The organism is Microlunatus kandeliicorticis (genome assembly GCF_014137855.1).
Taxonomy (GTDB): Bacteria; Actinomycetota; Actinomycetes; order Propionibacteriales; family Propionibacteriaceae; genus Microlunatus; species Microlunatus kandeliicorticis.
The window spans coordinates 460,686-544,895 of sequence record NZ_JACGWT010000004.1 but is presented as its reverse complement, the minus strand read 5'-3'; the positions used below and the strand labels follow the sequence as shown (position 1 = coordinate 544,895).

At 72.8% G+C, this 84,210-nt stretch carries 69 protein-coding genes, 3 rRNA genes and 1 riboswitch (1 of these 73 cut by a window edge); of the genes, 61 read left to right on the top strand and 11 right to left on the bottom strand.

Annotated elements, in window-relative coordinates; all coding sequences use genetic code 11:
- From FHX74_RS14710 to secA, 6 genes are all read left to right on the top strand, one after another.
- Positions 1–247 (top strand): hypothetical protein (locus FHX74_RS14710; RefSeq protein ID WP_182560895.1); only part of this gene is annotated, 247 nt, incomplete at its 5' end.
- On the top strand, positions 244–2,022 hold the full coding sequence (locus FHX74_RS14705; protein ID WP_182560894.1) for an LpqB family beta-propeller domain-containing protein: 1,779 nt from the start codon (positions 244–246) through the stop codon (positions 2,020–2,022). The genes FHX74_RS14710 and FHX74_RS14705, both read left to right, overlap by 4 nt.
- A gap of 182 nt (positions 2,023–2,204) precedes the next feature.
- Entirely contained in the window at positions 2,205–3,074 is an 870-nt protein-coding gene (locus tag FHX74_RS14700; protein WP_328823837.1) for a ComF family protein, read from the top strand.
- A gap of 266 nt (positions 3,075–3,340) precedes the next feature.
- Positions 3,341–3,985 carry a ribosome hibernation-promoting factor, HPF/YfiA family gene (hpf, locus tag FHX74_RS14695; protein ID WP_182560893.1) on the top strand — a complete coding sequence of 215 codons (645 nt, stop codon included), beginning with the start codon at positions 3,341–3,343 and terminating at the stop codon, positions 3,983–3,985.
- 51 nt (positions 3,986–4,036) lie between these two features.
- Positions 4,037–5,368 (top strand): winged helix-turn-helix domain-containing protein, encoded by a 1,332-nt coding sequence (locus tag FHX74_RS14690; protein ID WP_182560892.1) that lies wholly within the window; start codon positions 4,037–4,039, stop codon positions 5,366–5,368.
- A 148-nt stretch (positions 5,369–5,516) separates the two neighbouring features.
- Positions 5,517–8,432, top strand: coding sequence for a preprotein translocase subunit SecA (secA, locus tag FHX74_RS14685; RefSeq protein ID WP_456238308.1), 2,916 nt, complete (start codon positions 5,517–5,519; stop codon positions 8,430–8,432).
- Positions 8,433–8,490: 58 nt separating this feature from the next.
- Here secA and FHX74_RS14680 read toward each other — a convergent pair whose 3' ends face one another.
- The 3 genes from FHX74_RS14680 to FHX74_RS14670 all read right to left on the bottom strand — a co-directional run bounded on the left by FHX74_RS14680 (position 8,491) and on the right by FHX74_RS14670 (position 11,261).
- On the bottom strand, positions 8,491–9,243 hold the full coding sequence (locus FHX74_RS14680; protein ID WP_182560890.1) for an Rv3235 family protein: 753 nt from the start codon (positions 9,241–9,243) through the stop codon (positions 8,491–8,493).
- Positions 9,244–9,325: 82 nt separating this feature from the next.
- On the bottom strand, positions 9,326–10,747 hold the full coding sequence (locus tag FHX74_RS14675) for a hypothetical protein (RefSeq protein ID WP_328823836.1): 1,422 nt from the start codon (positions 10,745–10,747) through the stop codon (positions 9,326–9,328).
- 43 nt (positions 10,748–10,790) lie between these two features.
- Positions 10,791–11,261, bottom strand: a complete 471-nt coding sequence (locus tag FHX74_RS14670) for a cupredoxin domain-containing protein (protein ID WP_182560889.1) — start codon at positions 11,259–11,261, stop codon at positions 10,791–10,793.
- 201 nt (positions 11,262–11,462) lie between these two features.
- On the opposite strand from FHX74_RS14670, the gene FHX74_RS14665 reads away from it, so the two are divergent.
- The 4 genes from FHX74_RS14665 to pruA all read left to right on the top strand — a co-directional run bounded on the left by FHX74_RS14665 (position 11,463) and on the right by pruA (position 16,410).
- Positions 11,463–13,349 carry a WS/DGAT/MGAT family O-acyltransferase gene (locus FHX74_RS14665; protein WP_182560888.1) on the top strand — a complete coding sequence of 629 codons (1,887 nt, stop codon included), beginning with the start codon at positions 11,463–11,465 and terminating at the stop codon, positions 13,347–13,349.
- Positions 13,349–13,834 carry a DUF6912 family protein gene (locus tag FHX74_RS14660; protein ID WP_407941486.1) on the top strand — a complete coding sequence of 162 codons (486 nt, stop codon included), beginning with the start codon at positions 13,349–13,351 and terminating at the stop codon, positions 13,832–13,834. The genes FHX74_RS14665 and FHX74_RS14660 overlap by 1 nt, the downstream gene beginning before the upstream one ends.
- Before the next feature lie 90 nt (positions 13,835–13,924).
- Positions 13,925–14,728, top strand: a complete 804-nt coding sequence (gene ku, locus FHX74_RS14655; protein ID WP_182560886.1) for a non-homologous end joining protein Ku — start codon at positions 13,925–13,927, stop codon at positions 14,726–14,728.
- A gap of 53 nt (positions 14,729–14,781) precedes the next feature.
- Entirely contained in the window at positions 14,782–16,410 is a 1,629-nt protein-coding gene (gene pruA / locus FHX74_RS14650) for an L-glutamate gamma-semialdehyde dehydrogenase (protein ID WP_182560885.1), read from the top strand.
- Between the two features lie 70 nt (positions 16,411–16,480).
- Here pruA and FHX74_RS14645 read toward each other — a convergent pair whose 3' ends face one another.
- Positions 16,481–16,954, bottom strand: coding sequence for a DUF2505 domain-containing protein (locus FHX74_RS14645; protein ID WP_182560884.1), 474 nt, complete (start codon positions 16,952–16,954; stop codon positions 16,481–16,483).
- Between the two features lie 186 nt (positions 16,955–17,140).
- On the opposite strand from FHX74_RS14645, the gene FHX74_RS14640 reads away from it, so the two are divergent.
- From FHX74_RS14640 to FHX74_RS14625, 4 genes are read left to right on the top strand one after another with little or no spacing between them, the layout of a single operon-like run.
- Positions 17,141–22,075, top strand: a complete 4,935-nt coding sequence (locus tag FHX74_RS14640; protein ID WP_182560883.1) for an NAD-glutamate dehydrogenase — start codon at positions 17,141–17,143, stop codon at positions 22,073–22,075.
- A 29-nt stretch (positions 22,076–22,104) separates the two neighbouring features.
- The gene (locus tag FHX74_RS14635) at positions 22,105–22,971 is read left to right on the top strand and encodes a PHP domain-containing protein (protein WP_182560968.1); all 867 of its coding nucleotides are present in this window, start codon (positions 22,105–22,107) and stop codon (positions 22,969–22,971) included.
- Entirely contained in the window at positions 22,968–23,729 is a 762-nt protein-coding gene (locus tag FHX74_RS14630) for a ParA family protein (RefSeq protein WP_182560882.1), read from the top strand. Before FHX74_RS14635 ends, FHX74_RS14630 begins: the two co-directional genes overlap by 4 nt.
- A gap of 28 nt (positions 23,730–23,757) precedes the next feature.
- Positions 23,758–23,958, top strand: coding sequence for a DUF5703 family protein (locus FHX74_RS14625; protein WP_182560881.1), 201 nt, complete (start codon positions 23,758–23,760; stop codon positions 23,956–23,958).
- A gap of 39 nt (positions 23,959–23,997) precedes the next feature.
- On the opposite strand, the gene FHX74_RS14620 is transcribed toward FHX74_RS14625, so the two are convergent.
- Positions 23,998–24,972: an aldo/keto reductase gene (locus FHX74_RS14620; RefSeq protein WP_182560880.1), complete on the bottom strand. Its 975-nt coding sequence runs from the start codon at positions 24,970–24,972 to the stop codon at positions 23,998–24,000.
- A gap of 246 nt (positions 24,973–25,218) precedes the next feature.
- Between FHX74_RS14620 and FHX74_RS14615 the strand changes: the two genes are divergently transcribed.
- The 6 genes from FHX74_RS14615 (at position 25,219) to mshC (ending at position 30,619) form a co-directional block, all read left to right on the top strand.
- On the top strand, positions 25,219–26,268 hold the full coding sequence (locus tag FHX74_RS14615; RefSeq protein ID WP_182560967.1) for an LLM class F420-dependent oxidoreductase: 1,050 nt from the start codon (positions 25,219–25,221) through the stop codon (positions 26,266–26,268).
- 7 nt (positions 26,269–26,275) lie between these two features.
- Positions 26,276–26,797, top strand: a complete 522-nt coding sequence (locus tag FHX74_RS14610) for a flavin reductase family protein (RefSeq protein WP_182560879.1) — start codon at positions 26,276–26,278, stop codon at positions 26,795–26,797.
- Positions 26,798–26,925: 128 nt separating this feature from the next.
- Positions 26,926–27,654 (top strand): histidine phosphatase family protein, encoded by a 729-nt coding sequence (locus FHX74_RS14605; RefSeq protein WP_182560878.1) that lies wholly within the window; start codon positions 26,926–26,928, stop codon positions 27,652–27,654.
- 29 nt (positions 27,655–27,683) lie between these two features.
- Positions 27,684–28,280: a DUF3090 domain-containing protein gene (locus tag FHX74_RS14600; RefSeq protein WP_182560877.1), complete on the top strand. Its 597-nt coding sequence runs from the start codon at positions 27,684–27,686 to the stop codon at positions 28,278–28,280.
- A gap of 33 nt (positions 28,281–28,313) precedes the next feature.
- Complete coding sequence (locus tag FHX74_RS14595; protein WP_182560876.1) at positions 28,314–29,138, top strand: SCO1664 family protein; 825 nt, start codon at positions 28,314–28,316, stop codon at positions 29,136–29,138.
- Positions 29,139–29,353: 215 nt separating this feature from the next.
- A complete protein-coding gene (mshC, locus tag FHX74_RS14590) occupies positions 29,354–30,619 on the top strand; it encodes a cysteine--1-D-myo-inosityl 2-amino-2-deoxy-alpha-D-glucopyranoside ligase (protein WP_182560875.1) in 1,266 nt (421 codons plus the stop codon).
- Positions 30,620–31,639: 1,020 nt separating this feature from the next.
- Here mshC and FHX74_RS14585 read toward each other — a convergent pair.
- Complete coding sequence (locus tag FHX74_RS14585; RefSeq protein ID WP_182560874.1) at positions 31,640–32,965, bottom strand: hypothetical protein; 1,326 nt, start codon at positions 32,963–32,965, stop codon at positions 31,640–31,642.
- A gap of 76 nt (positions 32,966–33,041) precedes the next feature.
- On the opposite strand from FHX74_RS14585, the gene FHX74_RS14580 reads away from it, so the two are divergent.
- The 5 genes from FHX74_RS14580 to FHX74_RS14560 all read left to right on the top strand — a co-directional run bounded on the left by FHX74_RS14580 (position 33,042) and on the right by FHX74_RS14560 (position 36,733).
- Positions 33,042–33,482, top strand: a complete 441-nt coding sequence (locus tag FHX74_RS14580; protein WP_182560873.1) for a hypothetical protein — start codon at positions 33,042–33,044, stop codon at positions 33,480–33,482.
- Positions 33,483–33,992: 510 nt separating this feature from the next.
- Positions 33,993–34,144: riboswitch (FMN riboswitch) on the top strand.
- 107 nt (positions 34,145–34,251) lie between these two features.
- On the top strand, positions 34,252–34,962 hold the full coding sequence (pnuC, locus tag FHX74_RS14575) for a nicotinamide riboside transporter PnuC (protein WP_182560966.1): 711 nt from the start codon (positions 34,252–34,254) through the stop codon (positions 34,960–34,962).
- A gap of 42 nt (positions 34,963–35,004) precedes the next feature.
- Positions 35,005–35,274, top strand: a complete 270-nt coding sequence (locus tag FHX74_RS14570) for a phosphoribosyl-ATP diphosphatase (protein WP_182560872.1) — start codon at positions 35,005–35,007, stop codon at positions 35,272–35,274.
- 89 nt (positions 35,275–35,363) lie between these two features.
- The gene (gene hisG, locus FHX74_RS14565; RefSeq protein ID WP_182560965.1) at positions 35,364–36,209 is read left to right on the top strand and encodes an ATP phosphoribosyltransferase; all 846 of its coding nucleotides are present in this window, start codon (positions 35,364–35,366) and stop codon (positions 36,207–36,209) included.
- 8 nt (positions 36,210–36,217) lie between these two features.
- Positions 36,218–36,733: a PH domain-containing protein gene (locus tag FHX74_RS14560; protein ID WP_182560871.1), complete on the top strand. Its 516-nt coding sequence runs from the start codon at positions 36,218–36,220 to the stop codon at positions 36,731–36,733.
- 45 nt (positions 36,734–36,778) lie between these two features.
- Here FHX74_RS14560 and FHX74_RS14555 read toward each other — a convergent pair whose 3' ends face one another.
- On the bottom strand, positions 36,779–37,303 hold the full coding sequence (locus FHX74_RS14555; protein ID WP_182560870.1) for a hypothetical protein: 525 nt from the start codon (positions 37,301–37,303) through the stop codon (positions 36,779–36,781).
- A gap of 104 nt (positions 37,304–37,407) precedes the next feature.
- Between FHX74_RS14555 and FHX74_RS14550 the strand changes: the two genes are divergently transcribed.
- From FHX74_RS14550 to pheT, 7 genes are all read left to right on the top strand, one after another.
- On the top strand, positions 37,408–38,001 hold the full coding sequence (locus tag FHX74_RS14550) for an SseB family protein (RefSeq protein WP_182560869.1): 594 nt from the start codon (positions 37,408–37,410) through the stop codon (positions 37,999–38,001).
- A gap of 308 nt (positions 38,002–38,309) precedes the next feature.
- On the top strand, positions 38,310–38,981 hold the full coding sequence (gene infC, locus FHX74_RS14545; RefSeq protein ID WP_328823841.1) for a translation initiation factor IF-3: 672 nt from the start codon (positions 38,310–38,312) through the stop codon (positions 38,979–38,981).
- An 84-nt stretch (positions 38,982–39,065) separates the two neighbouring features.
- Positions 39,066–39,260 (top strand): 50S ribosomal protein L35, encoded by a 195-nt coding sequence (gene rpmI / locus FHX74_RS14540; protein WP_182560868.1) that lies wholly within the window; start codon positions 39,066–39,068, stop codon positions 39,258–39,260.
- A 143-nt stretch (positions 39,261–39,403) separates the two neighbouring features.
- Positions 39,404–39,781: a 50S ribosomal protein L20 gene (gene rplT / locus FHX74_RS14535; RefSeq protein ID WP_182560867.1), complete on the top strand. Its 378-nt coding sequence runs from the start codon at positions 39,404–39,406 to the stop codon at positions 39,779–39,781.
- A gap of 88 nt (positions 39,782–39,869) precedes the next feature.
- Positions 39,870–40,676: a TrmH family RNA methyltransferase gene (locus FHX74_RS14530; RefSeq protein ID WP_182560866.1), complete on the top strand. Its 807-nt coding sequence runs from the start codon at positions 39,870–39,872 to the stop codon at positions 40,674–40,676.
- 128 nt (positions 40,677–40,804) lie between these two features.
- Positions 40,805–41,917, top strand: coding sequence for a phenylalanine--tRNA ligase subunit alpha (gene pheS, locus FHX74_RS14525; protein ID WP_182560865.1), 1,113 nt, complete (start codon positions 40,805–40,807; stop codon positions 41,915–41,917).
- The gene (gene pheT / locus FHX74_RS14520; protein WP_182560864.1) at positions 41,914–44,448 is read left to right on the top strand and encodes a phenylalanine--tRNA ligase subunit beta; all 2,535 of its coding nucleotides are present in this window, start codon (positions 41,914–41,916) and stop codon (positions 44,446–44,448) included. Before pheS ends, pheT begins: the two co-directional genes overlap by 4 nt.
- A gap of 23 nt (positions 44,449–44,471) precedes the next feature.
- On the opposite strand, the gene FHX74_RS14515 is transcribed toward pheT, so the two are convergent.
- Positions 44,472–45,446: an NAD-dependent epimerase/dehydratase family protein gene (locus FHX74_RS14515; RefSeq protein WP_182560863.1), complete on the bottom strand. Its 975-nt coding sequence runs from the start codon at positions 45,444–45,446 to the stop codon at positions 44,472–44,474.
- An 82-nt stretch (positions 45,447–45,528) separates the two neighbouring features.
- Here FHX74_RS14515 and argC point away from each other — a divergent pair, with 82 nt between their 5' ends.
- The 13 genes from argC (at position 45,529) to FHX74_RS14450 (ending at position 61,998) form a co-directional block, all read left to right on the top strand.
- A complete protein-coding gene (gene argC, locus FHX74_RS14510; protein ID WP_182560862.1) occupies positions 45,529–46,578 on the top strand; it encodes an N-acetyl-gamma-glutamyl-phosphate reductase in 1,050 nt (349 codons plus the stop codon).
- Complete coding sequence (locus FHX74_RS14505) at positions 46,575–46,991, top strand: ACT domain-containing protein (RefSeq protein WP_182560861.1); 417 nt, start codon at positions 46,575–46,577, stop codon at positions 46,989–46,991. The genes argC and FHX74_RS14505 overlap by 4 nt, the downstream gene beginning before the upstream one ends.
- Positions 46,988–48,139 carry a bifunctional glutamate N-acetyltransferase/amino-acid acetyltransferase ArgJ gene (gene argJ / locus FHX74_RS14500; RefSeq protein WP_182560860.1) on the top strand — a complete coding sequence of 384 codons (1,152 nt, stop codon included), beginning with the start codon at positions 46,988–46,990 and terminating at the stop codon, positions 48,137–48,139. Before FHX74_RS14505 ends, argJ begins: the two co-directional genes overlap by 4 nt.
- Positions 48,136–49,146, top strand: coding sequence for an acetylglutamate kinase (gene argB / locus FHX74_RS14495; RefSeq protein WP_182560859.1), 1,011 nt, complete (start codon positions 48,136–48,138; stop codon positions 49,144–49,146). Before argJ ends, argB begins: the two co-directional genes overlap by 4 nt.
- Positions 49,143–50,402: an acetylornithine transaminase gene (locus tag FHX74_RS14490; RefSeq protein ID WP_182560858.1), complete on the top strand. Its 1,260-nt coding sequence runs from the start codon at positions 49,143–49,145 to the stop codon at positions 50,400–50,402. The genes argB and FHX74_RS14490 overlap by 4 nt, the downstream gene beginning before the upstream one ends.
- Positions 50,399–51,334, top strand: coding sequence for an ornithine carbamoyltransferase (argF, locus tag FHX74_RS14485; RefSeq protein ID WP_182560857.1), 936 nt, complete (start codon positions 50,399–50,401; stop codon positions 51,332–51,334). Before FHX74_RS14490 ends, argF begins: the two co-directional genes overlap by 4 nt.
- Positions 51,331–51,885, top strand: coding sequence for an arginine repressor (locus FHX74_RS14480; RefSeq protein WP_182560856.1), 555 nt, complete (start codon positions 51,331–51,333; stop codon positions 51,883–51,885). Before argF ends, FHX74_RS14480 begins: the two co-directional genes overlap by 4 nt.
- A complete protein-coding gene (argH, locus tag FHX74_RS14475; protein WP_182560855.1) occupies positions 51,882–53,327 on the top strand; it encodes an argininosuccinate lyase in 1,446 nt (481 codons plus the stop codon). Before FHX74_RS14480 ends, argH begins: the two co-directional genes overlap by 4 nt.
- A gap of 9 nt (positions 53,328–53,336) precedes the next feature.
- A complete protein-coding gene (gene tyrS, locus FHX74_RS14470) occupies positions 53,337–54,608 on the top strand; it encodes a tyrosine--tRNA ligase (RefSeq protein ID WP_182560854.1) in 1,272 nt (423 codons plus the stop codon).
- A 593-nt stretch (positions 54,609–55,201) separates the two neighbouring features.
- Positions 55,202–56,719, top strand: a 16S ribosomal RNA gene (locus FHX74_RS14465).
- Positions 56,720–57,061: 342 nt separating this feature from the next.
- A 23S ribosomal RNA gene (locus FHX74_RS14460) occupies positions 57,062–60,173 on the top strand.
- A 108-nt stretch (positions 60,174–60,281) separates the two neighbouring features.
- Positions 60,282–60,398, top strand: a 5S ribosomal RNA gene (gene rrf / locus FHX74_RS14455).
- Together the 16S, 23S and 5S rRNA genes form the textbook arrangement of a ribosomal RNA operon.
- 205 nt (positions 60,399–60,603) lie before the next feature.
- Positions 60,604–61,998 (top strand): nucleobase:cation symporter-2 family protein, encoded by a 1,395-nt coding sequence (locus tag FHX74_RS14450; RefSeq protein ID WP_220483941.1) that lies wholly within the window; start codon positions 60,604–60,606, stop codon positions 61,996–61,998.
- A 20-nt stretch (positions 61,999–62,018) separates the two neighbouring features.
- Here FHX74_RS14450 and FHX74_RS14445 read toward each other — a convergent pair whose 3' ends face one another.
- Positions 62,019–62,555, bottom strand: a complete 537-nt coding sequence (locus tag FHX74_RS14445) for a beta-class carbonic anhydrase (protein WP_220483940.1) — start codon at positions 62,553–62,555, stop codon at positions 62,019–62,021.
- 2 nt (positions 62,556–62,557) lie between these two features.
- Positions 62,558–64,006 (bottom strand): FGGY family carbohydrate kinase, encoded by a 1,449-nt coding sequence (locus tag FHX74_RS14440; RefSeq protein ID WP_328823835.1) that lies wholly within the window; start codon positions 64,004–64,006, stop codon positions 62,558–62,560.
- Between the two features lie 846 nt (positions 64,007–64,852).
- Between FHX74_RS14440 and FHX74_RS14435 the strand changes: the two genes are divergently transcribed.
- The 16 genes from FHX74_RS14435 (at position 64,853) to FHX74_RS14360 (ending at position 83,727) form a co-directional block, all read left to right on the top strand.
- Positions 64,853–66,286 carry a hypothetical protein gene (locus FHX74_RS14435; protein WP_182560852.1) on the top strand — a complete coding sequence of 478 codons (1,434 nt, stop codon included), beginning with the start codon at positions 64,853–64,855 and terminating at the stop codon, positions 66,284–66,286.
- Complete coding sequence (locus FHX74_RS14430; protein ID WP_182560851.1) at positions 66,283–67,305, top strand: HAD-IIA family hydrolase; 1,023 nt, start codon at positions 66,283–66,285, stop codon at positions 67,303–67,305. The genes FHX74_RS14435 and FHX74_RS14430 overlap by 4 nt, the downstream gene beginning before the upstream one ends.
- 96 nt (positions 67,306–67,401) lie before the next feature.
- On the top strand, positions 67,402–69,303 hold the full coding sequence (locus tag FHX74_RS14425; protein ID WP_182560850.1) for an amylosucrase: 1,902 nt from the start codon (positions 67,402–67,404) through the stop codon (positions 69,301–69,303).
- A gap of 58 nt (positions 69,304–69,361) precedes the next feature.
- Entirely contained in the window at positions 69,362–70,150 is a 789-nt protein-coding gene (locus FHX74_RS14420) for a hypothetical protein (protein WP_182560849.1), read from the top strand.
- On the top strand, positions 70,147–70,356 hold the full coding sequence (locus FHX74_RS14415; RefSeq protein ID WP_182560848.1) for a hypothetical protein: 210 nt from the start codon (positions 70,147–70,149) through the stop codon (positions 70,354–70,356). The genes FHX74_RS14420 and FHX74_RS14415 overlap by 4 nt, the downstream gene beginning before the upstream one ends.
- Entirely contained in the window at positions 70,353–71,120 is a 768-nt protein-coding gene (locus FHX74_RS14410; RefSeq protein ID WP_182560847.1) for a TlyA family RNA methyltransferase, read from the top strand. The genes FHX74_RS14415 and FHX74_RS14410 overlap by 4 nt, the downstream gene beginning before the upstream one ends.
- A gap of 61 nt (positions 71,121–71,181) precedes the next feature.
- Positions 71,182–72,201: an NAD kinase gene (locus FHX74_RS14405; protein ID WP_328823834.1), complete on the top strand. Its 1,020-nt coding sequence runs from the start codon at positions 71,182–71,184 to the stop codon at positions 72,199–72,201.
- 7 nt (positions 72,202–72,208) lie between these two features.
- Positions 72,209–73,915 (top strand): DNA repair protein RecN, encoded by a 1,707-nt coding sequence (gene recN, locus FHX74_RS14400; RefSeq protein WP_182560845.1) that lies wholly within the window; start codon positions 72,209–72,211, stop codon positions 73,913–73,915.
- A 118-nt stretch (positions 73,916–74,033) separates the two neighbouring features.
- The gene (gene steA / locus FHX74_RS14395; protein WP_328823833.1) at positions 74,034–75,182 is read left to right on the top strand and encodes a putative cytokinetic ring protein SteA; all 1,149 of its coding nucleotides are present in this window, start codon (positions 74,034–74,036) and stop codon (positions 75,180–75,182) included.
- A complete protein-coding gene (locus tag FHX74_RS14390) occupies positions 75,179–76,105 on the top strand; it encodes a copper transporter (RefSeq protein ID WP_182560843.1) in 927 nt (308 codons plus the stop codon). Before steA ends, FHX74_RS14390 begins: the two co-directional genes overlap by 4 nt.
- Positions 76,106–76,121: 16 nt before the next feature.
- Positions 76,122–76,970: a hypothetical protein gene (locus FHX74_RS14385; protein ID WP_182560842.1), complete on the top strand. Its 849-nt coding sequence runs from the start codon at positions 76,122–76,124 to the stop codon at positions 76,968–76,970.
- Positions 76,971–76,983: 13 nt separating this feature from the next.
- Complete coding sequence (murJ, locus tag FHX74_RS14380) at positions 76,984–78,663, top strand: murein biosynthesis integral membrane protein MurJ (protein ID WP_182560841.1); 1,680 nt, start codon at positions 76,984–76,986, stop codon at positions 78,661–78,663.
- Positions 78,663–79,718, top strand: a complete 1,056-nt coding sequence (locus FHX74_RS14375; protein WP_182560840.1) for a glycosyltransferase family 4 protein — start codon at positions 78,663–78,665, stop codon at positions 79,716–79,718. Before murJ ends, FHX74_RS14375 begins: the two co-directional genes overlap by 1 nt.
- A gap of 98 nt (positions 79,719–79,816) precedes the next feature.
- The gene (locus tag FHX74_RS14370; protein ID WP_182560839.1) at positions 79,817–81,478 is read left to right on the top strand and encodes a CTP synthase; all 1,662 of its coding nucleotides are present in this window, start codon (positions 79,817–79,819) and stop codon (positions 81,476–81,478) included.
- Positions 81,475–82,161 carry an NUDIX hydrolase gene (locus FHX74_RS14365; protein ID WP_328823832.1) on the top strand — a complete coding sequence of 229 codons (687 nt, stop codon included), beginning with the start codon at positions 81,475–81,477 and terminating at the stop codon, positions 82,159–82,161. The genes FHX74_RS14370 and FHX74_RS14365 overlap by 4 nt, the downstream gene beginning before the upstream one ends.
- A 189-nt stretch (positions 82,162–82,350) precedes the next feature.
- Positions 82,351–83,727 carry a PHB depolymerase family esterase gene (locus tag FHX74_RS14360; protein ID WP_220483939.1) on the top strand — a complete coding sequence of 459 codons (1,377 nt, stop codon included), beginning with the start codon at positions 82,351–82,353 and terminating at the stop codon, positions 83,725–83,727.
- Positions 83,728–83,784: 57 nt separating this feature from the next.
- On the opposite strand, the gene FHX74_RS14355 is transcribed toward FHX74_RS14360, so the two are convergent.
- Positions 83,785–84,210: the 3' portion of an alpha/beta hydrolase gene (locus FHX74_RS14355; protein ID WP_220483938.1), read on the bottom strand. The gene runs 324 nt beyond the window's last position; 426 of the gene's 750 nt are visible here — the last part of the coding sequence; its start codon lies off the right edge, out of view; the stop codon is at positions 83,785–83,787.

The following is an 84,210-nucleotide window of genomic DNA, read 5'->3' as shown; positions in this document are numbered from 1 at the left end:
CCCGCTGGTCCCGCGCGACCTGTTCGGACTGCCCGAGCCGACCGAGCCGCTCGGGGAGGCGGCGGCCGAGGCCACCCCCATACCGCTGGGAGCCGGTCCCGCCGGTGACCGGGCCGCCGACGACCACCACGAGCAGGACCGACCGGACGGTGACCGGCCGGAGCAGGAGCAGACCGGTGGTGCTCGCGAGGTCACCGGCCCGGTGCTGGTCACCGACGACGAGCCGGCTCGGGGGCGGGTCCGGTGATCCGGCGTCGGAAGCTGATCCGCGCGGTCGTCGCGGTGCTGGCCGTGCTGGCCGTGCTGGTCACTGCCGGCTGCGTGTCGATCCCCACCAGCGGCAAGGTCGAGCAGGTCGAGCAGGTCCGCGGGCTGCCCGACAACCGCAGCGAGATCGTCCCGAAGCCACCGGTGCAGGACGCGCCGCCGCGGCTGATCGTCGAGGGCTTCCTGTTGGCCATGACCCGCTACGAGCCCAACTACGACGTGGCCCGCCAGTTCCTCACCAGCGCCAGCCGGCAGTCCTGGCGACCCGGTGACAAGGTGACGATCTTCGACGACCGGCAGCTGGCCACCACCGACGACTCGGCGGTGCTGTCGGCCACCCGGACCGGCGTGCTCGGAGCCGACGGGGCGTACCAGCCGAGCAGCGGCGAGCTGGTGCAGAACTTCGGCATGGTCAAGGAGAACGGCCAGTGGCGGATCGGCAACCCGCCGGACGGGCTGCTGATCTCGCAGACCAGCTTCGCCAGCGCGTTCACCCCGTTCGACCTGTACTTCTACGACCCGAGCTTCACCGCGCTCGTCCCCGACCCCATCTACCTGCCCAGCGAGGGCCGGATCGAGGCCTCGCTGATCCAGGCGCTGCTCAACGGGCCGTCGGCCTGGCTGAGCCCGGCGGTGACCACCGCCTTCCCGGCCAAGACCACGCTCAACACCAACTCGGTGCCGGTGGTCGACGGGCTGGCCCAGGTGTCGCTGAGCGGCCAGGTGGCCGGGCTGACCGACGACCAGCGGAGCAACCTGGTCGCGCAGATCACCTGGACGCTGCGGCAGCAGACCGGCATCCGCGGTGTCCAGCTCACCGTCAACAACGAGCCGCTCACCGTCCGCGACCAGGTGACCCAGGGCAACGAGACCTTCATCCCGATCGACGCCGGCGCGCAGAAGGGGCCGATCTCGCCGCAGGCCAGCACCACCCTGGTCGGCGCCTCCGGCTCGAACGGCAACACGGTGGTCACCGTCGACGAGACTGGCGAGAGCCCGGTCCTCCGGCCGGTGCCGGGTCCCTTCGGCAAGGCCGCCTACGCGATCGACAGCCTCGCCGCCTCGACCTCGGGCTCCACCCTGGCCGCGGTCACCGACGGCCGCACCACGCTGCGCCGGGGTGCGGTCGCGGCCGTCGACCCGGTGGTGGTGCTCGACAAGGCCCGGGCGCTGCTACGGCCGCAGTTCACCCGCTACGACGAGCTCTGGACGATCGGCCAGGACGCCACCGGGACCCCGACGATCTGGGTGGCGCGCGGGTCGTCCACGGTCGAGGTCCGGCCCGACTGGCTCGGTGACCTGGACGTCACCGCGTTCCGGATCTCGCCCGACGGGTCGCGGCTGGCGGTGGTGGGGGAGCAGAACGGCAGCGACGTGCTGGCCCTGGCCACCATCGTCCGCGGGGACCACCTGACCATCGGCCCGCTCCGTGAGATCCAGGTCGCGCCGTCGGGCTCGGCGCTGCGACGGCTCGACGACGTCGGCTGGATCACCCCGACCGAGCTGATCGTGCTGGGCTCGCCCGGGCCGAGCGCCTCGGTCGAGCCGTACGGGGTCGAGCAGGACGGCTCGAAGACCGAGCGGCTCGGCAGCAGCGACGACTGGCGGGCCACCAGCATCGCCACCGCGATCGACCCGAGCTCGCTGTTCCGTGCGGTGATCGCCGGCCAGGGCGACGAGACCTGGGTCTACCGGAGCAGCGACTACTGGCCGCCGTTCTCGTCCAAGCTGCGGGTGCCGGCCTACCCGGGCTGAGCCGGCCGCGGGCTCGTCCACAGCGGGGAGCGACCCCGGAGCGCCGTCCACAGACCGGCCGGGCCGACCACCTCCCCAACGGGCCACCGTCCCAGGGTGGGGGCGTGGAACCCGCACGCTGGCCCGCACGCCGCCGCGCTCACGAAGTCTCAGGCTCGGTCTCGGGCACAGGGTCGGGCGGGGTGTCGGGGCGCGCTGCCGGACGGCTCGCGCTGGAGAGCGCGGCCGACCTGCTGCTCGGCGCCCGCTGTCACGGCTGCGGCGCTCCGGGGCTGACGGTGTGCGGACGGTGCCGGGACGCGGTGCTGGCCCGGCGCCCCCGGCCGGTGCTCCCTGAGCCGTGTCCCGACGACTTCCCGCTCACCGTCGCGGCCGGGCCGTCCGACCCGGTGCTCCGCGAGCTGATCAGCGCCCACAAGGACCGGCAGGCCTGGACGCTCACCGGCTTCCTCGGGGACCGGCTGGGCGACGCGGTGGTGCGGCTGCTCGTGCTGACCGGGCGGCTCGAGCGGGCGGGGACACCCACGGAGACGCCCGTGGTGCTGGTGCCGGTGCCGTCGTCGGCTGCGGCGGTCCGTCGTCGCGGCCGGGACGCCACGCTGGCGCTGGCCCGGCGGGCGGCCCGCCGGGCGAGCGTGGCCACCGGTGGTCCGGTGGGCGCCCGCGTGCTGCTGCGGCCGGCCCGCCGGTTGGCCGACCAGAGCGGTCTCGACCGGGTGGCGCGGGCGGCGAACGTCCGGGGCGCCTTCCGGACCGCCGGACGGTGGCGGCTCGGCCCGCTCGACCTGTCCGCCCTCACCGGTCGGGGGCTCGATGCCGGGCGGTACGCCGGGACGCCGGTGGTGGTGGTGGACGACCTGGTCACCACCGGCGCGAGCCTGCTCGAGGCGGCCCGGACGCTGGAGCGCGCCGGGCTGCCCGTGCTCGGTGCGGCGACGGTCGCCGCGACCCGGCGGCGGAGCCCGTCGCGACCGGCGGCCGCGTCTGTGAATCTGCTGTCGGTTCGCCGGCCGGGCACCCCGCGCCTGGCTTTCCCCGGGGGCGGCGGCTAACGTCACTCCATGGAGCGCTCGTCCTGCGATCCGCTTCCCGACGACCCGGTCCGTGGGACCGCCCGTCGGGGGATCTGCGGGGCCGGTCGCCGGCCCGCTGACGGTCCCGTCCGCGGGGCCGCCCGGCCGGAGTCCCGGCCGCTCCCCGTCCTCGCATCCACGCCGAGCCCGGCTCGGAGACCTGCTGACGCGGGCGCTCCGGACCGGGCTCGCGCGTTTCCGGATGCCGTGATCACCGATGGCGCAGCGCGCCCGAGGAGGCAGAGATGGATGTTGTCGTGAAGAGCCGGCACTGCACGGTGCAGGAGGGGTTCCGCTCCTTCGTGGAGGAGAAGATCACCCGGCTCGAGAAGCTCAACGACCGGGTCATCCGGGTCGAGGTCGAGGTCTCGGCCGAGCGGAACAAGCGACAACACGACCAGGCCAGCCGCGTCGAGATCACGCTCAAGGGCAAGGGTCCGGTGGTCCGGGCCGAGGCCGCCTCCGAGGACAAGGTGGCCGCCTTCGACATGGCGTTGGACAAGCTGATGGCCCAGCTCCGCCGCTCGGCCGACCGACGGCGGGTGCACCGCGGCAGCCGGCGACCGCGCTCGCTGCAGGAGGCCGCCGCCGACCAGCCGCTGGAGACGCCCGAGGGCATGGACGGCACGGACGGCGACCAGGACCCGGGCACCCGGACCGTGGCCGGGATGGAGGTCCAGGGCGACGGACCGCTGGTGGTCCGGGAGAAGACGCACCAGGCCGCGCCGATGAACCTGGAACAGGCCCTGCACGAGATGGAGCTGGTCGGTCACGACTTCTTCCTGTTCGTCGACGCGGATACCCACCGGCCGGCGGTGGTGTACCGCCGTCACGGCTACGACTACGGCGTCATCCACCTCGAGACCGTCGAGGAGCTGGTCGACGCCTGAGACCCGCGGAGGCCGGGCCGGACTGTCGGTGCCGCTCCCTAGGGTGAGCGCATGGCGACGTCCAGCCCGGCCCCCAGCCCGGCCCCGCGGCGCCCGCGCGAGAGCCTGAGCCGGGCCGAGGCGCGGCGGGTGGTGCTGGCTGCCCAGGGCCTCGGTCGGCGCCCGGACCGGGTCCCGGGGATGCGGGACCTGCAGGGCCACGTCGACCGGCTGGCCCAGTTCCAGATCGACTCGATCAACGTCGTCGCCCGCGCCCACTACCTGCCGCTGTTCTCCCGGCTCGGCCACTACGACCCGGCCCTGCTCGACCGGGCCGCCGGACGTGCGCCACGGCGGCTGTTCGAGTACTGGGGGCACGCGGCGAGCCTGATCGACGTCACCCTCCAGCCCGCACTGCGCAGCCGGATGCAGGGCTGGGCCGAGACCGACATGTGGGGTTCGGTCAAGCGGATCCGGGACGAGAAGCCCGAGCTGCTCGACTGGGTGCTGGCCGAGCTCGACCGCCGGGGCCCCACCAGCGCCCGCGACCTCGACCCGGACCCGGAGCGGCGGCGCGACCACTGGGGCTGGAACTGGTCGGACGTCAAGACCGCCTGCGAGTGGCTGTTCTTCACCGGCGCGATCACCGCGGCCCGGCGGAACAGCTCGTTCGAACGGCTCTACGACCTGCCCGAACGGGTGCTGCCGCCGTCGGTGGTCGCCACCCCGACCCCCGACGAGCCAGAGGCGATGCGGACCCTGGTCCGCCGGGCCGCGCAGGCGCTCGGGCTGGCCAGCGAGCCCGACCTGCGCGACTACTTCCGCACCCGCCCGGAGCGGACCAAGCAGGCGGTGGCCGAGCTCGTCGAGGCCGGTGAGCTGCTCCCGGTCCGGGTGCACGGCTGGGACGACGTCGGCACCCGCGGACGGCAGCTCTACCTGTGGCACCGCACCGTCGTCCCGCGTCGGGTCGAGGTCTCCGCCCTGGTCAGCCCGTTCGACTCGGTGATGTTCGAGCGGGACCGGCTGGCCGCACTGTTCGACTTCGACTACCGGATCGAGATCTACGTCCCCGAGGCCAAGCGGCGCTACGGCTACTACGTCTACCCGTTCCTGTTCGGCGAGCGGTTCGCCGCCCGGGTCGACCTCAAGGCGGACCGCGCCTCCGGGGTGCTCCGGGTCAACGGTGCCTGGGCCGAGGCCGGGATCGACCGGCCGACTGGGGAGGTGGCCGCCGCGTTGGCCGCCGAGCTCCGGCTCGCCGCCGGCTGGCTGGGTCTCGGCGACGTCGTGGTGCAGCCGCGCGGCGACCTGGCCGCTGCGCTCTCCGGCGCGGTCTCCGGCGGGCTCGGTTCCGGCCAGGGCGCGCCGCGGGACGGGACGGCCGACCGGCCGCCACCCTGAGCGGACCGACCGCTCAGGCCCGGCGCATTACGATGGACGAGCGGTCGCCCCGCGCCGGGCACCGTGGCCACCCCCCGCGGCCACCCCGAGCCACCGGTGCGGCCCCGCGCCGATCCACCCGCTGTCTACTCCCAGGAGCGTTCGACCCGTGGCAATCATGGACAGGCTGCTGCGTGTCGGCGAGGGCAAGATCCTCCGCCGGCTCAAGAGCATCGCCGATCAGGTCAACTCCATCGAGGAGGACTTCGAGGCGATGAGCGACGACGAGCTCCGCGGTCAGACCGACGAGTTCAAGAAGCGCCTCGCCGACGGCGAGTCCCTCGAGCAGCTGCTGCCGGAGGCGTTCGCCACCGTCCGCGAGGCCACCAAGCGGGTGCTCGGCAAGCGTCACTACGACGTCCAGATCATGGGTGGGGCCGCGCTCCACCTCGGCAACATCGCCGAGATGAAGACCGGTGAGGGCAAGACCCAGGTCGCGCTGCTGCCGTCCTACCTCAACGCGCTGACCGGCCGCGGCGTCCACGTGGTCACGGTCAACGACTACCTGGCCAAGTTCCAGTCGGAGCAGATGGGCCGGGTGCACCACTTCCTCGGGCTGGAGGTGGGCGCGATCCTCTCCCAGATGACCCCGGAGGAGCGCCGCCGGGCCTACGCCTGCGACATCACCTACGGCACCAACAACGAGTTCGGCTTCGACTACCTGCGCGACAACATGGCGCTCAGCCTCGACGAGTGCGTCCAGCGCGAGCACCACTTCGCCATCGTCGACGAGGTCGACTCGATCCTGATCGACGAGGCCCGGACGCCGTTGATCATCTCCGGCCCGGCCGAGGACACCCAGCAGTGGTACCCGACGTTCTCCAAGATCGTCGAGCGGCTCCGGCGCGACGCCGACTACGAGGTCGACGAGAAGAAGCGCACGGTGGCGATCCTCGAGCCCGGCATCGACAAGGTCGAGGACCGGCTCGGGATGGACAACCTCTACGAGTCGGCCAACACCCCGCTGATCAGCTATCTCAACAACGCGCTCAAGGCCAAGGAGCTGTTCAAGCGCGACAAGGACTACGTGGTCATCGACGGCGAGGTGCTGATCGTCGACGAGCACACCGGCCGGGTGCTCCAGGGCCGTCGGTACAACGAGGGTCTGCACCAGGCGATCGAGGCCAAGGAGCGGGTCGAGATCAAGGACGAGTACCAGACGCTCGCCACGATCACCCTGCAGAACTTCTTCCGGATGTACGAGAAGCTCGCCGGCATGACCGGTACGGCGATGACCGAGGCCGCCGAGTTCCAGAAGATCTACGGCCTCGGGGTGATCCCGATCCCGACCCACAAGCCGATGATCAGGACCGACCAGCGCGACCTGATCTACCGCACCGAGGAAGCCAAGTTCGCCGCCATCGTCGAGGACGTGGCCGAGCGGCACGAGAAGGGCCAGCCGGTCCTGATCGGCACCGCCAGCGTGGCCAAGAGCGAGATCCTCTCGACCATGCTGACCCAGGCCGGTGTCGCGCACGAGGTGCTGAACGCCAAGCAGCACGAGCGCGAGGCCGCGATCGTCGCGCTGGCCGGCAAGAAGGGCGCGGTCACCGTGGCCACCAACATGGCCGGCCGCGGCACCGACATCATCCTCGGCGGCAACCCCGAGTTCCTCGCCGACGCCCGGCTGCGGGCGCGCGGGCTCGACCCGGTCGAGCATGCAGAGGAGTACGAGGCCGCCTACCCCGAGGTGCTCGAGGAGATCGAGTCCGAGAGCCAGGGCGAGCACGACGAGGTGGTCGAGTTCGGCGGGCTCTACGTGGTCGGCTCGGAGCGGCACGAGTCCCGCCGGATCGACAACCAGCTCCGCGGCCGGTCCGGTCGTCAGGGCGACCCCGGCGAGTCCCGCTTCTACCTCAGCCTCGGCGACGACCTGATGCGGCTGTTCAAGTCCGACATCGTCGAGTGGGTGCTGCAGGCGTTGCGGGTGCCCGACGACCAGCCGATCGAGAACAAGAGGGTGAGCAGCTCGATCGCCAGCGCCCAGAGCCAGGTCGAGGCGCAGAACTTCGAGGTCCGCAAGAACATCCTCAAGTACGACGACGTGATGAACCGCCAGCGTCACGCGGTCTACGGCGACCGGCGCAAGGTGCTCGAGGGCGCCGACGTCGAGGCCCAGCTGCGCAACGCGGTCGACACGGTCATCGAGCAGGGCGTGGTCGCGGCGACCGAGGGCTTCAGCGAGGACTGGGACCTCGAGCAGCTGTGGACGCAGATGCGCACCCTCTACCCGGTCTCGCTCGACCTCGACGAGTACGAGGGTCGCGACGACCTCGAGCGCGACGAGCTGGTCGCCGCGTTCAAGGAGGACGCCTCCCGGGCCTACGACGCCCGCGAGGAGGCCGTCGGGGCCGAGACCATGCGCGAGCTCGAGCGCCAGGTGATGCTCACCGTGCTCGACCGCAAGTGGCGCGAGCACCTCTACGAGATGGACTACCTGCGCGAGGGCATCGGGTTGCGCGCCATGGCCCAGAAGGACCCGCTGGTCGAGTACCAGCGCGAGGGCGGCGAGATGTTCAACCAGATGATGGACGCCTTCATGGAGGAGGTCGTCGGGTTCGTCTTCAACCTGCAGGTCGAGCCGACCGCCGCGCAGAAGGTCGGCGTGGTGGCCGGGAGCGACGGCCAGGCCCTCCAGGTCGGCCGGACGTCACGGAACGACCAGGGCTCGGTGCTGATCGAGTCGGGCCCGGACCCGGACGAGCCCGGGGTGGAGATCCGCCGGGTCGACGACCACGGTGACCACGACCATGATCACGACCACAATCATGATCACGACGGGCACGCCCACGGGAACGGCAACGGCAGCAACGGCTCAGGGGCCGCTGTCAGGGCCAAGGGCCTGGGCGGTTCGCGTCCGCGCGAGCTCAGCTACAGCGCCCCCGGCGAGGACGGCAGCGCGCAGCAGACCCGCGGCACCACCGCCACCGAGGTCGACGAGTACGCCAACGTCGGCCGCAACGCTCCGTGCCCGTGCGGCTCGGGCAAGAAGTTCAAGATGTGCCACGGCCGCTCCGGCGCCTGAGCGTCCTCACCGCAGCGCACGCCTACGCAGCGCACGCCGCAGCCCGGCTGACCGACGGTCAGCCGGGCTGCGGCGTCTGCGGACCGAAGTCGAGCGCCGTGCACAGCCAGCGCTCGCCGCGACCCTCGAGCCGGAGGGCCATCGCCGTCGGCGCGGGACCACCGACCACCACGGCGACCTCGACGGCGCCGGCCGAGGGCCGCTGGACCCGCACACCGATCCGGGTGGCCGGTCCGCCCGCCACTCGCCCCGCCGGGAGCGAGCCCGCCAGGAGCGTGGCCCGTGCGCGGTCGCGGCGCAGCTGGCGGCTCCGCAGCACCACCGTGGCCAGCGCCCGTTCGTCGGTCCAGCGAGCCAGCTGAACGGCCGGACGGCGTCCGTGGACCACCTCGACCACCAGCCCGGCCAGCCATCGGCTCCATCGCTCGGGATCCGGGAGCCCGGGAACGGACGACGTGCTGACGAGGTCGGAGCCGGACCGCCGACGCTCTGGACCCGGCGGGTCGACGAGCGGAACCGGTCCGTCCCAGCGGTCGTGGACGTACGCCGGCCGGACGCCCGCGGTCGTCGGTGCGGGCGTCGGTGTGGTCGAGCGCTCGGGCGACGCCTCGGCGTCCGGAAACGGCTCCGGACCGGCGGGGCCGCCGAGGTCGGGGAGCGCCGGCTGGTCGTCGCCGTCCCCGTCCGGGGACCGGGCCCAGTCGAGCACCGGCGGGCCCAGCGGCGGCAGCGGCCGCCCGGTGACCGTGGCCGCCGGGGCGGGATCCTGTCCGGTGCGCTGAGCGGGGCCGGCTGCGCTGATCACGTCCACGACAGCACTCTGGCGACGGTCGCCGCGGCGGGCCAGAGCCCGCCGCCGATCTGTGGACAGGGGCTGCCTGCGGTCCACGGCCTCAGGGCGAGAACAGCAGCAGCAGCCCGGCGCAGGTGTAGAACACCATCACCACCAGCAACGGCAGCTGCCCCAGCACGACGGTCCGCAGCCCCGGCTCGGCGCCCGGCGCGGTCCGACCGTCCGCTCCGGCCGGGGCGAACAGCTGCAGCGACTTCTCGTGGGCGGCCACGATGCCGAGCACGTGGCCGCCGACGATGGCCACCACCTGCACCACGGCGACCGCGGTCGGGTGGTCGTAGATCGAGGCGTTGACGCCCATCCGGGCGCTGCCGAAGACGTTCCAGCCGAGCCCGAGCGGGTCGGACCAGTGGATCGCGGTCCGCTGCCCCTCGACCACCAGCAGCGTCGCGTAGTGCGCGATCGCGTACCCGACCACGATCGGCACCACCGTGGGGGCCATCAGCCGGGGCAGCTCGACGGCGCGACGCCGCGGCGCCGTGAACGGCGCCATCAGCACGGTGCCGAGCCCGAAGCTCAGCCCGACCGCGAGCATCATGACCAGCAGCCCGCCGGTCTGCCAGAGCTCTGGCGGGAGTGTGGAGTCCTGGACGGTGGAGATCCAGAAGGTGGTGTTGGAGAAGCTGTCGTAGGCGGTGCTGCCGAGCAACGCGGCGACCACCGCGGCCGAGCCGGGCGGCGGCGTGGACGCGGTCAGTCCGGCCAGCGGGTTGACCAGGGTGACCCGGCCGTCGACCCGGCGCCACGGCGACAGCCGGGCGACCGCGGACGCGTACACCTCGAACGGGTCGGCCGCGGCGATCCAGCGCCGGCCGAACACCACCGCGCCGAGCACCAGCAGCACCAGCCAGGCGAGCGCCCAGACCCGCAGCACCGGCAGCGTGGTCCGGTCGGGCTGGATCAGCTCGAGCCAGGCGAACCCGAAAATCCCCACCGCGGCCGGCCAGCACCCCAGCCGGGCGGGCAGGGTGGCCAGCCCCTCGTCAGGGTCGGTCCGGGCCAGCGCGCAGAGACCGCGGTGCAGGGTGCGCAGCGGGTTCGTGACCCGCAACCAGGGTCCCAGCAGCAGCGACAGCGGGACCAGCCCGACCCACATCCAGACGAAGACGAAGCCGAACACCGGGTTGGTCAGCAGGTCCTGGCCGGCGAACAGGGCCAGGCCGGCCCACAGGTAGACGAGCAGGACCACCACGCGGACGGCGATCCGGAAGCCACGGGCGTCGACCACCGCGGTCAGGACGTCCGAGACCTGCCGGGCCAGCGGGTCGAGCAGCGGCCGGTAGCGCGGGCTCCGCCAGGCGAAGAAGAGCACGACGAACGAGACGACCAGCGCAGCCGCGGCACCGCCGACCACGAAACCGAAGGGCAGCGGCAGGTCGCGGCGGTTGCCGATCCCGTGCATCGGCACCAGCACGAAGCCGCCCGTCCGGACCGCGAGCGCGGTCAGCGAGGCGGTGATCACGAGGAGCTCACGACAGGTTCCACGACGGGCGGGAGCGCAGGGTTCAGCGCACGTTCATGATCGCGATGATCTTCTCCGGCTCGTGCGACTCGATCTCCACGCTGCCGGGCTGGTCGGCGACGAACTCCTTGGTCACCGGGGTGTTCGCGGTCACCGGGATCTCGATGTCGAAGCCGTGCACGTGCACCTCGTCGTCGTGGTCGCTGGTGATGTCCAGCCGCACGGTCTGACCGCGCCGGACGTCGATCTTGGACCCGTTCGGGCTGACCGTGCCGTCGACGAGCTTGATGGTGATCACCACCGGGGCGCTCGCCGAGCTGCTCGCCGACGGGGTGCTGCCGCTCGACGCGCTCGGGGAGCCGGCCGGCGCCGCGCTGCCGGACGCGCTGCCGGAGCCGTCGTCCGACGTCGGCGCCGGGGTGCAGCCGGTGATCACGGCGCACACGGCGAGTCCGGCCACCAGCAGTCCGGCGAGCCCGGTGGCCCTGGTGCTGCGGCGGGTGGTCGTCGGCATGGAGGTCCTCTCGTCGGTGGTCCGGTCGGAGCGTTCGTCAGGGCCCGCGGCTGCCCGGCGGACGGGGGCGTGCGCCGGGAGCAGGCCGGGGGAGCCGGTGGTCGCGCCGCGTCGCGCGGGGTCCAGCATGTCACTCGGGGCCGGCCCCTCCCTCGAGCCACGATCGGCCGACGGCCCGGGTTCCCGAGTAGCCTGACTGCCGTGCCCACCCGTCTGACCCCCCTCGAGGTGTCGACGCTGGCCCGGGACACCGCGCACACCCCGGCGCAGATCGGCACCGTCGACATCTTCGACGCCGGCCCCGCGGGCTTCGACTACGAGCGGTTGATCTCGCTGATCCGCGACCGGGTCCGCTACGTCCCGCGCTACCGGCAGCGGATCCGTTCGGTGCCCGCGCGGCTGGCCGGCCCGGTGTGGGCCGACGACGAGGACTTCGACCTCACCTTCCACGTCCGCCGTTCGGCGCTGCCGCGCCCGGGGACCCGCGAGCAGCTGCTCCAGTTCGTCGGCCGGGTGATGGCCCGGCGGCTCGACCGGTCGCGTCCGCTGTGGGAGATGTACCTGGTCGAGGGGCTCGCCGACAACCGGTTCGCGCTGCTGACCAAGACCCACCAGTGCCTGGTCGACGGGATCGAGACCGTCGACATCGGCCAGGTGCTGCTCGACGCCGAACCCGAGCCCGACGACGCCGCCGACTGGACGCCGGGCTGGCACCCGGCGCCCGCGCCGACCGCGGTCGAGCTGGTGGCCGGGGCGGTCCGGGAGGCGATCGCCGACCCGGAGCAGGCGCTCGCGCACGCCCAGCAGACGGTGTCCACCGCTCTCGGGGTGGCCGGGGCCGTCGGTGGGGCGGTCGGCGAGGTGGTCGGTGGGCTGGCCACCGCGTTCGCCCCGGTGACGCCGGGGTCGCTGCTCCGCAGCCGGCGCCCGACGGAGGGACCGCTGACCGGGCCGGTCTCCGAGCAGCGCCGGTTCGCCACCGTGTCGGCCGACCTGGCCGACTTCCGCGCCGTCCGGGCCGAGCACCAGCACACGATCAACGACGTGGTGCTCGCGGTGATCGCCGGCGGGTTGCGGGCCTGGCTGCTGACCCGCGGTGAGGCCGTGCCGTCGACCAAGCGGCTGACCGCGCTGGTGCCGATGTCGGTGACCGACGACGACGGCGAGCCGAGTCCGCTGGGCAGCCGGGTGGCCCCGACGCTGATGAGCCTGCCGATCGGCGAGCCGAACCCGCTGATGCGGCTGCACCAGGTGGGCTACGGCACCCAGGCGCACAAGGACACCGGTCGCGCGGTCGGGGCACGGAGCATCTCCGACCTGGCCGGCTTCGCGCCCACCACCCTGCACGCTCTCGGGGTCCGGGCCGCGGGCGGACTGGCCCGCCGCCAGCACGACCTGCTTATCACCAACGCCCCGGGCCCGCAGCTGCCGTTGTTCGCCGCCGGGTCGCGGATGGTGGCCAGCTACCCGGTGGTGCCGCTCGAGCCGAACCACCTGCTGGCCGTCGGCGTCACCTCCTACGACGGTCGCGTGTTCCTCGGCCTCAACGCCGACCGGGACGCGATCCGCGACCTCGACGTGCTGGCCCAGTGCCTCGGCGACGCGCTCGAGGAGCTGGTCGACACCACGGCCCGGGCCTCGGCGACCCGGCAGCCGACCCGCAAGGCGTCGCCGGAGGCGCGTCGGGCGGCCGCCCGCAAGGCTGCCGCCCGACGGGCCGCCGCCGAGCGGGCGGCGGTGAAGCGGGCCGCGGTCAAGCGGGCACTGGCACCACGACCTCCGTCCGGCCGACGCGACGCGCCGACCCCGACCGCGGGCGGGGAATTACCGACCCCGCGCCGCGCCGCGGCGAGGCAGGCCACGGCCCGGAAGGCGGCGGCGACGAAGAAGGCGACCGCCTCGGGCGCCACCAAGGCGGGCACGGCGAAGACGGGCACGGCGAAGACGGGCACGGCGAAGAAGACGGCGAAGAGGACGACGACGTCGACCGAGAGCAGGACGACCGCGAAGAAGACGACGACCGCGAGAGCCGCGAAGAAGGCGGGCGCGGCGACGAGGACGACGAGACCCGAGGAGGACGGCCGGTGATGATCTTCGTCCCGCTCGCGCGCGCCGACGCCGAACGGCTCCGGGACGCCGGACCGGCCGGCGCCCGCGACGGGGTCCGTGGGTTCGCCGCGACCGCGTCGCTGGTCCGGGCGCACGGGCTCGGCCCGAAGGACGAGGACGAGGCCGCCTACACCGCGCAGGCCTACGCGATGACCGCCGGGCTGCTCGCCGGCGTCTGGCCGGACGGCGACCGGGTGGTGCTCGCCGCCGAGGTGGCCGACGGTTCGGTCACCGACGAGCACAGCGACCTCGGTGAGGTGCGGGCGGACGGCCTCGGGTGGAGCGTCGTCGCCGCGGTCTTCTCCGACGGACCCGAGCCCGACCCGACGGCCCGCCCGGCGGTCATCGCGGCGGCCGCCGCGCTGGCGGGAACCGCGCTCGAGGACGCGGTCGACCGCCCGGAGGTCGAGCAGCTGCTCGAGCAGCACGACCTGCTCTGGCACGTCCCCGACGAACGCTGGTGACCCGCACCGGCCGGGCCGCGTCGGTCCGGCGGGCCTGATCTCCGCCCGCGAACCGCCCCGGCTGTCGGGGCCGGGTGACAGGATGGACGCATGCCACGCTCCATCTGGAAGGGTGCGATCTCCTTCGGCCTGGTCACGATCCCGGTCAAGCTCTACTCGGCGACCGAGGAGAAGGACGTCAGCTTCCGTCAGGTCCACCCCAAGGACGGGGGACGGATCAAGTACAAGCGGGTCTGTGAGAAGTGCGGTGAGGAAGTGCCCTACGGCGAGATCGCCAAGGGCTACGAGCTTCCCGACGGCCGGATGGTCATCCTCGAGAAGGAGGACTTCGACCAGCTCCCGCTGACCACCACCAAGTCGGTCGAGGTGGTGCAGTTCGTCGGCGAGGACGAGGTCGACCCGACCTACTTCGCCAAGACCTACTTCATGGAGGCCGAGGGGCCGGGCACCAAGCCGTACGTGCTGCTCCGGGACGCGCTGATCAAGACCGGGCGCTGCGCCGTGGTCAAGGTCGCGCTCCGCTCGCGGGAGGCACTGGCGCTGATCCGCCCGGTCGACGGGGTGCTGCGGATGCACACCATGCTCTGGCCCGACGAGCTCCGCGACGGCGCGTTCGCCGCGCCCCCGGCCGACGTCACCGTCTCCGACGCCGAGGTCACCATGGCCCAGTCGTTCATCGAGGCGCTGGCCGGTGACTTCGACCCGAGCCAGTTCCACGACGCCTACCGCGAGGCGGTCGAGGAGGTCGTCCAGTCCAAGCTCACCGGTGTCGAGGTCGCCGCCCCCGAGGAGGAGGCCGAGGAGGCCGAGGTCGTCGACCTGGTCGCGGCGCTCCGGGCCTCGGTCGAGGCGGCCAAGAAGCGGCGTGAGGAAGGCGCCAAGCAGGCGGTCTGAGCGCCGGGTCCGCCCGGCCGGCACGCGCCGGGCGGGGGACTAACCTCGTCGCCGTGGATGCCGTCACCAACGTTCCCCTGCCGCACAACGAGCCCGTCCGCGGCTACGCCCCGGGCACCCCCGAGCGGGCCGCGCTCGAGGCCAGACTGGCCGAGCTGGCGGGCGCGGACCCGGTCGAGCTGACCGCGACCATCGGCGGTATGCAGCGTCGTCCCGGCGGTGCGGCCTTCGAGGTGACGATGCCCTCGGACCACCACCACGTGCTCGGCACCTCCGCGCACGCCGCGGCCACCGACGCCGAGGACGCCATCGAGGCGGCCGCCGAGGCCGCGCACGACTGGGCCGCGATGAGCTTCGACGACCGGGCGGCGATCTTCCTGCGCGCCGCCGACCTGCTGGCCGGACCGTGGCGCGACACCCTCAACGCCGCGACCATGCTCGGGCAGGGCAAGACCGTCCAGCAGGCCGAGATCGACTCCGCCTGCGAGCTGATCGACTTCCTGCGCTTCAACGTCGCCTTCGCGCGCGAGCTGCAGACCCACCAGCCGATCAGCTCACCCGGGGTGTGGAACCGGACCGACTACCGCCCGCTCGAGGGTTTCGTCTACGCGATCACCCCGTTCAACTTCACCGCGATCGCCGGCAACCTGCCGAGCGCGCCGGCGCTGATGGGGAACACGGTGCTGTGGAAGCCGAGCCCCACCCAGCAGTTCGCCGCGCACTTCACCCTGCGGTTGTTCGAGGCGGCCGGGCTGCCGGCCGGGGTGATCAACCTGCTGCCGGGCGACGGTCTCGAGGTCTCCTCGGTCGCGCTGACCCATCCGCAGCTGGCCGGGATCCACTTCACCGGCTCGACCGCCACCTTCAAGCACCTCTGGCGCGAGGTCGGCGAGCACCTCGACGTCTACCGCGGCTACCCGCGGATCGTGGGGGAGACCGGCGGCAAGGACTTCGTCGTCGCCCATCCCTCGGCCGACCCCGACACCCTGCGCACCGCGCTGATCCGCGGCGCGTTCGAGTACTCCGGGCAGAAGTGCTCGGCCGCCTCCCGGGCCTACGTCGCCCGGAGCGTCTGGGACCGGGTCCGCGACGACCTCGTCGCCGAGACCGAGGCGCTCAGCGTCGGCGACGTCCGCGACCTGTCGCACTTCACCTCGGCGGTGATCGACCAGCGCGCGTTCGGCAAGCACCGCGACCTGTTCGACCGGGTGGCCACGGGCTCGGCGGCCACCGTGCTGGCCGGCGGCACCACCGACGACCGCGAGGGCTGGTACGTCCGGCCCGCCCTGATCACCAGCGACGACCTGCACCACGAGATCTTCACCACCGAGTTCTTCGGCCCGATCCTCGGCATCGCGGTCTACGAGGACGCCGACTTCGCCGCGGTGCTCGACACCGTCGACACCACGGCGCCGTACGGGCTGACCGGCGCGGTGATCGCGGAGGACCGCACCGCGCTGGCCCAGGCCACCGAGAGGCTGCGGTTCACCGCCGGGAACTTCTACCTCAACGACAAGCCCACCGGGGCGGTGGTCGGGCAGCAGCCGTTCGGCGGGGCCCGGGCCTCGGGCACCAACGACAAGGCCGGGTCGATGTGGAACCTGATCCGCTGGGCCAGCCCGCGGGCGATCAAGGAGACCTTCGTGCCGGCCACCGACCATCGCTACCCGCACATGGGCTGAGCGCCTCGACGGGCGTCCCCGACCCGGGGCCCTGAGCCCGTCGAAGGGCTCAGGGCACCGCGGCCCGTGGTCAGTGCGCGGCGAGCCAGTCGTCGCCGACGGCCTGCTGGGTCTTGAAGCCGGCCAGCACGGCCGGCGCGGCCGACTCCTCGAGCTTCTTGCCGAGCAGCGGCACGTTGACCTTGAGGTCGCCGGTCAGGGTGAGCACCGAGCCGCGACCGCCGGCGTAGAGCTGGTAGAAGCCCTTGAGGGTGACCGGCTGGCCCGGCACCGTCATGTCGACGTCCCCGCGCCGCGAGCCGTCGTCGCTCGGCTGCTCCCAGTGCACCTTCTCGACCACGGTGAGCGTCGAGCCGACGAACTTGCGGGCCGAGTCCGGTGCCGGCAGCTTGCGGCTGGCGGTGGTGTCGTTCCCGGTGCTGCTGGCCTCGAACTCGAGCGCGTGGCTGGCCCGGCAGACCTCCTCGAGGTAGCCCTGGTCGGTGAGCATGGTGAAGACCTGGTCAGGTTCGGCGGCGAATTCGACGCGGGACTCGATGTTCATGACCCCATCATGGCCGGGCCCGGCCGTCGCGGCTCGGTACGGGTCCGCGCGCCGGGGTGAGCCCCGGGTCGGCTCAGGGTGCCGGCCCGACGGCTCGGCCGGCGTTAACCTCGCCCTGGAACGCTGGAGGCAGGGACGGCGACGGGGCCGTCCCCGAGGCGTGGAACGGACGGGACGACGGTGGGCGTGATCGAGGCGGAGGCCGAGGCGGAGCGGGACAAGGCGGCCAAGCTGGCCACCATCGCCGACCGGGGTGCGGCGATCGCCCGGGAGGTCGGACAGGACCCGGCGGTCGTGCAGCGGTTCCTCCGGCACTACTTCCGCCACGTCGACGCCGAGGACATCGACGAGCGTGGCGTCGAGGACCTGCTCGGGCTCGTCGAGAGCCACTACCGGATGGCCATGCACCGCCGGCCCGGCGAGCCCGCGGTGGCCGTCTTCGACCCGGCGGCCGAGGGACGCGGCTGGGACGCGGACGGGGCGACGGTGGCCCAGGTCGTGACCGACGACCACCCGTTCCTGGTCGACTCGATCACCATGGAGGTGATCCGGCAGGGCTGGAGCCTGCACGAGGTCTACCACCCGCAGTTCCCGGTCCGTCGTGAGCCGGACGGCACGCTGATCGAGATCCTGCCCAGCGACCGGGCGGGGGCGGTCGCCGACGCGGTCCCCGAGTCGTGGATGCACCTCGAGCTGACCCCGCCGGCCGGCGGGGCCTCGAGCCCCGAGGAGGAACGTCGGGCCGAGGACGCGCTGGCCGAGGGCTTCCGGGAGGTGCTGCGCACCGTCGGGGTGGCGGTCGACGACTGGGACGCGATGCGCCGGGTCGCGCTCGAGGTCGTCGACGGGCTCGGCCGGGTGCCGGCCTCGGTGCCGGCCGAGCAGGTGCGGACCGCGGTGGACCTGCTGGCCTGGCTGGCCGCGGACCACTTCACCTTCCTGGGCTACCGGCGTTACCGGGTCGACCTTGCGCACCCCGACACTATGGCCCCGGTCCCCGGCACCGGGCTCGGCACGCTCCGGGACGACGCGGTGGCGGCCACCACCTTCGTCGCGCTGCCGCACGAGGTCGACGAGTCCGCCCGCGGCGACGGCGTCACCGCGCCGCCGCTGCTGGAGATCACCAAGACCGACGAGCGCTCGCGGGTGCACCGTCCGGCCTACCTCGACTACATCGGCGTCGGCTGCTACGACGAGACCGGCGCCCTGGTCGGCCAGCACCGCTTCCTCGGGCTGTTCTCCTCGGCCGCCTACCACGAGCCGGTGAGCCGGGTTCCGGTGATCGCCGCCAAGGCCGACGCGGTGCTGCGCCGCTCCGGGTACGACCCGGAGAGCCACGGCGGCAAGGCGATCATGGACGTGCTCAACACCTATCCGCGCGACGAGCTGTTCCAGGCCTCGGTGGCCGAGCTGTCCTACACGGTGGAGCGGATCGCCCACCTCAAGGAACGCCGCCAGGTCCGGCTGTTCTGCCGTCGTGAGCCGCACGGGCGCTACGTGTCCTGCCTGGTGTTCCTGCCCCGCGACCGCTACACCACCGACACCCGGACGGCGATGGAGCGGGTGCTGCTCGACGAGCTGGGCGGCAGCTCGATCGACTACACCGCCCGGTCCGGCGACTCGGTGCTGGCCCGGCTGCACTTCGTCGTCCGGCGGCCGGTCGGCGAGCCGATCGGCGAGCTCGACGTGCCGGCCCTGGAGCAGCGGCTGGCGGCGGTCTGCCGCACCTGGGACGACGCGTTCACCGACCAGGTCGCCGAAGCCACCGAGCGGCTCACCGGCACCGGCGGCAGCCGGCGCGCGGCCAGCCGTCCGCTGCTCGAGCTGATGGACGCGCTGCCCGAGGGCTATAAGGAGGACTACACCCCACGGCAGGCGCTCAAGGACCTCGAGGCGCTCAACTCGCTGCGGGCCGGCAGCATCATGGAGCTCGCGCTCTTCCGCCCCGAGCACCCCGACGACGAGGCCGACCTGCGGCTCAAGATCTTCCGCCGGGAGGCGTCGCTGTCGCTGTCGCGGGTGCTGCCGCACCTGTCGCTGCTCGGCGTCGACGTGATCGACGAGCGGCCCTACGAGCTGCGGTTCACCGACGGGCGGCGAGCCTTCGTCTACGACTTCGGTCTCCGCGTCCCGGGTGGGCCGGAGGCGGTGGGCTCCCGGTGGACGCCGGAGGCCCGGCAGCGGTTCATGGACGCGTTCCGCTCCTCCTACGAGGGCAGCAGCGAGCCGGACGCCTACAACCGGCTGGTGATGGCCGCCGGGCTCGACTGGCGCCAGGTCAGCCTGCTCCGCGCCATCGGGCGCTACCTGCGCCAGGGCGGGATCAGCTACAGCCAGAGCTACCTGGCCACCGCGCTGAGCAGCAACGTCGACCTGGCCCGGCTGCTGACCACCATGTTCGCGGTCCGCTTCGAACCCGACCTCGAGGACGACCAGCAGGCCCGGACCAGCCGCAGCCGCGAGCTGGCCCGGCAGATCCAGGCCGCCCTCGACGACGTGGCCAGCCTCGACCACGACCGGATCATCCGGTCCTTCCTCGCGGTGATCAACGCCACCGTGCGGACCAACGTCTACGTCCCGGGCACCGCGGTGACCACGCTCAAGCTGCTGCCGCGCAAGATCCCGGGGCTGCCCGAGCCGCGCCCGGCGTTCGAGATCTTCGTCTATGCGCCGCGGGTCGAGGGCGTCCACCTCCGGTTCGGCGCCGTCGCCCGCGGCGGTCTGCGCTGGTCGGACCGGGCCGAGGACTTCCGCACCGAGATCCTCGGGCTGGTCAAGGCGCAGATGGTCAAGAACACCGTGATCGTCCCCGTCGGCGCCAAGGGCGGCTTCTACGCCAAGCAGCTGCCGGACCCGAGCGTCGACCGCGACGCCTGGATGGCCGAGGGCATCGCCGCCTACCGGCTGTTCGTCTCCGGGCTGCTCGACGTCACCGACAACATCGTCGACGGCGCGGTGGTGCCGCCCGAGCGGGTGCTCCGCTACGACGACGACGACCCCTACCTGGTGGTGGCGGCCGACAAGGGCACCGCGACGTTCTCCGACCTCGCCAACGGGTTGGCGCTGGAGAAGGGCTTCTGGCTGGGCGACGCGTTCGCCTCCGGCGGTTCGGTCGGCTACGACCACAAGGCGATGGGCATCACCGCCAAGGGTGCCTGGGAGTCGGTGTTGCGGCACCTGCGCGAGCTCGGGATCGACGGCCAGCACGAGGACTTCCGCTGCGTCGGCATCGGGGACATGAGCGGCGACGTGTTCGGCAACGGCATGCTGCTCAGCCGGCACATCCGGCTGGTCGCCGCCTTCGACCACCGGCACGTCTTCGTCGACCCCGACCCGGACCCCGAGCGCAGCTGGGCCGAGCGCCGTCGGATGTTCGACCTGCCCCGGTCGAGCTGGGCCGACTACGACACCGCGCTGATCTCGGCCGGCGGCGGGGTGTTCCCGCGGACGGTGAAGTCGATCACGATCACCGAGCCGATGCGGACCGCGCTGGGGATCGAGCCCGGGGTGCAGGCGCTGTCGCCGACGGAGCTGATCACCGCGATCCTCAAGGCGCCGGTGGACCTGTTGTGGAACGGCGGGATCGGCACCTACGTCAAGTCCACCGCCGAGTCGCACGCCGACGTCGGCGACAAGGCGAACGACGCCGTCCGGGTCAACGGCGCCGACCTGCGCGCCCGCTCCGTCGGCGAGGGCGGCAACCTCGGGCTCACCCAGCTCGGCCGGATCGAGTACGCCGCGGCCGGGGGCTTGATCAACACCGACTTCATCGACAACTCGGCCGGCGTCGACACCTCCGACCACGAGGTCAACATCAAGATCCTGCTGGCGGCCGAGGTCGCCGCCGGCCGGTTGAGCGAGGAGGACCGCGACACGCTGCTGGCCTCGATGACCGACGAGGTCGCCGCGCTGGTGCTGGCCAACAACCGGGCGCAGAACACCGCGCTGGCCAACGCGGTGCACCAGGCGCCGTCGATGGCCGGGGTGCACGAGGACTGGATGCACCGGCTCGAGGAGCAGAGCCTGCTCGACCGGCGGATCGAGTCGATGCCGTCGACCGAGGAGATGACGGCCCGGCGCGAACGCGGCGAGGGCCTGCGCTCGCCCGAGCTGTGCACGCTGCTCGCCTACACCAAGATCGTTCTCGAGCGCGAGGTGCTCGGCTCGGACCTGCCCGACGACCCGGCCCTGCACCACTTCCTGGTCGACTACTTCCCGTCGGCGCTCCGCGAGCGGTACGCCGACCGGATGGACGCCCACCGGCTGCACCGCGAGATCATCACCACGCTGGTGGTCAACGAGTTCGTCAACACCTCCGGGATCAGCTGCTACCACCGGCTGTCGGGCGAGACCGGCGGCACCGTGCCCGACGTGATCCGCGCGCACCTGGCCGCCCGCGCGATCTTCGACGCGGACGCGCTCGAGGCCCGGATCCGCGAGCTCGACCACCAGGTCGCCGCCGGGACCCAGACCCGGCTGCGGCTCGAGGTCCGGACGCTGGTCGAGCGGGCCACCCGGTGGCTGGTCAACAACCGGCGCAGCCCGATCGACATCGGTGCCGCCGTCGAGCAGTTCCGGGCCGGTGTGCAGGCGGTCACCAGGGCACTGCCCGACGTCCTCCAGGGCCGTGAGCAGGAGGCCCGGCGGGCCAGGGCTGCGCGTTCGGTCGAGGAGGGGGTGCCGGAGGCGCTGGCCGGCACGCTCGCCGGGCTCCCGGCCGCGTACGGGGCGCTGACCATCGTCCAGACCGCCGGTCGCACCGGCCACGACCCGGTCGAGGTGGCCCGGGTGCACTTCGCGCTCGGCGAGCGGCTCGGGATCGACGTGCTGCTCACCCGGATCATCGAGCTGCCCCGCGACGACCGCTGGCAGACGATGGCCCGGGCGGCGCTCCGCGACGACCTGCACAGCGTCCACGCGGCGCTGACCGCCGAGGTGCTGGCCGTCCCGGTCGACGGAACCACCGGAGCGGACGCGCGGGTCGAGGCCTGGGAGCAGCAGGCGGCCCCGATCGGCCGGGCGGTGCAGACCCTCGGATCGATCTGCGCCGGCGAGCCCGACCTGGCCCGGATGTCGGTGGGTCTGCAGGTGGTCCGCGGGTTGCTGCCGGCCGAGGGGTGAGCCGGTCCGGGAGAATGGGCGCCATGGCCATGCGGATCGACCTGCACACCCACTCGAACGTCTCCGACGGCACCGACGAGCCGGCCGCGCTGGTCGAGGCCGCCGCCCGGTCCGGGCTCGCCGTGGTCGCGCTGACCGACCACGACACCTTCGACGGGCTCGACGAGGCCCAGGCCGCCGGCGAGCGGCTCGGCGTCGAGGTGGTCCGCGGGGTCGAGCTGTCCACCCGCTACGGCGACGACAGCGTCCACCTGCTCGGCTACGGCGTCGACGAGACCGACCCGGCGCTGTCCGCCGAGATGGCGGCGATCCGCGACGGCCGCGAGCGCCGGCTGCAGATCATGGTGCAGCGGCTCAACGACCTCGGGATCATGATCACCGAGGAGATGGTGCTGGCCCAGGCCGGCGACAGCCCGTCGCTCGGTCGTCCGCACTTCGCCGACGCGATGGTCGCGCACGGCGACGTCGCCGACCGCACCGAGGCCTTCGACCGGTGGCTGGCCGAGGGGCGTCCCGGCTACGTCGGCCGGCACGCCGTCGACCTGGAACGGGCGATCGGGCTGGTCCGCGGGGCCGGCGGCGTCGCGGTGGTCGCGCACCCGTGGGGGCGGGGTCGCGCCGAGACCCTGCCCACCGACGTGCTGCAGACCATGATCACCGAGCACGGCCTGGACGGGATCGAGGTCGACCACCAGGACCATGATCAGCAGACCCGGGCGGCGCTGCGGGCCTTCGCCACCGAGGCCGGCGTGCTGATCACCGGCTCGAGCGACTACCACGGCACCGGCAAGGTCGACCACGACCTCGGCTGCAACACCACCGATCCCGAGATGTTCGACCGGCTGCAGCGGCTGGTGGGGGAGCGGCGCGGGCAGCCGAGCGGGCCGGCCGCGTGACCGCCCGCGTCATCGCGGTCGCCAACCAGAAGGGCGGGGTGGCCAAGACCACCACCGTCGCCTCGCTCGGCGCGGCGCTGGCCGAGCGCGGCCGCCGGGTACTGCTCGTCGACCTCGACCCGCAGGCCTGCCTGACCTTCGCGCTCGGCGTCGACCCCGAGGACCTGGGCGCCTCGGTCCACCAGGTGCTGCTGGGCGAGCGCCCGGCCGCCGAGGTGATCATGCACACCGAGGACGGCACCGACCTGCTGCCGGCCACCATCGAGCTGGCCACCGCCGAGCAGGTGCTGATCACCCGGACCGGCCGCGAGCGGCTGCTCAAGCTGGCGCTGGCCCCGGTGCTGCGGCGCTACGACGACGTGCTGCTCGACTGCCCGCCCAGCTTGGGCGTGCTCACCACGGTGGCGCTGACCGCGGCGCACCAGGTGCTGATCCCCTTGCAATGCGAGACGCTCAGCCACCGCGGGGTCGGACAGCTGCTCGACACCGTCCACGACGTCCGGACGGTCACCAACCGCCGGCTCCGGGTGCTCGGGGTGCTGCCCACCCTGTTCGACTCCCGGACCACCCACTCCCGGCTGGTGCTCGAGCGGATCGGCGACGACTACGGCGTCCCGGTGCTCGAGCCGCCGATCCCCAAGACGGTGCGGTTCGCCGAGGCGCCGGCGACCGGGCGCAGCATCCTGGCCACCGCCGGCCGCAACCGCGGCGCGCAGGCCTACCGCGAGCTCGCCGGACGGCTCCTCGAACCCGCCTAGGCCGGAGCGCGGTCTAGGCTGGAGACCGATGAAGGCACCAGTCGAATACCAGGTCGAGCGGGTCAAGCTCGGCCGCCACCTGTCGCGTGGTGCGGTCCGCCGGCTGCTCACCGACCAGGCCGAGTACGGCGGCTGGGAGCTGACCCGGCTCCGCCGCTACTCCGACGGCACCCGCGAGGTGTGGATCCGTCGCAAGATCATCAAGGTGATGTCGACCCTCGACGCCTGAGCCGGACCCGCGCGTCGGACTCCGGCAGGGCCGCTGCCGTCAGCTCGACGGGCTGCGGCGGGCGGCCATCGCGCCGCCCGAGACGTCGTCGAGCGCGGTGGCGATCTCGGCGGGCAGCCGCTGCTCCTCCGCCTCCAGGGCCGGGGCCAGCTGGGCCGCCGTCCGGGCCCCGAGCAGCGGGGCGGTGACCCCGGGGGCGTCGCGCACCCAGAGCAGCGCGACCTGCAGCGGGGTCAGGTCGAGCCCGGCGGCGGCCTTGGCCACCGCCTCGACCACCGCCCGCGACCGGGTCTCGAGGTAGGGCTCGACGAACCAGCCGAAGTGCGCGCTGGCCCCGCGCGAGCCACGGGGGAGTGCCTGGCGGTACTTCCCGGTCAGCACCCCGCGGCCCAGCGGTGACCACGGGAAGAAGCCGAGCCCGAGCGCCCGGATCGCGGGCAGCACCTCGACCTCGGCGCGGCGGGCCAGCAGCGAGTACTCGGTCTGCGCGCTGGCGATCGCGGCCCGGCCGGGAACCGCCCGCTGCCAGGTGGCGGCCTGCGCGGTCTGCCAGCCGACGAAGTTGGACAGCCCGACGTACCGGGCCCGTCCGCTCTGCACGGCGTAGTCGAGCGCGGAGAGCGTCTCCTCCAGCGGCGCCGGACCCCAGGCGTGCACCTGCCAGAGGTCGACGTGGTCGGTGCCGAGCCGGCGCAGCGAGCCCTCGAGGTCGCGGAGCAGGGCCCGCCTCGAGGTGTCGACGATCCGGCTGCCGTCGCGGATGACGAACCCGGCCTTGGTGGCGATCACCAGGTCTTCGCGCCGGACCACGTCGCCGATCAGCCGACCGATCATCCGCTCGGCCTCGCCGGCGGCGTAGGCGGCCGCGGTGTCGACCAGCGTGCCGCCCGCGGTGCAGAAGGCGTCGAGCAGCCCGCGAGCGTCCTCGGCGCTGACGTCGCGCCCCCAGGTCATGGTGCCGAGCCCGAGCCGCGAGACCCGCAGCCCGCTGTCACCGACCCGCCGCTGCTCCATGCGCCGACCCTAACCGGACGCCTCCGCCCGCCCCCTGCACCGACCCGCCGCCCGCCCGGCCCGCCCGGCCCGCCCAGCGCCAGCCCTGCCGCGGGCCCCGCCGCCCCACGACCCGCCGCCTCACGACCGGACGCTCCACCCGACGTCGCACCGCCCCCGTCCACGTCGCACGCCGTCTACGCGGTGCGAGGTGGTCGCGGAGGGTGCGAGGTGGCATCACGCGCGGGCTACCCTCGGGCCGTGGCGATGCGGCTGGCGCTCAACCTCGGTTACCTGGTGGGACGCGACGACCCGGCCGGTCAGCTGGCCCTGGCCGAGCGGGCCGAGAGCCTGGGGTTCGCCTCGGTCTGGGTGGCGGAGGCGTACGGGTCGGACAGCCCGAGCGTGCTGGCCTGGCTGGCCGGGCAGACCAGCACCATCGGGCTCGGCTCGGGGGTGATGCAGATCCCGGCCCGCACCCCGGCGATGACTGCGATGACCGCGGCCAGCCTCGACCTGCTCACCGGTGGGCGGTTCTCGCTGGGGCTCGGGGTGTCCGGCCCGCAGGTCTCCGAGGGCTGGCACGGTGTCCGGTTCGACGCGCCGCTGGCCCGGACCCGCGAGTACGTCGACATCGTCCGCGCCGCGCTGGCCCGCGAGACTCTCAGCTACGCCGGGACGCACTACACGCTGCCGCTGCCCGACGGACCCGGAAGGCCGCTCAAGCTGACCATCGCCCCGGCCCGCGAGCGGATCCCCGTCTACCTGGCCGCGGTCGGTCCGCGGAACGTCGAGCTGGCCGGCGAGATCGCCGACGGCTGGCTGGCCGTCTTCTACGCCCCGGGCTACGCCGACGAGCAGCTGGCCCGGCTCCGCGCCGGGCAGCAGCGCGCCGGACGCGGCCCCGACAGCGTCGACGTGCTGGCCACCGTCCCGCTGGTCACCGGCCCCGACCCCGAGGCGTGCGCCGAGCCGGTCCGCTCCTACGCCGCCCTCTACGTCGGCGGGATGGGCAGCCGGAAGCAGAACTTCTACAACGACCTCGCCGTCCGGATGGGTTACGCGGCCGAGGCGGCCGAGATCCAGGACCTCTTCCTCGCCGGCCGGCACCGAGACGCGATGGCCGCGGTGCCCTACCGGTTCGTCGACGACACCTCGCTGCTCGGCGACGTCGACCGGCTGACCGAACGACTGGCCCGGCTGGCCGAAGCCGGGGTGACCACCTGCGCGGTGACGCCGTACGGCCGCGGGCTCGAGACCCGGCTCGCGGCGCTCGACACGGTCGCCGAGGCGCACCGGCGCGCCGGTCTGGCCTGACCGCCCCGTGACGATCCACAGCGAGCACCCGTTCGCCGACCCCGACCCGGCCCGCAACCCGCTCCGGAGGATCCGCGGCCGGCTGGTCGCGCCGGTCACCGTGTGGGCGACCGGACGCGGCGCGGACCGCGCCGGGCTGACCGTCTCGTCGGTGCTGGTCGCCGACGGCGACCCCGGCGAGGTGGTCGGGCTGGTCGACGGCGACTCCGAGCTCGCCGACGCCCTCGAGCCCGACGGTCTGCTGGCGGTCAGCGTCCTCGATCACCGGCACCGGGCGGTCGCCGACGTCTTCGCCGGCCTCGCGCCCTCACCCGGCGGTATCTTCCGCACCGGCGACTGGACCGACGGGGCTTGGGGACCGGTGCTCGACGACGTCGCCTGGATCGGCGTGCGACTGCCGGCGACCGCGCCCGACCGCGCCGGCTGGGCGCTGCTCGTCCGGGGCCGGATCGAGCAGCTCGGCCTCGGACCGGACGGCGTCGAACCGCTCGGCTGGTACCGCGGGGGCTACCGGCACCTCACCGACTGACCTCCAACGACTGGGCTCACCGACCGGACCCACCGACTGGCCCGGGCGGCCGCGGGACGCTCGGCTAGGGTCGGAAACCGTCGCATCCGAGCACCGCCCGGAGCCCGCGCACGAGAGAAGGAAGCCCTGTGCCCACTGTCCTGCTGGTCCGGCACGGCCGCACCACCGCCAACGCGACGGGCGTGCTGGCCGGACGCACCCCGGGCGTCGAGCTCGACGAGGTCGGTCGCCGCCAGGCCGAGGAGGCGGGCCGCCGGACCGCCGAGCTGCCGGTCCGCGCGATCGTCAGCTCACCGCTGCAGCGTTGCCGGCAGACCGCCCAGGCGCTGCTCGCGGCCCGACCGGCGCCCTGCCCGACGGCCACCGAGAAGGGGCTGATCGAGGCCGGCTACGGCGACTGGACCGGCAAGGCGCTCAAGGACCTGGCCAAGGAGAAGCTCTGGAAGACCGTCCAGACCCAGCCGTCGGCGGTCCGGTTCCCGGGCGGGGAGTCGATGACCGAGATGTCGGCCCGCGCGGTCGACGCGGTGCACCGGTGGAACGCCACCCTCGCGGCCGAGCACGGCGAGGACGCGCTGTGGGTCGCGGTCAGCCACGGGGACGTGATCAAGGCGATCCTCGCCGACGCGCTCGGCATGCACCTCGACGCGTTCCAGCGGATCATGGTCGATCCGGCGTCGATCTCGGTGGTCAGCTACACCGACGCCCGGCCCTACGTGCTGCGGATGAACTCGACCAGCGCCGACCTGGCCGCGCTGCTGGCCAAGCCGGCCAAGAAGACGGCCCGGTCACGGCGTTCCCCGTCGGCCGACGCCGCCGTCGGCGGTGGTCTGGGCGCCGGTGAAGCACCGGCCTGACGCCCACCGGACAGGCATAGGCTGACGGCATGGCCATTCTCGTTCACCGTTACGACCGACCCGACCGGTTCGTGGCCGGCACCGTCGGTCAGCCGGGCGAGCGCACCTTCTTCCTCCAGGCCCGCGAGGGCAACCGCATCACCAGCGTCGTGGTCGAGAAGCAGCAGGTCTCGGTGCTCGCCGAGCACATGGAGCGCGTCCTCGACGAGGTCGTCCGGCGCAGCGGCGGCGACGTGGCCGTGCCGCCGCCGGTCACCCGGGCCGGCGACAACTCGCCGCTGGACGCCCCGATCACCGAGGAGTTCCGGGTCGGGACGATGACCATCGCCTGGGACCCCACCATCGACCGGGTGGTGGTCGAGCTGTTCTCCAACGTCGACAGCGACGAGGAGTCCGAGACCGACGCCGAGCAAGCCGCGGCCGCCGACACCGCCGAGGAGGTGGAGATCTCGGCCGACGAGGTGATCGTCGTCAAGATCACCGCCGCCTACGCCCGCGACTTCGTGGCCCGGGCCCAGGCGCTGGTCGCCGCGGGCCGGCCGCCGTGCCCGTTCTGCCTGCAGCCGATCGACGCCGAGGGCCACATCTGCCCCCGGGCCAACGGGTACCGGAGACCGCTGTTCTGAGTCCGGACGCCACCCGCGACGGGAACTGACGACATGGCCGCCGAACCCACTCCCGACCGGCACGCCGACGCGCGCCCCGAGCACCCGGCGCTGACCACGGTGCTCGGCGACGGCGACTTCGAGATCACCGGGCGTCTCACCCAGGCCTCGAACGCCACCTTCGTCGGGCAGCTCCGCGGCGAGGACGGCGACGTGCAGTGCGTCTACAAGCCGATCCGCGGCGAGCGCCCGCTGTGGGACTTCCCGCGGCACACGCTGGCCTTCCGCGAGGTCGCCGCCTACCGGATCTCCCGGCTCGGCGGGTTCGACGTCGTCCCCGTCACCGTGCTCGCCGACGGTCCCGCCGGCACCGGCTCGCTCCAGGTCTGGGTCGAGGAGGACGAGGACCCGGCCCACCCGCTGGTCGACCTGGTGCCCACCAAGAAGCTGCCGCGGAAGGGCTACTTCGACGTCGTCGAGGGCCTCGACCGTTATGACAGCAGCGTCTCGGTGATCCACGCCGACCACCCGCTGCTCCGCTCGATGGCCGTCTTCGACGCGCTGGTGAACAACGCCGACCGCAAGGGCGGACACATCATCGGCAGCGAGGGACGGGTCTTCGGGGTCGACCACGGGATCTGCTTCCACACGGAGGACAAGCTCCGCACCATCCTGTGGGGCTGGGCCGGCTCGCCGCTCGACGAGGCCGACATCGCGCACATCTGTGCGGTCCAGGAGGGCGCGATCGACGAGATCGCCGACCTGCTCTCCGACGACGAGATCGAGGCGCTGCTGCTCCGCGCCGAGGGGCTGTTGGCGGCGGGGGAGCTGCCGCTGCCCGGGGGCGGGTGGCCGAACATCCCCTGGCCGCCGTTCTAGATTTTTGAGGTCTTCTCGCGCACGCCGCGCCTGGACGGCTCGTTCTTCCTCCTCGTTCGCGGGGACGGAAGAGCGTGTCCCCGCGAGCCTCGTCGTGCAGAACGACCCGGGCGCGGCTCGGAGGACGCTCGAAGACGTGAGCGGTGGCGGACGCTCGGGGACCGGATGGGCTGACCGGTGAGGGTCCACCGGGCGTGCGCCCATAAGGTGATCCGGTGCAGGCCTGGAGATCTCCGTCGATTCCGCAGCTGACCGAACCGGCGGACGGGTGGCCCGAGCTGCTGGTGCGGGACACCGCGACCGGGCAGCTGGCCCCGGCGGTGCCGGCCGACGGCGGCCCGGCCCGGATGTACGTCTGCGGGATCACGCCCTACGACGCGACCCACATGGGGCACGCGAACACCTACCTGACCTTCGACCTGCTCAACCGGGCCTGGCGGGACCGGGGGATCGGGGTGGTCTACGTCCAGAACATCACCGACGTCGACGACCCGCTGCTCGAGCGCGCGGAGGCGACCGGCGTCACCTGGACCGACCTGGCCGAGCGCGAGATCCAGTTGTTCCGCGACGACATGACCGCGCTCAACGTCGTCCCGCCGGACCACTACATCGGCGCGGTCGAGTCGATCGACCTGGTGGTCGGGCTGATCGAGCGGCTCCAGCGGGCCGGTGCGGTCTACCCGGTCCGCGACGAGGAGTACCCCGACCTCTACTTCCGGGTGCACGACGACGCCGCGTTCGGATCGGTCGGGCACCTGAGCGCCGAGGAGGCCGCGGCGACGTTCGCTGAGCGTGGCGGGGACCCCGACCGGCCCGGCAAGGACGACCCGCTCGACTGCCTGGTCTGGCGGCTCGAGCGGCCCGGCGAACCCGCCTGGGACAGCCCGTTCGGACGCGGCCGCCCCGGCTGGCACATCGAGTGCACCGCGATCGCGCTCGACCGGCTCGGCACCGACTTCGACGTCCAGGGCGGCGGCAGCGACCTGGTCTTCCCGCACCACGAGATGTGCGCCTCGGGTGGCCGGGTGGCCACCGGCGAGGAGTTCGCGCGGCGGTACGTGCACGGCGGCATGGTCGGGCTCGACGGCGAGAAGATGAGCAAGTCCAAGGGCAACCTGGTGCTGGTCTCCCGGCTCCGCGAGGCGGGCGTCGACCCGATGGCGGTCCGGCTGGCGCTGCTGGCCAACCGCTACGCCGACGACTGGTCGTGGACCGACGAGCTCCAGCACGAGGCCGAGGCCCGGCTCGCCCGCTGGCGCACGGCGGTCGACGCGGGCAGTGCCGGGCCGGCCGACCCGGTGATCGCCGAGGTGCGCGCCGCGCTGGCCCACGACCTCGACGCCCCGGCCGCGCTGGCCGCGGTCGACCGCTGGGCCGGGACCGACGCCGGCGGTTCGAGCGGGTCGGGCGCCGAGGACGGGCGCCGGGTGGCCGCAGCCGTCGACGCGCTGCTCGGTGTCCGGCTCAGCGACGCACGCTGAGCTTGTCGAAGCGCCCTTCGACGGGCTCAGGGCACCGTGGGCGGGCATGCGCGCTGAGCTTGTCGAAGCGCCTTCCTGCGCGCTGAGCCCTGCCAGCGCCCTTCGACGGGCACAGGGCACCGTGGGTGAGGACGCGCGCTGAGCCCTACCAGCGCCCTTCGACTGGCTCAGGGCACCGTGGGTGGGTACGCGCGCTGAGCTTGTCGAAGCGCTCTCGTGCTCGCTGACCTCCGGGGAGGGTCGAGCCGGTGGCCCCGCCGCTGGCTACGGCGGGACCACCGGACGCCACCGCGTCGGCACCCGTCGTCCGGGTGGAGGGCCGGTGTTCGTGACGGTGGCCGACGGCGGTGTGGACGTCCCCGGGGCGCGGCGCGAGGTCACAGCGCCGCGCCCGGGGACCACGGGTAGAGAACGCCCCCCGATGAGCTCTACCCGTTGCACCGGTGGGTCACATCAGCTCGGCACCAGCGCCCCCACGCGACTGGCGCTGGTCGATTCCTCGACTCCGCGGACGGGTTCCCGTGGTCGCGCCTGGCGTCGGACCGCGCGCACGCCGAGGGGCACCTCGGACGGCGCGGTGCAGACGACGCCGGCGTCACCGCCGGAGCCACCCGCGGTGGCTGAGCTGACGGACGCTCCACCGGTCGGCTCGGTGCACCCGGGGGCACCCGGGTCGTCCGAGCCGGCCTGAGGGACGGCCGCCTGGGCGACCGTCAGGACCGGGGTCGCCTCACCCGCGGGCGGGAGGGCGACCGTCGGTCGTCGGGTGCGGTCGGTCGACACGGGGTGTCCGAGGGCGCCGTCGGTGCGGTCGCGTCCGGTCAGGGACGCCGGCCGAGGTACGGCAGATCCGACCGGCGCCGCGGCGGGCGTCGGTGGGACGGACGTGAGGACACGCGTGGTGTGCACGGGTACTCCCGAGAGGTCGATCGATCCGGACGGGCGCGGGCCGAGGCGCGGACGCGCGTCGGCCCCACGCCGGGCTCACGAGGGGAGCCGGGTGGGGTGGATCGACCGGGATCAGTCGGGGCGGTGCTTCGCGAGCGCCAGCAGGGCGCTACGGCCGGACAGATCGTCCGGGGTGGCCGCCTGCGCACGGAGTGCGGCAGCGGCCGTCTCGCCGAGACAGGCGGCGAGGACGTGACCGGTGGAACCGGTCGGACCAGCGCCGCCGTCACCACCGTGGGTGGGAGCGGGCGACGTCGGGGCGTTCTGGATGAGCCCGACCGGGCCGGGTGCCTCCGGCTGCGGAGCCGTCGGCCCGTGCGGGGTGTCGGACCCGGCGGTCGTGGCCGGGTGCGGGGTGGCGGCCCGGAGGGGCGCCGCCTCGAGGGAGCCCTCGGCTCGGGGCGCCGCCAGCGGAGCGCGCACCGCGTCGGTCGGCGGGGCGACGGACGTGACGGCCGGAGTACCCGGCGGCGTGGAGACGGTGCCGGCGTGGACGGTGTCGCTCGGCGTGGTGGCCCCGTCCCCGCGACCGTCGACGGCGCCGATCACCGGACTGAGGACCGGACTGATCGCCGGGCTGACGACCGGGGTCAGCGATCCGAGGCTGGTACCCAGGGGAGCCAGCACCGGCGTGAGGGTCTGGGTGACCGGGGTGAGGGTCTGGGTGACCGGGGTGAGCCTGCCGAGCACCGGCGTGACCGCCGAGGTCACCGGAGCCGCGATCGGCGACACCACCGGGGGGACCAGCGGCTCAACGGCCGTGGTGACCACCGGTTCGATGACCGTGCTCACCACCGGCGTGACCACGGGCTGGACGACCTGAGTCACCACGGGCTGGACGACCTGACTCACCACCGGCTCGACGACCTGGCCGACTACCGGGCTGACGACGTGACTCACCACCGGCTCGACGACCCTGCCGACTAGCGGGCTGACGACCGCGCCGGCCACCGGCACGACGACCTGACTCAGCACCGGCTCGACGACGTGACTCGCCGCCGGCTCGACGACCGTGGTCGTGAGTCCGGTGACGGGGCGCGTGGTCACGGGACGGGTGACGTCGCCGACGACGGCGTCGACGGTCCCGGTCAGCGGGGTCGCGACGGTCGCTGCGGTGCGGGTCAGCGGGGTCGCGACGGTCGCTGCGGTGCGGGTCACCGGCGTTGCGACGGTCGCTGCGGTGCGGGTCACCGGCGTTGCGACGGTCGCTGCGGTGCGGGTCACCGGCGTTGCGACGGTCGCTGCGGTACGGGTCACCGGGGTCAGCGTCTCGCCGACGGCGGTCGTGGCCGGGGTGATCGCAGTCGAGACCGTCCGAGTGGCCGGCTGTGTCGCGGTGGCGACCGTCCGGGTGACCTCGGCCACCTGGGCGGCGGTGGCGGCGGCCGGAGCGGCCACGTCAGCCGTGACCTCGCCGCCGACTCGGCCCACGGTCGTCCTGGTGGTCTTCACGAGGCTCGGGAGCGGAGCCCGCGTGGCGGTCGACGACGCGCCCGCAGCTCGCGGGCTCGGGTCGGTCGCCGCCGCGGATTTCTGTGAGGTCGGCTGGAGGGTCGTGGCGGTGCTCGTCCCGGCGCTGGGTGCCGGGGTTCCGATGGCCTTCCCGGTCGTCTCGACGGTCTTCCCGGCGATCCGGCCGACGGTCTCGGAGACGTCGTGCGTCGGGGCCTTCGCCGCGGTCGCCGCGACCGAGGACGTGGGGCTGGCGGTCGTCTCGGTGGCGGTCCCGCTCGTGGTGCCGGCCTTGCTCGTCGGGGCCGAGTCAGCGCGGGGGACGACCTTCGACGTGTCGTCCACCCCGGCGGCGTTCGTCGCCGTGCGGACCGTCCGGGTGACCGTCCGGGTGACCGTCCGGGCGACGGGCGTGGTGACGGTGGCGACCGGGTCCGCCGTCGTCTTCCTGACCGACGCCTGAGCGGTGCCCGCCGCAGCCGGCGCGGTGCTCTCCGGGCGCGCGGTCGTCGACGAGGTGCTGCGTGCGCTCGTTGAGGCGTCGGGCCGGGAGGTCGGGGCGGGTGCGGTGCTCGCGGTCCCGGTGGCCTGTTGCACACCGTCGGTGACCGAGGACACCGTGCCCGAGACGGCCTGGTCGACGCCCTCGAGCAGACCGGATCCGGGGTCGGCGTGCGCGGTTCCGGTCGAGCCGAGGACGGCGATCGCGGAGCCCCCGGCGACGGCCAGGGCGAGGGGGAGCAGGCGCGACGGCACCGACGTCCGGCGAGCGCCGTCTGTGGCGGCCCCGGAACGGTTCAGCCGTCTGAACCTCCAGCCCACGCCGTCAGTCAAGCGCGCTTTTCCACCGCTGGCAACCGTCGACGCGTCAGAAAGCACCACGCTCAGCCGGCCGGCCCGCGCGCCCGCGGTGGACACGTTTGGAGTCGGCCGACGAGCGGGGGACAATGAGTCTGACGAGTCAACGAACTCGCGCGTGTTCCGGGGTCGGTGCAATTCCGAACCGGCGGTGACAGTCCGCGACCCGGCTCCTGATCGGCTCCGCTCCGGCGGCGGCGGTCGGGAACGGTTGACGTGGTGGAATTCCACGACCGACGGTGAAAGTCCGGATGGGAGGTTCACGCGGTGGACGCTCGCGCGCGCTCTGGTCCGGCCTGCCGGGGAGCGCGCGTCGGACGTCCCCTCACCCCGGTATCCGTGCGATCGGACAGAGAGTGGGTGAGGGGATGACCATCTCCGAGCTGCTGGTGCGGTTGCTGAATGCCAAGATCGACATCGGACCCGGCCTGTACTGGCGCGAGATCGTCGGCAACGCATTCGGACTGGCCAGCGCCTTGCTGGGCATGCGACGACGGGTCGCGGCCTGGCCGATCGGCATCATCGGCAACGTCGTGCTGTTCACGGTGTTCCTCGGGTCCACCCTGGGTGGCGCCTTCGAGGAGGCCGAACGGCTGAGCCTGTGGGGTCAGGCCGGCCGGCAGGTGTTCTTCGCGATCGTGAGCGTCTACGGCTGGGTCCGCTGGTACCAGTTCCGTCGCTCCGGCGTGGCCGGCAGCGCCGGCGTGATCCCGCGCTGGGCCGGGCTCAAGGGCCGGCTCCAGCTGCTGGTCGCCGCCGTCGTGCTCTGGGTCGCGTTCTACTTCGCGCTCCAGTACCTGGGTTCGTACGGGCCCGCCTCGGACGCCTGGATCCTGACCGGCTCGGTGCTCGCCACCTACGCGATGGCGCGCGGCTGGGTCGAGTTCTGGCTGATCTGGATCGCCGTCGACGCCGTCGGCGTCCCGCTGCTCTTCGTCGCCGGCTACTACCCGTCCGCGGTGATGTACGTCGTCTACGGCGCGTTCTGCGTGGTCGGTCTGGTCTCCTGGTGGCGGCTCGAGCGACGCGGCCGGACGCCGGACCGAATCGGGGTCGACGAACCGGTGATCGAGACCGTCGGCTGAGCGCCGTCCGGGCCGCGGCCGGCGCGCCTCTAGGCTCTCGGCGTGACCGCCAAGACCTTCGACGCGTTGTTCGCCGAGCTGCTCGAGAAGAAGCAGACCCGGCCCGACGGTTCGCGGACGGTCGCCGAGCTCGACGCCGGCGTCCACGCCATCGGCAAGAAGATCGTCGAGGAGGCCGCCGAGGTCTGGATGGCCGCCGAGCACGAGTCCGGCGACCGCGCGGCCGAGGAGATCAGCCAGCTGCTCTACCACCTGCAGGTGCTGCTGCTCGCCCTCGACCTCGACCTCGACGCGGTCTACACCCACCTCTGAGCGCGACCCGGCTCGGGCCCGGCGCTGAGAAGCCCGGGGCCCGCGCCGCGACGCTGGGTAGATTGAGCGGCGTGAAGGCCGACCGTCCCGTGCTCCGGATCGCCGTCCCCAACAAGGGCGCGCTGTCCGAGCCCGCCGCCGCGATGCTCCGCGAGGCCGGCTACGCCCAGCGCACCGACAGCAAGGAGCTGGTCCGGCTCGACGAGGCCAACGGGGTCGAGTTTTTCTATCTCCGGCCGCGCGACATCGCCGTCTACGTCGGCGAGGGCACCCTCGACGTCGGGATCACCGGGCGCGACCTGCTGCTCGACAGCGGCGCCGCTGCCACCGAGCAGCTCTCGCTGGGCTTCGGGGCCAGCCGGTTCCGGTTCGCGGCCCCGGTCGGCTCGGCGCTGACCGAGCAGAAGCTTGACGGCCTCCGGGTCGCCACCTCCTTCCCCGGACTGGTGCAGAAGCACCTGGCCGACCGCGGGATCCAGGCCCGGCTGATCAAGCTCGACGGGGCGGTGGAGAGCGCGATCCGGCTGGGCGTGGCCGACGCGATCGCCGACGTCGTCGAGACCGGGACCACGCTGCGGCAGGCCGGGCTCGAGCTCTTCGGCGACCCGATCATGACCTCGGAGGCGGTGCTGATCCGTCGCGAGGGGAGCGAGGAACCGGCCGGGCTCGAGCAGCTGCTCCGCCGGCTCAGCGGCGTCCTGGTCGCCCGCGACTACGTGATGATGGACTACGACGTGCACGCCGACGCGCTCGACGCGGCCTGCGCGATCACGCCCGGGTACGAGGCGCCCACGGTCTCCGCGCTGGCCCAGCCCGGCTGGCACGCCGTCCGGGCGATGGTCCGCCGGCGCGAGGCGCAGCAGCTGATGGACGACCTCTGGGAGGTCGGCGCCCGCGCCATCCTGGTCACCGACATCGCCGCCTGCCGGCTCTGACCGGCGGCATGCCCGACGCGGACAGGCCCGACAACCGACCCGACCCGGACCGACCCAACGAGCCCCGACCCGACCGGGTGCGGAGCTTCCCCCGGGCGGTCGCCACCATCTCGACGCTCGTGGTGCTCGGGCTGATCGGGTTCAGCCTGGTGATGTGGTTCGCGCTGCCGCTCAGCCTGCGCGAGACCTTCACCCTGTTCCAGCGGCTCACGCTGATCGCGGTGCTGGTAGCGATCGCCGTCCTGCTCGGCGCGACCTCGGCGAGCTACGTGGTCGCAGACGCCGACGGGGTGCGGCTGCGCAACGGGCTGCACACCCACGTCTACCGCTGGGAGGACGTCAGACGGGTCGACTTCGAGCCGGGGGACGCCTGGGTGCACCTCTGGATCCGGCCCGACGACCAGTACCCCGAGGGGGTCCGGCGCTACGTCCTCGGGATCATGCGGGTCGACGGCGAGCGGGCCGAGCAGGCGGTCGACGGCCTCCGGGCCCTGCACCGGGCCGCGCGCCCGACCGAGCGCTGAGGCTGCGACGACGTCCGTCCCCGAGGCCGGGGCGGTCCGCTCGGCTCACTCGATCCCGCGGGACTTGAGCAGCGCCTCGATCTCGGCCATCTCCGGATCGACGTCCGCGGCCTGCTGCTTGCCCTTCGCGGCCTGACGACCTGCCTGACGACCCGCCGGCCCACCGGCGGGTGCGGCCGTCCGCCCGGTGGCCGCCCCCGCCCCGACCTGCTTCGGGGCGCCGCCCTCGGCGGCCGCCGCCTTGCGGGCCCGGAGCTCCTTGGCCGACGGCGACCGCCGGGCCACGAAGCCGCCGACCACGAACAGCACCACACAGACCGCGAGCAGGCTCAGCCCGGCCCACACGGTGGGGGAGAAGACGATCCGGGTGGCCCAGCGGACCACCCCGAGCACGAAGTCGAACACCACCTGGAGCAGCCCGGTCAGGTAGAGCGCGACCGGGGCGAGCGTCAGGGCCAGCCCCTGGACCACCCGGCCGCGACGTCCCCGCCGCCAGGCGACCGCGGTCCCGATCAGACCGACCACGGTCAGCGCGACGCAGAGGATGAGCAGGGTCTGATCCGCAGGCATACCTCCAGCCTCCCACCGCAGTCCGCCGCGCAGATCGGGGAACGCCCCCACCGGCCCCGCAGCCCGAGGCGGGTACCCGGCGCGAGTCGCCTAGGTTGGGGGCGATGACCGAGACGCCGCACGAGCTCCCCGAGCACCTCCGCACGCTGGCCCCGAGCCCGTTCCCCGGTGACGACGGCGCCGCCGACCCGGCGGTCCGGTCCGCGCTGGCCCTCGGGGCCGCCGACGGTGCGGCCACCACCGCCGGCGATCCGTCGGCCTATCTGCGGGCCGTCGCCGCCCTCTGCACGGCCCGGCTGCTGGTGCCGGTGGTGGCCACCCGGATCGGCGAGGCGACGGTGGCCGCCCAGGACGGGCTGGTCAGCGACAAGGAGGCCGAGATGGCGGTCGTCCTGCTCGAGAACGCCGACGGCCAGCGCGCGATGCTCGCCTTCACCGGCACGGACGCGCTCACCGCCTGGGACCCGAGCGGACGTCCGGTGCCCGTCACCCTCGACCTGGCCGCCCGCTCCGCGCTCTCCGACGGGGCGGTCGCCCTGGTGGTCGACATCGCCGGCCCGCACCCGCTGGCCCTGGAGACCGCGCTGCTCGAGCAGCTCGCCGCGGGCCACCGGCTGGTCGAGCTCGACGACGGCGGCTTCGGCTGGGCGGTCCCGGCCGACCCGGCGAGCGGGACCGACGCCCGCCGGACGGAATAGCCCCGCCGTTCGGGGACGTTCTCTTCTGAGCGCTCCCTGGCGATGTGCCGGGAGCCGTCTCACCTGTTAAACTCTCTCCCGATCGATCCGGCTCAGCCGGATCTGCGAAGTGGAGACCCGATCTCCCACCCGTCGACCACTGTCCGCGCGAGCGGCGACCGTCACCGGGTCGGTACCGGAAGCCCGGCTGCACACCCGTCGGGCTCGTTCGGTGTTGTGAGGGTCTCCGCGTCCGCGGGGGCCCTTTTCGCGTTCCGGGCCGCCGCACCGCAGCTCCGACGGATCCGGGTCGCTCGGGACCAGTACCGATCTTTGGAGGACGTATCAGCACCGAACCGCGGATCAACGACCGCATTCGCATCCCGGAGGTCCGGCTCGTCGGACCGGCCGGGGAACAGGTCGGCATCGTGCGCATCGAGGACGCCCTGCGTCTGGCGCGGGAGGCCGAGCTGGACCTCGTGGAGGTCGCCCCGATGGCGCGACCGCCCGTGGCCAAGCTGATGGACTACGGCAAGTTCAAGTACGAGAACGCCCAGAAGGCTCGGGAGAGCCGTCGGAACCAGACGAACACCATCATCAAGGAGATGAAGCTTCGTCCGAAGATCGACGCTCACGACTACGAGACCAAGAAGGGCCACGTCGTCCGCTTCCTCAAGGAGGGCGACAAGGTCAAGATCACGATCATGTTCCGCGGTCGTGAGCAGTCCCGGCCGGAGCTCGGTTACAACCTGCTCAAGCGGCTGGCGACCGACGTCGAGGAGTTCGGCTTCGTCGAGAGCTCGCCGAAGCAGGACGGCCGGAACATGCTGATGGTGCTCGGTCCGCACAAGAAGAAGACCGAGGCGCGGGCCGAGGCCCGGGCTCGCAAGACCGCGAACCCGGACGGCACCGTGACCGAGGTGGTCGACGACGACCGGCTGAAGCCGGAGCAGCGCGACGTCCGCGACACGATGGCCGGGTTCGACCCGAACCAGATCTGAGCGGTCCCCGCGACCGTTCGCCAGACCTGGCTGCACCGCGCCCCGGTGCGGCCGACGACGAGTGAGACAAGGAGCATCGACGCGATGCCGAAGATGAAGACGCACTCCGGTGCCAAGAAGCGGTTCAAGGTCACCGGCTCGGGCAAGATCATGGCCCGCCAGGGTGGCAAGGCGCACCTGAACGAGCACAAGCCGTCGACCCAGACCCGGCGTCTGTCGGGCAACAAGGTGCTCGGCGGCACCGAGGCCGCCCGCGCCAAGAAGCTGCTCGGCCGCTGAGCCGCCGCCCGGTCCCGCTGCAGCCAGGACCAGCGACCGGGCCCGCCGCCGCCCGGCGGCCACCGCACATCCCGCACACCCGGCGCCCGACGGCGCCCTGACCGGCGACAGGTCGTCCGGTCGATCGGAGAAGGAGCACGACCATGGCACGCGTCAAGCGTTCGGTGAACGCCCACAAGAAGCGCCGCGAGGTACTCGAGCAGGCGTCCGGCTACCGGGGGCAGCGCTCGCGGCTGTACCGCAAGGCCAAGGAGCAGGTCACCCACTCGCTCGTCTACGCCTACCGCGACCGCCGCGCCCGCAAGGGTGACTTCCGCAAGCTCTGGATCCAGCGGATCAACGCCGCGGCCCGCGCCGAGGGGATCACCTACAACCGGTTCATCTCCGGTCTGCACACCGCCGGCGTCGAGGTCGACCGCAAGATCCTCGCCGAGCTGGCCGTCAGCGACCCCACCGCGTTCGCCGCGCTGGCCCAGGTCGCCAAGGACAACCAGCCCGCCAAGGCCGACGCCGCCGCCTGAGCAGCACCCACGGTCCCTGAGCCCCGTCGAGGCCTGAGCACCACCCACGGTGCCCTGAGCCTGTCGCAGGGCGAGGAGCCCCATCACGATGACCGAGCCGACCGGAACCCGTCCTGCCTCGCAGAACGCGCTCCGGTCGGCTCGTCGTCTGCTCCAGGCCAAGTGCCGTCGCGAGACCGGACGGTTCCTCGCCGAGGGACCGCAGGCCGTCCGCGAGGCGCTGGCCGCCGACCGGGTGGTCGAGGTCTTCGCCACCGACCGGGCTCTCGCCCGGTATCCCGCGCTGACCGCCGGCGCGGCCCGGGTCGACGAGGCCCAGCTCGCCCAGCTGACCGACGCGGTGACCCCGCAGGGACTGGTCGCGGTCTGCACCGCGGTCGACGTCCCGCTCGGGACGGCGCTGGCCGGCCGGCCGTCGCTGGTCGTGGTCTGCGCCGACGTCCGTGACCCGGGCAACGCCGGCACGGTGATCCGGTGCGCCGACGCCGCCGGGGCCGACGCGGTCGTCCTCACCGCCGGGTCGGTCGACCTGCACAACCCGAAGACCGTCCGGGCCAGCGTCGGCAGCCTGTTCCACCTGCCGATCGCGGTCGGCGCCGACCTCGCCGACGTCCTCGACCGCTGCCGGGCCGCCGGTCTGGTCGTCCGGGCCGCCGCCGGGGACGGGGCCGACGACCTGACCGCGCTCGACCGCAGCGGGGCGCTGGCCCGACCGACCTGCTGGGTGTTCGGCAACGAGGCCCACGGGCTGTCGGCCGAGCAGCAGGCGCTGGCCGACCAGCGGGTGGCGGTGCCGATCTACGGCCGCGCCGAGAGCCTCAACCTCGCGACCGCGGCCGCCGTCTGCCTCTACGCCAGCGCGTTCGCCCGGCGCCGGGCCGACGACCGGGGCTGAAACCGGTTCGGCAGCCGGGTCGCCGCTTCCTAGACTGACCGGCGGCCGACGTCCCGCTGCGGGCGTCCCGTCCGATCCACCCCAGTCCGATCCACCCCAGTCCGTTCCCAGCCCAGAGGGGGAGCCCCATGTCCGGGCCCAACACGAGCTACGACCCCGTGCAGGTCACGCCGCTCGACGCCGACCACGTCGAGGCGATGGTCGCCGAGGCGCTCGAGGCGTTCGCGGCCGCCGGCACCGTGGCCGAGCTCAAGCAGGCCCGGATCGCCCACACCGGCGAACGCTCCCCGCTGGCCCTGGCCAACCGGGAGATCGGCGCCCTGCCGCCGCAGGCGCGCAAGGACGCCGGGATGCGGATCGGCCAGGCCCGGGGCCGGGTCAACCAGGCGCTCGCCGCCCGGGACGCCGAGATCTCGGCCGCCGAGCTCGCCCAGCGGCTCCGCGACGAGCGGGTCGACGTCACCCTGCCCACCGAGCTCGCGCCCGTCGGTGCCCCGCACCCGGTGACCGCGCTGATGGACCAAATGAGCGACGTGTTCGTGGCCATGGGCTGGGAGGTCGCCGAGGGCCCCGAGCTCGAGGCCGAGTGGCTCAACTTCGACGCGCTCAACCTGCCGCCGGACCACCCGGCCCGCAGCATGCAGGACACCGTCTTCGTCGACCCGCCCGAGCGGAACCTGGTGCTGCGCACCCACACCTCGCCGGTGCAGGTGCGCTCGCTGCTCGACCGGCCGCTGCCCGTCTACGTGGTCTGCCCCGGCCGGGTCGCCCGCGCCGACGAGTACGACGCCACCCACCTCCCGGTCTTCCACCAGATCGAGGGCCTCGCCGTCGACGAGGGGCTCACCTTCGGTCACCTCCGCGGCACCCTCGAACACTTCGCCCGGCGGATGTTCGGCGACGAGACGGTGATCCGCTGGCGGCCGTCGTACTTCCCGTTCACCGAGCCGTCGGCCGAGGTCGACCTGCAGTGCTTCGTCTGCCGGGGAACCTCGGTCGGCGACCCCGAGCACCCGTGCCGCACCTGCCGGTCCGAGGGCTGGATCGAGTGGGGCGGCTGCGGCGTGGTCAACCCGCGCGTGCTCGAGGCGGCCGGGGTCGACTCCAGCCGCTACTCCGGCTTCGCCTTCGGCATGGGCGTCGACCGGACCCTGATGTTCCGCAACAACGCCGAGGACATGCGCGACATGATCCAGGGCGACGTCCGGTTCAGCCGGTCGCTCGTGGGAGGAGCCCGATGAGAGTCCCGCTGTCCTGGCTGCGCGAGTACGCCGCCGTCCCCGAGCAGACCAGCGCCGAGCAGCTGGCCGCCGACCTGGTCCGGGTCGGCCTCGAGGTCGAGGCCGTCGAGCACGCCGGCGCCGACGTGACCGGTCCGGTGGTGGTCGGCCGGGTGCTCGAGTTCGTCCCCGAGCCGCAGAAGAACGGCAAGACGATCAACTGGTGCCGGGTCGACGTCGGCACGCACAACGACGCCGACTTCTCCGACCCGGCGTTCACCGACGGCGACGGGCAGCCGGTGGTCGGCGGGGCGCGCGGGATCGTCTGCGGCGCGCACAACTTCCGCGCCGGCGACCTGGTGGTCGTCGCGCTGCCCGGCTCGGTACTGCCCGGCGACTTCGCCATCGCCGCGCGCAAGACCTACGGCCACGTCTCGGACGGGATGATCTGCTCGGCCGCCGAGCTCGGTCTCGGCGACGACCACGCGGGCATCATCGTGCTGCCCGAACCGGCCGGGGCGGACCTCGGTCAGGACGCCGCGCCGGTGCTGCACCTGCGCGAGGACGTCCTCGACATCGCGGTGACCCCGGACCGCGGCTACTGCTGGTCGGTCCGCGGGATCGCCCGCGAGGCGTCGGTGGCCACCGGGGCCGGCTGGACCGACCCGGTGGCGCGCGACGTCCCGGCCGCCGTCGACGGCGGCTACCCGGTGCGGCTGGAGTCGGCGGCCTGCCCACTGTTCGTGGCGCTCAGCGTCGACGGCCTCGACCCGTCCGCGCCGAGCCCGCGCTGGCTCACCCGGCGGCTGCAGCTGGCCGGCATGCGGCCGATCTCGCTGGCCGTCGACGTCACCAACTACGTCATGCTCGAGACCGGGCAGCCGCTGCACGCCTACGACGCGGACCTGCTCGGCGGGCCGATCGTGGTCCGTCAGGCCGAGCCGGGGGAGAAGCTCACCACCCTCGACGACGTCGCCCGCGTGCTCGACCCGGCCGATCTGGTGATCGCCGACGACTCCGGCCCGATCGGGCTGGCCGGCGTGATGGGCGGCCAGACCACGGAGCTGCGGGACACCACGACCGCGGTGGTGATCGAGGCCGCGCACTTCGACGCGATGAGCATCGCCCGGACCTCGCGCCGGCACCGGCTCGGCTCGGAGGCCTCACGGCGGTTCGAGCGCGGCGTCGACCCGAGGGCCACCTACGCGGCGGCGCACCGCGCGGCAGCGCTGCTCGTCGAGCTCGGCGGCGGGAGGCTGCGGGCCGGCGAGACGATCGCCGGCGCGGTCCCCGGCGTCCCCACCCAGCGGATCGACGTCGGTCTCCCGGGCCGGGTGATGGGGGCACCGATCGACCGCGACACCGTGCTCGCGCACCTGGGTGCCGTCGGCGTCGGGGTCGAGGAGGACGGCGACACCCTCCGGCTCACCCCGCCGAGCTGGCGGCCCGACCTGCGCGACCCCTACGACTACGTCGAGGAGGTCGGGCGGCTCTACGGGTACGAGCGGGTGCAGCCGGTGGTCCCGGCCGCTCCGGTCGGCCGCGGGCTCAGCCCGAGCCAGCGCGGCCGTCGGCTGGTCAACGCCGCGCTGACCGAGGCCGGCTTCGTCGAGGTGGTCTCGTTCCCGTTCAGTTCCGAGCAGGACCTGGACCGGCTCGGGGTGCCCGCGGGTGACCCGCGCCGCGACCTGCAACGGCTGGCCAACCCGCTCTCGGAGACCCAGCCGGCGATGCGGACCACGCTGCTGCCCGGGCTGTTCGCCGCGGTCGCCCTCAACCGTTCGCGGAGCAACGACGACCTCGCGCTGTTCGAGACCGGCTCGGTCTACTTCCCCGACCCCGAGCGCCGGGTCGCCCCGCGCCCGGCGGTGACCGGACGCCCGACCGACGACGAGCTGGCCGCGATGGACGCCGCGATCGGTCGGCAGCCCCGGCACCTCGGCGCGGTGCTGACCGGTGACTGGCGTCCGGCCGGCTGGACCGGCCCGGCCGAGCCGGCGGGCTGGCGGCACGCCCTCGCGTTCGCCCGCACCGCGGCCCGCGCGCTCGGCGCCGAGCTGGAGGTCGAGGCGGCCGAGCAGGCGCCGTGGCACCCCGGCCGGTGTGCCGCGCTCTCGGTCGGCGGGAGCCTGCTCGGTCACGCCGGCGAGCTGCACCCCGCGGTGGTCGCCGCGTACGGACTGCCGGCCCGGACGGCGGCGGTCGAGCTCGACCTGACCGCGCTGCTCGCCGCCGCGCCCGGCCGGGGTGAGGTCGTCCCGGTCTCGCCCTTCCCGGTGGTCAAGGAGGACGTGGCCCTGGTGGTCGACGAGTCCGTCCCCGCGGCGGCGGTCGGGGCCGCGCTCCGCGCCGGGGCGGGGGAGCTGCTCGAGTCGCTCCGGCTGTTCGACGTGTTCACCGGCCCGCAGATCGGCGAGGGCCGGAAGTCGCTGGCCTACGCCCTGCGGTTCCGCGCCGCCGACCGGACGCTGACCGACACCGAGACCGCCGCGGCCCGCGAGGCCGCGGTGGCCCGGGCCGCCGCCGACGTCGGTGCCGTTCAGCGCAGCTGACCCCGCCTGGGCGGGGGCAGCGGTCAGGCGGTGAGTGTCGCGCCGCCGAGGTCGACCTGGCCGCGCTCGGCGAGCGAGGCGACGGCCTGCCGGGCCGCGTCGAGCGAGGAGTACGCCGGCCGATAGCCGAGCTGCTGCTTCGGCTTCTCGATGCTGCCGACCTGGCTCCGGTGCAGGTGCTGCCAGCTGGCGTCGGCGTGGCCCTCGTCGGTGCCGGCGCGGAACGCCTCCCAGCTGACCGGCTCCAGGTCGGCCTCGCGACCGAACCAGGCCGCGGCGCCCTCGGCGAAGCCGCGGACGGTCAGTGCCTGCTCGCTGAGGGCGTGGAACGACTCCCCGGCGGCGACCTCCGGCTTGGCCACCGCCAGCTCGAACAGCTGGGCGACGTCGTCGGCGTGGACATGGTGCATGGTCTCCGAGCCCGAGCCGGGGATCCGCAGCCGGCCGCCGGTGGCCAGCGTCGTCCAGACCGTCGGGTCGAGGTTGCCGACCGGGTTGATCACCGGCCAGCCCGGCCCGCTGATGTGCCCGGGGTGGATCACGGTCGAGGCGAGCCCGCCCGACCGCGACTCGGCCAGCAGCAGGTCCTCGATCTCCTTCTTCTGCACCCCGTAGTCCCCGAACGGGTGCTTCGGGTCGTCCTCGCGCATCGGCAGCGTGGTGCTCAGCCCGTGGGTCCAGATCGTCCCGCAGTGGGCGTGCAGCCCGGTCGAGCCCCGCAGCGCCTTGACCAGCTGGGTCGCCGAGTCGGCGGTGAAACAGATCATGTCGATCACCGCGTCGCCCCGCAGCCCGGCGATCTCCGCCCCGAACCGGCCCTCGGCCTCGAGCGCGTCGCGGTCGAGCACCACCCGTTCCACCTCGTCCCAGGCCGGGTCGTCGTGGTACGGCGTCGCCCGGCCGCGGCTCACCGCCACCACCTCGTGACCGGCCCGCACCAGCCGCGGGACCAGATAGCTGCCGACGTGCCCGGTCGAACCGATCACCACCACGCGCATGCCGCGAAACTAGCCTGAGAGCCGGAGGTCCCGGCCACCGCCCCGATGTGCATAGTCATTCCGGCTATGACATAGTTATGGCATGGCAACGGGGGCGATCAGGGTGGCGGTGGCCGGTGCGACCGGTTACGCGGGCGGCGAGCTGCTCCGCCTGCTGCTCGGGCACCCCGACGTCGAGATCGGCGCCGTCACCGCGGCCAGCAGCGCCGGCAGTCGGCTCGGCGACCACCACCCGCACCTCGTCCCGTTGGCCGACCGCACCGTCGGGGCGACCGACGCCGCGACGCTGGCCGGGCATGACGCCGTCTTCCTCGCGCTCCCGCACGGCACCTCCGCCGAGATCGCCGCCCAGCTCGGCGAGGAGACGCTGGTGATCGACTGCGGGGCCGACCACCGGCTCGAGGACCCGCAGGCCTGGGCCGACTTCTACGGCAGCGGCTGGGCCGGGTGCTGGCCGTACGGGCTCCCGGAGCTGCCCGACCAGCGCGCGGTGCTGGCCGGGACCCGCCGGGTGGCGGTCCCCGGCTGCTACCCGACCACCGGGACGCTGGCGCTGCTGCCTGCGCTGACCGCCGGGCTGATCGACGGTCACGACGTGGTCGTCGTCGCGGCCAGCGGTCCGTCCGGAGCGGGCAAGAGCCTCAAGCCGCACCTGCTCGGCGCCGAGCTGATGAACTCGGCCAGCGCGTACGGGGTCGGCGGCGGCCACCGGCACGTCCCCGAGCTGCTGCAGAACTTCCGCCGGCTGGCCGCCGAGCCGTCGGCCTCGACCTCGGTCTCCTTCACCCCGGTGCTGGTCCCGATGCCCCGCGGCATCCTGGCCACCTGCACCGCCCCGCTCGACCCGGCGGTGACCGCCGACGAGGTGCGGGTCGCCTACGAGAAGGCCTACGCCGACGAGCCGTTCGTCCACCTGCTGCCGCCGGGCCAGTGGCCGCAGACCCAGTCCGTGCTCGGGTCGAACGCCGTCCACGTCCAGGTCACCGTCGACGCGGCCGCCGGCCGGCTGGTCGCGGTCGCCGCGCTCGACAACCTCACCAAGGGCACCGCCGGCGGCGCGATCCAGTGCCTCAACCTGGCCCTCGGACTCCCCGAGACCACCGGGCTGAGCGCCGTCGGGGTCGCGCCGTGACCGCCGTCCGCGCGCCCCGGTGGGAGCTCACCCGGCACGCGTCCGAGCTCGGGATGGCCCAGCTCGGACCCGGGGCCGAGGTGCCCGGCTGGGCGCTGGCCGGGCAGCCCGCGGCGTTCCGCAGCGCCCAGCGCACCGACGACGAGCTGACCGTGATCTGCGCCTGGGCCGACATCCCGGCCGGGGTGACCGCCGTCGGGCCGTTCCACGCGTTCAGCATCGACGGCCCGCTCGACCACTCGCTGATCGGCGTCCTCGCCGGTCTGCTCACCCCGCTGGCCGGCGCCGAGGTGTCGGTGCTGGCGCAGTCGACCTACAACACCGACTGGATCCTCGTCCCGACCGACCAGACCGCCGAGACCGTCCGGGTCTGGACGTCGGCCGGTCACACCGTCAGGGAGGGCGCCGCATGAGCGTCACCGCCGCGGCCGGCTTCAGCGCGGGCGGCACCACCGCCGGGCTCAAGCCGTCCGGGAAGCCCGACCTCGCACTGGTCCGCAACCACGGGCCGCGCTTCGACGCGGCCGGCGTCTTCACCTCCAACCGGGTGCAGGCCGCCCCGGTGCAGTGGAGCCGCCAGGTGCTGACCGACGGCCGGCTCCGGGCGGTGGTGCTCAACTCGGGTGGCGCGAACGCCTGCACCGGCCCGGACGGGTTCGCCGTCACCCACCGGACCGCCGAGGCGGTCGCCGAGGCGCTCGGCATCGGGGCGATCGACGTCGCCGTCTGCTCGACCGGGCTGATCGGCGTCCCGCTGCCGGTGGACAAGATCACCGACGCGCTGCCCGCGCTGGTCGCGGGCGCCGGAGCCGACGGCGGTGCCGCCGCGGCCGAGGCGATCATGACCACCGACACCGTGTCGAAGCAGGCGGTCCGGCACGGCGACGGCTGGACGGTCGGCGGCATGGCCAAGGGCGCGGCCATGCTCGCGCCCGGGCTGGCCACCATGCTGGTGGTGATCACCACCGACGCGGTGCTCGACGCCCCGGCCCTCCATGATCACCTCGCGGCGGCCTGCGCGACCACCTTCGAGCGGGTGGACTCCGACGGGTGCATGTCGACCAATGACACGGTCCTGCTGCTCAGCAGCGGGGCCAGCGGCACCGCGCCCGAGCCGGCCGGCTTCCGGGCCGCGCTGACCGCGGTGTGCGCCGACCTGGCCGGCCAGCTGCTCGCCGACGCCGAGGGTGCCGCGCACCAGATCGAGATCGTGGTGGCCGGGGCGGCCAGCGAGCAGGACGCGGTCACCGTCGGTCGCAGCATCGCCCGCAACAACCTGTTCAAGTGCGCCGTGTTCGGCCGTGATCCCAACTGGGGCAGGGTCCTGGCCGCGATCGGCACCACCGACGCGGTCTTCGAAGCCGACCAGCTGGACGTCGCCTTCAACGGCGTGCAGCTGTGCCGGGCCGGCAGCATCGGCGAGTCCCGCGACCTGGTCGACCTCACCCCCGCGCACGTCCGGGTCGACGTCGACCTGCACGCCGGCGGGGCGAGCGCCACCGTCTGGACCACCGACCTGACCTACGACTACGTCCGGGAGAACGCGGAGTACTCGACGTGATCATCAGACCCAAGGAGGGCAGCTCGACCAGCCGGCTGTCGCTGGTCGAGAAGGCCTCGATCCTGACCGAGGCGCTGCCCTGGCTGGAGACGTACGCCGACAAGACCGTCGTGATCAAGTACGGCGGCAACGCGATGGTCGACGACCAGCTCAAGCGCGCGTTCGCCCAGGACATCGTGTTCATGAAGCGCTGCGGGCTGCACCCGGTGGTCGTCCACGGTGGGGGCCCGCAGATCTCCACCATGCTGAAGCGGCTGGACATCCCCTCGGAGTTCCGGGGCGGGCTGCGGGTGACCACCCCCGAGGCCATGGACGTGGTCCGGATGGTGCTGGTCGGTCAGGTCGGCCGCGAGCTGGTCAACCTGATCAACGCCCACAGCACGCTCGCCGTCGGTCTTTCCGGCGAGGACGGCGGGCTCTTCACCGCCGAGCGCCGGACCGCGTTGGTCGACGGCGAGCCGGTCGACCTCGGTCTGGTCGGTGACGTCACCCACGTCCGCACCGAGGCCATCGAGGGTCTGATCAACGCCGGGCGGGTGCCGGTGGTCGCCGGGATCGCCCCCGATGTCAACGGCGTGGTCCACAACGTCAACGCCGACAGCGCGGCCGCCGCGCTGGCCGTCGCGCTGAAGGCCGAGCGGCTGGTGGTGCTGACCGACGTCGAGGGGCTCTACGCCGACTGGCCGCACAGCGAGGACGTGATCAAGGAGCTGTCGGCCAGCCAGCTGCGGGAGCTGATGCCGACCCTCTCGTCGGGGATGGCCCCCAAGATGGAGGCCTGTCTGCGCGCGGTCGAGGGCGGGCTGACCCGGGCCACCGTCACGGACGGCCGGGTCCCGCACGCGCTGCTGCTGGAGATCTTCACCAACGCCGGGCTCGGCACCATGGTCACCCAGGATGGCCTGATCCGTCTGGGCAGCCGGGTGTTCCGCGCCGACGAGGGCATCCCGCCGCACGAGTACGCCAACGGCGCCTTCGACCTCGAGGAGGATGAGTCCCCGTCATGACCAGCACCGACCACGCCCCGCTCGACACCGGTCTCGTCCAGCAGACCGCCGCCCAGGGGTCGGCGGCCACGCTGGCCGGCTACGACCGGGTGATGATGCGCACCTTCGGCGCTCCCAAGCGGGTGTTCGTCCGCGGTGAGGGCGCCACCGTCTGGGACGCCGACGGACGCCGCTACACCGATCTGCTCGCCGGGCTGGCGGTGAACGCGCTGGGGCACGCCCACCCGGCCGTGCTGGCCGCGATCACCGGGCAGATCTCCACCCTCGGCCACGTCTCGAACTTCTTCGCCACCCCGGCCCAGGTGGCGCTGGCCGAGCGGCTGACCGGCCTGCTCCACCACGGTCCGGACGGCACGCCCGAGGCCCGGGTCTTCTTCACCAACTCGGGCACCGAGGCCAACGAAGCGGCGTTCAAGATCACCCGGCGGACCGGCCGGACGAAGATCGTCAGCACCGAGGGCGCCTTCCACGGCCGCAGCCTCGGCGCGTTGGCGATCACCCACAACCCCGGCTACCGGGCGCCGTTCGAGCCGCTGCCCGGTGACGTCGTGTTCGTGCCCTACGGCGATGCCGACGCCCTGGCCGCCGCGGTCGACGAGACCGTCGCCGCGGTGGTGCTCGAGCCGATCCAGGGCGAGAACGGGATCGTGGTGCCGCCACCGGACTACCTGGTCCGCGCCCGCGAGATCACCCGGCGCGCCGGCGCCCTGCTCTGGGTCGACGAGGTGCAGACCGGCATCGGCCGGTGCGGCGAGTGGCTCGCCCACCTGCCCACCGGCATCACCCCCGACGTGGTCACGGTGGCCAAGGGACTCGGCAACGGGTTCCCGATCGGCGCCTGTCTGGCCATGGGACCGGCGGCCGACCTGCTCGGCCCCGGCGCGCACGGCTCGACCTTCGGCGGCAACCCGGTCGCGGCCATCGCCGGTCTCGCCGTGCTCGGGGTGATCGAGCGCGACGGGCTGCTCGACCACGCCACCGCGATGGGCGAGCGACTGGTCGCCGGCGTCGAGGCGATCGGTCACCCGCTGGTCGCCGGAGTGCGCGGCATGGGCCTGCTGCGCGGCATCGTGCTCACCGAGGCGGTCGCCCCGGCGGTGGCCGACCTCGCCCTCGACCACGGCTTCATCATCAACGCCCCGCGTCCGTCGGTGCTCCGGCTGGCTCCGCCGTTGATCATCGGGCCCGAGCAGCTCGACGCGTTCGTCGCCGTCCTGCCCGGTCTGCTCGACCGCGTCGCCGGAGGTGCCGGATGACGCTGCGCCACTTCCTCGCCGACGACGACCTCAGCCCCACCGACCAGGCCGAGGTGCTCGCCCTGGCCGCCGAGCTCAAGGCCGCGCCGTTCTCCCGGCGGCCGCTGGACGGTCCGCACAGCGCGGCGCTGATCTTCGACAAGCCGACGCTGCGCAGCCAGTCGTCCTTCGCCGCCGGGATCGCCGAGCTCGGTGGTCACCCGATGCTGGTGGACGGGCGGCTGGCCGGGATCGGCGTCCGGGAGAGCGTGGCCGACGTGGCCCGGATCCTCGGGCGGCAGGCCGCGGTGATCATCTGGCGCACCTTCGCCCAGGCCGACCTGGTGGCGATGGCCGAGCACGCCGGGGTCCCGGTGGTGAACGCGCTCACCGACGACTACCACCCCTGCCAGATCCTGGCTGACCTGCAGACCGTCGCCGAGCACCGCGGGGCGCTGGCCGGGCAGGTCTTCACCTACCTGGGCGACGGCGCGAACAACATGGCGCAGTCCTACCTGCTGGGCGGTGCCACCGCCGGTCTGCACGTCCGGATCGCCGCGCCGCCGGGTTTCCACCCCGATCCGGCGGTGGTCGAACGGGCCGCGGCGATCGCGGCGGGCACCGGCGGCTCGGTCACCGTGGCCGACGACCTCGGGCTCGCCGAGGGTGCCGACGTGCTGGCCACCGACACCTGGGTGTCGATGGGGCAGGAGAACGACGGTCTCGACCGCGAGGCCCCGTTCAGGCCCTACCAGGTGGACGAGGCGCTGCTCGGCCGCGCGGCGGCCGACGCGATCGTCCTGCACTGCCTGCCGGCCTACCGCGGCAAGGAGATCACCGCCGAGGTGCTCGACGGCCCGCGGGCCGTGGTCTGGGACGAGGCCGAGAACCGCCGGCACGCGCAGAAGGCCGTCATCGCCTGGCTGCTCGAACGCTCCCGGGACGGCGCGTGAGCACCCACGCCCCGCTGACCAAGCGGGCCCGGCACGCGCAGATCACCGCGCTGCTGCAACGGCAGGCGGTGCGCTCGCAGACCGAGCTCGCCGAGCTGCTGGCCGCCGACGGCGTCGCCGTCACCCAGGGCACGCTCTCGCGCGACTTGGTCGAGATCGGCGCGCTGCGCGTCCGCGGCGCCGACGGGCACCTGGTCTACGCCGTTCCCGGCGAGGGCGGTGACCGGCGGCCGGTGGTGGGGGAGTCGGCGGCGTTCGAGGCCCGACTCGCCCGGCTCTGCGCCGAGGTGCTGGTCTCGGCCGAGTCGTCGGCCAACCTGGTGGTGCTGCGCACGCCGCCCGGCGCAGCGCAGTACTTCGCCTCGGCGATCGACCGGGTGGGCTGGAGCTCGATCCTCGGCACCATCGCCGGCGACGACACCATCCTGCTGATCACCCGCGACCCTGCCGGTGGCGCCCGGATCGCCGCCGACTTCCTGGCCCTCGGCGAGGGTGGGGCGGCGGCGCGCGAGACCGACCCGCTGGCCGACGACGAGAGGAGCGAGGGATGACCGCGGCACCCGGGCCGACCCCGAGCGGCCAGTTGTGGGGGGGCCGGTTCGCCGGCTCGGCGGCCGAGGCGATGTTCGCGCTGAGCGTCTCCACGCACGTCGACTGGCGGCTGGCCCGCTACGACCTGGCCGGTTCCCGCGCCCACGCGGGAGCCCTGCTCCGGGCCGGGCTGCTCACCGAGGATGAGCACGCGGCGATGCTCACCGGTCTCGACGAGCTCGAGCGCCGGGTGGTCGACGGCGGTTTCGCTCCCGCTCCGACCGACGAGGACGTCCACGGCGCGCTCGAGCGCGGGCTCACCGAGATCGTCGGTCGAGAGCTCGGGGGGCGGCTGCGGGCAGGCCGGTCCCGCAACGACCAGATCGCCACCCTGATCCGGCTCTGGCTCCGGGACGCGACCGCGGCGGTCTCCGACGCGGTGCTCGACCTGCTCGACGCGCTCGCCGGGCAGGCCGAACGCCACCTCGGGGTGCCGATGCCGGGCCGGACCCACCTCCAGCACGCGCAGCCGATCCTGCTCTCCCACCACCTGCTCGCCCACGCCTGGCCGCTGGTGCGGGACCTCGAGCGGATCGACGGGCTGCGCACGCGGCTGTCGGTCAGCCCGTACGGGTCGGCGGCGCTGGCCGGCACGTCGCTCGGGCTGGACCCGGTGGCGGTCGCGGCCGACCTCGGGTTCGCCGGCAGCGTGCCCAACTCGATCGACGGCACGGCGGCGCGCGACCTGGTCGCCGAGGCCTGTTTCGTGCTCGCCCAGATCGCGGTCGACCTGTCGCGGCTGAGCGAGGACGTCATCCTCTGGTGCACCCACGAGTTCGGCTACGCGGTGCTCGACGACGCCTGGTCGACCGGGTCGTCGATCATGCCGCAGAAGAAGAACCCCGACGTCGCCGAGCTCACCCGCGGCAAGGCCGGCCGGCTGATCGGCAACCTGGCCGGGCTGCTCGGCACGCTCAAGGGCCTCCCGCTGGCCTACAACCGCGACCTGCAGGAGGACAAGGAGCCGGTCTTCGACTCGGTCGACCAGCTCCTCCTGCTGCTGCCGGCGGTGACCGGGATGGTGGCCACGCTGACCTTCCGCACCGAGCGGACCGCCGCGCTGGCCGGCGGCGGCTTCGCGCTGGCCACCGACCTGGCCGACTGGCTGGTGCGCCGGCGGGTCCCGTTCGCCGAGGCGCACGAGATCTCCGGCGCCTGCGTCCGCTGGTGCGAGCAGCGGGGGATCGACCTGCCCGACCTCGGGCCCGACGACCTCGCGGCCATCGACCCGAGGCTCAGCCCCGAGGTGCTCGAGGTGCTCACCGTCGAGGGCTCCATCGGCTCCCGCGACGGCCGCGGCGGGACGGCTCCGGAGCGGGTCCGCGAGCAGCTCGAGGAGCTGCGGGCGGCGTGCGCCGGACGGCGGCGGAATTCTCCCGGGAGCGGCGAGCCCAGCCCGTAGGGTTGCCGCGTGTCGGAGCGTACGGACGTCCTGGAGGAACTGACCTGGCGCGGCCTGGTGGCCGAGTCGACCGATCGGGAGGAGCTGGCCGCCGCGCTGGACGCCGGCCCGATCACCTTCTACGTGGGCTTCGACCCCACCGCGCCGTCGTTGCACTTCGGCAACCTGGTGCAGCTGATGGTGGCTCGCGCGCTGCAACGGGCCGGGCACCGGCCGTTGATCCTCGTCGGCGGGTCCACCGGACTGATCGGTGACCCCAAGCAGGTCGGGGAGCGGACGCTCAACTCGAAGGAGACGGTGGCCGGCTGGGTCGAGCGGATCCGGGCCCAGGTCGAGCGGTTCGTCGACTTCGAGGGGCCGGCGGCCGCCGACGTGGTGAACAACCTCGACTGGACCGGGCCGCTGTCGGCGATCGACTTCCTGCGGGACGTCGGCAAGCACTTCCCGGTGAACCGGATGCTGGCCCGGGAGGTGGTCCGGAGCCGGCTCGAGGAAGGGATCTCCTACACCGAGTTCTCCTACGTGCTCCTCCAGTCGCTGGACTACCTGGAGCTGTTCCGCACCCGCGGGGCCGTGCTCCAGACCGGCGGCAGCGACCAGTGGGGCAACATCACCGCCGGGGTCGAGCTGATCCGCCGGGCCGAGGGGGCGCGGGTGCACGCGCTCGCCACCCCGCTGCTGACCAAGGCCGACGGCACCAAGTTCGGCAAGACGGAGGGCGGGTCGGTCTGGCTGGACGCCGGGATGACGAGCCCCTTCGCCTTCCACCAGTACTTCCTCAACGCCGAGGACGCCAAGGTGATCGAGTACCTGAAGGTCTTCAGCGAGCGCAGCCGCGAGGAGATCGAGGCGCTCGAACGGGAGACCGCCGAGCAGCCCCACCGGCGCGCCGCCCAGCACGCCCTGGCCGACGACGTGACCACCCTGGTGCACTCCGCCGCCGACACCGCGGCGGCCAACGCGGCCGCCGCCGCCCTGTTCGGACGGGGGGAGCTGGACGAGCTGCCGCCGGACACCCTGCGCGCCCTGGGTCAGGAGCTGAACGCCGCGCCCGTCGACCCGGCCGGACCGCCGACGGTCGTCGAGCTGCTGGAGGCCTCGGGGGTGGTGGCCAGCCGGTCGGCCGCGCGACGGGCCATCGCCGAGGGCGGCGCCTACGTGAACAACCGGAAGGTGGACGACGTGGACGCCCGGTTGGGTGACGACCAGGTGCTGCCCGGCGGTCTGGTGGTGCTCCGCCGCGGCAAGCGGACGGTCGGAGCGGTGACCCTCGAGCGCTGACGCCGGAGTTCGGCCTCGCCCGGTCCCCACTACCGTCCGGGACGCCCGTGGGGCCAGTCGGACACGGTGTGTCGGCTCGTGATCAGGGCCACGTCCCCCCGATTTGACCGGCCCGTAGCGTGCGCGTAATGTTCTTCAAGCCGCCGGAGAGCGGGACGCGACGGGGAAGCCCGGAGCGGCCGTCCAGTGTGGCCCACCCAATGGCAAAGATTGCCCGGATGTGCTGTGTTCACCAACTGTGACCAGCCGGATCCGGTCCTTCAGCGCCGCCCGGTGGAGGGTAGAAAGCCCCGATTTGACTCGGAGCCCGAAGCCCAGTAAGTTTGGTCGAGTTGCCCCAAGCGGGATCGGATCTCCGAAACCGCGCGGTGCGCGCCCGAAGCTTGAGAACTCAACAGCGTGCTAAAAGTCAATGCCAAGCACAACAAACCCCGTGCTCGTGGCGTTGCGGTTGCTCCTCGGAGCAGCAGTGACAAGACGAGCTCGGTTCCTTTGATTGATTGATCCGATCCTCACCTCGCGTGGGGATCAGCTCAGCGATCGAACAGATGTTGACGGTTACCACGGCGCTTGCCGTCGTGCACCGATAAATTTCAACGGAGAGTTTGATCCTGGCTCAGGACGAACGCTGGCGGCATGCCTAACACATGCAAGTCGAACGGTAAGGCTCCTTCGGGAGCACACGAGTGGCGAACGGGTGAGTAACACGTGAGCAACCTGCCCTTGACTTCGGAATAACAGCTGGAAACAGCTGCTAATACCGGATACGACTCACAACCTCATGGTGGTGAGTGGAAAGCTCCGGCGGTCAAGGATGGGCTCGCGGCCTATCAGCTAGTTGGTGAGGTAACGGCTCACCAAGGCTTCGACGGGTAGCCGGCCTGAGAGGGCGACCGGCCACACTGGGACTGAGATACGGCCCAGACTCCTACGGGAGGCAGCAGTGGGGAATATTGCACAATGGGCGAAAGCCTGATGCAGCAATGCCGCGTGCGGGATGACGGCCTTCGGGTTGTAAACCGCTTTCAGCACCGACGAAGCGCAAGTGACGGTAGGTGCAGAAGAAGGACCGGCTAACTACGTGCCAGCAGCCGCGGTGATACGTAGGGTCCGAGCGTTGTCCGGAATTATTGGGCGTAAAGGGCTCGTAGGCGGTCCGTCACGTCAGAAGTGAAAACTCAGGGCTCAACCCTGAGCCGGCTTTTGATACGGGCGGACTAGAGGTATGCAGGGGAGAATGGAATTCCTGGTGGAGCGGTGGAATGCGCAGATATCAGGAGGAACACCAGTGGCGAAGGCGGTTCTCTGGGCATTACCTGACGCTGAGGAGCGAAAGCGTGGGGAGCAAACAGGCTTAGATACCCTGGTAGTCCACGCCGTAAACGGTGGGCACTAGGTGTGGGGGACATTCCACGTTCTCCGTGCCGAAGCTAACGCATTAAGTGCCCCGCCTGGGGAGTACGGCCGCAAGGCTAAAACTCAAAGGAATTGACGGGGGCCCGCACAAGCGGCGGAGCATGCGGATTAATTCGATGCAACGCGAAGAACCTTACCTGGGTTTGACATATACCGGAAAGCTGCAGAGATGTAGCCCCCGCAAGGTCGGTATACAGGTGGTGCATGGCTGTCGTCAGCTCGTGTCGTGAGATGTTGGGTTAAGTCCCGCAACGAGCGCAACCCTCGTCCTATGTTGCCAGCGGATAATGCCGGGGACTCATAGGAGACTGCCGGGGTCAACTCGGAGGAAGGTGGGGATGACGTCAAGTCTTCATGCCCCTTAAGTCCAGGGCTTCACGCATGCTACAATGGCCGGTACAAAGAGCTGCGAGACCGCAAGGTTAAGCGAATCTCAAAAAGCCGGTCTCAGTTCGGATTGGGGTCTGCAACTCGACCCCATGAAGTCGGAGTCGCTAGTAATCGCAGATCAGCAACGCTGCGGTGAATACGTTCCCGGGCCTTGTACACACCGCCCGTCAAGTCATGAAAGTCGGTAACACCCGAAGCCGGTGGCCCAACCCTTGTGGAGGGAGCCGTCGAAGGTGGGACTGGCGATTAGGACTAAGTCGTAACAAGGTAGCCGTACCGGAAGGTGCGGCTGGATCACCTCCTTTCTAAGGAGCCCATTGGCTGCTCGGTGACACGAGCAGTCCAGCGTCCGGTTCTCCAGCAAACGTCTGGAGCCGGACAGGCACCGGAAGTGGAACATTGACCATTCGGCCGGACGGCCGGGTGACGCGTCAGTACAACCAACACCTTCGGGTGTTGGAGTGGAACCTCGCAGAACCCGCTCAGCCGGCTTGAGGCACGCTGTTGGGTCCTGAGGCGTCGGTCGTTCACACGAACGAGCGGCAACTCATCGCGGACCTCATCCCCATCACGATCCTCGTGATGGGGTTTGGTTACCGCCCGCATTTTGAGAACTTCACAGTGGACGCGAGCATCTTTGTAGTGATCAACAAGCTACTAAGGGCAATCGGTGGATGCCTAGGCACCAAGAGCCGATGAAGGACGTTGTAACCTGCGATAAGCCCCGGGGAGCTGGTAAACGAGCTTCGATCCGGGGATCTCCGAATAGGGAAACCTCGAAGGAAACCGGAGTAATGTCCGGCGACCCCTGCCTGAACACATAGGGCAGAGGGAGGGAACGTGGGGAAGTGAAATATCTCAGTACCCACAGGAAGAGAAAACAACCGTGATTCCGTCAGTAGATGTGAACGAAAGCGGAACAGGCCAAACCGCACCTGTGTGATAGCTGACAGGCGTTGCAAGTGCGGTGTTGAGGGGCGATCTCGATCGGGCTGTCGACCGATCAAACAGTCAAAAATGCTCTGTGAAGTCGAAGCGTTCTGGGAAGGCGCGGCACAGAAGGTAACACCCCTGTAGACGTAAGTAGAGCACTGTTGGATCCAACCCCAAGTAGCACGGAGGTCCTGAATCCTCCGTGTGAATCTGGCGGGCCCACCCGCTAAGCCTAAATACTCCTTGGTGACCGATAGCGGACAAGTACCGTGAGGGAAAGGTGAAAAGTACCCCGGGAGGGGAGTGAAATAGTACCTGAAACCGATTGCCTACAATCCGTCGGAGCAAAGCCTTGTGCGATGTGACGGCGTGCCTTTTGAAGAATGAGCCTGCGAGTTAGTGGTACGTGGCGAGGTTAACCCGTGTGGGGAAGCCGTAGCGAAAGCGAGTCTGAACAGGGCGTTCAGTCGCGTGCTCTAGACCCGAAGCGGAGTGATCTATCCATGGCCAGGGTGAAGCGTCGGTAAGACGACGTGGAGGCCCGAACCCACCAGGGTTGAAAACCTGGGGGATGAGCTGTGGATAGGGGTGAAAGGCCAATCAAACTCCGTGATAGCTGGTTCTCCCCGAAATGCATATAGGTGCAGCGTCGCGTGTTTCTTGCCGGAGGTAGAGCACTGGATAGTCTAGGGGGCCCACAAGCTTACCGAAATTAGCCAAACTCCGAATGCCGGTAAGTGAGAGCGCGGCAGTGAGACTGCGGGCGATAAGGTTCGTAGTCGAGAGGGAAACAGCCCAGAACACCAGCTAAGGCCCCTAAGCGATTGCTAAGTGGAAAAGGATGTGGAGTTGCGGAGACAACCAGGAGGTTGGCTTGGAAGCAGCCACCCTTGAAAGAGTGCGTAATAGCTCACTGGTCAAGTGATTCTGCGCCGACAATTTAGCGGGGCTCAAGCAATCCGCCGAAGCTGTGTCATTCACGTATCGCCCTGACTTCGGTCCAGGGACGTGGATGGGTAGGGGAGCGTCGTGTGCGCGATGAAGCGGCAGGGGAACCTAGCCGTGGAGAGCACACGAGTGAGAATGCAGGCATGAGTAGCGAATGAGGAGTGAGAAACTCCTCCGCCGAATGACCAAGGGTTCCAGGGTCAAGCTAATCTGCCCTGGGTAAGTCGGGACCTAAGGCGAGGCCGACAGGCGTAGTCGATGGACAACGGGTTGATATTCCCGTACCGGCACTTGAACGACCCTGCCGAGGCAGGTAACGCTAAGCACGGAAGTCTGCAGGACGCCTTCGGGCTGATTGCAGATGACTCTGCGACCCAAACCTGTATTAGGCAAGCTGCGGAGTGACGCAGGAAGGTAGCCCATCCCCGGCGGTGGTTGTCCGGGGCTAAATGCGTAGGGCGAGGTGTAGGCAAATCCGCACCTCATATGCCTGAGACATGACGGCTGTTCCGAACTTGTTCGGCGCAGTGGGTGATCCTATGCTGCCTAGAAAACCTTCGTGAGCGAGTTCATGAGCCGCCCGTACCCTAAACCGACTCAGGTGGTCAGGTAGAGAATACCAAGGCGATCGAGATAACCGTGGTTAAGGAACTCGGCAAAATACCCCCGTAACTTCGGGAGAAGGGGGGCCAAGCATGTTGAGGGATTTACTCCCAAAGGCGTGTGAGGCCGCAGAGACCAGGCCCAAGCGACTGTTTACTAAAAACACAGGTCCGTGCCAAGTCGTAAGACGATGTATACGGACTGACGCCTGCCCGGTGCTGGAACGTTAAGGGGACGTGTTAGGGGCAACCCGAAGCACTGAACTTAAGCGCCAGTAAACGGCGGTGGTAACTATAACCATCCTAAGGTAGCGAAATTCCTTGTCGGGTAAGTTCCGACCTGCACGAATGGCGTAACGACTTGGGCGCTGTCTCGACCACGGACTCGGCGAAATTGCACTACGAGTAAAGATGCTCGTTACGCGCAGCAGGACGGAAAGACCCCGGGACCTTTACTATAGTTTGGTATTGGTGATCGGTACAATTTGTGTAGGATAGGTGGGAGACTTTGAAGCGGTCACGCCAGTGGTCGTGGAGTCAACGTTGAAATACCACTCTGATTGTTCTGGTTATCTAACCTAGGTCCGTGATCCGGATCAGGGACAGTGCCTGATGGGTAGTTTGACTGGGGCGGTCGCCTCCCAAAAGGTAACGGAGGCGCCCAAAGGTTCCCTCAGCCTGGTTGGCAATCAGGTGTCGAGTGTAAGTGCACAAGGGAGCTTGACTGTGAGAGAGACATCTCAAGCAGGGACGAAAGTCGGGACTAGTGATCTGGCGAAGGTGTGTGGAAACCTCGTCACTCAACGGATAAAAGGTACCCCGGGGATAACAGGCTGATCTTGCCCGAGCGTTCATAGCGACGGCATGGTTTGGCACCTCGATGTCGGCTCGTCGCATCCTGGGGCTGGAGTCGGTCCCAAGGGTTGGGCTGTTCGCCCATTAAAGCGGCACGCGAGCTGGGTTTAGAACGTCGTGAGACAGTTCGGTCCCTATCCGCTGCGCGCGTAGGAGTCTTGAGAAGAGCTGTCCTTAGTACGAGAGGACCGGGACGGACGAACCTCTGGTGTGCCAGTTGTTCTGCCAAGAGCACGGCTGGTTGGCTACGTTCGGAAGTGATAACCGCTGAAAGCATCTAAGCGGGAAGCACGCTTCAAGATGAGGGCTCCCACAGGATAGCCTGGTAAGGCCCCCAGCAGATCACTGGGTGATAGGTCGGATGTGGAAGTGCAGTAATGCATGGAGCTGACCGATACTAATAGGCCGAGGGCTTGTTCACACAAAGATGCTACGCGTCCACTGTGCAGTTCCCGAGATACGGTCGGGAATTCGCCACTCACTCCGCAAGGGGATGAGTGGCTCGAGATCCGCCACATCTCCATAGAGTTTCGGTGATCATGGCGAAGGTGAAACACCCGGTCCCATTCCGAACCCGGAAGTTAAGCCCTTCTGCGCCGATGGTACTGCACGGGGAGCCGTGTGGGAGACTAGGTCGTCGCCGGACAACACACCTCGAGGTCGGTCATTCGTGACCGACCTCGAGGTGTTTTTGCGTTCACGAGCCTTTTCCTCGTGTTGGTGACAACGACTCGGCCAGCTGTGCTGTTACCGGCCGGAAACGCTCGGCGGTGCCGCGTGAAACAGCGCTTTCCTACATTCACCTGCGAGGACGCCACATCGTGGCGTGGCGCGGTGAGCGGAGGTTTCTCGTGACGCAGCAGCTGGAGGAGAGGGCCGGCCAGATCGACAGCCGGCACCCGGTTGACCGCGTTCCGCCGTTGGCGCGGCTGGCGGCCCTGGGTCTGCAGCACGTGCTGGCGATGTACGCCGGCGCCGTGGCCGTGCCATTGGTCGTGGGCGGCGCGCTGGTCCAAGCCGGTCGCCTGGCACCCGGTGACCTGGCCTATCTGATCTCGGCCGATCTCTTCGTCGCCGGCATCGCCACCCTGATCCAGTCGATCGGATTCTGGCGGTTCGGTGTCCGGCTGCCACTCATGCAGGGTTGCACCTTCGCCGCGGTCACCCCGATGATCGCCATCGGTTCGGAGTTCGGCGTCACCGCGATCTACGGCGCCGTGATCGCCTCGGGGCTCTTCATGATCGTGCTGGCCCCGGTCTTCTCGAAGCTGTTGCGCTTCTTCCCGCCGGTGGTCACGGGCACGGTCATCCTCGTCATCGGCCTCTCGCTGATGCCGGTCGCGGCGGGCTGGGTCGGCGGCGGGTCGGGATCGCCCACCTTCGGACGCCCGATCAACCTCGCCTTCGCGGCCGGCACGCTGGTCTTCATCCTGCTGGTGGAGCGGTTCGCGCCGCCGGCCGTCGCCCGGGTCTCGATCCTGCTCGGGCTGGTCGTGGGCACGGTGGTGGCGGTGCCGTTCGGCCTGGCGGACTTCAGCGGCGTCCGCCAGGAGGCCTGGTTCGGCGTCAGCACGCCGTTCCACTTCGGTTGGCCGACCTTCCAGGTCAGCGCGATCCTCTCGATGCTCGTGGTGGCGCTGGTCATCATGACCGAGACGACCGGCGACATGCTCGCGGTCGGCGAGATCGTCGACCGACCCGTCCGAGCTCGTCAGCTCGCCGACGGGCTGCGCGCCGACGGCCTCTCGACCCTGCTCGGCGGGGTCTTCAACACGTTCCCGTACACCGCGTTCGCGCAGAACGTCGGGCTGGTGTCGCTGAGCGGTGTGCGCTCGCGGTACGTGGCCACCTTCGCCGGCGGGGTGCTCGTCGTGCTGGGACTGGTCCCGAAACTCGGTGCGGTCGTCGAGGGCGTCCCGCAGCCCGTGCTGGGCGGGGCCGGCCTGGCCCTGTTCGGGATGGTGGCGGCCAGTGGCGTCCGGACGCTGACCCGGGTCCGGTTCACCAACGCGAACGTCCTCGTCGTCGCGATCAGCGTCGCCGTCGGCCTGCTGCCCACGGTCTCCGACGGGATCTATGCGAAGTTCCCGGTCGCGTTCCAGATCATCTTCGACTCGGGGATCTCGGCCGGCGCACTCACGGCGATCGTGCTCAACCTCGTCTTCAACAGCGCCGCGATGCAGCGACGGCACGCCGGTGACGACGACCTCGCCGCGCATGACGCCGTGCGGTCACCCGCCGCCTGAGCTGCCCGAGCGCGTCGGGGTCAGCCGGCGTCCACCTCGGTGAGGTCACCGCGGTCGACATCGAAGACGAAGCCGCGGATGTCGTCGCGGTGGGTCAGGTAGCCGCAGTCGCGCAGCTCGGCCAGGGCCGCGCGGACGTTGGCCTGCGGGTCGTCGGTGAAGGGCACCACCGGCCAGCCCGGCCGGCGGCCGGCGTCGGCCTCCAGATCGCGGCGGAACGCCTCGTCGTCCAGGCCGGTCATCCCGCACCGCGTGTGCTGGACCACCATCACCGCCGTGGTGCCGAGCAGCCGCTGGCTCATGGCCAGCGAGCGCAGGGCGTCGTCGGTCACCACCCCGCCGGCGTTGCGCAGGACGTGGGCCTGACCCGCCTCGAGCCCGAGGACCTCGCTCGGAAGGATCCGGCAGTCCATGCAGGTCAGGACGGCGACCCGACCGGCCGGCTGGGCGGCCAGTCCGCCCGGGTAGCGCGACGGGTAGCCGGCGGCGGCCGCCACCAACGGGTCGATGGCCGAACCCTCGGCGGTCGGCGAAACGGGGACGTCGGTTCCGGACACGGTCACCTCTCGGAGTCGTGGCCACGCGGGCCGCTGGTGGGACGGTAGTGCGCGTCGAGCACGGCGCGGTAGCGCTCGCTCAGCTCGCGGTGCGCGGTCAGGTCGGACTCGGTGGGCTCGAACTCGCCGATCAGCGGCACCGGCCAGTCGGGCAGCTCTCCGGTGCCCGCCCAGGCGGCCTGCCGGGCGGCGCCGACCGCCACCGCCTCGAACGGCGCGGTGACGGCGACCGGCAGTCCGAAGACCGCCGGGGCGATCCGCTGCACGGCCTCGGACTGGCTGGCGCCACCGGTGAGGGTGATCCGGCTGATCCGGTCGGTCTGCTCGGCCAACACCCCCACGCCGAAGGCGAGGCTCCACAGCACACCCTCGATGGTGGCGCGGGCCACGTTGGCCGGCTTGAGGTTGGCCAGGGTCATCCCGACGAGCTCGCCGGTGGCGTCGGGGAGCGGTGGTGTCCGCTCGCCCTCGAGGTAGGGAAGGAAGGTCAGGCCCTCGCTGCCGGCCGGTGCCTCGAGCGCGAGCCGGGCGAACTCCTCGAGTCCGAGCCCGAGCAGCTCCGCGGCAGCCACCAGGTTGCGTGCCCCGTTGAGGGTGCAGACCAACGGCAGGAACCCCCCGGTGGCGTCGGCGAACCCAGCGACCGTCCCGGTCGGCTCGTGGGTCTGCGCCTCGGCCCGGGTGAACGCGGTGCCGCTGGTGCCGAGCGAGACGATCGCCTCGCCGGGACGGACCCCGAGGCCGAGACCGGCCGCCATGTTGTCCCCGGTGCCGGGGGCGATGCCGATGCCGTCCGGGGTGTGACCGACGATCTCGTCGGGCCCCGCGACCCGCGGCAGATCCAGCCCGTGGCCGAGGGCGCGCTCGACCAGGTCGTCCCGGTAGCGGTTCTCGGCCGCGTCGAAGTAGAGCGTCCCGGACGCGTCCCCCCGGTCGGTCACCGGCGCGAACCGGCGCCCGCCGATCTCCCAGGTCAGGTAGTCGTGGGGCAGCACCACGGTGGTGGTCCGGGCCGCGTTCACCGGCTCGTTCCGGGCCAGCCAGCGGAGCTTGGTCACGGTCATCGAGGCGACCGGCACCGACCCGACCGCCTCGGCCCAGGCCTGCGGGCCGCCGAGCTCGTCGATCAGGTCGAGTGCATCCGGCGCCGAACGGTTGTCGTTCCAGAGCAGCGCGTCGCGCACCAGCTGCTGGTCGGCGTCGAGGGTCACCATCCCGTGCTGCTGGCCGCCTACCGCGAGGGTGTCCACGCCGTCGAGGATGCCGTCGGCGGTCGCCTCCTGGTAGGCCCGCCACCAGGAGTCGGCAGGCACCGCCGTGCCGTCCGGGTGCCCGGTGCGGGCGGTGCGGACGACCTCGCCGGTCTCGGCATCGCAGACCACGACCTTGCACGACTGGGTCGAGCTGTCGATCCCGGCGACCAGACCGGACTGGCCGGCGTTCGCTGTCACGTGTCCTCCTCGGTCACTGCGCGGCTGGGCCGATGCTAGCGAGCGGCCGGTGACCGGTCGGCGACCGTCTCCTCTGCGGGCGGCGGCTCCCGTGCCGGGTGGATCGTCGGTCTCGGCGGACGGCCCGATGTGCGCTCGGGCGGGTGCGTCCAGCACGATGGGTCGGTGCCCGCCGACGAACGACCCCGTGACCGCTCCGACGACCCCGGACGCCGGGGCGGAGGAGGACCCCGGGGCCGCGACGGCGACCGGCCGCGCAGCGGTGGCGCCGGCGGCCGATCCGGTGGTCCGCGGGGTGCAGGCGGCGGTTTCCGCGGGTCGCGCCCGCAGGGTGGCCGACCCGGAGCGGGTCGGCCGGACCGCGAGGGTGATCGGGGCGGCGAGCGCGGCGGTCGACCCGGCGGGTACGACCGCGAGACGCGCGGTGGGCGACCCGGAGCAGGTCGCGCGGGCGGTGGCTTCGCCGGTCGGGACGACCGGCGCGGTGGCGATCGCTGGGAGTCGGGTCGTGGGTCCGGCGACGCGCGCGGCGCCCGGCGGGATGACCGGCGGGATGACCGGCGTGACGACCGGCGTGACGACCGCTGGGGCGGCCGACCCGGAGGTGAACGGCCGCGCAGTGAGGCTCAGCGCGGGTCCCGGCCGGGCGGTGACCGGCGGAGCGACGACCGGCCCGGTGGTGGCCGGTACGGCAGCGAGCGGAGCGGCCCGCGCACCGGGGGCCGCGCCGGCGGCGGTGACCGGCGTGAGGCGTCCGGTCGCGACGCCGGGCGCGGGTTCGGCCGCGATCCCGGTCGCGGGGGCGGCGGTGACGCGCGGGCCGGATCCGGTCGTCCGCGCGCCGCGGTGCCGCGGCGCCCGAGCACCGGGCGTCCGGCCGGTGCGCGCCCGGACCGCAGGGACCGGTTCGAGCGTCCCGAGCGCGGCGGCCGGTTCGAGCGTCCCGAGCGTGGGGACCGGTTCGAGCGCCCCGAACGTCCGGCACGTTTCGACCGTGGTCCCGGGGCCGACCGGGCGGGGGACCGGGGTGGCCGTCCCGACCGTGGCGACCGCTTCGACCGTCCGGGCCGTGCGGGCGCCCCGCGCGGTCGGGCCGGTGAGCGCGACCAGGCCGGTCGGCGTCCGGACGGACGCGGTCCCGTCGAGGACCCCCGCAGCAGCGGCGCCGGCGGTCGGCGTCCGATCGCGGCGCGGGCCGACGAGCCGCCGACGCCGACCGACGCCGACATCCGGCTGTTGCCGCGCGCGGTCCGCGCCGAGCTGCGCGGGCTGCCCAAGGAGCTGGCCGACATCGTCGCCGCGCACCTGGTGTCCGCGGGCGAGCTCGTCGACGTCGACCCCGACCTCGCCTACCGGCACGCCGAGGCGGCCCGACGCCGGGCCTCGCGGGTCGCGGTGGTCCGCGAGGCGACCGCCGAGACGGCCTACGCGGCCGGTCGGTACGACGTCGCGCTGACCGAGTACCGGGCGCTGCGCCGGATGACCGGCCGGAACGGCTTCCTGCCCGTGATGGCCGACTGCGAGCGGGCTCTCGAGCGTCCGCACGCGGCCATCAAGCTGGCCCGCGAGGCCGACGGGCTCGACCTCGACCCCGACGACCGGATCGAGATGCGGATCGTCGAGGCCGGCGCCCGGAACGACCTCGGCCAGACCGCCGAGGCGATCCGGCTGCTCCGCGAACTGGTCGCCCAGGACCCGCTGCGGCGGGTCGGGGCCCGGACCGGCAAGGTCGGGCAGTCGCAGGCGGTACGGGTCCGGACCGCGATGGGCCGCGTGCACTACGCGCTGGCCGACCTGCTGCTCGCCGAGGGCGATCCCGCCTCCGCCCGGGTGGAGTTCGCCCGGGCGGCCGATCTCGACGTCGAGGAGACCACCGACGCCCACGAGCGGCTCGACGAGCTCGACGGGGTGAGCATCGACTTCGACGAGACCGAGGACGAGGACTCCGACGAGACTGACGAGGACTCCGACGAGGGCGACTCCGACGAGACTGACGAGGACTCCGACGAGAGCGACTCCGACGAGACCGACGAACACTTCGAAGAGGGGGACGAGTCGCCCGAGGCCGACCACGACGGCGTGGACCCCGAGGTCGACGAGGACCCGGTCGAGGACGATGACCCGGACGACGAGACGGACGGCCTCGGTGATGATCACGACGATGATCACGACGAGGATGATCACGACGAGGATGATCACGAAGGCCCCGACCCGAGCGACGGTGAGGGCGATGACCACGAGCTGAACCCCGCGGACCGCGACCCGGAACCGCGCGCGTGACCGAGCCGCCGGTGCTGGTCGACCGTTACCCGGCGGCCCTGTTCGACCTCGACGGCGTGGTCTACCTCGGCCCGCAGGCCGTGCCCGGCGCGGCCGAGGGGATCGCCGGGCTGCGGGACCGTGGCGTCCGGATCGGCTTCGTGACCAACAATGCGGCCCGGCCGCCGGCCGCGGTCGCTGCCCACCTGAACGAGCTCGGCGTCCCCGCCGACCCGAGCGACGTGGTCACCTCCGCCCAGGCCGGTGCCCGGCTGGTCGCCGACCGGTTCGGGTCCGGCGCCCGGGTGCTCGCCGTCGGGGGACCGGGCGTGTCCGAGGCCCTGCGCGAGGCCGGCCTGCAGCCGGTCGCCAGCGCCGACGACGGTCCGGTGGCCGTGCTCCAGGGCTACGGCACCGACCTCACCTGGAACGACCTGATCGAGGCGGCGGTGGCCGTCCAGCGCGGCGCGCACTGGACAGCGACCAACACCGACTCGACCCGACCGACCGACCGCGGCATCGCCCCCGGCAACGGGGCGGCGGTGCAGGCCGTCCGGGCTGCGGTCCACGTCGACCCGGAGGTCGCCGGCAAGCCGTTCCGCCCCCTGATCGACGAGACGCTCCGCCGGCTCGAGGTCACCGACGCGATCTTCGTCGGCGACCGCATCGACACCGACGTCGAGGGCGCGGTCCGCGCAGGCCTGGACAGCCTGATGGTGTTCACCGGCGCGCACGGCCCTGCCGACCTGCTGGCCGCCGGCCCGGGCGAGCGGCCGACGGCGATCGGGTGGGACCTGCGCGCGCTGCTCGCTCCGGCCCGTCCGGTCGGCGGCGATCCGGTCGAGCGCGACCGGGAGCTGGTCCGCGCCGAGCACGGCTCGGTGGTCGCCGTCACCGACGTCGCCGATCGCGAGGCCGCCCTCGACCTGCTGGCCGCCGCCACCCGGCTGGTCTGGCCGGCCGCCGATCGTGGCGAGCCCCTCGACACTGCCGCGGTGATCACCACGCTGACCGCCGCGCTCCGGCCCGCCCGGTCCTGACCTGCCGTCACCTCGTTCTGACCCCGTTCGGACCCGTTCTGACCACGGCCGATGCGGCACCGTGCCGGGGTTGTTGGTGCTGGTTACGCTGCCGCCATGACGCTCCCCGACGTCGCGGACCTCCTCGCCGAGGAGCCGGACCACGACCAGGTGGTCTTCGACGCCCGGTTGCGCCGGCACTGGCCCGACCTGCTGGCCGGGCTGACCGGCGCCTACGGGGAGCAGGCGCCGGCGATGGCCGAGCGCTGTGTCCGGATCGCCGCCGAGAACTTCCGCGACCGGCCCGCCGATCTCCGGCTCCTCGATCTGCGCCGGCACGCCGACCCACAGTGGTTCGGGCACCAGCGGATGGTCGGCTACGCCGCCTACGCCGACCTGTTCGCCGGGGACCTCCGCGGCATCGTCGACAAGATCGACTACCTGGCCGAGCTCGGCGTCACCTATCTGCACCTGATGCCCCTGCTGCGCCCCCGGCCGGGCCCGAACGACGGTGGCTACGCGGTGATGGACTACCGGGACGTCCGCGAGGACCTCGGCACCATGGACGACCTGCGCGCCCTCGCCACCGAGCTGCGGCACCGCGGGATCTCGCTGACCCTCGACCTGGTGCTCAACCACGTCGCCTACGAGCACCGCTGGGCCGAGCTGGCCCGCGAGGGCAACGCCTACTACCGCGACTTCTTCTTCCTCTTCGACGACCGCACCGAACCCGACGCGTTCGAGGCGACGCTGCCCGAGATCTTCCCGGACTTCGCACCGGGCAACTTCACCTGGGACCCCGACGCCCGGGCCTGGGTGTGGACCACGTTCAACACCTGGCAGTGGGACCTGAACTGGTCCAACCCGGAGGTGTTCTTCGAGTTCGCCGACCTGATCTGCTGGCTGTCCAACGTCGGGGTGGAGTGCCTGCGGCTCGACGCGATCGCCTTCATCGCCAAGCGGCTCGGCACCAACTGCCAGAACCAGCCCGAGGTGCACGCGATCACCCAGGCACTCCGGGCGGTGGCCCGGATCGCCGCTCCGGCGACGATCTTCAAGGCCGAGGCGATCGTCGGGCCGACCGACCTGGTGCCCTACCTGGGGGTCGGCAAGCACAGCGGCAAGGTCTCCGACCTCGCCTACCAGAACTCGCTGATGGTGCAGATCTGGTCGGCCCTCGCCGCGCGCGACAGCCGACTGTTCTGCGCGGCGATGAACCGGTTCCCGGCCAAGCCGGCGTCGACGGCCTGGGCCACCTACCTGCGCTGCCACGACGACATCGGCTGGGCCATCGACGACGACGACGCGGCCTCGGTCGGGCTCAACGGCTTCGAGCACCGCCGCTTCCTGTCCGACTTCTACTCCGGCGAGTTCCCGCTCAGCGACGCCCGCGGCGTGGTCTTCCAGGAGAACCCGGTCACCCGCGACCGGCGGATCAGCGGGACGGCCGCCTCGCTGTGCGGGATCGAGGCCGCACTGGAGAGCGGCGACGCCGACCACCTCGAGGTGGCCGTCCGGCGCTATCTGCTGGCCTACCGGCTGGTGCTCGGCTTCGGCGGCCTGCCGCTGATCTACATGGGTGACGAGCTCGCGCTGCGCAACGACCACCGCTACGGCGAGATCGCCGAGCACGCCGACGACAACCGCTGGGTGCACCGGCCGAGGATGCCGTGGGGGCTGGCCGACCGACGGCACGTGGACGGCACGCTCGAGAAACGGGTCTGGCACGCGCTGCGCGACGCCATCGCCGTCCGGGGGTCGCTGCCGGGCTTGGACGCCTCGGTCGAGGCGGAGATCATGGACCCGGTGAACCCGGCGGTGCTGGTGCTCGAGCGGCGTCACCCGGTGCAGCACATCGTCGAGGTCTACAACCTGACCCCGGAGGTCCAGACGCTGCCGCGCTGGGCGGTCTCGCTCGGCAACTGGGCCTTCGACGCGCTCACCGAGGACCGACCGCTGGACGACGGACCGCTCACGCTGAGCGGCTACCAGTGCCGGTGGTTCGTCCAGCAGAACTGACGGACCGACGGGCAGACGAGATCGCGACGGGCACCGTGTCCGTCCGGGAAGGACGAGGATGGCGAACTCCGAGGACGACCGGTCCTCCGGCGGCATCACCGAGCAGCTCAGCGGCTATCTCGCCATGGTGGCCGGACTGCGCCGGGCCACCCGGGAGAGGGCCGCGGGGATGGCCCACGAGCTGCTGGCCCAGGCCGGGCTCGACGACGTCGCCACCGACGCCCAGCAGCGGGTCAGCCGGCTGACCGACGAGATCGTCGCGGCCGGGCGGGCCAACCGGAGCATGGTGCAGAGCCTGATCCGCGGCGAGGTCGACAAGGCCCTCGACCGCGCCCTCGCCACCCTCCACTTCGCCCGCGCCGACGACGTGGCCGACCTGCGGGCCGCGGTCGACGACCTCCAGCAGCGCGTCGACCAGCTCGACCTCGAGCAGTCCGGCGCCGCGGGGTGGAGCGTGGCCGACCCCGGTCCGGTGCCGGACCCGGCCGCGGAGCGGGCCGAGACGCTGGACGACGACCCGGTGGCCGCGACCGCGGCGGCCCGGGAGGCGGCAGCCAGGATCGCCGACCGGGCGTCCGTGGCGCCCGCGAAGAAGGCGCCGGCGAAGAAGGCCCCGGCGAAGAAGGCGCCCGCCGCGAAGAAGGCCACCACGACGTCGGCGTCGAGGGTCCCGGCCGCCACCCCGACGGCGAGGACCGCGAAGACCGCGAAGGCGGCGAAGACCTCGTTGGCCAAGACCTCGACGGCGAAGACGGCGAAGACCTCGACGAGCAAGACGGCGAGCGCGGCTCCGGCGCGTCGCCGTGCCGCGGGCAAGCGGACCGGCACCGCACGGAGCGCCGGGTGAGCGAGACCGCCGAGCCCGGCCGGGCGGGCGTCCCCGAGCGGTCGGCGACCCCCTCCACCGGGCACGCCGGCGTCGACGACGCGCTCGCCGAGCTCGACGACCTCGCCGAGCGTCCGCTCGAGGAGCACCACGACCGGTTGAGCGCCGCGCACGAACGGCTCCACGACGCGCTGCAGCAGCCGGCCGAGGATCCCGGCACGGCTTGAGTCCCGTCCCCGACCGGCCTGACCCCGCCCGGCTCGACCGCGCGCTGGTCGACCGCGGACTGGCCCGCAGCCGCGGGCAGGCGGCCGAGCTGATCGACGACGGGCTGGTCACCGTCGACGGGCGGCCCGCCCGCCGGGCCGCCCAGGTCGTCCGCGCCGGCCAGCAGGTGACCGTGGCCGAGCCCGACCCCTACGTCTCCCGGGCGGCGCACAAGCTGCTCGGCGCGCTGGTGGACTGCGGGCTCCCCGACGCCGCCATCACCGGCCGCCGCTGCCTCGACGCCGGTTCCTCGACAGGTGGGTTCACCCAGGTGCTGCTCGAGCGCGGTGCCGCCCGGGTGCTGGCCGTCGACGTCGGTCGCGACCAGCTGCACCGGTCGCTGCGGGACGACCCCCGGGTCGAGGTCCGCGAGCAGACGAACCTGCGCGACCTCACGCTGGCCGACCTCGGCGAGCCCGTCGAGCTGGTGGTCGCCGACGTGTCGTTCATCTCGCTCCGGCTGCTGCTCGCGCCGCTGACCGGGCTGTGCGCGCCGACCGCCTGCATGCTGATCATGGTCAAGCCGCAGTTCGAGGTCGGTCGGGACCGGCTGGGCAAGGGCGGCGTGGTCCGCGACGACGCCGCGCGCCGGGCGGCCGTCGACGCGGTGGCCGACGAGGCCCGGCGGCTCGGCTGGCGACTCCGGGCCAAGGCGCCGAGCCGGCTGCCCGGACCCGCCGGGAACGTCGAGTACTTCCTGCGGCTCGACCGCGGACCCGACTGACCGCCCCGAACCTCCGCTGCGTCCCGCGGGACCGTCGGACCCCGCCCCTATGCTGAACCGCGTGACCGAGACCGCCTCCTGCCGTCGCGTGGCGATCCTCACCCACACCGGGCGCGGCGAGGCGGTCCGGGCGGCCACCCGGCTGATCGAGGGGCTCAACGCGGCCGGCATCGTCTGCGCGCTGCCGCGCGAGGACGTCGCCGACCTGGGCGTCGAGGGTGCCCTGGTCGAGCAGCTGCCGCTCGCCGACGGCGGCGCCGCCTCGGTCTCGGACTTCGAGCTGCTGGTCGTGCTCGGCGGCGACGGCACGATCCTCCGCGGTGCCGAGTGGGTGGTCGAGTCCGAGACGCCGCTGCTCGGGGTCAACCTCGGCCACGTCGGGTTCCTGGCCGAGGCCGAGTCGAGCGAGCTCGACCTGATCTGCCGCTCGATCATCGACCGCAGCTACCGGGTCGAGGAGCGGCTGACCATCGACGTCTCGATCCGCGCCGGCAGCCCCGACCGTGCCGACGGTGACCCGGACCGGGGCGGGCGCGACGACGAGGACGCCGAGGTGATCTGGTCGTCGTTCGCGGTCAACGAGGTGTCGATCGAGAAGGGCGCCCGCGAGCGGATGCTCGAGGTGGTCGCCGAGGTCGACGACCGTCCGCTCAGCCGGTGGGCCTGCGACGGCGTGCTGGTGGCCACCCCGACCGGGTCGACGGCCTACGCGTTCTCGGCCGGGGGGCCGATCATCTGGCCCGGGGTCGAGGCGTTGCTGCTGCTGCCGTTGAGCGCGCACGCGCTGTTCGCCCGCCCGATGGTGCTCGGCCCGAGCTCGCACGTGGTGATCGAGCTGCTCGAGCACAGCGCCACCGACGGCGTGGTCTGGTGCGACGGCCGCCGCTCGGTCCCGCTCGAACGCGGCCAGGTCGTCCACGTCGTCCAGGGCCGGCACCGGCTCAAGCTGGCCCGGCTGTCCGAGGCGCCGTTCAGCGACCGGCTGGTCCGCAAGTTCGGCCTCCGGGTCGAGGGGTGGCGGGGGAGTGCCCGGCTGGCGCCGGTGCTCGAACCCGTCGGCGGCGAGCCCCGGGCCGGCTGAGGTCGCGATGATCGAGGAGCTGCGGATCGCCGACCTCGGCGTGATCAACGACGCCCGGATCGAGTTCGACCGTGGTCTCACCGTGGTGACCGGCGAGACCGGCGCCGGCAAGACCATGATCGTCAGCGGCATCGGGCTGCTGCTCGGCGGCCGCGCCGACCCCAGGACGGTGCGGACCGGCGCCGACCGGGCTCGGGTCGAGGCGACCGCGCTGGTGCCCGCCGGCCCGCTGGCCGACCGCGTCGCCCCGGTGGTCACCGGGGCCGGCGGGGTGATCGAGGACGACAGCCTGCTGATGGCCCGGCACGTCACCGCCGCCGGCCGGTCCCGCGCCTACCTCGGCGGCGCGCAGGTGCCGGCCGCGGTGGCCGGCGAGGCGGCGTCCGAGCTGGTCACCGTGCACGGCCAGTCCGAGCAGATCCGGCTCGGCAGCCCGGAACGCCAGCGCGAGATCCTCGACCGGTTCTGCGGCGAGCCGCTGGCCGTCGTCCACGCCCGCTACCGCGAGGCCTGGACCGCCCGCCGCGACGCCGCCCGTCGGCTCGACGAGCTGCAGACCTCGGCCCGCCAGCGCGCTCAGGAGATCGACCTGCTCCGGTTCGGGCTCGACGAGGTCGCCGCGGTCGAGCCGCAGCCGGGGGAGGACCGCGAGCTGGCCGCCGAGGCCGACCGGCTGCAGGCCGCCGACGACCTGCGCGGCGCCGCCGGCACGGCACTGGCCGCGCTGGCCGGCACCGACGACGACGCCGAGTCCGGTTCCGCCCTCGGAGCGGTGGCCGCGGCGCGGCGCGCCACCGACGAGCTCGCCGGGCGCGACCCGTCCGCGGCCGAGCTGGCCACCCGGACCGCCGAGCTCGGCTATCTGCTCGGCGACCTGACCGCCGACCTCAGCCGCTACCTCGACGGGCTCGAGACCGAGCCTGGCCGGCTCGAGCAGATCGCCGCCCGCCGGTCCGCGCTCCAGCAGCTGACCCGCAAGTACGGGGCGGACTGCGACGAGGTGCTCGGCTGGGCCGAGCAGGCCGTCCGCCGGCTGACCGCGCTCGAGACCTCCGACCACACCATCGACGAGCTCTCCGCCGAGGTGACCCGGCTCGACGCCGCGCTCGACGCCGACGCCGCGGAGCTGACCCGGCTGCGTACCGAGGCCGCCGACGCGCTGGCCGAGCGGGTGCGCGCCGAGCTGGTCGACCTGGCCATGCCGCACGCCCGAGTGGTCTTCGAGGTCGGTCCGGCCGAGCCGGGCCCGCACGGCCGCGACACCGTCGACCTGCTGTTCACCGCCAACCCCGGCACCGAGCCGCGGAGCCTGGCCCGGGCCGCCTCCGGTGGTGAGCTCTCCCGGGTCCGGCTGGCCGTCGAGGTGGTGCTCGCCGACGGCGGCGGGCACGGCAGCACCTTCGTCTTCGACGAGGTCGACGCCGGTGTGGGCGGCAAGGTGGCCACCGAGATCGGCCGCCGGCTGGCCCGGCTGGCCGAGCACGCCCAGGTCATCGTGGTCACCCACCTGGCCCAGGTGGCCGCGTTCGCCGACCGGCACTACGTGGTGGCCAAGGCCGACGACGGTCAGGTCACCACCAGCGGCGTCCGCGAGGTCCGGGGTGCCGACCGGTCCGCCGAGCTGGCCCGGATGATGGCCGGTCTCGACACCACCGAGTCCGCCCTCGCGCACGCCGACGAGCTGCTCGAGCTGGCCCGGACCCGCGATCGCTGAGCCGCTCGCCGGGGCCGCGACGCCCGCCCGAACTCCCGGGTCGGCGCGGGGCCGCGTGCGAGGATGGAGCGCGATGAATCTCGGTGCTCTCAGACTTCCCACTCGGTGGCGCCGCGGCGTGCCCGCCGCGGTGGGTGGCACCGTCCGCCTGGACCGGCGCACCAAGCGGCTGACCAAGCGGCTCCGACCCGGCGACATCGCGGTCATCCACCACAGCGACCTCGACCGGGTGAGCGCGGAGGCGCTGGTCCGCAGCGGTGTCAGCGCGGTGGTCAACGCCGTTCCGTCGGTCTCCGGGCGCTACCCCAACCTCGGGCCGGGCATCCTGCTCGACGCCGGCATCCCGCTGCTCGACGACGTCGGCGAGGAGCTCTTCGACCGGCTCGACGAGGGCAGCCGGGTGGTGCTGATCGAGGACGAGCTGCGCAGCCCCGACGGTGAGGTGCTGGCCAAGGGCACGGTGCTCACGCCCGAGCTGCTGGACGACCAGCTGGCCCGTGCCCGCGCCGGGCTGTCGGACCAGATCGAGGCGTTCGCCGACAACACGATGGAGTACCTGCGGCAGGAGAAGGAGCTGCTGCTCGAAGGCGTCGGCGTCCCGGAGGTGGCCACCCCGATCGAGGGCCGGCACGTGCTGATCGTGGTCCGCGGCTACGACTACCGCTCCGACCTCGAGGCGCTGCGGCCCTACATCAGCGAGTACAAGCCGTTGCTGATGGGCGTGGACGGTGGCGCGGACGCGCTGATCGAGGCCGGCTACCGGCCGGACATGATCATCGGCGACATGGACTCGGTCTCCGACGCGACCCTGCGGTGCGGGGCCGAGCTGGTCGTCCACGCCTACCGCGACGGCCGCGCGCCCGGCAGCGACCGGCTGCGTGCGCTGGGGCTCGAACCGGTGATCTTCCCGGCGCTCGGCACCAGCGAGGACGCGGCGATGCTGCTGGCCGACTCCAAGGGCGCGCAGCTGCTGGTTGCGGTGGGCACCCACGCCTCCCTGGTCGAGTTCCTCGACAAGGGCCGCGCCGGGATGGCGTCGACCTTCCTCACCCGGCTGCGGGTCGGGCCCAAGCTGGTCGACGCCAAGGGGGTGTCGCGGATCTACCGCAGCGAGATCCGCGGCTGGCACCTGGTGCTGCTGGTCCTGTCCGGGCTGCTCGCGCTGGTCGCGGCGATGGCCTTCACCGACTTCGGCCGCCAGGTCGCCGACCTGCTGATCGCCCGCTGGAACGACGTCGTCTACTTCGTCAAGGAACTCTTCACGTGATCAACTTCCGCTATCACATCGTGTCGTTGATGGCGGTCTTCCTGGCCCTCGCGGTGGGGATCGTGCTGGGCGTGACCCTGGTCAGCGGCGAGGCCAACAAGGGGCTGGCGGCGCAGGCCGAGCAGGACCGTCGCCAGGTGCAGGTCTACCGGACGCAGCTCGAGCAGCAGCAGGCCCTCAGCCAGTACCGCGACCGCTGGGACGGGCAGATGCAGGGCAGCCTGATCGAGAACATGCTGATGGGCCAGTCGGTGGCCATCGTCGCGATGCCCGGGGCGCCGAGCAAGACGGTCGCCGATCTGCGGACCGCGGTCAACGACGCCGGCGGCACGGTCACCGCGACCGCCACCGTCACCTCGAACGTCTTCGACGCCACCAAGAGCGAGACCACGATCGCCTCGATCGACCAGTTCCGGCAGTTCTTCAACCCGCAGTCGGCGGTCTCGACCAAGGTCGGGATGCTGCTCGGGCACGCCCTGTTGTCGGCCCAGGGCGGGTCGACCGACGCCACCCAGAAGAAGATGCGGTCGGTGCTGAGCGACGCCCGGCTGGCCCAGATCGACAACGACAGCCAGGCGCAGGCCGAGGTGTTGATCATCGTCAGCGCGACGGCGACCGACCCGTCGCCGGGCCTGGACACGCTGGTCCAGCACGTCGAGTTCGACCTGGCGCTCAAGCAGTCCGGCCGGGCCACCGTGCTGGCCGGGCCGAACAGCAGCGGGGTCGACGGCACCGACGTCGCGCAGGCGCGGCAGGAGCCGGACTCGCGCGACACCCTCAGCACCGTCGACGTCGCCGACCTGCCCAGCGGGGTGGCCACGGTGATCATGGCCGCCAAGCAGCAGCTGGCCAACGGCGGGCAGGGCCACTACGGGGCCGCCGCCAGCGCCGACGCCCCGGCGCCCCAGCTGCCGATCCGGTGAGCGCGGAGGTGGGTCGGTGAGACGGTGGAGGAGGCGCCCGGGCCGGCACCCGCTCGTCCGCGAGCTGGCCGCGGCCGGGGCGGCCGTCGCGGTGTCGCGGTGGTGCTCGCTCGCGGTCGCGCAGCGGATCGGCCCGGAGCCGGACCCCTGGTCGCGGACCAACCACGCCGGACGTCCGGTGACCCTGCTCGAGGGCCCGTCGCTGCTCGCCGGACTGCTCGCCGGGACCACCACCCGGGCCGCGGTCGGGCTGCTCGCCCGCGACCGGACCGCCGTCCGGCGCAGCGCCGCGGTGGCGGTCGCGGCCACCGTCGGCGGCGCGGTCGGTGCCTACGACGACCGGTACGGGACCGACCGGGCCAAGGGGTTCCGCGGCCACCTCAGCGCGCTCCGGCAGGGCCGGCTGACCAGCGGGGCGGTCAAGATCGCCGGGGTCGGCGCCGGCGCGCTGGCCGCCGCGCTGATCGAGCACCGCCGACCGGTCGACGTGCTGCTCGGCGCGGCGCTCACCGCCGGGTCGGCGAACCTGGTCAACCTGCTCGACCTGCGGCCGGGACGCGCGCTCAAGGGCGGTCTGCTGCTGGGGGCCGGGACGCTCGCCGCGGGTGGCGCTCCGGTGCTCGCGGCGGCCGCCGGCGTGTTGCCGGAGGACCTCGCCGGCACCGCGATGCTCGGCGACTGCGGGGCCAACGCGCTCGGGGCCGGCGTCGGCGCCGCGACGGCCGGCTGGCCGCGCCCGGCCCGGGTCGGGCTGCTCGCCGCCGTCGCCGCGCTCAACCTGGCCAGCGAGCGGGTCAGCTTCACCGCCGTGATCGAGTCGACGCCGTGGCTGCGGGCGGTCGACCGCTGGGGCAGGCCGGGGTGACCGGCCGCGCCGGATGAGCACGGCGGCCGGTCGGTTCGCCGCGGTCGCCGCCGGGGTCGCCGGACTGACCCTGGCCGCCCGGGTGGTCGGGTTCGGACGCTGGCTGGTGTTCTCCAAGACCGTCGGCGACACCTGCCTGGGCGACGCCTACAACACCGCGAACAACCTGCCCAACGTGCTGTTCGAGATCGTCGCGGGCGGCATCCTGGCCGGGGTGGTCGTGCCGGTGGTGTCCCGGCACCTGGCCGCCGGGCGGCGCGACCAGGCCGCGCGGACGGCCAGCGCGCTGTTCTGCTGGACGCTGCTGGTGCTCACCCCGGTCGGTCTGCTCGCCGTCCTCGGCGCCGGGCTCTACGGCCGCACCTTCTCCCAGCCCGACTGCGTCGGGGGTGCCGGCACCGCCGCCGCCCTGCTCGTCGTCTTCGCCCCGCAGGTCTGGTGCTACGGGCTCGCCGTGGTCAGCGCCGGGCTGCTGCAGGCCCAGCACCGCTTCTGGGCCGCCGCGGCCGCGCCGCTGGCCTCGAGCCTGGTGGTGATCGCCACCTACCTGGTCTACGCCGCCGGGGCGGATCCCGCCGGCCGGACCGACCTGACCCGGCTGGGGCCGGGCTCGCTGGCCGTCCTCGGCTGGGGGACCACGCTCGGTGTCGCGGTGCTGGCTGCCACCACCCTCGTCCCGGCGCTGGTGCTGGCCCGCCGGACCGGGTTGCGGCTGCGCCCGACGCTGCGGTTCGCCGCCGACGACCCCGCGGTGATCCGGCGGATGGCGGGCGCTTCGGTGGCCGGGCTCGTCGTCCAGCAGGCCAGCGTGCTGGTGGCGATGCTGGTGGCCCGGCACAGCGACCTGGAGGGCGCCTGGACCCGCGCGACCTGGGCCAACGCCGTCTACCTGCTGCCGTTCGCGGTGCTGGTCAGCCCCCTGCTGCAGATGGTGTTCCCGCGGCTCAGCGCGGCGGCCGAGCGCGGACCGGCCGCGGTGGGCGCCGTGCTCGGCCGGATCGGACCCGCGGTCGCCACCCTGGCCTGCCTGGGCGCCGGCCTGCTGATCGGCTGCGCGGTCCCGGTGGCCCGGCTGCTGGTGGTCGGTCCCGGCTCGGGGGAGACGGCCGCGCTGGCCTGGCCGATCGCCGCGTTCGCGCCCGCGCTGGTCGGGTTCTCGCTGATGGGGCTGGCCACCCGGACGCTGTTCGCCCAGCACCGTTCCCGCCAGGCCGGGCTGACCACGGTGGTGGCCTGGGGAACGGTGATCGTCGCCGCGGTCGTCGTCCGGTTCGCCGCCCCGCCGGCGTTCGCGGTCACCGGGATCAGCCTCAGCATCGGGCTCGGCATGCTCACCGGGGCGGTGGTCGGCTGGGCGCTGGCCCGGCCGACGCTGGCCGGTGGGGACGCGGGACTGGCCCGACCGCTCGCCTCCGGGGCCCCGGTCGCGCTCGTGGTCGGCGTGGCCGGGTGGTTCGCCTCCGCGCCGTTCGCCGACGCCGGGGTCGCCGGGGCGGTGTTCGGGTCGCTGGCCCTCGGGGTGGGGTGCCTGGTGGTGTTCGCCGGTCTGCTGTGGCTGGTCGACCGGCGCTCGGCCCGGGCGGTGCTCGGGCTGCGCGGGCTCCGGGCCGGCGGTGGTGAGGATGCTGCCGGTCCCGACGAGCCGACCGGCGCGGGCGCACCCGCGTCGTCGCAGGCGGAGAGGCGGCGCTGATGCGGATCGCCCAGGTGCTCACCGCCAGCGAGGGCGGCATCGGCCGGCACGTCGCCGACGTCACCCCGCGGCTGGTCGACCTGGGTCACCGGGTGGCGATCTACTGCCCGCGCCGGACCGCCGCCGCACAGCACTTCGACCGAGTCGGCGTCCCGGTCCGGCCGCTCGCGGCGCTGCCGCTGGCCCGAGGCGCCGACGTCGTCCACGCCCACGGCTACAAGGCGATCAGCCTGGCCGCGCCGCTGACCCGGACGCTCGGTCCGCCGCTGGTCGGCACCTGGCACAACGCGGTGCTGGCGGCCGGCCGGGCCGGACAGGTCGGGCGGGCGCTGCAACGGCTGTCCGCCCGGGCCGCCGACCTGACGCTCGGCGCCAGCTCCGACCTGGTCGACCTGGCCGCCGGGCTGGGCGCCCGGCGGGCACGGCTCGGGCCGGTGTCCGCGCCGGCCACCCTGGCCTGGCTGGCCTACCCGCCCGACGAGCAGCGCGAGCACACCCGGGCCGAGCTCGGTGCCGGCTCGGCGCGGGTGGTGCTGAGCGTCGGCCGGCTGGCCGCCCAGAAGAACTACCCGATGCTGCTCGACGTCGCCGCCCGGTTCCGCGACCGCCCCGGCGAAGCGGCGGTGGTCTTCTGGGTGGTCGGCGAGGGACCGGAGCGGCCCGCGCTCGAGGCCCGGATCGCCGCCGAAGGGCTGCCGGTCCGGCTGCTCGGGGCCCGGGACGACGTGGTCGCGCTGCGGTACGCCGCCGACGCGTTCCTGCTCACCTCGCACTGGGAGGCCCGGGCGCTGGTCGCCCAGGAGGCGCTCCAGCACGGGCTGCCGTTCGTCGGCACCGCGGTCGGCGGCGTCCCGGAGCTGGTCGGCGACGCCGGGCTGCTGGTGCCGCCCGGCGACGCCGAGGCCGCCGCCGCCGCGCTGACCCGGGTGCTCGGGGACCCGGCGCTGGCCGACCGATTGCGGACCGCCGGCCGGGCCCGGGCCGACGCCTGGCCCGACGGCGACGCCGTCGCGCTCGCCCTCGAGCTGGCCTACCGCGAGGTCACCCGGCGCTGATCCCCGCGCTGACCCTGACGCCGGCTCCGGTGCCGGCCGGACCGGCCCGGCGCGCCGCTGGTCGACGGCCCCGGTTTCGCCACGTAGGCTGGAGGTCCGTGGGCCGCCCTTCTCAGACCAAGCACCTGTTCGTCACCGGGGGCGTCGCCTCCTCGCTCGGCAAGGGGCTGACCGCCTCGAGCCTGGGCAGCCTGCTGATCGCCCGGGGTCTCCGGGTCACCATGCAGAAGCTCGATCCCTACCTCAACGTGGATCCGGGCACCATGAACCCGTTCCAGCACGGTGAGGTCTTCGTCACCGAGGACGGCGCCGAGACCGATCTCGACATCGGCCACTACGAGCGCTTCCTCGACGTCAACCTGACCGCCGACGCCAACGTCACCACCGGCAAGGTCTACAGCTCGGTGATCGCCAAGGAGCGGCGCGGCGACTACCTGGGCGACACCGTCCAGGTCATCCCGCACATCACCAACGAGATCAAGGACCTGATGCTCGGGATGGGCGGTCCCGGCGTCGACGTGGTGATCCACGAGATCGGCGGCACCGTCGGCGACATCGAGAGCCTGCCGTTCCTCGAGGCCGCCCGGCAGGTCCGGCACGACGTCGGCCGCGAGAACGTCTTCTTCCTGCACGTCTCGCTGGTGCCCTACCTCGGGCCGAGCGGCGAGCTCAAGACCAAGCCGACCCAGCACTCGGTGGCCGCGCTCCGCCAGGTCGGCATCCAGCCCGACGCGGTGGTCTGCCGCTGCGACCGTGAGATCCCCGAGTCGGTCAAGCGGAAGATCTCGCTGATGTGCGACGTCGACGTCGAGGCGGTGATCGAGAACACCGACGTGCCGAGCATCTACGACCTGCCGAAGATGCTGCACTCCGAGGGCCTCGACGCCTACGTCATCCGCCGGCTCGACCTGCGGTTCCGCGACGTCGACTGGACCACCTGGAACGTGCTGCTCGACCGCGTCCACAACCCCGACGAGGAGGTGACGATCGCGCTGGTCGGCAAATACATCGACCTGCCCGACGCCTACCTCTCGGTCGGCGAGGCGCTGCGGGCCGGCGGGTTCGCCAACCGGTGCAAGGTGACCGTCCGCTGGGTCCCGTCCGACGACTGCGAGACCCCCGAAGGGGCGGCGCGGTCGCTGGCCGACGTCGACGGGATCTGCATCCCCGGCGGGTTCGGGATCCGCGGCGTCGAGGGCAAGGTCGGCGCGATCCGCTACGCCCGCACCCACGAGGTGCCGATCCTCGGGCTCTGCCTCGGGCTGCAGTGCATGGTGATCGAGGTGGCCCGGCACCTGGCCGGGCTGGAGGGCGCCGACTCCTCCGAGTTCAACCCGGACACCCCGCACCCGGTGATCGCCACCATGGCCGAGCAGGTCGCCATCGTCGACGGCGGCGGCGACCTCGGCGGCTCGATGCGGCTCGGCGCCTACACCGCCGAGCTGGCCGGCGGGTCGCTGGTGGCCAAGCTCTACGGCACCTCCGAGGTCAGCGAGCGGCACCGGCACCGCTACGAGGTCAACAACACCTACCGGGCCCAGCTCGAGGAGGCCGGACTGGTGATCAGCGGCGTCTCGCCCGACTCGACGCTGGTCGAGTTCGTCGAGCTGCCGCTCGAGCAGCACCCGTTCTTCGTGGCCACCCAGGCGCACCCCGAGCTGAAGTCGCGCCCGACCCGGCCGCACCCGCTGTTCGTGGGGCTGGTCGAGGCGGCGCTGACCCGCAAGCTCGACACCCGGCTCCCGGTCGCGCAGCGGTGACCGCCGGGTTCACCGGGCAGGTCGTGCTGGGCGTGGACGCGCTCGACGACGCGCCCGAGTCCTGGCCGGTCCGCGGTCACCACGACCTCGGCCGCGGCGCGATCGCCGACTACGTCGAGGACGAGGTCGCCGCCCCCGACGACGAGACGCTGCGCCGCCAGTACCTAGTCCACCCCGGCGCGGTGGCGGTCATCGCCCTCGACGACGAGGACCGCGTCGCCCTCGTCCGGCAGTACCGGCACCCGGTCCGGCACCGGCTGATCGAGCCGCCCGCCGGCTTGCTCGACGTCGCCGACGAGGCCTATCTGGCCGCGGCCCAGCGCGAGCTGGCCGAGGAGGTCGGGGTGGCCGCGACCGACTGGCGGGTGCTGGTCGACCTGTTCACCAGCCCCGGGATCCTCGGCGAGACGCTGCGGATCTACCTGGCCCGCGGGCTCGCCCCGGTCGACGCGCCCGACGGGTTCGTCCGTCGGGGCGAGGAGGCCCACATGGACACCGTCTGGGCGCCGCTCGACGACCTGGTCGGCGCCGTGCTCGGCGGCCGGCTGCACAACCCGACGCTGGTCAGCGGCACCCTGGCCGCCTGGACCGCGCAGCACCGTGGAGGCTTCGACACCCTGCGGCCGGCCGACGCCGACTGGGCCTCGCGCGAGGAGCTGCTCGCCGCCACCGGCCGGGGCTGACCGGACCCGAGCCCCGTCCGTCGATGCGGCGCGCGGGCCGTTCGTCGCTGTCACGAGCAAGCGGTTTCGAGACGAAACCCGGGAAGCCCTTCCCCGCCTCGGTTCCAGCGGTGTAGACAACGGCTCACAGCCGGGCGCCACCCATCGGACGGGTGACCAGCCCGCACCCCCAGGACGAAGGAGTCCCGCGTGACCGGTCCCGCATCCCTCAACCCCGACCACTCGAGCGCCGGGGGCGACCCGACGCACCGGCCCACGCCGCCGCTGGGCCGCCGGTCGCTGCTCGCCGCGGCTGCCGCCGCCCCGTTGGCCGCCGCGGTCGCCGGCACCGTCGGCGCCCCGACCGCCGCCGCGGCCCCGTCCGCGGCCGACCGGCACCCGCGCCCCGGGGGCAGGCCCCGCTTCACCCTCGACGCCGAGGTGCTCGACGGCGGCGAGCAGGTCGTCGGTGTGACCATCGACCCGGGCCGGATCGGCCCGATCGACCCGGCCAGCCTGACCACCGACACCTTCACCGTGCACGCCAAGGCCGTCAGCCCGGTCCCGGTGGCGGCCGGGGACCAGATCTTCAGCGAGTACGACCTCGACCGCACCGTCACCGCGGTGCGCGTCGACCGGTCCGGGCGGATCGTCGTCGCGCTCGCCTACGCCGAAGGCGCGATCGGCGGCGGCACCCTGGGCTACCTGCTCAACGAGGGCCGCAACGTCCAGCTCGACCTGACCTACACGATCACCCAGAACGCGCCGTTCCGGCTCCGCAACGGCCGCAAGGTCACCCTGTCGGGCTTCACCCAGGGCCGGCTGGTCTCACCCGAGGTGGACGCGTTCGGCCGGGCGGTCAGCCGCAGCGGGCTCAACTACCGGCTCTACGACCCGAACCGCGAGCACGGCCGGGGCCACGGTCACCAGGGCCCGGGCCGCGGCCGACGGCGTCCGCTGATCGTCTGGCTGCACGGGGCCGGCGAGGGCGGTCTCGGCGACTACTACACCAACGAGCCGCAGCTGCGGGCCAACCGCGGCGCCCTCGGCTTCGCCACGCCGGAGGGCCAGCGGATCTTCGGCGGCGCCTACGTGGTCGCGCCGCAGTCGCCGACCGCGTGGTTCCTCGACGGGCCGGGCTACGCGCCGCGGATCCGGTCGCTGATCGCCGAGCTGGTCCGCCGCTACCCGATCGACACCGACCGCATCCACGTCGTCGGCTGCAGCTCGGGCGGGTTCATGACCGCCTACATGGAGTACAGCTACCCGACGCTGTTCGCCAGCGGGGTGCCGATCTGCCCGGCCATCGCCGCCCCGGCGATGACCGACGCGCAGATCAGGGTGCTGGCCTCGACCCCGAGCTGGTTCGTGCACTCGCTCGACGACCCGACGGTCAACCCGCAGACCACCAGCATCCGGGCGCACGCACTGCTCCCGGACACCTCGCTGATCACGCTCTACGACCACGTGGTCCGCAACGGCTACACCTTCAACGGCCACTGGTCGTGGATCTATGTGGCCCGCAACGACCCGGCGACCGCCTCGGGCCAGCACATCTGGCAGTGGATGGCCTCGCACCGCCGCTGAGCACGGGGGAGCCGGTGCTGGCCGGCTTCCCCAGGGGCGGCTCCTGAGGTCGTCCGCTCAGTGACCGGCGCTGGCGGTCCGGCCCAGCCGGGCCGCCAGCCAGTCGGCGCACAGGTCGGTCCAGCGCTCGACCCCCGGGACCGCGCCCTCGATCCCGCGGACCAGCCCCAGCCCGTGCCGGCCGTGGGCGAACACGTGCAGCGCGAACTCGACGTCGGCGGCGGCCAGCGCGGTCGCGTAGCCCAGCGCGTGCTGGACGGGGACGGCCTCGTCGTCCGCGGTGTGCCACAGGAAGGTCGGCGGGGTGTCGGGACCGACCAGCTCGTGCACCTGCTGGATCGCCAGCGCCCGGTCGCGGGTCGCCGCGGGCAGCTCTCCGAGCAGCGCGTCGGCCGACCCGCCGTCGGCCAGCTCGCCCAGCGCGATCACCGGATAGCAGAGCACGGCCAGGTCGGGCACCGCCGCGCGCGCGAACCCGTGGGC

What these genes read in the sequence shown, in the direction of transcription:
- FHX74_RS14560 (WP_182560871.1), top strand. Translation starts at nt 36,218, where the DNA reads ATGCCCGACGCGGACAGGCCCGACAACCGACCCGACCCGGACCGACCC.
- FHX74_RS14550 (WP_182560869.1), top strand. Translation starts at nt 37,408, where the DNA reads ATGACCGAGACGCCGCACGAGCTCCCCGAGCACCTCCGCACGCTGGCC.
- rplT (WP_182560867.1), top strand. Translation starts at nt 39,404, where the DNA reads ATGGCACGCGTCAAGCGTTCGGTGAACGCCCACAAGAAGCGCCGCGAG.
- FHX74_RS14615 (WP_182560967.1), top strand. Translation starts at nt 25,219, where the DNA reads ATGCGGCTGGCGCTCAACCTCGGTTACCTGGTGGGACGCGACGACCCG.
- hpf (WP_182560893.1), top strand. Translation starts at nt 3,341, where the DNA reads ATGGATGTTGTCGTGAAGAGCCGGCACTGCACGGTGCAGGAGGGGTTC.
- rpmI (WP_182560868.1), top strand. Translation starts at nt 39,066, where the DNA reads ATGCCGAAGATGAAGACGCACTCCGGTGCCAAGAAGCGGTTCAAGGTC.
- FHX74_RS14375 (WP_182560840.1), top strand. Translation starts at nt 78,663, where the DNA reads ATGCGGATCGCCCAGGTGCTCACCGCCAGCGAGGGCGGCATCGGCCGG.
- ku (WP_182560886.1), top strand. Translation starts at nt 13,925, where the DNA reads ATGCCACGCTCCATCTGGAAGGGTGCGATCTCCTTCGGCCTGGTCACG.
- argC (WP_182560862.1), top strand. Translation starts at nt 45,529, where the DNA reads ATGGCAACGGGGGCGATCAGGGTGGCGGTGGCCGGTGCGACCGGTTAC.
- recN (WP_182560845.1), top strand. Translation starts at nt 72,209, where the DNA reads ATGATCGAGGAGCTGCGGATCGCCGACCTCGGCGTGATCAACGACGCC.
- FHX74_RS14420 (WP_182560849.1), top strand. Translation starts at nt 69,362, where the DNA reads ATGGCGAACTCCGAGGACGACCGGTCCTCCGGCGGCATCACCGAGCAG.
- FHX74_RS14555 (WP_182560870.1), bottom strand. Translation starts at nt 37,303, where the DNA reads ATGCCTGCGGATCAGACCCTGCTCATCCTCTGCGTCGCGCTGACCGTG.
- FHX74_RS14670 (WP_182560889.1), bottom strand. Translation starts at nt 11,261, where the DNA reads ATGCCGACGACCACCCGCCGCAGCACCAGGGCCACCGGGCTCGCCGGA.
- argH (WP_182560855.1), top strand. Translation starts at nt 51,882, where the DNA reads ATGACCGCGGCACCCGGGCCGACCCCGAGCGGCCAGTTGTGGGGGGGC.
- FHX74_RS14490 (WP_182560858.1), top strand. Translation starts at nt 49,143, where the DNA reads ATGACCAGCACCGACCACGCCCCGCTCGACACCGGTCTCGTCCAGCAG.
- FHX74_RS14645 (WP_182560884.1), bottom strand. Translation starts at nt 16,954, where the DNA reads ATGAACATCGAGTCCCGCGTCGAATTCGCCGCCGAACCTGACCAGGTC.
- murJ (WP_182560841.1), top strand. Translation starts at nt 76,984, where the DNA reads ATGAGCACGGCGGCCGGTCGGTTCGCCGCGGTCGCCGCCGGGGTCGCC.
- pheT (WP_182560864.1), top strand. Translation starts at nt 41,914, where the DNA reads ATGAGAGTCCCGCTGTCCTGGCTGCGCGAGTACGCCGCCGTCCCCGAG.
- FHX74_RS14625 (WP_182560881.1), top strand. Translation starts at nt 23,758, where the DNA reads ATGAAGGCACCAGTCGAATACCAGGTCGAGCGGGTCAAGCTCGGCCGC.
- FHX74_RS14515 (WP_182560863.1), bottom strand. Translation starts at nt 45,446, where the DNA reads ATGCGCGTGGTGGTGATCGGTTCGACCGGGCACGTCGGCAGCTATCTG.
- FHX74_RS14425 (WP_182560850.1), top strand. Translation starts at nt 67,402, where the DNA reads ATGACGCTCCCCGACGTCGCGGACCTCCTCGCCGAGGAGCCGGACCAC.
- pheS (WP_182560865.1), top strand. Translation starts at nt 40,805, where the DNA reads ATGTCCGGGCCCAACACGAGCTACGACCCCGTGCAGGTCACGCCGCTC.
- argJ (WP_182560860.1), top strand. Translation starts at nt 46,988, where the DNA reads ATGAGCGTCACCGCCGCGGCCGGCTTCAGCGCGGGCGGCACCACCGCC.
- FHX74_RS14620 (WP_182560880.1), bottom strand. Translation starts at nt 24,972, where the DNA reads ATGGAGCAGCGGCGGGTCGGTGACAGCGGGCTGCGGGTCTCGCGGCTC.
- FHX74_RS14530 (WP_182560866.1), top strand. Translation starts at nt 39,870, where the DNA reads ATGACCGAGCCGACCGGAACCCGTCCTGCCTCGCAGAACGCGCTCCGG.
- FHX74_RS14660 (WP_407941486.1), top strand. Translation starts at nt 13,349, where the DNA reads ATGATCTTCGTCCCGCTCGCGCGCGCCGACGCCGAACGGCTCCGGGAC.
- FHX74_RS14690 (WP_182560892.1), top strand. Translation starts at nt 4,037, where the DNA reads ATGGCGACGTCCAGCCCGGCCCCCAGCCCGGCCCCGCGGCGCCCGCGC.
- FHX74_RS14595 (WP_182560876.1), top strand. Translation starts at nt 28,314, where the DNA reads ATGGCCGCCGAACCCACTCCCGACCGGCACGCCGACGCGCGCCCCGAG.
- FHX74_RS14600 (WP_182560877.1), top strand. Translation starts at nt 27,684, where the DNA reads ATGGCCATTCTCGTTCACCGTTACGACCGACCCGACCGGTTCGTGGCC.
- argF (WP_182560857.1), top strand. Translation starts at nt 50,399, where the DNA reads ATGACGCTGCGCCACTTCCTCGCCGACGACGACCTCAGCCCCACCGAC.
- FHX74_RS14635 (WP_182560968.1), top strand. Translation starts at nt 22,105, where the DNA reads ATGCGGATCGACCTGCACACCCACTCGAACGTCTCCGACGGCACCGAC.